Origin of the sequence: Clostridioides sp. GD02367 (genome assembly GCF_045900275.1) — a bacterium.
GTDB lineage: Bacteria > Bacillota > Clostridia > Peptostreptococcales > Peptostreptococcaceae > Clostridioides > Clostridioides difficile_A.
The window spans coordinates 115343-230685 of the sequence record NZ_JBJODK010000002.1 but is presented as its reverse complement, the minus strand read 5'-3'; the positions used below and the strand labels follow the sequence as shown (position 1 = coordinate 230685).

The window sequence follows — 115343 nt, the reverse complement described above, 5'->3', positions numbered from 1 at the left end:
ATCGTTTTTATTTTATTTAGTTTTATATTATCCAAACTTACAAGTGTATATGCAATACTATATGATATCTCTCTACTTAAATAAGTTTACAAACTTTTCAAAATTGCTATTTTCACATATACTTATAACTTTTGCTATAGAATCTACTCTTTTATATATATTTGAAAATATAACTTCATAATCCAATATTTTATCCTTATCAAGAGCTAACATTATTATCAAACGAACATCTGATATTTCCCAAGCAATAGGAGTCTTCAATATTCCAATTGCTATTTTGTTTTCAAAAACTTTTCCAATTGCTCCATGTGGTATGGTTACCATATTTCCTATTTCAGTTGTAGCTATTTTTTCTCTCTCAAAGTAAGAATTTTTCATATCATCATCTATGTAACCTTTTTGCACAAGTTTACTTGCCATAAAATTTATAACGTCTTCTTTCCTTTTAAAATCTAAATCAGTAAAAAATAATTCATTATCAAGAAGATTTTTTATATCTAAATCTAAATATATATTTCCTGTTTCTATATATTTTTCAATTAATTTGATTTCTTTTTCACTTAAAATAGGAGATATATTTATTACTGGTATATCTGCTATTTCAATAGGAACAGTAGATATTACAAAATCAACATCTATAACTTTTATATATTCAACTAAGTATGAAGGAATAACTTTTAATATTTCTAGTTTTTCTTTAAATACATTTTCCAATTTAGCCTTTATTAACATTGATGTCCCTATACCTGATGTGCAAACTATTATAGTCTTGAAAACCTTATCTTTATTATTATAAGAAGCCCTTTCAACAGCTCCGCCTATATGTAGAGCTATGTTTGCAACCTCATCCTCATTGATTTCTATGTTTAAGTCTTTTTCTATTGTTTTTTTAGCTATACTAGCTAGCTCAAAAGCAAATGGATATTTTATTTTAATGTCTTGAGCTATTATAGGTGATTGATTTATACCTAGCTTTATTTTTTTACACAGACTACTAATATGCTTATATAAAAATTCTTCAAATATCTCATCATGACTTATATCTATTGAGGTAGCTAATTTTAAATTTTTACAAAAGGTTTTTATTGAGCTTATTATAATTTCTTTATTTTGTTCATTTTCCAAAATCGAACTTCTTTTATTGCTATAATTTTCTACAAAACTTTCTATAAATTCTTTTTCATCGCACTTGTGTCGACTTAACATAACTAGTATATTATTCAACACATTTTTAAATTCTATGTCAGTTAATACCAAACCATTTTCATTTAATACATCTAATAAGATTTTTTTTATTATTAATTTTTTTTCTCTTATATCATCATTTAAAAAATCATTTAGAGTCAATTGATTATCTCTCTTATTACTCAAATCAATTATACAATTTACTATTCTATCTTCACTTTCAGAAATACAGATACCTTGCTTATGCTTGGACTTAATCGAAATGGAATACTTTTCTAATATTCTTTTTACTTCTTTTAAGTCATTTTTTACTGTTGAAACACTCACATACATGGAATCTGCTAAATCTTCAAGCCTTATGGTATTTTTTTCTTCATTACTCAAGGTTAACACTTTTCTGATTATATACTCTACTCTATCTACATCATCGTACAGATTACTATTTAAATTCACCTCATCAAAGCTTCCCTCTAGTTTATAACCAACTCCTCGTATTGATAGAATTTTACTTTTTTTAAGTTGTTTATTAATATCTTTTATTTCATTTTGTATAGTTTTTGAAGAGCATCCTATTTCTTGACTCAAGGCAAGACCACTAATTGTATCTTCAGAATTTAACAGGATTTTTATTATACTTATCTGTCTTGCTGTTATATTTAAACTCATAAAATCACCTTTTACTCTAAATATTGATTTCTCAATTTTTTTATTTCTTCTTTATCTAAACTAAATTCTCCATATAAATATTTTTCCACACTACTGTATTCTTCATCAATTCTTCTAAAAGCAGTCTTCATATATTCTTCATTCACACCAAATATATAATTTAATTTTTCTTTTGGAATTCCTTTAAATTTAGGCTTATATTCAATAAACCTTTCTATTTCCTTATCTGCAAATTCATTACTTTTCAAATAATCTTTCATTATGTTCTCTCTTGATACACCTAAAATCATAAGAATTATAGCACTCCCTACACCAGTTCTATCTTTCCCTGCTGTACAATGATTTAATATTGGTAAATTAGAATAATCCTTTACAAGCTCTACTAATTTTTTATAAGATGGATTTCTTATTGGTAAATTATAATAACTATTGTTTAACATATTAAATGCACCATCTTTTTCAAACAAACCATCAATCATATCTTCAATAGAACCAAAATTCCCTTCTGATTCTTCTAACTCTCTCATAGCTGGAATTCTTATGTTTTTTATATTTGATATTATTGTTGATGGATGTTTACGAGCTTCTTCGTCACTTCTATAATCAAATATATATTTAATATTTAATTCTTTTAAAATTTTTATATCATTTTTACTTAGATTTGATAATTTTGCAGACCTATAAAATAAACCATACTTTACAGTCCTACCATCTTCAGTTTTATTACCACCTAAATCCCTAAAATTTTTCATCTTACCACCTCTTAAAAGCTATCTATTGTACTTATATTTAATAATATTTATAAATTAATTTTATCACAATTTCATATTGTTTATTTAAAATATTTTTTAGTATTTAGTTAGCAATTGTAAAATATAAAAGTATATCTTTATACAAAATTAACCTAAATTTTACATAATTTATTTACTTTGTAGAAGCTTTATAGTTTATAATCAATATACAGTAGTATATTTTATGTAAAAAAGACCATATTTAGAATAATATCAAATACATTGGAGGTTTTATATTATGGACATTCAAAAGCAAAAGAATTTTATAATTAAGTTTACATATGTTGTCTTAATAGGAAGTATTGTATATATTGCGTTAAAATTCTTGTTACCATTGTTGATGCCTTTTGTCATCAGTTTTATCATTGCATCCATCTTAAGACCTATTATAAGACTTATTACAAATAATACGAATTTAAATCGTACATTTATTTCTGTAACAGTACTTTTAGCCTTTTATGGATTATGCATATTTTTATTAATTAGTTTTGGTGCAAAAATATTTACGAGTGTAAGTGACATATTTTTTAGACTTCCTGAAATATATAAATCAAATATACAACCAACACTAAATACTCTGTTTTCTAAAATAGATGCTAGTACACCTAATGTTAACCTAGCATTGATACTTGGTTGGGATAATATAAGTCAATCGATGATGTCTTTAGTCGCCTCTGTTTCAACAAATGCACTTAATGCTATTGCAAGTATTGCAAGTAAAACACCTGCATTTATGCTAAAACTTATTATTACCTTGATTGCTTCTTTTTTCTTTACTTTTGACTATCAAAAAATAGTAAACTTTATCTTAAAACAATTTCCAGAAAAAAGTCAGCTGATGATAATAAATATAAAAAATAGTAGTATTAATGCTCTTTTAAAACTGCTAAAAGCATATGCAATACTACTATCAGTGACATTTATAGAGCTACTTATTGGACTTAATATCCTAAGAGTTGAAAATGCATTTGCTATATCTGTCATAATAGCACTTGTTGATATTTTACCAGTCTTAGGTACAGGAAGTATTTTGACACCTTGGATGATTATTTCATTAATTAATGGCAATATCAACTTAGCAATAGGGCTTCTAATACTATATATCATTATAACTGTAGTTAGACAGATACTAGAACCAAAGGTAGTAGGACACCAAATTGGTCTATACCCTTTAATAACTCTAATGTGTATGTTTGTTGGAGCTCAACTATTTGGAATAGCTGGATTATTTGGATTTCCCATCGCAGCTACAATCATAAAAAATCTACACGATAATGGTATTATCACTGCATTTAAATAGATTAGCTTTTACATTTTATTTAAACTTAAAATAGTGAGATGTATTGTACATCTCACTATTTTTGCTACTCTTTACAAATAATATCAATCATTTCTTTATATTCGTCTTCATTATTTAAAACATCTACATTTTTAAATTTTTCTTTAATTTCTAATGAGTAAGATATTGTATATGGAATAAATTTTTCTATTTCTTTTATATATTCCTTAGAAAAAAATTCAGCATTATACACTACAGAAAATAAGATTAACATCAAGCAATCATTCTTTATCATAGTTATTACAGATTCGTTTTTATTATTAATTTTAAAACCATCTATCAATTCAATAGTAAAATTTATTAATTTATTTGTGATTTTATCTAAAGTTCCATTTTTTATCGTTTCTGTCATAACAGTTTCATGATTGAATTTTAAATCTTCTTTTATATCCTGCAAATCGTCAGATACTTGCAATAAAAATCCATAACCAATGCAAAACTCTATTTCTTCCTTTGTCATCAAACCACTTATTAAGTATCCATCTACTAAAACAGATGAACCACCTTTTTCAATAGAAATAGATAATAATTCTTCTTCACACAAATTACTTTTTCTATCTTGTTGCTTTAAGCTCTTTACTTGACTTTTAAATATCAATAATAGTGACTCATAGACTTCTTTAAATTTTTCTCTAGGATAAACACTTTCAATATAATCAATCATTTGGGATACTTTACTTTCATGGTAGTTATTAGGTTTAATTTGTTCTCCCAAGAGTCTTTTTTCTAACCCGCTATTAAATAAGACTTTATCAATTTCATTTATATTTGTATTGTCTAAATAGTTGTCTGTATATGGATATAACATGCTATATGCAAAGTTTGCTTTTGAATAATAAACTTCTTTATCAAATAATAATTGTAATGCATTTGAAATCCACACATTCCTCATAGCCTGCATAATATCACTTATAGGCAAATCATCATCAAATTTTCTGGCATCTCTAATAAACTGTTTTGTTATACCTAAAAACTTTTTTCTATCTTCAACATCCATTTTTTCTAACTTGAAAATATTGTCTTTTTCTAATGTGTTTTGTAAAAATACCTCACCTTTTTTTACCCACATTCTTCTCAATACAAAATCACTTGGATATTTTTTTAAGTGAGTTGATAATGTATCTATCAATTTATCCAATTCTTTTTCACTCTTTTTTTGTGAATTTTTACTATATGTTTCTATATTCTCAGATAATTCAACACTTGAATTATTCCATGTATCCTCACATTTTTTACAATAATATTCAAATATAATATTTAAATCCATTTAACAGCCCTACTTTCATGCCTAAATTATACACTATATTATATCAGTACATATAACTAATATATAGTTAAACTTCTAATTGTGTATAATAATAATTTAAAAACTATTTATTTTTCAATTTAGCTAGTGCTTCTGCAAATGGATTATTAAATGTTTCTTGAGTTTTGTTTTGATTTTTTAAGTATTGATTAACATCTTTTTTTGATGCCTTCTTTTTTTCCTCTTGCTTTCTTTTATTGAAAGATGACAATTTCTCTCTATATCCACAGCTACAAGTGAAAATTCTTCCTTCACCTTCTCCACGAAGTTCTAATTTCTTATGACAATTAGGGCACCTTGAATTAGTTACTTGTGATATAGTTTTTCTAGTATTACACTCTCTATCTTCACAAATCAGCATTTTACCCTTTTTACCATTTACCTCTAGCATGAATTTACCACACTCTGGACATCTATTTTTAGTTAAATTATCATGTTTAAATTTATTATCACTATTTTTCACTTCTAAGACAATGTCTTTTGAATAAGCTTTCATATCATTTATAAATGTGTTTTTATTAAGTTTTCCCTTTGAAATCTCCAATAGTTTTTTTTCCCATGAAGCTGTAAGTTCTGGTGTTTTCAAATCTACTGGAACTAAATCCAATAATTGTCTCCCTTTTGATGTTATATATATATCTTTATTTTTCTTTTCCATCAAAAATGAATTGAACAATTTTTCTATTATATCTGCTCTTGTAGCAACTGTTCCAAGACCATTTTTTTCCATAGCTGTTAATAATGTGCCCTCATTTAAATATGGTGGTGGATTTGTTTTACCTGAAGTTACCTTTAATTCCTTAACTTTAAGTATGTCTTTTTCTAAAACATTTGGTATACTTTCATATTCATCTTCATCATCAATATCTTTATAGCTTTCCTTCCATCCTAAATTTATTACTTTATTTCCCTTTGCTTTGAATGTTTCTCCCTCTATACTTGCATTTATAGTTGTCTGCTCATATTCAAATGGAGGAGATAATACTGCTAAAAATCTTTTTACTACAAGATTATATATTTTTCGCTCTTTATCACTAAAATCACTCATAAATACCTTCTGCTCTGTTGGTATTATTGCATGATGGTCTGTTACCTTTGAATTATCAACAAAAGATTTATTAGCTGTAATATTGCTTTTTAATAATTTGTTGCAAATCTTTGAATAATCACTAACATTTACAGCTTTTATCCTGTCTTTTAATGTCCCAACAATATCTGATGTTAAATATCTAGAATCAGTTCTAGGATAAGTAAGCACTTTATGATGCTCATATAACTTTTGCATTATAGACAATGTTTCTTTTGCTGAAAATCCAAACATTTTATTTGCATCTCTTTGCAACTCTGTTAAATCATATAGTGCAGGAGAATATTTTTTCTTATATGATTTACTTACCTCAGATATTTTTATATCTAAATTTTTCACCTTTTTTAATGTAGAATCTATCTTTTCTTTACTGAATGTTGAAGAATTGTTGTTCTTATCACTCCAAATAAATTTTATGTCTGAACTTCCCTTTGTAGCAATTAACTCCAATCCATAGTATTCTTTAGGTTTAAAATCTCTTATTTCTTCCTCTCTCTTTAGTAACATGGCAAGAGTTGGTGTTTGAACTCTTCCACAAGAAAGTTGCGCATTATACTTTGTTGTCAAAGCTCTAGTTGCATTTATTCCAATAATCCAATCAGCTTCTGCTCGTGCTATTGCTGAATAATATAAATTCTCATATTCTTTTCCACTTTTTAATTTTGCAAAACCTTCTTTTATTGCTTTATCTGTACTTGAAGAAATCCAAAGACGTTTTAAAGGCTTTTTTACTTGTGATTTTTCTATTATCCATCTTGCCACAAGTTCTCCTTCACGACCTGCATCTGTTGCTATAACTATTTCATCTATATCATTCCTATTCATTTGAGCCTTGACTGTATTAAATTGCTTTCCACTCTTTTTTATTACAACAGTCTTTAGATACTTAGGAAGAATTGGTAAGTCTTCTAAGTTCCATGATTTATATCTTTCTCCATAACTTTCAGGGTCTGCAAGTGTAACTAAATGACCTAATGCCCAAGTAACTACATACTTTGGCCCCTCTATATATCCATTTTTTTCATTTTTCGACCCCAAAACTTTTGCTATATCTCTTCCAACAGAAGGTTTTTCTGCTAGTACTAATATTTTTCCCATCTAAAAATACTTCCTTTCTCTATGTTCAATCTCATATTGCACTTAAAATCTAAATAAATAGAACTTTTCTTAATATCGTAACTATAATATTACCATAATTTAATGGTATCTAATTAATTATTTAAGATTTTCTTATTTTTTTATCTAAAACTTATTTTATACCTAATTTATATGCTTATTATTACATCAAATTTCACGTATATTACTTATATTTTTAAATTTATAATTCGTAATTAGACTTACATTTTTATATTTTCTTACTGTTTTTTAATTTTTTAGTTGACAAAACATAAAAACTTATATTAATATTATTAATACAATAAGCTATGACAAATCAATATCCGGTTAAGATTTTATAGAAGAGTTGCTATCTAGCACACCGAAGGAGTAACACTCTCAGGTACTTTTTAAAAGTAGGACTGTAAAATTTACGGAACTCTGGAGAGACCCATTATGGGCGCCGAAGGGGCAAGGCTTTTATGCTCAATCTCTCAGGCAAAAGGACAGGGATTATCTACCAAAATCAGTATTATTAATACTTTTATTTTGGTTGTTAATTAGTGTATATCCAGAGCTGAATCTTTTTTAGATTTAGCTTTTTTTATTACACTAGAAATTATTAATAAATTATACTTATTTCCTGTCAATTACTTCATTAAAAATTCTATTGATTATGCAAAGCAAAAAAAATGAGGGAGTGTTTTTATGAATCTAATTGATATTTTAAACAAAGTTGATGCTTTTATTTGGGGACCACCCTTACTAGTACTACTTGTTGGTACTGGTATATTGCTTACTGTTAAACTTGGAGTTATACAAATAACTAAACTTCCAAGAGCTCTTAAATTAATCTTCTCTGCTGAAAACAAAGGTAGTGGTGATGTTTCAAGTTTTGCAGCTTTATGTACTGCACTAGCTGCTACAGTTGGTACTGGTAATATTGTAGGTGTTGCTACAGCTATTAAGGCTGGGGGACCTGGGGCCCTTTTTTGGATGTGGATAGCAGCATTCTTTGGAATGGCTACTAAGTATTCAGAAGGTGTTCTTGCAATAAAATATAGAACTAAAGACAAAAATGGTCAAGTGTCTGGTGGACCTATGTATTACATAGTAAACGGTATGGGTGAAAAATGGAGACCTCTTGCAATATTTTTTGCTATAAGTGGTATATTAGTTGCACTTTTAGGAATAGGTACTTTCACTCAAGTAAATTCAATAACAGATGCAATAAATAGTAGTTTTGGTGTAGACCCTAGAATTACAGGTGTCATATTAGCAGTATTTGTAGCCTTAGTTGTGTTTGGAGGTCTTAAAAGTATCTCTAATGTAGCTACTAAAATAGTACCTTTTATGGCTGTTATATACATTGTAATCTGTGGTATTATTTTAATATCTTTCTGGAACAAGATACCAGAAACTTTTATGCTAATAATTAAAAGTGCTTTTACAACTACTGCTGCAACTGGTGGTTTCCTAGGAGCAACTATCTCACTAGCTATTAGAAATGGTATAGCTCGTGGTGTATTTTCAAATGAATCTGGTCTAGGTAGTGCTCCAATAGCTGCAGCTGCGGCTAAAACTGAATGGCCAGCGGAACAGGGTCTTATATCTATGACAGGTACTTTTATAGATACTATTATAATCTGTACACTTACTGGATTCTCTCTTGTTATTTCAGGAGTATGGTGTTCAGACCTTAATGGAGCTGTTATGACACAGGCAGCTTTTAATGGAGCAATTCCTACATTTGGACCAATATTACTTACAATTAGTTTGACATTATTTGCATTTACTACAATTTTAGGTTGGAGTTATTATGGAGAAAGATGTTTTGAGTTCCTATTTGGTGTAAAAGGCATGAATGGATATAGAACTGTATTTGTTGCCATGGTACTATTAGGTGCATTCTTAAAATTAGAAGTTGTTTGGATAATTGCTGATATTGTAAATGGACTTATGGCAATACCTAACCTAATAGCTTTACTTGCATTATCTCCTATAATAGTATCTGAAACTAAAAAATACTTTGAATATATAAATTCTCCAGAAAATCAGTTGAAAAATAATGCATAAATAAAAAATATAGAATTCCAAGTCAAATTCATACGACTCTGGAATTCTATATTCGTTTAAAAAAGTATACTAAATACATTTACAAAAATAATAATTCACATAAATAGTATATCTATATTTTAATTAATATCTTAATGTAATTTGTATAGATTAAAATTTTATTTCTTCTGGATATTTCCATGATTTAAATTCATCAACATCTACTGCTTCAGGTTCCTTAAATTGATTTAACACTAAAGACCTATAGTATATTTCTGCTACTTCTTCTACATACCTTGATTTTAATAATGCCTCTTCTAAATCATTACCCACAGTTGTTAATCCATGTCTTTCTAACAAACAAGCATCTGTATATAGCAATAATTTTGAAACATTTTTAGCAAGTTTTAAAGTTCCTGGCCTTGCATATGGAGCAATATCCACATAACCACCATAATTAACAGACTCATATACAATTGGTATAATGGGTTTCTTTGCTACCGAAAAAGATGTTGCATATATAGAGTGAGTGTGTGATATAGCATTCACATTTTCCCTTGTTTTATATATTTCAATATGCATCAATATCTCACTGCTAGGCTTAATTCCCTTCTTAACTTCTATTACATTTCCATCTAAATCTAACACACAAATATGTTCTGTTTTTAATTCTCCTCTTCCTATACCAGAGGGTGTTATGAGAACATATCCAGTCTCTTTATCTCTAATACTAAAATTACCAGCCTTTTCTTTACATAAGCCATAATGTTCTGCTTTAATTGCTATCTCCACAATTTTAACCTTCAAAGACTCCAACATAATTTACCTCCAAATAATCATTTTTGACCATAGTATGCATCTTTTCCATGTTTTCTCGAAAAATGTTTATTCATAAGCACTTTATCCATAATGTTCTCAGGGCTCATTAATTCTGTATAATAAGCCATTTTTGCGACTTCTTCCAAAACTACTGCATTATGTACAGCCTCTTTCGCATTTTTGCCCCATGTAAAAGGTCCATGGTCATTCACAATTATTCCTGGACAATGAATTGGATTTTTTCCCATAAACTCTTCAACAATCACATTTCCAGTCTCCTTTTCATAATCATTACAAATTTCTTCTCGAACCATTTTTCTAGTGCATGGTATACTACCGTAAAAATAATCTGCATGAGTAGTACCACATGCTGGTATAGATTTTCCTATTTGAGCCCAAATAGTTGCCCAACTTGAATGTGTATGCACTATTCCTCCTAATTCTTCAAACTCTTTATATAAAACTAGATGCGTTGGAGTATCTGAAGATGGCTTCAATTTACCATCAATTACATTGCCTTCTAAATCAACTACTACCATGTCTTCTACACTCATACTACTATACTCTACACCACTTGGTTTTATAACTACCAATCCTTTTTCTCTGTCTATACCACTCACATTTCCCCAGGTATAAGTAATTAGCCCTCTTGCAGGTAATTCTAAATTCGCTTTTAGTACCTCTTCCTTTAAACTTTCTAACATCTTTCTCCCCCCTACATTTTATTTAGAAAAATTACTCTTATTTTGTTTAATATCCAAATTTTATAATTTAATTATTATATTTCTACTAGGATTTTATTAAATTTAATCTCTTTCTTGCTCATTTTACTTAAAAAATCTCCTACCTCATTAAGCCCTATTTTGTGTGAAATCATTGGTGTAAAAACAATATCACCTTTTTCCATAAAATCCAAAGTTGCAGTCCATGCTCTTCCAGGATAAGGACTTGTATATGAATTCCAAGAACCTTTTAAAGTGAGTTCTCCACGCAATATACACTCAGTAGCTTCTACACTAAGCGGTAGTTCTGCATGTGATATTCCTACAAATACTATCTGCCCTCTTTTTTTCGCTATTAGTAAAGATTGTTCTTGTGTAAACCTACTACCAGCAGTTTCTATAACAATATCAGAACCACCATTGGTTATTTTTCTTACTTCTTCAATTACATTTACTTCTTTTGAATTCAAGGTATAATTTGCTCCTAGAGATTTAGAAAGTTCTAATTTTTCATTAAAAATATCGATAGCTATAATTTTAGACGCTCCAAAAACCCTTGCCCATTGTATAGTAAATTGGCCTATTGGACCACAACCTAATACAACTACACTATCTCCTACTTTAATACCTGAATTTGAAATACCATGATAAGCTATAGTTGCTGGTTCAATTCCAGCAGCAGTTTCATAGTCCAATGTATCTGGAAGTTTTAAAATATGTTCTTCAGGAACTCTTACATATTCTGCCAATGCTCCATTTACTCTTGTTCCAATTATATTGTAATCATCACACAAACCAAAATTACCCTTTTTACAATGGTTACATTCTCTACAAGGTACTAATGGAGCAACTGTCACTCTATCTCCTACATTAATATTTTTTACTTTTTCTCCAACTTTAACAACTTCCCCAGAAAATTCATGTCCTAAAATTAATGGATATGCTGTATTTCCACTCAAACCACTTACCATAGACCTAGGTAAATCTGAACCACATATTCCAACATATTTTACATTTACAAGTACTTCTTTCTCTTTTATTTCTGGTATATCTACCATTTCATATCTAACATCACCTATATTGTATAATACTGATGCTCTCATTTTATCTGACATATAAATATCTCCTTTCATGCTATATACTTGTATATAGCAATATCTATGCCATACAAAAGATAAATAGTTTATTCATGCAAATACGTTATATACAAAGTATTTTGCCAATATGAGTTACATTTTATAAAATTAGACTACATTATTGTATAAACATAAAAGAGTATGTTTGTATAACAAGACACCTAAAAAATTGACTATACAATACTATAAACTATAAATATATACATCATAAAAAGGAGTCTATATTTCATTTAAATACTTATCAAATAATCTCTGATATTTATATAAAATCAACTATAAACTCCTTTAATTACTCTTTTTATCACTTATAAATTTAAACTGCTACAGACTCCTCTACTACATTTTTAAGTGCTTGCTTTTCTAAATAATCAAGTATACTTGCTTTATTTTTTCTAAATAACGCCCATAAGATGAAGTAAATTGCAATCGAAAGACCTATATAAATCGGATTTGTACTTAAAAACGCAAAGAAAACTAATCCCATCAGAGGTTTTCCTAATATATTGAAACTTGTTATTAGCATTGCTCCTGCTGGTATAGCAACTCCTATTCCTGTAGCCATATCTGTAAATAATGGTGCTGTAGATGTACAAATATATAATCCTAGCCCAAACCAAATTATACCTGAAACTAACACTTTTGGAATATTACCATTATGTATAGCAACTAAACCTTGCACCATGTATGGAATTGCCAATAAATCTACAACTGGTAATACCTTATTACCAGGAAGTATCATGGCTACTACAAGCATTATTGGAATTAAAATAAGACCTGATATTAGTGTTGCAGGTTCACCATATCCAACAGCATCATTTACTGCTATATACCACTCACGATTTCCAGCTTTTTGCATAATCTTTCTAGCAGCTTCTGTTATAGGTGCAAATGCTTGAGCAAACATACTTGCTACTTTAGGGAAAATTGCCATAACAGCACTCGTAGATATTCCTACCTTCATTATTTCCCCCCAAGCTTCCATAGTATTTATTCTTGTCATATTACCTAATATCCCAATAAACATACCTAGAAAAAGACCTAAAGTAATTGGTTCACCTAAGAAACCTAGTTTTTTCTCTAGTTCTTTAGGATTTAACTTAATTTTGTTTAATCCAAGTTTATTGTATATAGGGTCTGCAAATACTGCAAATACAGAGGCCTCAACGTTATGCATAGCTATTATTGTACAATTAGGATATCTATAGTAACTGGACCATCTCTTTGCAACTAATTCTGATATTAATAAACTATATAAGTTTAATAAAACCATACATCCTATACCTAAAGGGAAATTTCCTGTTACTCCTATGACCATAGCTCCCCATACCATATACGAATAATTATTCCATAAATCTGAAGGCTGAAATACATCTGTCCATTTTACTAAAAATAAAATTGTTTGTAATAAAATTCCAAGACCTAAATATATCATTCCTGCACTTGTTGAAAATGCGACCAATGATGTAGCTTGCCAACCAACATCAAAAACTGGTAGATTTACCCCTGTACTTTCAACCATTCTATTAATAACTGGTGTTATTATTGGTGTAAAAGAATTTAATATAAGTGTAAAACCTTGTAAAGCAACTCCTGCATATACAGCAGAAAGAAACGATTTCTTTGTAGTCACTTTAAATATCTTTGCTATTATGAATATTATAATTGGAACTATAATTGCAGAACCAAATGTATCGATTATAGATTTCATAAATTCTAACATCTTTTATCCTCCTATTTATAAATATTTGATTGAATTTTCAGACTAATTATAGTATCTAAATCACAGATTTAAATACTATAATTTACACCTAGATATTACTTATTTATTCCCTCAATAACAGTTAATACTTCTTCAAAAAATGCCTCTTCACCTATTCCAGTTAAACAAGCAAATGCATTTATGGTAGGTATTCCATAATCACCTGTTTGAAGTGGACTAGTAAATGTTATAAAATCAAATCTTCCTGATTGTGCCAAATTTAGTGCTTCTGTTGGTCTAGCTTCTGTTGTTGTAATAGAAATTCCCTTATCTCCTAATACTTCTTTTAATTTACCTGCCACCATTGATGATGTAACTGTCCCTGAACCACAAACTGATAATACATTGAATTGTTTCATAATAATTTCCTCCTAATTTTATACTTTAAGTTTTTATTTTATATAAATTAAATTCATTTAAAAACAACACTTACTCTTGATTGTTTGGATTTTCACTATAACTCTATAAAATCCAATAATTGAGCTACTTCTTCTTTTGTTGACGCATTTTTTATATTTTTTAATAATTTTATATTTTGAAAAACTGACATTAAATCTTTTAATAATTTTACTTGTGAATCTGGATTCTTTACTGCTAATAAGAATACAAGTTCTACATCCAATCTATCTGTTGGGTCTATCATTGAATTAAACTTTACAGGATTTTTCAATATACCCACAGCTACATTAGATTCATTTATATGTTTTGAATCTGTATGCGGAATAGCAACACACATTTCACCAATATCAAGACCTGTTGGTAGTGTCTTTTCTCTTTCTAATACAGCACTTATGTATGTGTTTTTTACATATTCTTTTTCATACATTTTATTTCCTAATTCTTTAATAACACTTTCATAATCATTAGATTCTAAGCCTAATGATATTAAATCTACATTCATTACTTTGACTCCTCTCAATTTTTTGTTATGGCTACAGATGTTTAAATTTATCTAATATAATATTTTTGAAATCATTTTTATTAAAACACTGCTTAGCATTATTCATAAATTCTTCATCTTTTAATATTTCAAGAACATTTTTAACAATATCTTTATCATTAGTCTTAAAAACTGGCATAAATATAAAATTTACATTACCTACATTCCAGTCAATAGGATTCTTTAGTTTAACAAAAACAAACCTTGTACTATTTACAGTAGATGAATCTCCATGTGGTACACCTATGGCTCCTTTAGAATATGTTGGAAGCATTTCTTCTCTATGTAAAACAGAATCTAAGTAATCTTTTTCCACATATCCTTTATTTATAAGAATTGAACATATGTACTCTAATAAATCCTTTTTAAAGTATATATTTGGTTCGAAAATAACTAAATCTTCATCAAGCATTCTTTCATACACTTTAATTTGTTTGTCTTCTTGTTTTCTTGAGTTTGATAAGTATATATCCAGGTTTTTGAAAAGTTCTTTATTATATGGGATAAAATTTATACCTGGTATCTTAGGATTTATTGTTCCAACAATAGCCAATATATTGTTTGTCTCCTTCAAATTTTCAATTTTACAAAATAAATTTTCATCTAACGCACTCATTTGATAACATTTAGTATTATTATACTTTTCTTCCAATGTTTCACTTATGTATTTGGCAGTTCCTTCTCCAGTAAGACACAAAGTTACAATTGCATTTGATTTATCCATATGTTTTTCCAATTCATAGTTATATCCCATCCTATCTTTTAACAAAGAAAAAAATATTTCATCTAATTCTTCATCTCCCATAGAAACTTTCCTAGCTGCCTCTAATGCCATTAATAAATCCACTCTATCAATAGTTTTAGTATTTATATTAGTTCGCTTATTTACTATCTGACCTATGTTCGTAAGTGAACCAATATCTACCAAAAACAAAACTCCTTTTCCTTGGTCTATTATTTTTGATAATTCTACTGCCTTATTGTATATATTTATTGGTTTTTCATCTAAAGGCATGTCTATAGCTACAGGAAACTTTACTCCTAAAAGTTCTTTAACCACATTTACAGTCTCAGTAGCTATACGTCCATGAGAAATTATTATTAATCCTACTTTATCCTTTTTTACTTCATTTTTTAGAGCTGATTTTATATATAGTGTTATAAATCCAATCTCATCATCTGGAATCTTAATACCAATTAATTCTTCTATTTTTATTGCAAAATTTTTACCAATTTCATATTCTTTTGAAAAATCACTTCTTATTTTTTCTAAATTTACGTTTATTATTTTTTGATTTAATTTAATTCTTTTTATAGCTTCTTCTAAGTGTATTGCCATATATTTGAACATGTTTTTATTTACTTCTAAGCTAATATTTTTTTCAACTATATCATTCATAAGTTCTTTTACTAACTTGACTAAATCATCACTTACAAAACTATTTAAATCACTCATTGAAAAAAGCTCTTCATCACTATTAAGATTGAACTTTAAATCAGCAAATCTATTTAAAATAAAAGTCCATAAAATATTCTCTATATCTATATCTTCAATATCAAGGGATTTTAAATCATAATATTTTTTTTCAATTGTTTTGTATATATCTTCTGGTAACATATACTCGTCACTCAAAAAATTTCCTTTTACTGATGATTCATCTGAATTAAATGGCATAAATATAGCATTTTTTAAATATTTTCTTATTTCTGTGTATTCAACCTCTTGAAAAGCTGCATCTTTAAAAGAATCTTTAAGCTTTAGAACTTCATTTATATCTACTACTACTATTGACTCTTTATCTTCACCTTTGGAATTTATAAACTTCATAAAAGCTCTTGCACAAAGAACCTGAATCATATTTTGTAATTGCCCTATATTTCCACTAAATTTTTTTAGTGCAAGTATTTCAATTACATTTTTATCTACAAATATTTTTGCATTTATTCTATTACACTCTTGTTGAAAGATATTGTATATAAGGTCTATTTTCTCTTTTAGTAGTCTCTCATGTAATGGTGGTAAAGTTATTAGCATTGGTATTCTTCTTCTAAATGTCAATAATAAATTAGTTTCCACATTTTCAGTAGTAGCTCCAATCAACATAATACTTACTTTCCTTTCAGCATTAGTTTCACCTAATCTTCTAAACTTTCCTCTGTCTAATATAGAAAATAGTATTTCTTGACCTTTTGGAGGCAATCTGTGTATTTCATCTAAAAATAAAACCCCTTCATCAGCTTCCTCTACAAGACCTGGTGTATCATATTCAGCACCTGTAAATGCACCTTTTTTATATCCAAATAACAAAGATAACAATAATTGTGGATTGTCACTATAATCAGCACAATTAAATACAACAAAATTTGAACTTTCTTTTATTACTTTTTTCTTCTTTGCAAACTCATACATATGCTTAGAAAATAAACTTTTACCAACTCCACTTTCTCCTACAATCAACGCGGGCAATCCTTTTGGAGGGTATAATATAGCTGACTTAGCCTGTTCCACTGCATTTTTAAGACTTCCCTTATTTCCTATTAGAGTTTCAAATGAATCTTCTGATTCTTCTTTAGGTATCTCTACTACATTCATTTCCAAACTTTCATTAGGCAAAAGTTCCTCTACAACTCTTCTTGATATATTAAAACCTTCCGCCATCAATTCTCTTGTGATTTCTGATATAGAAATATTTTTATTCTTTTGTAATATAGATGAAATTGCTGACTTTAGATAAGGATATCTTCTTTGCCTTGAATTACTTATATTAAGCTCTTTTCTTAAATTAGTTATATTCTCTCTAGTTGTACTTAAAAACTTTGCTATCTGAACATCTGTTAATGGTTCCTTTTTATTTTCTGTATTTATGATGTTTACAAGTTTATCTCTCAACTCCATGCTTAATAACTCCTTTCTTGATAAATTATATAAGCAACTATCATGCCATACTTAATTTAATATTTTTTGCTATTCAAACCCTGTAGGTAACTGGGTGTTATTGGTACTTATACAATTTGATAATCATTTACATTTTGTATATTTAGTAATTTACTAAATGTATTTACTATTTATAAATTTAAATAATTTAATCCTTTATTTGAATTATAATATAATAATATTTATAAATTTATAATTGAAAAACTTGTTTAATTAGATATAATAATACATATCTACTCAACAATAAAAATTATTATAAATTATGCTTTTAACACTTTCTGTTTTAAAATTTTACTTTTATATAATAGTATAAATACTTATACCATATGGTTTTGGATATACAAATGACTTTTACATGCTTTTATATGGCATATTATACTATTTTAACTTAAAAATTAATTTACGAGTATTAAATTTACATACAGAGAGGAAAACGATATGAATACATTTAAAGCTGAAATCTTATTAAAACATTCTGCAAAAGATATATTTAATATATTTACAAAATCTGCAAGATTAAATTTTCCTAATTTTAATGAAAAAAAAGCAGTGGGTACATTTGTACAACAGAAAAATAACAAAAGATTTAAGGTTGAAATAACTAATTTTGAAAAAAATAAAATATATGAGATAAAAACAAGCAATAACAGAGAAAGTATTATCACTAGATATGAACTTATACATATTGATTTAAAAAATACAAAACTTATTTTCACTGAAAGTGAAAGTGAGAGAAATGTATTTGGAAAAATTAATTCAGTCCTTGTAAGAATATTATTTGGAAAAAGACATCCAGAAGAATTTAATAAATTTATAAAGAACTTGGAAATAGAGTTAGAAAATAAGAATAATTAAAAATATGGCTTCATTGTTTTAGATAAAGATAGCAATTAAACTAATAATGAGAGGTGAAAATTTATGCCAATTAATTCTTTTGAAAATTATCCTATGAGCTGGAAACCAAAGCGACCTTCAAAAGGACAAATATTATATAAAGCTCTTGCAGGACAGTTAGAAATAGACATCAATAATGGATTGTTGTTGCCAGGTACTAAATTACCACCACAACGTGAATTGGCAGATTTTTTAGATGTTAATGTCAGTACCATTTCTAGAGCTTTTAAAATTTGTGAAAAAAAAGGATTGGTAAGTGGAGTTACTGGAAGTGGGACCTTTGTATCTTATGATACACGCTCAAATTTATTCTTAATGTCGAGTAATAATAAAATTACATTTATTGAAATGGGTACAATGAATCCAGATTTCACATTAGAAGAAATGAATACCTTGTTTAAGCATATAATTAAAGAAATCGATTTTAAAACTATATTTCAGTATGGCCAAAGAGATGGTGCCAAGTGGCAAAAAGAAGCTATTGTTAAATTAATTTATAGAGCTGGACTTGAAACTACAGCAGATAGTCTACTTCCTGCAAGTGGTGGACAAAATGCAATTGTAGCCATTTTAGCAGGTTTATTTCAACATGGAGATAAAATAGGTGTAGACCCATTAACTTACCCTGGAATAAAGACTGCAGCTAAAATGCTTGGAATACAACTAGTTCCAATTAAACAAGAAAATATGGAAATTAGTGAAGAAGGTCTATTATATGCTTGTAAAAATGAAAATATTAAAGGACTATACATAATACCAGATTATCAAAATCCAACTACACATATAATGTCACAAAATGGGCGAAAGATGATTGCAAATATTGCATCTAAATACAATCTAATTGTTATTGAAGATGCTATTCATAGCTTACTTAATGAGGAACATTTAAATCCAGTGGCTTCTTATATACCAAATCAGACAATCTATATTACGAGTTTATCAAAAATTATTGCACCTAGCTTACGTTTGGCCTATATCTCTACACCTAAACAGTATAGAGAAGCATTATCAAGTGCTTTATACAATATTAATTTATCTCAATCCTATTTTTTAACAGAAATTGCTTATCGTATGATTAGTTCAGGAGAAGCTGATAAATTAATCAATGCTCGTCGCAAATCTGCAAGGAGAAGAAACAAGATTATTAATCAGTATTTATCTGAATACAATCTTTTAGGAAGTGATGAATGTATCTTTAGGTGGTTGATTCTGCCTGATGATATAATGGCAGAAGAATTTGAAATGGAGTCACTTAAAAAAGGTGTACAGGTTTATGCATCTGAGCGTTTTGCTGTTGGAAAGGAAAAACCTATTTCTGCAATAAGAATAGCCGTATGTGCTACAGAAAGTACAGAAGAACTTAAAGCAGGTCTTACTGTACTGAAAAGATTATTGGATGAAAAAAGATAATTGTATTGCACACAATTTTTTAATTGTGTGTATTTTTTTTTGTTGTTACAATAAAATTACAACAAATAGTAATTAATTTATAGAGATTAATATAGATTATTACCAGTATATTGATTTTGATAGTATTTTTAAACTATCTTGATTTTATATGGTAGTTTACATATTAATCCAAATTCATTTTTAAGTATGATTGCAATTATACCACTAATCTATTTTACTGTTTTACTAATCTTTAATACATTAAAACAAAAGGAGTGATTTTATTATGGGAAAATCTCAAGAACTAAGAGAAAGTTTTATTGCTTCAATCCCAATATTTCTAGGTTATATACCTATAGGTATAGTAGGAGGAATACTATTACAAAAATCTGGTCTTTCACCTTTTCAAATAGCACTAATGGTAACACTAGTATTTGGAGGAAGTTCTCAATTTATTGCAGCTTCAATGATTTCTACTGGGGCAAGTATAACATCTATTGTTTTGACTACATTCATTGTTAATTTAAGACATTTTCTAATGAGCTCTAATTTAAATATGTGTATAAAAAATAAAAGTCCAAAATTTATATTACCATTTTGTCATACTATAACAGATGAAACTTTTGCAGTTAATTACGAAAAATTTACTACTGGAAATTGGTCTGATAAAAATGCACTTTATCTAAACTTCTTCTGTCTAATTTCATCAGTTTTAGCTAATTTTATTGGAGCATTTTTAGGAGAAAGTATATCTATAGATAGTTCTATTTCTGGTTTTATATTGACCTCTATGTTTATAGCTCTAATAGTTTCTCAGATAAAAAATAAAATTTATATTGTGGTATTTATATCATCAATTATTATTTCAGTTGTATTATATGCATTATTTAAAAATAATTTGGTGATAATAGTTACTTCAATTTTAGCATCTTTGATTGGTTTCTTCATAGAGGAATCTTACTATAAAAAGGAGGAGTCTTATGAATAATAATTATTACATACTTTGTATTATAATTGGAATGTATATTGTCACATATCTTCCAAGAGTTCTTCCTATGTTGATTTTCTCAAAAAAAGAAATGCCTGAACCTTTGAAAAAAATTATGAAATTTATACCTGTAGCAATACTTACTTCTTTAACTGCTAAAGATGTATTCTTTAATGATGATAATTTATATTTATCTATGACTAATCCTAAAATTATATCTTTTCTAGTTGTACTTCTTGTAGCTTATAGGTTTAAATCTATTGGAATTTCTATTGTTACAGGTGTGATATCTATATATTTATTTGGAATTATCCTATAATCTTTAGATAATAGTTTCTAAATTATATGTACAATTTTAATTTATTATCATCTTGATTTTAAATAAAAAACAGAGTAGTTTTAAACCACTCTGTTTTTTACATTTCAATCGTTACTAGCAAGATTTTAATTTATTATGATAAAATTTATTATTCTTTATAAAAGTATGTGTGTATTTAAATATTATCTCAATCTACACTTGTTACTTCTTCTTCATATTTTTGAAGCTCTAAATTTGCTTTAAATAAATCTCCATCTATTTCTATATAGAACTTTCCACCTTGTAAGTTTACTAAATCTCTTGCAATAGCAAGTCCTAATCCACTACCTTCAGTATTTCTTGATTCGTCTGCCCTTTTAAATCTTTCCATAATCTCACTTGGGTCAAAGTTTAATTCATAAGAAGATATATTTTTCATAGTTACTTTTAGATTTTTATCACAATCGTATACATCAATATATACTCTAGTTCCCTCTAAAGAATATTTAGCTATATTAGACAAAAGATTTTCAAATACTCTATACATTCTTCTTCCATCTGCCCATATATATACCTTATTATTTGGGACATTTAATTTTATATCTAAATTACTTTTAGACAACTTCTCTTCAAGTTCACCTATACTTTGTCTTAATAGTTGCACTAAATCAATTTTACTAATCTGTAATTCTATATTACCACTACTTACTTTACTAGCTTCAAATAAATCTTCTATTAATAATTTTAATCTTTTTGACTTTGATTCAAGTACATTTATATAGTCATTTATATAGTCTGGTTGTATAGATTCTTCTTTTTTAATCAAGTCTACATAATTTATTATAGAAGTAAGTGGAGTTTTCAAATCATGAGATACATTTGTTATAAGGTCAGACTTCATTCTTTCACTCTTTACTTGCTCTTCTATTGCTTTATCAAGACCTTCTCCAATATTATTTATATTTTCAGCTAAAGATGTAAAATTATCATTTCCTGCAATTTTTATCTTATAATCTAATTCTCCCTGTTTTATCTTTTCTGTACCTTCTATTACATAGCTAAGATAGGAAAGTCTTTTAGTTATATATATTGCAAATCCTAAAAATATCCATATAGAAACCAATAATCCAAAGCTTGTACTTTGAGTGCTAATCGCCATGATTAAAACTAAAGATGCTATAACTATCATAATAACTTTTCTTGCTAAAGATACTTTTTTTATAGCGTTAATAACCTCCTTTACAGTCTTTATTAGCCATAAAATCACTCTTACTATAATACTTGACTTAAATATACATATTTTATTTTCTAAATAACTCAATTGAACATGTATAAAAAATATATTATTTGATACTACCAATAAGGATACAGAAACTAACATCATAACATAAATATCATAAGATACATCAAAAATATACATAATCAAAAACACAGTTGAAATAGATACCAATATTACATTAAATTCCATAGGTATCTTCTTGTATATTAGTAAAAGTATGTTATTTCTTTTTAAAGCTTCACATTTTATTCTACTATATAAAATTATAGATAATAAACATATAATTGCTAAACTTAAACTAGCTACAAAAAATAATCTTACTTTTTCTGTAGCTTGTTTAAATACTTGAAAGTTAGTATATACTATTCCATCATCTACAGTGGGTTCTTTGGGAAAAGATGCATAGACCTCAAAAGCGTCCTCTTCTCCATTTAGTTCCATACTAACATTATTTAATTCAAATTTTTCTCCATTTATTTTTTTAGTATATGAGCTTCTTTCTCCATCATTTACTATTTCTATGTCACAATAGCCTTTAATATTTTGCTTAAAACCCTCTAACGAACTATATTCTGTATTTGTATAAAATTCGCCTGAATTTATCTTTACAATATACATTTTTATATTTTTTAGAGAACTTAAATATTCAGAAGAAGTTTCTACCTTCTTCATGATTTTATTATAATCAGAAATGCTACTACTTGAATCTAGACTCTTACCTCTTGTGTAAAAATCTTCATAATTTATTTTTTCTTCACTACTTAACCCAATACCCATAGATAGCTTAAAATTGTATAATAAATTCAACATTGTCTCATCATCAAACAAATTACTGTCATAAAAATCATCAGATATATTAAAAATTCCATTCTTTGTAGAAGTTTTTTGTATATTGTATTTAGGTTCAGCAAGCCCTATTGTTACCAACAATATAGTTAATGGAAATGAGATAGATATTATGATTAATGAGACTAACTTCAATGCTCTATATTTTTCCAACTTGTCCACCTCATCTACATTGTCAGTATTTTATATAATATAAAATTTAATACAAGCATAATTCCCATAGAATAAATTAAACTACTAGAGAAAAAGTTAAAACATATAAGAATTCCTAACATTTGTGTAAATGTAAAAATGACCAAAATCAAAACGCAATTAAATATTAAACTTTTTTCTTTTATAAGTTTTCCACTAAAATTTTTCAATCTTATAACCAACTCCCCACACCACCTTTAAAAATCTTGGTTCTTTTGGATTTATTTCAATCTTTTCTCTTATTCGCCTAATATGTACTGCTACTGTATTTTCTGAATTAAAACTTTCTTCATTCCATACTTTTTCGTATATCTCATCTATTGAGAAAACTCGTCCTTTATTTTCTAAAAGAAGTTTAATGATTTTGTACTCAATTGGAGTCATTTTTATATTTTCACCATCAATTTTCACTTCTTTTGTTAGTGTATTTAACTCCAAAGCTCCACTTTTTAAAACTTCTTGACTAGCATCTTCATAATTGCCTAAAGTTACATAACGTCTTAAGTTTGATTTAACTCTAGCTATAAGCTCTAATAAGTTAAATGGCTTTGTTATATAATCGTCAGCTCCAATATTTAATCCCATTATTTTATCTGTATCTTCACTTTTTGCTGAAATTAAAATTATTGGTATGTTTCTTTCTTCTCGTATTTTCACAGTTGCCTTGATTCCATCCAATTTAGGCATCATTATATCCATTAATATTAGATGAATGTCATTCTCTGTTATTACTTCCAAAGCTTTCATTCCATCATATGCTTTATATATTTTAAATCCTTCTGATTTAAGATATATTTCTATTGAATCAACGATTTCTTTATCATCATCTACTACTAATATGTTGTACATGTTTTCACTTCCTCTATTGTATAATAATACTCATCTCTATTATACAATATCTTTCACTCCCTTTCTCAACAATGACTAAATTGTTATATTAATTTGGCTTACATTTTTGTAACTTTACCTTATAAATATATAATAGAATATAAATCTTAAGAAAATATTATCCTAAATCTTAAATATTTCTTAAGATTTAAGATAAATTGAGGTTTATTTGAATTAATTGATTTTAATTATGTTGTTTTCAGATTACTTTTATTTAAGTATTTTGATTGGATTCAGCTGAATTAATGTATATTAATTCTTATTGAGCAGTTTTTATTTTTAAGGTGGAAGAATTGTGGAAGAATCATATTTTACTAATTTTCTTCCACCGTTCTTCCACCCAAATAGGTTTAGAAGCATTTATTTAACTGCAATAATAGCTACTTATTTAAATTCTATTTTTATACATACTATCTATTATATACCATACATATTTTATTAAAATTTATATAAATATAAGACAAACCTATTTCATTTTTTTAATATGTTCAGAATAATAAATAAAATGAAGGTATGAAATTATAACTTTTTCTACCTTCATTTTATTTATTATGTATCTATTTGTCATTTTTTTCTTTCAAACGCTTAAAATGTTCTTCGAGTTCAATTAATTTATCTTCATCCACTTCATCATCTTTACTATGCGATGCTGATATTAAACTTGAAATTGAATTTTTATGTATATTCTTCAAAAATTCTTTTGTTTCAAACCTTAGATATTTTTCCTCTTTTACTATTGCATTATAGTGTGTAAGTTTACCTATTTTCTCTGTACCTAAAAATTCCCCTCGCTCTAATCTTTTTAAAACTGTAAATGTAGTTGATTCATTCCATCCATTTTGTCCTTCCATTGCATTAACCAAATCTCTAGAAGTTAATACTTTGTTAGCTTCCCAAATATATCTCATAACTTTTAATTCTGCTTCTGGTAATTTACTAATTTTCATAGTTTACACCCTTTTGCCGATTTATGCATATGTAAATTCTACATCAATAAAACTTCTCAGACAAGAGAATTTAGCCAAATATATACATCTGATTTTTACCATATTACTCTTTTAAGTTTCTGTAATACTCTTCTAATGAATCTAACTTTTCTTTACTTACATTTTTATGCATGGTAGTAAGAGACCGCATTATTTTTCTACTCTTGCTAGATTTTAGTACCTTTTTCTTAAAAGCGTAATATTCTTCATTATCTATTATTATTTTATAATGAGATTGAAACTTTATAATATCCCTAGCCAAATAACCTTTGTCAAGTAGCCCCTTTAATAGTGTTTTTATTGTACTTTTATGCCATCCATACATCTGTGTTATATCTTTTACAATTTCTTTTTTAGACATTTTAGAATCTTTTTTCCATAAATATTCCATCACTATTAATTCTGCTCTTAATAATTTTTCTACTAACATTTCTTCTTTCATCTTATGTCGCTCCCTCATTCAGTCTAACTTAAACTAATAATAGGAGCTTTTTAACACAAAAACTACAGGTAAAATTTACCATATATTCTACTGTTTTAGTTTATTTTTATATATAAAAAATATTATTCATATCCATAAATTTATTCAATTTTCAAACATATCTGTTGAATAATAACTAGTTATATTGTATTGTTTTAATTGTAGAATAAAACTAAATTGGTAAAACTAGAGGAATTTAGTGGTATAAATATTTATTAAATAAGACTTGTAAGATGAGTTATAAGTTATATTGGTAAGTTATCAAAAACATATACTCTTTTGGTTTTGTGAAAGTTTTTTAGGTGGGTAATAATATCTATATTTAAAAATAAATTGTATGGATATACACATATATTGACTGCTTATACTGATAGTTCATATGATTATTATAAATTTATAGATACACAGTTATATAGATTTTGTTTTCTAGAGAATTTTTTTTAGCTTTATCTACATTCGTACCAATTTATAGTAATACAAAGGTCTTAAATGTATTTTTAATATTAAGAATAAGTAGAAATGTTAACTAAATAAATATAATTAAGTAGACGTTTCTATTAATCTATGATACAATAGTATTTGTGGTAATACACAATTAAATCAAGTATATCTTGATATAGGTTAATAGGAGTATTTTTAATGAATAATGGAATAGTGAAATGGTTTAATAATGAAAAAGGATTTGGTTTTATATCAATAGAAGGTGGAGATGATGTGTTTGCTCATTTCTCAGCTATACAAACTTCAGGATTTAAATCATTAGAAGAAGGTCAACAAGTAAGCTTTGATATAGTTAAAGGTGCTAGAGGTCCTCAAGCAGAAAATATAACTATATTATAATATATAGATTTTTCGGGAAAGACTCTTTTAGGGTCTTTTTTTATTGCTAGTATATGTAAGATAATTGTTGATGAAAAAAACAAGGTTGTTTGGAGAAATGAAAAAATCATTCCCTGACATGAGAATGCTTAGTTACAGATATAGAAGTGTACTGCAAATACACTTCTATTTTTTTATTATATCATATGTTCTAGGTTGTTAAAAAGACCTATTTAAATCGTTTCTAAGGTATGTTGAGTAATATTCTTGATAGTTTTTTCTTTAATGTGTTCCAAAAAAATAAGCACTCTTTTTATAGGAGTGCTTTGGTGTATGTTAATTTATATATCTAATACAATTTAACATGTCTTATGTTTTAGTATGATAATTTTAGTTCGTTTTATTGTTACAATATATATTATAAGTTTATATATAATTATAATATATAAGCTTATATTACATGAAATTTATCTCATATACTTAATTTATATTCAGTTTTATTGTATGCATTCTTAAGTTTTACTATATGTTTTATTAATATTTAATATAGTTAATTCTTAAGAATTACATTCTACAACAATAATATATATCTTTGATATATAACTAATTTAAAATGGATGTATTTTATGAAACTAAGAAACCCAAGGATTAAGAAATTGTTATCAGTAGCATTATTAGCAGCTCTTGTAGGTATACCTATTGGACAAACAGCCAATGCAATGGGGCTTTCAAATGACATCCCAAATTATATGGAAAATAATCCAGCGTCAATAGAAGACTTGAAAATCAACGACTCTCAATTACCTAAACCAGGTACAGTTACATACATAGATATGAATAAACTAATTAAAAACCTTAAGGAAAACGATGTTAACACTACTCTTGTTGAAAATGAATTATATTATAGAAAAGCTGGGACAAATAAAATAGTTTGGACTAAGACAGGCTTTGATTTATATCTTTCTAAAGGAGTTGCATTAACTTTAGCTGGTGCTGGTACAGGAGTTGCAGGTCTTTTGGCGGTGCCATTCCTGGTGTAGGTCAGTATCTTGCTGCTATAGTTGGAGCAATTATAATGCATCTTGGGTCAAATATAACATCTGGGAAAATCTTTAAATTTAAAAAAATACGTTATAATAAAGGCGGGGCTTATGTAACTAAATACTACTTACAATCTGTAAGAAATCAATAGGATATAAAATGATTATTATAAAAGATTTACTTTTTGCATTGCTCTCAGTATTAATTTTATTTTTTGCTAATAAAGTATTTCAACTAAGCAAATTGCACAAGTTCATTATATTGTTTGTTTCATTTTTTATACTGACTTTTGTATCATCATTTATTAGTGGGTAAAAATGTGGTAGGTTAACCCTACCACATTTTTCTTTGTTTAATCTTGTATAATGTTATTCATTCTATTAATATTTGTAATTTTTTAGACATTCTTTATGTTCATACTACTGATATAATTTGATTAAGAGAAATAAATCTAAATCTAAATGGAGGTATCTCTACTATGAACTCTTGGAACATTATATTTTTAAGTTATGGAGTAACATTTACAATAGTGGTTACTGTAGGATATTTAATCAAGGGTAAAACTAATTATTGTAAGAAAAAGTATTTAAATAAATTAGAATTAAAATATGGTAATATAGATAGAGAAAAAGCTACTAAACTAGAAATATTTTTTCAATATTTAATAGGCTTGGAATACATAATAATGGGGTTATTAATAAGAAGACTTGATACTGCGATAATATCAGTAATATTAGTATCTATTATAACAATAATATCCTATTATATAATTAGGAAAAGATATATAGTTATATAAAATATAATAGGATTAATAGTAAAAGAAGATAACAACTAACTCTAGTTGCTACCTTCTAATCTATCTATTAAATAAAAATTTCTAATTTGGCTTTTAAACATTCTTTCATGTAATTATTTCATACAAGCAATCCCTAGACAATCTAAATATCTTTTGCTATACTCTGAACTAAAATTATATACTGAGTATGAACCCTGAAGGGCAAATATTTGTTCACCAGATTCTGGTTCCAGAGTAAAGTTTCCATATTTCTTAAAGGCTTTTTCTTCTCCTGCTGTTATAGTTTTTCCTTTTTTAGTTAAAAAAGTTATTTTACCTATTGTTCTAGCTGGTATAGATAAACCAGTAAACCATCCTATAGAACCACTTATTTTAATTATATAATCATCCACATCTAAATCCATAGATACTATGCTACCCCCAAAAGGTTCTCCATGTAGTTGAGTTTTATATTTTCCATCATATACAAACTGTATAGCATCAACTATAAAAGCTCCTCTAAGTATAATTTTTGTTACTCTATTTCTATTTTTAGCAAATTGGCTATCATCAAAAGTCTTGAATTCACAATATTCACTACACATTTCATCTAATTTCAATTTATTTTCTTCTAAGAAATTATTTACATAATCTATATGTTTCTTGGCTACTAGATTAAAATAATAATAGTTTGTTTTTTGCTTATTAGAAGATTTTTCAAATTCATTTTTCCATTTGTTTTTATCAAAGTTATCTAAAGAACTATATCCTAAAGCTTTTATTGCTTTTTTCCATGCATCTGACTGGTCATCTTTTCTAGTTGTTATTACTTTTATAACTTCTATTTTTTGATTTTCTGTTAAACTCTCATATTGATTTAGGCTAAAATCAGTACCATTCTTAATACACTTTAGTGCATATACCATTTGACAAAATGCTTTAAAGAAATTGTCTTGATTATTTTTTTGTATCTTCACTTTATCATCAGTACAACTCCAATTTGGAACATATCTGTAATTGAGATATCCATAGTCTGGTATATGACCCATTCTTCCATGTCCAAGATATGCAATTCCTTCATATCCACCAACCTCAGGAGTACCAGAAACATTAATAGCATGCCAGCTACCGTTACGATATTCTTCTGCTTTAGTCCATTTAGTTTCTTCTATGTATTTACTTTCTTCTGCTATAAATTCTTTAACATCATTAATATACCATTCAGGTCTTCCAATAAAATACATGTGTGCCCATGTATCTGCAAGTACATGCATTCTCATTCCAATAAATTGTAATTTATATTCCTCAGTACTATGAAAATAGATAAGGTCATTTATAATAGAAGAAACAGTTTCACTATTTGGTAAACACATTAATCTAAATCTTCTCTCATCTCCATCTTTAAATTTCCAGTTTGTTGTAAGTCCTGTGCTTTCTTTAACTCCATTATACTCATATTGGTTGTTCAAATTTCCAGGTAAAAAATGAAATGGTATCCATACTTTTCTTATTTCATTTAAACTATCAAGATTCCATTTATAGCCCCATGAAGTAAAATCTGCATAATATTTTTCAAATTCTAAAGTTGTCTGTACTGTAGGTAGTGTAAAATTTACATCTTCAAGAATCATACTCTTAGTTGATTCATCCACATATTGAGCAGCATAAGCTATTGTATTTGCATCAGAATCATTATAACCAGCTATTTTAGCTGCAAGATATGTACCATAATAGTGAAAATCTAAATTCATAAAATCACCTCTTAATTTTATTTTAATAAATAATTATATGTGTACTTATATATAATTATTTATTAAAATAATAAATTAAATATTCAAAATATTCAACACTTACTGTCTAACTAGCCATCAAAAACGCATAAATAGTCAAAAAACATATTTTTTCTAGAAATATATCTTTTTATAAATTTAATAAATATATTTATAAGAAAAAATAGATAAGAAAAACTTTGATATAAATTTTTCTTATCTATATACTTGTTTAAATAAAACTTTAAAACTTATAATTTTTCTTTTACAAATTCTCTAGCCTTATCCATTGTTAACCACACATCATAAGAATAAATCTCTGTAAATTTTTCTCCTGTGTCCTTGCTCTATTTTCTTCTAAAAATAGTTTGACAAATTGCTGATATAAGTTCTTAAATATGCTAATAAATTAAAGTATAATAGACATTAATTTATGGAGGTATAAAATATATTTCTAAATGATATATTTGATATTATTAAATTTAACAAAAAAAGCCCTATAGAGCAGTTGAATATTATTCAAGAAGAAGAAAAGCCAGACATAAAAGAAGCTGAAGAATATTATAAATGCAATTATAGATTTTATAATTCTCTTAAGGAGATGGTTTCACTAGAAAATATAAAAACAGAAAAAACACGCATCAAAACCATCTTAAATTCTAAAAATAATCCATCAAGTCCATTTGTAATTGCTCTTATTGCTGCATTTATATCAATTTTCTTTAGTCTATTTGCCAACAATATTATAAAAGATTTTTATATTGCTGGTTCTGTAATAGGAGTTTTTTTTAGTGCTTATTCATATCTAATATGTGAAGCTCAGCAAAAATGGGATAGTCGCCAAAAATTCTATATGAGTTCGTTGCAAGTATTAGATAATATGGAAAATAAAAAACTTAAAGAAAGAAAGTATAAAAAAAGAAGGTAGCAACTATCTCCAGTTGCTACCTTCAATCTATCTATTAATAAAATCTAACGATTTGTAAAGTGTATCAAACCTATCATTACCTTTTATCATAGTGTATCTCTCTTTAGTTATAGAATCTATTTTATTACATGCTCCTCCTCCTATAACGTATAAATTTTCTGTCTGACCTGGTACATAATCTTTTATATCACATATTAATATTTTACCATCATTATAACCCCAACCAACCACAGTTGCAGGTATTTTGTCAACCTCTCCATCATAAACGATTGTATGTTTATACATGATTTTCCCCTCGCTATTCTCTTTATTATTTATAGTTTTATTTAAAATACCTTCTGCTATTAATTTAGCAACTATATCTTTATGTCTAATATAATAATCTGTATCTGCTTTACTGTCTACAAAACATACTTCAATTAATATCGCTGGTGCTTTTGTATGATTAAGCCAATACAAACCCCTTACATCTGATTTTGCACCTCTATTTTTAAATACTGTTGCTAACTTTTCATTGACTCTTTCAGCGTATATTTTGCCATTATTAGTTTTATATATTGTTTCTGTACCCATAGGATTTAGTGTTGTATTATTTGCGTTGAAATGTACTTGCACTGCTAAGTCTATGTCTTGTTTATTTGCTATTTGACATTGTTCAGATAGATAATCATTCGATTTATATATCTTACCAGTATATATAGTTGCTCCACCTTGTTTTAACCATTTCACAATTAAGTCAGTTAGTATTCTATTTTCTTTTCCTTCATCTATATAACCGACTGCTCCTGTTCCTTTACCTATTAGTGTATGTCCTGGTACTATTGCTATTTTCATTGTTTATTTTCCTCCTTTAATTGTTTATAAGTTTGATTTATACCTATTGATATACCCCAGCAAATTACACCTTGTAAGACTGCATCAGCATTTAATCCTAACATCCATACTGAAAAACCTACTCCAAGTATCAATAACACTACTGGAATATACTTGTTATCTAACTGTTTATACTTCTTACAACCGAACCCCAAAATATAAAGAGCAGCAACTAAAATTAGCAACTGCTCAGGTATGAAACTTATTAAATTATCCATATATTTTCCTCCTAATTAAAATAGTACTCTCTGTATTGCAAATATAAAGAATCCTACAAGTGTTGTAATCATTGTTCCAATTAGCCACTTTAACATGCTTGTAAGCGAGTTTAAATTCTCGCATAGTGCCTTTAACTCTGCTTTAGACTCTATATTTGCTACTTTTAATTCATCTATTTCATCATTATGTTTATTTATTGTTACCTCATGTCGTTTCAAATTGTCTTTGAAAAGTTCTTCATTCATGAAAACCTCCTAATTTTTTATACTAAAAAAGGACTTAGGTTTAATTAGGTCCTTAAAAATTTTTATATTGTTATTTATTATTCTGTCAGTATATCTTTTATTATCAGTTCTTTTGTAACTGGATTTATTGACTCTATATACTGTTTATTATAGTCTATACTTCCGTATTCAATATCCAAGTAATGTAGTTCTATTATTGTATCATGTTCTAATACATTACCTGTTGCTTCACCTGTTTGTAGCCATATTTTACCTGACTGGTCATATATAATTCTATTTTCTCTATCCATATCAACTCCATGCTTCCCATTGTACATTTGTAAGTTTTTTTAAATCATACACATCTCGTTTGATTGCAAATCCATTATTTGTAAATATTATACTTGAACTTTCTCTAGAACCAGATGAAGTACGATATCTACCACTATAATAATATTCTTGTGCATAAAAATCCAATAAAATACCATTCAATTTGACTCCTTTATAATTATTATTTGATACTCCTTCTTGGAAAGTTGTATCTATTTGAAAATACAAGTTTACAGCACTAAGTTTAAAGTCTAACCCTACTATTGTCAATATATTGGCTGAAAATGTTCTTCCTCCTTTGGCATATTTTTTTCTTTGGCTTAACTGATTAGTTAATTCTGTTATCCTATTTTGCAACTCCTGTACACTAGCATCTGAACTATCAAAATAAGTCTTTATTTTCTCTGATAACTCAACAAGTGTATTATTTAAATTTGCATCTATATTTTTAAGCACTAAAGTATTTATAATACTTGTTTTCACATTCTTAAATCCTTCTCCAATTTCTACTAATTTGGATGATATATATTGTAGAGTTGCATCTGTAACTACTATTTTAAGTGTGTGTATCGCATTGTCTGTAAGTTCATAGTTTATTGTTTTTTCTGCTGTTTTTTCTATGCTATCTACACTAGTTTTTACCTCATTAATTGCACTAACTATATTTGTTTTATCTGTTGTTTCAAGTAGTGTTGTATCTCCTATTTTATTATTAATCTCTGTCTTAACAGTTTCTATGTTGCTTGTTAATTCTGTTTTAGTTGTATCTATTTTGCTATCTACAGTTTGTATATCTTTTAATGTTGTTAAAATGACAGTTGGGTCTACTTTTAGATTAAAAGTGTAATATTTTTCATTATCTATTATTATTTTATAATGAGATTAAAACTTTATAATATCCCTATCTAAGTAACATTTATCAACTAATCTTCTTAGTAGTATTTTTATTGTCCTTTTATGCCATCTATATATCTGCTTTATATCTTTTATAATTTCTTTTTTAGACATTTTAGAATCTTTTTTCCATAAATACTTCATTATTATTAGTTCTGTTCTTAATAATTTTTCTATTATTATTTCTTCTTTCATCTTATGTCGCTCCCTCATTCAGTATAACTTAAACTAATAATAGGAGCTTTTTAACACAAAAACTATAGGTAGACTTTACCATATGACCCACTTATTTAATTTATTTTTATATATTAAAATTATTATTCACATCTATAAATTTATCAAATTTTCAAACATATATGTTAAATAATAACTAGTTCTATTGCACTCTTCTAACTGTAGAATGAAATTAAATCACTAAAATTAGAGAACTCTAGTGACATAAATATATATGAACTAAGATTTGTAAAATAAATTATCATTTATATCATCAACTTATAAAAAACATATACTATTTTTGTTTTTATGAAACTTTTTTACTTGGGTAATAATATGTATGTTTTTAAAAAAAGTATCTTTCTAAAATAAAATCACAAGTAGAATAGATTTCATATAAAAAGGTTATTTTAATACTAAAATAATAAAAGGAGTTATTTATTATGTCAGCTATAATTAAAGATAGATTTAAGGATAAAGTTATGATTGTAACAGGAGCATCAGGAGGAATAGGTAAGGCAATAGCATTAAGAGCTGCCAAAGAAGGAGCAAAATTAGTATTAGCAGATAAAAAAGAAGAAATGGGTAAAAAAACTTTGATGGAAATAAAAGAGATAACTCCAAATGTAGAATTCTTAATACTAGACTTGAAAACTTCACAGAATTGTAAAAAAGTTATCGACACAGCAATTAGTAAATTTGGAAGATTAGATATACTAATAAATAATGCTGGAATCACTGGAACACCTGCCCCGGTTCATGAAATGTCAGAAGAAATGTTTAGACATGTCTTTGATTGTAATGTTATGTCAGCATTTCATTGTTCACACTTTAGCATAAATGAAATGATAAAATTTGGCAACGGAGGAGTAGTAATAAATGTATCTTCAGTTGCTGGCTTAACTGGATTCCCTGGGCATAGTGCATATGTTACTTCAAAACATGCTCTAAATGGATTAACAAAAAATATGGCCTTAGATTATGCAAAAAATGGCATAAGAGTAAATGCAATTAATCCAGGTACTACAGATACTCCTATGTACCATGAAGCATTAGAATTCTTAAACAACAAAAGGAAAGAAACAGGAAGTAAAAATACTGAGAATGGAATAGTATCAGGAAAAACAGTATCTCCACAGAATAGAGTAGCTTCTGCAGAAGAAGTTGGAGATGTCACTTTATTTTTAGCATCAGATGAAGCAAGCAATGTAACTGGTATATTTATGCCTGTTGATGGAGGTTTTACAGCATTTTAAATATTTTTAAACAATGCTATTAATGATTTATATTTTAATAAATTATCATCATAAAAGCACTCCTAAAATTATTGGAGTGCTTTTAGTATGATAATTTTCGTTCGTTTTATTATTACAACTTTTACTATAGTTTCATGTATCCTGTTAATATTTGTAATATTTTATATACTCTTTATACTTATTATTGCTATACTTTAATTAAGAAGATTAAATATAATATGAATTGGTGATTATCTATGAAAAAAAATCTAAATACTTTCTTATGGTACATATTAGGTATATTTCTTTCAGGCTTTATACTATCATTACTATTTGATAAATGGCTATACTTAGTTTCTTATATACCTACACTTTAAAAGGTAGCAACTGAAGATAGTTGCTACCTTTTAATCATCAATGCTTAAATTTTGATACACTAAAATTTTTAACTTGAGTTTTGAATAACTGTTCAATCTCATCAACTATACTCTGTATCTTATTTTCATATTCTAAATCATAATATATATTTATCTCACCTATACTATTTATACTTATAGAATATTCTTTTCTTTCTATTATACATATATTTCCACAATCTGATAAATCATTCTTGTATATTGATTTTAATTGCTTTTTTATCTTAAGAAAGTCTATCGCTGGATAAATATTATTTGGATAAAAGCACTTATCATGTATTAACATCTTATCCACCCCTTATCACTCTATTTATTAAATTTTATACCTTAATCATAATCATATCAAACATATTTTTCCATATTTTCATAATTATTTTATATAAAGTATCAACTATATCTATTAATAAAATCTATGTTTGGGTAGAACCTCTTATCATTCCATTTGTAAAACTTTATATATTATTAAAATAATATCCAACTTCTCTTATTGTTATAATCTTCTGAGGATTTTTATAATCTTTCTCTATTTTCTTTCTTAAACCATTCACTGCAACTACAACACTATAATTATCCTCTAAATATTCATTCATCCATACATGTTCATATATTTCTTTAATTGTTAGAGTCTTTTCCGCATTATCCATAAAGTAATTTAATAACCTATTTTCTGTTGGAGTTAATTTTATCATTTTATTTTCTAGTTTTATGACTCCACTGGCTCTATTATATTCTTCTAATTTTATGTTATTTTCCTTATTATTTGTATATGAATTCAATCTTCTTAAAATAGCTTTAACTTTCGCATATAATATTTCTAAATTTAAAGGCTTTATTAAATAGTCATCTCCACCAGAATTTAAAGCATTTAAAATACTTTGTTCTTCATTTATGTAAGTTATATGAATAATTGGGCAAGTAGTTATATTTCTAATTTTTTTACAAAAATCCCAACCATCACCATCAGTTAAAATTATTTCTAGAAATATCAAATCAAATTTATTACTAAATATTTTTCCAATAGCTTCTTTACAATTATATGCTAAATAGACATTTATGCCTTTTTCTTCTAGAAACTGTTTCAATTCTTGGCAATTATTCTTATCTCCATCAATTATCAATACATTAGTTTGCATTATAGTCACTCCTAAATATCATTATTTTTTCTATAAATAACTAAGTAAATATCTTTAGTATATTTTCCAATAGTATTTCTTTACCATTATAAGAAACTTTAACAACTATAAATCCATAGTCTTTATTCTTTTCATATATTTTCTGCATACTTTAAATTTCACACAAGATACGTATGTACCTAGTAAATTATTTTCACATATATATTTGATAAAATTATTTAAAATCACTTACTAACTAAAACCAAGATTTTTATATTTTGATATAAATTGTTTTAGACTATGTATTTTATTTTGTATTTCATTTGATTTTTAATTTACTGTATAAAGATAAATATCTAAAATTACACAATCTAACTCTATATTTTTACTATCATAATTACATCTTTAACAATTTTATATGAATATACATTAGATTACTCGACTAAAAAGTATTTTAATTAAAGTCTAAAGTTTTAATTATTACAGTACATACCAATTTACTTTTTATAATATTATTATAAATTAGGATTTAAATCTTAAATATTTTTAAATAATACTTGAATATTAGCTTTAATATTAAAAATCATTATTAAATAATAATAAAAATCTCCTATTTTAGGGAAAGGGATATTAAGATAGTTTTTGTATTATAACTCTATTGTTTTTAAAAACTACTCTATCAGCCTGTCTAAGTATTGATTTATATGATTTATATAGTTATAATATAAGATATGTTGTATAATTTTGGTAAATATATTATTATAAAATTTTTATATTCTGTGTCTTGATATTTATAAAAGCATTATTTTATTATTATAATTATATTATATTTCAAAAAAAGTTTCCCTTTCCCTAAAAATGGCTACTTAAAAAAATTAATATTCTTTGTCTAAATACTTTTATAACTTTTATTTTATAAACTTTTTAGCCTCATTCCTTGTTGTTCATATATTCTCACCTATATATTTGAGTGAATTTTTCTCCTCTAGTCTTATTTAATTCTTTAATTTCATTACAAGTTACTCCACCGATTACATACAGACTTCCTGTTAGTTAATAATCTTTTTTATCTATTACTAAATAACTTTATTCTGTCATCTTATAATACAACTCTTATATATCATTCATGAAACCTCATAGTTTTTAAAATAAAAAAATCAAATTAAAAGTAACTTAATTCTTTAATATGTTAATAAATTATTTAAATATCTCTTAATATTTATACTGAAATCGAATTTATTTAAATAAATAGTAAAAGTTTTTTAACGCAAAAATTACAAGTAAGTTTTAACATATATTTTGCATCTTCAATCTATTTTTTTAATGTAAAATAACATTCATATCTATAAATTAATCCAATTTTCAAATAAATATATTGAATAATAAGCAACTCTGTTGTATTATTTAATTGTAGAATAAAACTAAATCGGCAAAACTAGAGAAATTTAGTGACGCAAAGCTATAGGGACTAAGGCTTATAGAATCCTTGTAAGTTATGTCAGCCAGTTGCCAAAAAGATATTTTCTTTTTGTTTTTTATGAAAGTTTTTTAGGGGGATGTAAAATGTTTATGGAAAAAATAGATATGTGTACACATATATTAACTGCTTATATTGGCAGTTCATATGATTACTGTAATTTTATAGATACACAGCTAGATGATTTTATACTAGAGTATGGAGAAAATGTAGTAGAATCTTGTCTACATCAAGTGATGGTATTGGTAAGTAGGTATAATTAGATAGATTTTGTTTTCTAGAGAACCCTTTTTAGTTTTTTCTACATTTAATAAACTAGAGAAATAATTACATCTAAAAAATAAATATTGAGAACCTTTTAATATAAAATATTAACTATAAATCATAATTAGGTAGACATCTCTATTAAATTATGATACAATAGTATTTGTGTTGATACACAATTAAATCAAGTATATCTTGATATAGGTTAATAGGAGTATTTTTAATGAATAATGGAATAGTGAAATGGTTTAACAACGAAAAAGGATTTGGATTTATATCAGTAGAAAATGGAGATGATGTATTTGCTCATTTCTCAGCTATACAAACTTCAGGATTTAAATCATTAGAAGAAGGTCAAAAAGTAAGCTTTGATATAGTTAAAGGCGCTAGAGGTCCTCAAGCAGAAAATATAACTATATTATAATATATAGATTTTTCGGGAAAGACTCTTTTAAGGGTCTTTTTTTATTTGATTATTTGAATATAATTTTTCATCCTAATATTATCACTTTTATCTTTTTAATTCCCATTTGTCATTTAAATTTCATACAAAAAATGAAATGCTACTAATTTCAGGTTGTTCTTATTTCAATAACACTTTTTATTTGTCAACATTTCTATTATATCTATCATTATTTTTCACCATTCTTTAATTGCTCATAACTGTATTTATATACATCGATATCTCACAATAAATTATATCTTACAATACTATATCAAAATTAATTAATCGTTGATTTTTATTTAGAAAATAATTTTTTCATTTTTATAATTTTTTCAATTTTCAAATAAATCTATTGAATAATACTCTATTCTGTTGTATTATATAATTGTAGAGTAAAACTAAATCGGCAAAACTAGAGAAATTTAGTGACGCAAAGCTATAGGGACTAAGGCTTATAAAATTTTTATAAGTTATGTTAGCCAGTTGCCAAAAAGATGTTTTCTTTTTGTTTTTATGAAAGTTTTTTAGGGGGATATGATAGTATATTTACAAATAATATAGATAGATACACTCATATATTATCTACCTATATTGGTAGTGCATATGATTATTACGATTTTATAGATACACAATTAAATGATTTTATACTATAGAGCGGATAAAAATAGTTGAAAATTATTTACATCAAGTTATGCTATTAGTAAACATAATTAGATAGATTTTATTTTCTAGAAAACCCTTTTTAGTTTTTTCTACTTTTTAAAAATACTTAATGAAAATTAATTGATATATATTCTTATCATTCAGATTTTCATTTTTTAATGAAATATAACAAATCTAAAATAATTTAGATTACTAATTTATTTATTAGAATCGTCTGGATTTAACTCAAGTCGATTTCTTAAGATGTGTAAAAATGAATTTTTCTTATCTAATGTGATATTTTTTATATCAATTTATTTAAAATACTACAAATTAAATTAATATAATTACCTCCTCATAGTATTCTAAACTCATACTGATTCTATGAGGAGATTAAATTAAAGACTATTATCTGATATCCTATTTATGTGATAAACCAAGAAAAAAATTTGATTTATCTGCATCTAAAAAAAATTATTTTATTTTTTCATATACTTTATAGTATTTTTATCATTTTTATCTTATGTAATTTTTTTTGGACTTCCTATTAATACATTAAATACTTGAAACTTTTTTATAAAATATTTTTTTCTTCCACTACTCAATGATATAAAAACTAAAAATCATACTAAAAAATACATGCTTTTATTTAAAATATATTTCACTTAATTATTATTAGAATTTCAAATAATTTCTTACTTGGAATTATTCTTTTTCTTGATTTTTAATTTGATTTTTATTTATATACATTTTTTTATCAACCATATGTAGTATTTCCTCAAGATTATCTTCTTTATTATATTCACTTACTCCACACGCAAAACTTAGGTCATATTTTTCTAACTCTATCTTAGATTTATTAAGAGCATTTAAGAGTACGTCTTCAGTTACTTTAGTTGATATCAACATGAATTCATCTCCACCTGTACGATAAAAAGATGCAATATCTTTAATATTCTTATTAATAATATTAACAAATAAAATTAATACTTTATCGCCCTCATCATGTCCATAATTATCATTTATATATTTGAAATTGTTAATATCTAAAAGAGCAATAACACAATTTAAAGAATTATTAATTTTATCCAACATATAATTATACATTTGGCGATTATATGCTCCTGTCAAAGAATCTTTTGAAAAGAAATTAATATTTTGTAGTATATAATAAATAATAAGTCCTAATGCTGAGAATCCGTAACTTAGAAAATGATAGTAATAAAAAATTTCTAAAAGTAATCCTACGATTATTGTAACAGCAATAGATGTAACAATAATACGTTCCATTCTCTTTTCTTGTACATGAGATGTAACTGGATTGATTATAAATATTAAAATATATAATAATACTATAGAAGAAGGTATGAAAAATAGACACCCTCTTTCATAATAATTATTTATATCTATAAAAAATATAATTTTAATAAACATACTAAAAAAACAAATAATAAAATTTATCAAAAATGGCAAATAAAATATAATTGTATCCTTTTTTTGTTTAAATATCTTTATAAGTAAAATAGGAATCAATGGACTTATTGCAAAATTTAAAAAAGATGTAATCCTACGAACCATCCATAGTGGTGAATTTATCTGTTTTGATATTATGTAATCAGTAGATGTGACTATAATAAGTATTAAGTTAATTACTATTGATATTATAAACAATCTACTCTGCTCCTTATTAAATAAATGATTCATTTTAATAAGAAATATCAAAAAAATTAATCCTATAAATGGTATCAAATAGGCATAAATAATGGTACTCAAATTTTGTCCTCCTCCTATATACATTATCAATTAAAATATACTTCTACACTTAAATTTTTCTATGATTGCCACTTTATAACACCTATTCCATATCATCTATTATACACTAAAAAAATGACTTATTATATTATAATATGTAAATATTTTCTACAATTTTTTTTAAGAAATAAATATAAACTTTATATCAATTAAATAGAATATTAAAACCCTAATCCCATTTATACAATAAAAATATCATATAAAAATAAATTTATTGTTTGAAATTATTCAATAGACTACAATTATTCTACATAACAGTTCTTACTCTATATTTTATTAGTTAAATTAATATAAACTAAGCTAACTCTAGAAATTTTTAAAAATAATTAATAAAGTAAACTCTTTACCATCTAACCACTATATTATATCTATTCTCTCAAATAAATCTTTTTTAACACAATAGAACATAACAAAATATTATAAAACATAACAAAACATAACAAAAACTTAGACATCGTTTTCTTAGTATGATATACTGAAAAAGAATTTACATTAATTTACTAAGGGGGAATATATTGTGTTAAAAAAATTTTCGGTATTGGCTTTAGCTATGATTATTTCGTTAAGTATTACTGCATGTAATTCTAAAGACAAAAAAGTTGATAATGAAGCTAATACTAAAGTGACAACAACTAATGATTCAAAAGAAAAAGAAACTCTTTTTGTCTATTCAGGGGCAGGTTTAAAAAAGCCAATGGATGAAATAGCTCAGAAATTTGAGAAAGAAAATAATGTCAAAATTGAATATAGTTATGCAGGTTCTGCACAACTAATAGCTCAAATTGAGACAAGTCACAAAGGCGATGCATTTATTGTTGGTTCTGAGCCAATCTACTCAAAAGCATTTGAAAAAGAACTTGTAAGTGAACATAAAACGGTGGCACATCATACACCTGCAATAGTTGTACCTAAAGGAAATCCTGCTAATATTCAAAACCTAGAAGACCTAAATAAAGAAGGTATTAAACTTATTTTTGGAGATAAAGAGTCTAATGCTATCGGTAAGACTACTCAAAAAATACTTGAAAAAAATAATTTGAAATCTATAAATGATAATGTTGTTTCTATAGCTGCAACTGTAAACGAAATGATTGTACAGTTAATATCAAGTAAAGCAGATGCTACAATAGCTACAAAAGACTCTGTTTTTGGTAATAATGATGTAGAAGTTATAGAGATTGCTCCAGATAAAAACATAGACCAAATCATATCAGCAGGAACTGTGAACTATAGTGATAAAAAGGATTTAGCCAATAAATTTATAAATTATGTAGCGTCTGATGAAGCTAAACAAGTATTTAAAAAATATGGTTTTGAACCAGTTAAGTAGTGGTTTAATTTGAAAAATAAAATCTTTATTATGCTACTTACTGGATTCTTTGCTATAGTCTTTTTATTTATCGTATCTCCACTTTTTATGCTAATCATTAAGGGGCTGAGTTATGTTCCTATATGCTTAAATTCAGTAGAAGTACAATTTGCAATAGTACTTAGCATCAAGACATCTTTAATATCTACCATAGTATGTCTTTTATTAGCTATTCCAGCAGCTTACTTTTTGCATATTACTAAATTACCATTTAAAAAACTACTTATACAGATAATAAATCTTCCTATGTCTCTTCCTCATCTAGTGTCAGGAATTGCTCTTTTACTTTTGTTTGGTAGAATGGGTATTGGAGATTCCCTTTATAAAATTCTTAAACTTGATTTTGTATTTACAAGACAAGGAATAGTTTTGGCTCAGGTATTCGTAAATCTACCACTCACAATTAAAATACTCCTCACTTCATTAAATGATGGTAATGAAAAGATGGTATTTGTTGCACGCACTCTTGGATGTAACCGTTGGGAAGCATTTAAATTTATAATTCTTCCAAATCTAAAAATTGGAATAATATCTGCAACTGTAATGACTTGGTCAAGAGCACTTGGTGAATTTGGTGCAGTGGCTATGATAGCAGGCTCTACACGTATGAAAACTGAAATTATACCCACTTCGATATATTTAAATATGTCTACTGGTGATATAGATATTGCAGTAGGTATAGCTGTAATTTTGATATTTATATCACTTGCATGCTTGATGTTTTTTGAAATATTTTTTAATAGAGAGGTTGATAAAAACTAATATGTTAGAAATTAAAAATTTATCGCTTGATTTGCCTAATTTTAAGTTAAAAAAAAATAGTTTAAAAATTAATAATCATGAATACTTCGTTTTATTAGGTTCTAGTGGTTCAGGTAAAACTCTATTTCTAGAAACATTAGCAGGAAGATACTCATTTGCTAAAGGAGATGTAACATACAAAGAAAATCTAATATCAAGTTTACCTCCAGAAAGCAGAAATATAGGGTTTGTATATCAAAATTTTGAACTATTTCCAAATATGAATGTTGAAGATAATATAAGGTTCCCACTTAAATTGAGAAAAATACATAAAGATGAACAAATGTTTAAAGTTAATCATTTATCCAAATTAATGCAGATAGAAAACATAAAAAAAAGGTATCCTAAAAATCTAAGTGGAGGAGAAAAACAGAGAGTTGCATTTGCACGTGCATTAATAGCTGAACCTGATATATTACTACTAGATGAACCTATGAGCTCATTAGATTATATTACAAAAAAACACATAAGCAAAATACTAAAGGAGGTTTATCTAAAATACAAGCCAACAGTTATTCATGTTACTCATGATATTTCTGAAGCAATGTTCTTTGCTCATAAAATAGGAATAATGAACGATGGAAAAATAAATCATATTTTTGAATTAAATGAACAAGTAAGACAGAAAGGAGAATCTTTTTTCTATGAATATATTTGATACCTTAAAAGATTACTTATTAGAACAAGTTGACAAATATAATTTAGATATGGATATGATAAGTATTGTATCTAAATCTCTATCTGCTAAAGAAGCAATTGGAAATACTAAACGCAAAGATTTTCCAATTATAGTAGGTAAAGAAATAATGCTTGAAGCCGATTTTAAAGGAGCTAAAGGGCAAGCATTTACTTCTAATCCAGCTATATTTGAAGGTTCTTTGAAAGAAATACTCTCATTAGATTTACATGCTAGCTCTCATGATAGAAGTCTTTTTATAGCATCATTAAATGCAGTTATGAGGCACTTAGGTATGACAGATAGAACCATTCACTGTAAAAACAATGAGCCAGAAATATGTGCAAAGAACTTTCCTAAAGTTATAAAAAGTAAATTTAACAATCCCAAAGTAGCAATTATAGGATATCAACCAGCTATAATCGATAATGTTAAAGATTTTTTTGAAACTAGAGTATTAGATTTAAACCCTGAATTTATAGACACTATTCAGTATAATGTCAAGATTGAAGATGGTATAAGAGATTATGAGGATGTAATATCTTGGGCTGATATAATTATTTGTACAGGAAGCACATTATGTAATAACTCAATTGTAAATTTTATATCATTAAATAAACCAGTTTACTATTATGGAACTACGATAGCTGGTGCATCAAACATTTTAGGTCTCAAAAGACTCTGTTTTTGTAGTAAATAACCAATTATATTAATAAGAAGTGCATAAGTATCAATGTGCACTTTTTATATTTATACCTAAATTTCCTATTATTTTTACTAGTTTTACATATAACTATTTTTTTGATTTTAAACTAATAAAAAAATTTTATTCCATTAATCCACTCTATATTTTTTAAGATTTAAGAAATATTTTTTAGGATTTTGTTTGATAATATAATTAAGACAGCTTTTCAGGAGATGATTAAATGACACTCAAGAATAAAAAATTTACTATAAATAAGTATGGAATTTTATCTATCATTTTAGTTTTATGCTTGATTTTAACAGGTTTCAATAGTTATGTGAATTATGATAATAGAAAATTTAAAGATTATGTTGTCTTTTATGTTCAACATCAAGATGATGAAGTGTTGTGGGCTGGCAGTGCTATTGTAAATGCTATAAAAGAAAGAGGAAAAAATCATGTATTTGTGGTTTTGGTATCTACTGGATGTGGTATATCTGTTTTTGATAAATATAAAAAATATGAAAACCTTACAGACATACAAAAATCAGAGTACAGAAATAGAGAGTTTTTAGCTTCACTTAATAATCTTGGGGTAAAAAGAGAAAATATAATATTATTACCAGAAAAAAATACAAATGGTAATACTGACTTCAATTATATGGAGAAAATTGCTCTTACTTTTGAAGAAAATTTTAAAAGTGTAACTCATATAGCACATACTTATAAGTTAGATGACCATTTGCAACATTTAAAAAATGGTTCTGTTATCCAAAATTTGTATAATGCTGGTCAAATAAAAGATGTTAAATATTTTGTAAAACCTAAGTTTGCTGATAAAATAACTTTCAATAATAAGATAATTTACAAAGCACATTCCTATGAGGATTATGAAAAAGTAAAAAAGGCTTGTGAACAATATAAGCTTGTTGATGAGTTAGAATGTAGAGAAGGTATTGGTTATAAATCCGACCATAAATCGTTTGATAAATTACTTAGTGATAAAAGCGTTCCTGCTATACTTCATACACCTAATTTATAATATTTAGTTTAACTTAATCCATAACAAATATATTCATTCGAGATTTTGTAATATAGCACTTTCTTGTGCTATACTACTTTCTCTCGCTTACTTCTTTTATTGTATTCGATTCTATAGCTTCTGCTATATAAACACATCCAAAGTCATTTCTGTTAAAATGTATAACCCTATTCGCCTTAAAATCTATGAGTTTTATTCTTAAGTCTTTTATATATTTTTATAACAAACTAAATCAAAATAATTATTTGTTATAAATTCTTAATAATTATGAAACTCATTTGTTATTTATATTTGTTAATATATTTTTATACCCAAGAAGTTAATAAATCTAAAACAAGGTAAGGAGCGTGATAAATTATACTAGACACTTTCATAAATTTTTAAGTTCTTATTAACATAGACATCTATACTTCAATATTTACTATATTCATTAACAATATAAAAATACTAGTTTTATTTCATAATGAATATACTCACTGTTTTCTAATACCTATTTTTAGTATAAAATAAAAATTGGTTAAAATAAAATTTCAAGGGGGATTAATAAATTGACTCAAAACATATTGGTCGTGGATGATGATAAGGAAATAGTTGATGCTATAGAATTCTATCTAAGACCTGATAACTTTAATATTTTAAAAGCATATGATGGATTGGAAGCATTAGATATGTTAATTGAAAATGATATTAAATTAATAATAATGGATGTAATGATGCCAAATTTAGATGGTCTTAAAACTACACTTAAAATAAGGGAAAAGAAGAATATACCTATAATCCTTTTGTCTGCAAAATCAGAAGATATGGACAAAATTATAGGCCTTAATATGGGTGCTGATGACTATATAACTAAGCCATTTAATCCACTAGAACTTACTGCTCGAGTAAAATCTCAACTTAGAAGATACATAAATTTAGGAGATTTTAGCAATTTAGACAATTCAAAGGATACTAATTATATTCTAAAAAGTGGTGGTCTGGAGTTAAATACAGATACAAAAATAGTTTCTTTAGATGGCGAGGAAGTTAAGATGACTCCTATTGAATATAAAATACTTACACTTCTTCTATCAAGAAAAGGTAAAATTTTTTCTTCTCGTGAGATTTATGAAAATGTTTGGAATGAAGATGCTTACAGTTGTGAAAGAACAGTTGCTGTTCATATTAGAAGAATTAGAGAAAAAATTGAAATTAATCCAAAAGAACCAAAATATTTAAAGGTGGTGTGGGGTATTGGTTACAAAATTGAAAAACTTAATTATTAATGATTCTAAAGCAAAATTTATTTTATTATTATTACTATTTCTATTAAGTTCTATATTGTTTGAAGCAATTTATGATTTGAATAATAATTTTACTTATAATATTGATTATTATTATAGAGAGTTTGCTCTACCTTATTTTTATTTTTTCGGAGCGCCTTTGCATTTGTCAAAAATAGAATTAGAGTTTGTCTGTATAGGTGTTATATTATCAAGTTTTTTATTGACTATATTATGTTTTGCATTATATAAAAAAAATAAACAGACTAAAGTCAAATTCTTAGAAAATGTCATAAGTCTTTTTTCTAAGGTAAAAATAGAACTTACACTTATATTAATTTTGATACTATTAGCCTTAAGGTTTCATGCATTTTCAAGTAATAAAATATTTTACAACACTAATTTAATAATCTACAATTTTATCATTATATCTATAGTCTACATAATATATGAAAATATTAAATATAATAACTATAATCTAAAAGATATGTCTATAACATATGTATTCTTTTCAAACTTACTTAGTATGTATAATAGAAAGACTATAAACAAAAAATTAGCTCTAGTATTTTTAATATCTATAGTTATACAAGCTATTATTCAATATCTGGTTTTGATATTCTTTATGTATATATATTATGCTGAGGCAATAGCTATAGTAATTTTATTTACACTTGTAAACACAGTTTTTCATTTTTATATATACAACTTTTTATCAGCTAAGTTTAATTACATAAATAATATATCAAAGAATGTAAAAAATATTGAGAATGGAAATCTAAAATACAAGCTAGAAGTAATAGGAGATGATGAAATATCTACTTTAGCCAAAAGTATAAATACTATAACAGATGGTCTTGAAACTGCTGTAGATGCTAATATAAAAAGTGAAAGGATGAAGACAGAACTTATCACAAATGTATCTCATGACTTAAAAACTCCACTTACATCTATATTAAATTATGTAGATATGTTAAAAAATAATGAATTTGATAAAGAAACTATAAACGACTATATAAATATTTTAGATAAAAAAGCACAAAGATTAAAGTTATTGATAGAAGATATATTTGAAGCTTCTAAACTCAGCAGTGGTGATGTGGAATTTAATATAACAAAAACTGATATAAAAGAACTTTTAATTCAAAGTACAGTAGAGTTTGAAGATAAAATTCAAAGTAGTAATTTAGATTTTATAATAAAAACACCAGAACATTCTGTATTTACTATGATAGATGGGAAAAAAACTTGGAGAGTTTTTGAAAATCTAATTAATAATATATTAAAATACTCTATGCCAAACACTAGAGTTTATATAGACATGTTTACAGAAAAAGAAAATATAATATTAACATTTAAAAATATTTCAAATGATAAACTAAATCTAAAACCAGAAGAACTACTAGAAAGATTTAGAAGAGGTGATATAGCTAGAAAAACAGATGGCTCTGGCCTTGGTTTGTCGATAGCTCAAAACATAATTGAATTAGAAAATGCAAACATGCAAATAGTTATTGATGCTGATTTGTTTAAGGTGGTACTCATTTTCAAAAAAGTTAATTAATATAAGGCTATATAAGGTTGTAATTGCAGACTAGTATCATATCACATTAGATGATAGTTATCTTGCCAATTACAACCTTATAAAACACTCTCAATACACATATTTTTAATATATAGTCCTATTTCTTCCTAATTTTTTAGCTTTATATAATTTCTTATCTGCTTCACTTAAAAATACTTCAAAGGAGTTAAAATTTTCCCATTCAGAAATTCCAATACTTACAGTTATTTTATGTCCAATACCTTCAAAGTTATATTCAAGTAAATTGCTATGAACTTTAGATTCTATATACAATGCTTTCTCTATGTTCTCTGTTAAGATAATAAACTCATCTCCACCATACCTTCCAGAAAATAAATAATGAGATTCAAATGATTTAACCATGTGACCTACTTTTCTTATAACTTCATTACCTACTAAATGTCCATAAGTATCATTTACACTTTTAAAATTATCTATATCTATTATCATTATTGCATATTTCTTTAAATTTTCTTTAATAATTTTTCTTATATTTCCTATAATTGCTCTCTGGTTTAATAAACCTGTCAATTCATCAGTGATGGCTAATTGCTGAAGTTTTTTATTTGCTTCTATTAACATAACTTTCTGTTCTTCTATTTCCTTAGTTTTTTCATGAACAATTGCTTCTAATCTATTATTTTCTGCTTCCATCAGACTTATTGGAAAATATTCGCCTACCTTCTGTAAGTCATTTGCAACAGAAGTATGAACACTACTTATTAATATCTCTCCTTCACATTCAACACATAAATAAGTTACTCTTATTTCTACTTGAAAATTATAGCCTTTCTTAGTTTTTTTACCAACCAAATATTCACCAAATACCATATGTAAATTTTTTGAATATTCTCTACTGTCCAACCATAATTTTTCTATGCTAAAACCTTCTGGAGACTGTCTTACATATGCCTCTAATAAACGTTCTACCTCTTCTATACTATTACCTACTTCAAACTTTCCTGTGCCAAACCAACAGATATTTTTATGAAAAAAAGACATGCATTTTTTTACATTTCTCTCTACAAAATATGAATTTATAAATTCTTCAACTCGCTTAATATATTCACTTTTACCCATAGTATCATTATCCCCTTATCATTCTACTAAGGTTATTATATCATGACATCTGATGTTTGTTTTAAAAAAGAAAAAAACCTCCTTGGAGGTCTTTTTCTAAATGTTGGGGTTTATATTTACATATTTTTTGATTATACCTTTTTGGTTTGATATTAATACATTTTAAATTATATTTCTCTATAATTCATCATGTATTTCATCTCTCTGTATTTATAATATCACATAGAGTTTCCATAATCAGTTACATCTCTGTTACCTTAGATTACAATTTTGTAATATTTGTAATCTAAGGTATAAATTTACATCCATTCTTCAATATAAATATATGCTTTTTATTAATCCTAAAGACCTTTTAAATCATATTTTTCTAAGAAAATTTTTAGCTTAGAATAAATTTGTTCTGCTCCGCCAATCTTATTTGATTCAATATTTAAAGCCAGTAATGGTTCATGTAGTGATATTCTAAGTAAAAACCATCCATCACCATTTGATTCATTACAATTAACTCTTATACCCTCGAAATTATTTGGTGCTACAGACCATCCATCAATACTTCTAACATGAGAATCTAAATCTTTTAATATATCTTCTGCATATGGTCTAAAATCTTCTTTATTAATACCTATTCTAACTTCTTTTTCTTCTTTTGCTTCTTCAAGATTTTCTATCAATTCTTCTATAGTCTTTCCTTCTAAGGATAATTTTGCTACTTTTATTAAAATTTTAGCTATTAAGTATGCTCCATCATCTAAGAAATAATTTTCTTTTAATGCTGCATGTCCAGATGTCTCTATAGCCAAATGGCATTCTTCGCCTTCACTATTTAATCTTATAGCTTCATTTATTACATTTTTATACCCTCTTTTAAATCTATGATGTCTTCCTCCTAATTCATTTATGAACTTAGCAAGACCTTCAGAAGTAATAGAATCAGTTACTATAGCTGTTTTTGGATGTTCTTCTAATATTATTGATGATATAACAGCTATAAGAGCATTTTTATTTATTGGTTTTCCATTTTTACCTACAATAGCAGCTCTATCTACGTCTGTATCAAATATTATTCCTAAATCACTCTTATTATCTAGCACAGCTTTACATATGCTTTCCATTGCTTCTTTATTTTCAGGGTTTGGTATATGGTTTGGGAACATACCATCTGGGTTCAAAAACTGACTACCTGTTGTATCTGCTCCCAGTATGTGTAAAACTTTTTCAGCAAAGAATCCTCCAGCTCCATTTCCTGCATCAACTAATATCTTTAGTCCAGAAAAAGGCTTTTCATAATTTTTACTTGAATTTACACCTATTCTAATTTTATCTATTAATAAATTAGAATAGTCTTCTATTAAATTTTTTACTATAACTTCACCTTTTTTACCAACTTCTTTACAATCTACACTAACATTCTTAACGGCTATATCCAACATTTCTTTTATATCAGTTTTTTCTAGTCCTCCATTTTCTGTAAAAAACTTTAAACCATTATAGTAATATGGTAAGTGACTAGCTGTAATCATAATCGACCCATCAGAATTATATCCCTCCATAATAGTTGTCATAAACATTGCTGGAGTTGTAGCAATATTACAATCAATTACATTACAATTGTCATTAGTTAAAGTTTCAATAACAATACTTCTAAATTGACTTCCTGTTATCCTAGAATCAGTTCCTATAGCAACGGTCACTTTCTCTTTCTTAGTCTTTTCTTTTAACCAAATATGAAACGCTTTAGCTATTTTTCTTACTTCTTCTACAGTTAGATTAACTTCCTTAGAATCATTTTCATATGCTATTCCTCTAATATCAGTACCATTTTGCAGTTTATATAGGTCTCCCATAAAAAATTCTCCTTACTTAACTAAAATTTTTATTAAATATTGTAAAATTTATTGTTTCTATTCAAGCCCTTTATTATGAAACAGAAACATCTTATAAATTTATATCGTTACTTTATACTTTCCTTTAGCTCTTTTATTTTGTCTTTATATGAAGTTGGAGGTTTGTCATTAAATAAAGCTGAAGTACCAACAACGTATATATCTACTTTTTTACCATTCATAAGTTTGATAGTATCCTTATTTATATTTCCATCAACCTCTATAAATGGAGGATTATCATAATCTTTTAGTATATCTGTAAGTTTATCCAACTTATCCAATACAGAAAAATTAAACTTTTGACCTGCAAATCCTGGATTTACTGTCATTACTAAGATACCCTCAACTAAATCTATATATTCTTCTATTTTGTCCACACTTGTTTGAGGACTTATTGCTAAGACTGGCCCTATACCATAATCTCTTAACTTTTGTATATCTGCTTTTACATCTGTACTTGATTCTACATGAAAAGAAATATATTTTGGCTTTATATAAGACATCATATCGATATACTTGTCTGGAGTTTCTGTAGCTAAATGAATGTCTAAAGGTATTGTTGTATTTTCACTTATTGACTTTAATAGTTCTGGACCCATAGCCAAGTTTTTAACGAATATTCCATCCATAACATCACAATGAAGTAATTTCACATCTGCTTCTTCAAGAGCTTTTAATTCCTTTTTTAAATTCATTTGGTCTGCACACATTATTGAAGCACAAATAATAGACATAACTTTCCTCCTTGTTATAAATTTTAGATACTTATAAGTTTTCTTTTTCTATGTCATCAATCATTTGTAATCTTCTTGCATGTCTTTCTCCATTATAACTTGAATTTAACCATTCTTCAACAATTCTCATTGCCAATCCTTTTCCAACAACTCTTTCACCTAAACAAAGTACATTTGTATTGTTATGCTCTCTAGTAGCTTGAGCTGAGAAACAATCTGAAACAACAGCAGCTCTAATTCCTTTAAACTTATTTGCTGCAATAGACATACCAATACCTGTTCCACAACAAAGTATACCTAAATCTGATTTTTTACTTTGAACATTTTGACTTACTTTCTTTGCATATATTGGAAAATCTACACTTTCCTTTGAATTTGTACCTACATCTTCAACTTCTATACCTTTATTTAATAAGTTTTCTTTTATAAATTCTTTTAATTCATAACCACCATGGTCGCATCCAATAGATATCTTCATTAAACAGCACCTCTTTCATGATTTTTCATTTCCATTTTTAATATTTTTCAATTATCGTAAAAATAAAGCTGTCCCATTGTAGAAATTTCTTTCTATTTTTAAGACAGCTTTAATTGATTTATATTAAATCAATTTATTATTAGATATATTTATATCTATAATAATTCTTTTATATTTTTTACTATATCTTCTGTAGTTAATCCATAATGCTTTAATAAATCAGCTGGTGTACCTGATTGACCAAATACATCTTTAACACCAATTCTTCTAATTACTACATCTTTAGTTTCTGCTAAAGCTTCACATACAGCTGAACCTAAACCACCTATTATGCTATGCTCCTCTGCTGTAATTACTTTCCCAGTTTTCTTAGCAGTTTCTTTTATCAATGCTTCATCTAATGGTTTTATTGTAGACATATTGATAACTTCTACATTTACACCTTCTTTAGTAAGTTCTTCTGCTGCTTCTAAAGCTTTTGCTACCATTATTCCTGTAGCTATTACTGTTATATCAGAACCTTCTCTTAAAACAGTTCCTTTTCCTATTTCAAATTTGTAATTTTCACTGTTTATATCAGGAGTTGCAGCTCTACCTAATCTTATATACACAGGTCCATTATAATCAATAGATGCAAGTATAGCTTGTCTTGCTTCTAAAGCATCTGCTGGATTTAATACAACCATATTTGGTATACCTCTCATTAGAGATATATCTTCTATAGCTTGATGGCTACCACCATCTTCTCCTACTGTTACTCCTGCATGAGTAGCTGCTATTTTAACATTTAAATTTGGATATGCTACAGAGTTTCTTATTTGTTCATAACCTCTCCCTGCTGCAAATATTGCAAAAGTACTTGCAAAAGGTATTTTACCACAAGTAGCAAGACCTGCTGCTGTACCAATCATGTCACCTTCTGCTATCCCCATATCAAAAAATCTATCTGGAGCAACTTCTTTAAATGTTATACTTTTTGTAGCTTTTCCTAAATCTGCATCTAATACTACTATATCTTTATTTTCTGCAAGTTCTTTTAACACTTGTCCGTAAGCTTCTCTAGTTGCTATTCCCATTCTTATAGACCTCCTTCTAAATCTTTCAATGCTTGTTCTGCTTGTTCTGCATTTGGAGCTGTTCCATGCCATGCAGCATTATTTTCCATAAATGAAACACCTTTACCTTTTACTGTCTTAGCTATTATTACAGTTGGTTTTCCTGTAACTTTTTTAGCCTCATCAACTGCATTTCCTATTTCTTCAAAAGAATGTCCATTTACTACCATTACATTCCATCCAAAAGATTTGAATTTGTCATCTACTGGATTTACATTCATTACTTCTTCATTAGAACCATCTATTTGTAATCCATTTAAATCAACAAATGCAATTAAATTATCTAATTTGTAATGTGATGCTGTCATTGCAGCTTCCCATACTTGACCTTCTTGGATTTCGCCATCACCTAATATAGTATACACTGTATAGTCTTTGTTATCTAATTTTCCTGCAAGTGCCATACCATTTGCTGCAGATAGACCTTGACCAAGAGAACCAGTAGACATATCTATTCCTGCTACTTTTTTCATGTCTGGGTGACCTTGTAATTTAGAACCAAATTTTCTTAATGTTATTAGTTCTTCTTTTGGGAAAAATCCTTTTTCTGCTAATGTGGCATATAAAGCTGGTGCTGCATGACCTTTTGATAGAACAAATCTATCTCTATCATCCATTTTTGGATTTTCTACACATACATTCATTTTCTCAAAATACAACACTGTCAATATGTCAGCGATTGATAATGAACCACCTGGATGTCCGCTTTTAGCTTCTGCAACCATTTTTATTATGTTTTTTCTAATGTTATTAGAATGATCTCTAAGAGTGCTCATACTTTCTTCCTCCTGTTATTTTTTAAGACCTTACATTTCTTATCCTACAGTAGATTTTACAATTTTTTTTAAAATAATACAAATGTTTTTTTAAGATTTTACTGCTACTTTTATTTCTTCTCCGTTCATTAAAGCTGTAATACCCTCTTTAAATTCGTCTAAACTAACAGTTCTCGTAACTAAAGCTTCTGTATTTACTTTTCCACTATTCATTAAATCCAATGCTATAATCCAAGAACTAGGCTTTTGTGATCTACTTCCTATATATTGTAATTCTCTTTGAACTATTGCATCTTGGTCCATTTCATTTAGTTTCTTAGCAAATATTCCAACTTGAACAAAAGTACCTTTTTTTCTAAGTAATCTTAAAGCTTCATTAACTGCTGGCATAAATCCAGAACAATCAAAGGCTTTACTTACTCCATTTCCATCAGTCATTTCATTTACTACATCTGCTAAATTTTCTTCCATTACATTTACTGTTCTATCTACACCAAGATTTTTAGCTATTTCTAATCTTTCTTTATCTTTTGTAACTCCAGACATTATAACTGTAGCACCTTGAGATTTAACAACTTGAGCTAATAATAAGCCGATTGGTCCTGGTCCTATTATTAAAACTGTATCGTTACTTTCTATAGTAGTCTTTTCAAGAGCTGCATGAACACAACAAGCTAGTGGCTCTGTAAGAGCTGCTGATAATAAAGATACATTTTCAGGAAGAACATGTATACTTTCCTCTCTTGATAATACATACTCAGCAAAACTTCCATTTACTTGAGTCCCAATACCTTTTCTAGTTGAGCATAAGTTATAATCTTTAGTTGCACAGTATATACAGCTCTCACAAGTTGCAAAAGTAGTTTCTGATGTAACTCTATCTCCTACTTTTATATTTTTAACATCTTCTCCTATTTCTACAACAATTCCAGAAAATTCATGCCCTAATGTTACTGGAGCTTTTATATTTGCATATTCTCCTTTAAATGAATGTATATCTGAACCACATATACCACTATATTCTACTTTTATTTTAACCTTGTCTCCTGTAGCTTTTGGCTCTTCTACATCTAAGACTTCTACATTATCATAGCCTGGTTTAGTTTTAACTACTGCCTTCATTATTTTTCAACCCCTTGTGGTAAAATTAATATCTTATTAAATTCTTCTTTTCTATCTCTTATCATCTCAAAAGCTTTGTAAGTGTCTTCAAGTGAAAATCTATGAGATACCATTTCTTTTAATTTTATTTTTCCTTCATTAACTAGGTTGATTCCTTTAGTCCATTCTTGCCCTGGGAATGGTGCAGAATAAGAGTTCCAGAAACCTTTTAATTCTAGTTCTTTTCTAAATATATTTTCAAATGCTTCTTCTGATAAAGTTATATCTGAGTATGCTATTCCTAAAAATCCTATTTTACTTTTCTTTTTAGTTATAAGTAAGCACTGTTCTTGAGTTATTTTTGAACCTGCACATTCAAGAGCTATGTCAACACCTTTTCCATCAGTAAGTTCTTTTATTTTTTCTACTGGGTTAACATCTTTAGCATTGATTATTATATCAGCCCCTAATTCCTTTGATTCTCTTAATTTATTCTCAGATATGTCAACTGCTATAATTTTTCCTGCTCCTGCTATTTTAAGTCCTTGTATTACTAATTGTCCCATTGTTCCACTACCCATTACAGCTACAGTGTCTCCAACTTGAACACCTATATTAAGTACTCCATGCATAGCAACTGCTAATGGTTCTATCATAGCTGCATCTTCAAAATCCATGTCTCCTATTGGTAATACATTTGTGGCTTTTATATTTGCATACTCTGCAAAAGCTCCAAAAGTCTTAGCTCCTAACATTCCATGGTCATCACATAGTGAAAATAATCCTCTTTTGCAATATTCACATTCATTACAAGGTATAAAAGGAATTGCAACTACTCTATCTCCAACTTTTACATTCTTTACATCCTTACCAACTTCAGCAATTACTCCAGAAAATTCATGTCCTGGTATAGCTGGAACTGGATATTTCCAATGTTTTAATACTCTTGGAGGATCTGACCCACATATTCCTGCTGCCATAACTTTTATTTTTACTTCATCACTTTCACATGGTTTTATTTCTATATCTTCAAATCTCATATCATTTGTGCCATGTAATACTGCTGCTTTCACGATAAATCTCCTCCTCTTGTATTTTGTATTTTTTAAAATTTTATAAAAAATATTACTCTTTTCTAGTAGCTGCTAAATGTTAAATTTTCGCATACTTTACTAAAAAAGAGTAATCTCTATTAACTACATATTAGAATATTCCAAATGAAGAAACTAATTGAGATAATTTCAATATTCCCCATTTTAGCAAGTTACCACCTGTATCTATACTTGTAACCATTGTTGTTCCTTCTGGCATCATGTTTGCTTGTTGTAATAATTGTGTATGAACATCTGCAAAGTTTGTAGCCATATAAAGTGATATAGCTATTACTATAGTTCCTGTTATAACTGACTGAACTATATTACCTTTTCTAAAGCATACTATAAATGCCATATAGAATGGTATTGTCGCTAAGTCTCCAAATGGTAGAACTTTATTTCCTGGTAATATAACTGCTAAGAATAGAGTTATAGGAACAAGTATAAGAGCTGTTGATATAACTGCTGGATGCCCAGTTGCTACTGCTGCATCTAGTCCTATATAAAGTTCTCTGTCTCCATATTTTGCTTGTAAGAAATCTCTTATTGATTCTGAAATTGGAATTAGACCTTCCATTAATATTCTAACCATTCTAGGCATAAGTAACATTACTGCACCCATTGATATACCTACATTGAATATTCCTGCTACATCATATCCAGCAAGTGCTCCAAGTATTATACCTAATATAATACCCATCATCATTGGTTCTCCAAAGATACCAAACTTTTTCTGTATAGAATCTGGGTCTGCTTGTATCTTATTTATTCCTGGTATTTTTTCAACAAATTTTCCTACTAAATATCCAAGTGGAGCAAATGAAGCTGTTGAACCAGTTGGTAGTGCTATACCTTCTAAATCATAAAACTCCTGGACGTTTTTGGCTGTTTTTTCTGCAATAAATAGTACTAATAATTCCATTAATATCGCACAGAATATAGCCCAAAGGTAACTTCCTGTTACTATATATCCAACTGCACCTGCTACTATAAAGTGCCAATAGTTCCATATATCAACGTTTAATATCTTTGTTTTATTGAAGTATAATAATAGTAAGTTTACTAATAAACAAACTGGTATTAATATTGGTGCAACTGGTGAAGCCCATGTTGCTGATGCTGTTGTTGGCCAACCAACATCTATTACTGTTAAGTTAAGTCCAAATCTTTCAACCATTCCTTGAGCTGCTGGCCCTAGTGTTGAAGTTAATAGGTTTACAACTAAGTTTATACCCACAAATCCTATACCAATTGTAAGACCTGACTTTAAAGCTTTTGTAAACTTAATTCTAAATATCATTCCTAAGACTACAATTGTTATTGGTAGTATTACTGTTGGTCCCATGTTTAAAATGTATTGTACTACTGCTAATAATTTATCCATTTATAAATCCTCCTTTTTCTGTTTTATAAAATATGATTTCAATGTATTTATGATAGGATTATTTTAAAGCATCTAATATTTTCTTATCTAATGCTGCTGTATTTACTCCAGTTATATAAGCTGTTGCTTTTATTGCTGGTATATTATAAGTTGTTGGTAATATAGTTGTTGATACTATTAAGTCTGCTCCATCTTGCTTTGTTGCACATTCAGCTATTTTGCATTGTATAACTTCTGCTTGTATATTGTTTTCCTTAACTAATCTCTCTACCTTGTCACAAACTACTGTTGATGTTGCTATTCCTGCTCCACATGCTACTAATATTTTTTTCATTTTTATTTCCTCCCAATGATTTTATTTTTCTATTTTTTATTTTTAGTACTTTTCTTTTTTATTTTTATAAAGACTTTATTGTCTTTAAAACTTCTTCTTTGTCAGTAGAATTTATTAACTTGTCAACTAACTCTTTATTTTGCATAATTCCCATCAACTCTGTTAATACAGATAATTGACTATGTGGTTGATTAAGACCTAATACAAAAGCTAAATTTACAGGCACTTTTTCATCTTGGTCTTCCATAGAACTAAATACTACTGGTTCATTAAAAGTACAGACTGCTATAAATTGCTCTTTTATATATTCTGCATCTGTATGTGGTATGGCTACTCCATAGTCACCTAAATTTAAACCTGTCGGAAATACATTCTCTCTTCCTAATATTTTTTCTCCAAATTCTTCTTTTACAAAGCCTAGTTCAAAAACTTTATTATGTATTTCTTTAAAGAAATCTTCTTTTGTTTTACACTCCATTTTAAGGTTTATAACTTTATCACTTACAAAATTTATAAACTCCATATTTACACCTCCTAATTGCACTTATCTTATATCTTGTTTTTCTTGCCTTTATATAAAGCATGCCGCGTGCCAAAAAGTGGCTTTTTTTGTGAAATAAAAGAAAATGTTTTCCCTAAAATGCTACTCTATTATAGGATTTTACCCAACTTTCATTGATAAATTTTTTTTAATTTTTATTTTAATTTTTACTTGTTAATCACTTAACTAACCATACTTTTTTATATTTTTTGTGGTTTTTTTTGTTACAGAAATGATTTTTTTGTTTTTTATTACTGGTTTTTTATGTTTAATAATCTTTTTATGTAATTATTTATTCTAAAAATAGTTTATTTTTCATATTTTCTTCATCTATTCTATTTTTAGATGAATGAATTTTCATATAATTGTCCAATAAAATTCATTTTTAGCATAAATAAATTCATCTATTTTCTTTATTAATGTAATAAAATCAAGATGTCAACATGAAAACTTAATATGAAAAGGTGGTAAACTATGAAAAGAAAAAATTTATTTAAGATTGTATTTTTATGCAGTGTATTATTCGTTTTCGGAATTTTTGTAAATCGAGTCTTTGCAAATCAAAACAAATCAAAACCAACGCTAGATATCTCTATAAATGGTTATGATATAACACTTTCTAAAGAAGGTATTTTTAATAGTCAAAATGTAAAGCAGCTTAATTCTACTACCCAAAATAGCATAGCAGTAAAAAACAATGATAAAGCAAGCATTGTAAAAATAAACGACAAAGAAATCGATATATCTAAAAACTCTACTTTTGAATTGAAAGAAATAAGTAGTTCCTCAAAAATAAAAATATCTGTTATGTATAAAAATGAAAGTTCATACAGAAATTATTATATAAATTCTCTTTCAAAAAACTTTCCAAAGTATAATGTTACTGCAAATAGCCCTTATGATGGTGATTATTATCTTACTACGCACAACGAAGAACATAATTTTGTATTTAAATTAAACAATGATGGAAATATAATTTTTTATAAAGAGGTTGAATCAAATCCTTTTGACTTTAAAAAAATAACTACAGAGGATGGTAAAATTAGATATGGGTACTTACTACAAGATAAAGATTCAACAAAAAGAATAAATGCTGTTGGATATTCACCAACTTATCTTGTAATCTTAGATGAGAACTATAATGAAATAAATAAAATTACTATGGAAAAAAGTAAAAATATAGATGCTGGTACTGAATTAGAAAATCATGATTTTATATATATAAATGACAATCACTATATTGTTTCTAGTTATCAAAAAGTTAAAGCAACAAATATTCCATCAAGTTTAAGTAAAGGAAATTCACCTTATGTAGTAAATAGTGTATTACAAGAGATAAAAGATGGAAAGGTTGTATGGCAGTGGGAAAGTACTGACAATCAAAAACTATATTCAGAAAGCGTTGAAAACAATACTTTTAGCCAAAAAAGTGACTCAGCTTTAGATTATGTACATTTTAATTCTATGGCTATTGACCCAAATGATGGAAACTTAATTTGTTCATTTAGAAATCTAGATGAAGTTATAAAATTAGATAGAAAAACAGGAGAGATTCTTTGGACATTAGGAGGATTGGGAGATGAGTTTAACTTAACAGATAATCAAAAATTCTCAAGACAACATAATGCTAGAATTACAGAAGATGGATACATAACTCTATATGATAATGGCGTAAAAAATCAAGCTACAAGAGTTGTTAAAATAAAATTGGATGAAGAAAATAAAAAAGTTACCGAATATAATTCATATAGTATAGATGACTACTATAAATATATGGGGTCAGTTCAAGAAATAGATAGCGATAAAAATGTGTTTTTGATTGGTACTGGAGGAAAAGCTGGAGAAAGCCAGGATTTAGTAGCTATGGAAAAAGACTTTTCTAATGACAAAATTTATTTTAAATTCTCCTTTAAAAGTGGTGAAAGTATGTATAGATGTTATAAAATTCAATAACAAATTTATCTAATATAAAAAGCAGGTGCCAACTCTTATGTTGTTGTAACACCTGCTTAAATATTAGAAAATCACTATAATACCATATTATTGGTATTTTCCTGTCTACAGTTTTTAATTTCTTATATTCACTAGATAATCCTATTTATTTGGTCTATGCATAAACTATTATAATACATATTTTCTCTTTTAGTACTGTCCTTTATTAACCCATAATTATATGTATCTGTATAATTCTAAAATATTATAAATTAATATAAAAAAATTATTATTTGTCGTATGTATTAAGTTAAGTTGTTAAGGATTTGCTATCACAAATCTTTGGTCTTCACTAGGAGAAACACCTTTTTGTTTTTCTATATATTCTGTTATTATATCCGTAATTTTAATATTTGTCTTATCACATTTCTTAATATATTTGTCTGGAACGCTATAATCCATAACAGCAATTGAATATGATTTGTTTAAATCTATAGAATCTCCTTCTGCTGTTGTAATCTTTTTAATTCTTTTACCTGGTTTATCTGTTGGAGAATACTCCATTTTAAGCCCAGAAAAATAATAAAACCATCCACTATTGTTGTTATCCACAGTTATAGAGTGTTCTAAAGTGTTAAGGAGGTCTTTACCAGTCATACTTATCTTCCATAGTGTTCCAGTCTCTCCATGCTTTAAATCAGGAAATATTCGTTGTATATCTGTTGTTGTAACATCACCTTTATAAAGCTTAGCGCTAACTCCCTTACCATTATAGCGTCCATCTTTACCATTATCTAAAAACAATGCAATTTCACATCCACTTTTCGCACACATAGCATCTGTTATAAGGTTTCCTGTTTCAATCATAGAAAAATCTTTTTTAGCATTTCCAATTACTTTAGGACTTATAGCTTTTGAAGAAGATGTGTTCTGTTTATCAACCATTTTTATAACATCATTTTTATCTAATGTCCCATCTATCATTCCAGCAAGACCTTCACGCAATGAGTCTTGTATATTTTTAAAAGTAGGAAAAACAGCATATCGTCCATGTTTTAAAGCTGGTAATAATGGTTCTATTTCAGGTTCACTTGGTAATGGCATCCCTTTTAAACTTGAAAACATGCCACCAGCATCACTAGATAATGCTTCTTGCCCTTCAGGAGTGCTAATATAATTCATCAACTGCATTACTAAGTCATATTTTTCTTTATTTTCTGATTCAGTTAAATGCTTATTAAGACCAATGTAACAAACCATATATAATCTAGCCCAATCTCCATCTTCACCAGGACTAAAAAACGGCATAAGTGCAAATTCATCAGTAGACCCAGTTTGTTCAAAAGCTGAACGTGCCAGTAAATTAGAGTCTTCTGTCATAGCACATTGACGAGTAAACAACATATTTTGGCTATCTTGATAGTGTAGATTTAAGTCATTCTTCTTCAGTACCCCTTTTTGGATAAGTTCTTGAAAAACATCCAAAGAAGGTTTGAAATGATCACCAAAACTTCCACTTCCATTATTATAATTATCAAGCCATTTAGCATCTTCAGGTTTACTAAAGCTATTTGCATAGTTAAAACCAATAAATGGTGTATCTAAGACTTCTTTATTTCCAAGACTAAGTTGTAAGGAACGCATACCTGTCTTCTCAATTTTTTGACATAATTCAATGAATTCATTATAATTTTTAGGCACATCCCAACCATTTTCTTCAAATAACGTTTTATTATAGACAATAGCACGTATAGTTGCAGGTCCTGGTAAATAATAAAGCTTTCCATCTCTAGTAATAGGCTTAAGCATGGATGTATTATACTTACTGGTAAACGTCATACCAGATAAATCAATAAGTCGGTCATCCCAATATTCCTCTCCTACATCTAGTGGCCAAGTCATAACTATATCAGTTAAATCATCATGCTCTAAACGTGCTTTATATTCCTCTGCTAAAGTAGTATTGGCTGTGTAGTTCCCAACTTGAACAATATCAATATTAGGAAATTTTTTTTCAACAGCTTTTTCAAAGTTATTAATTGAAAAAGCATACTTAACCAAAATAGTAATAGGAGTTCGATTATCTTGGGTTACTTTTTGTGTTAGAATATCTTCTGTTTCATTTTTTGTACACCCACAAATTATAAAAGTTACAAAAATACTAAGTAAAATTAATACCAAAGATAGTTTGATTTTATAAAAGTGCCTTAAATATTTAAGCTTCAAACATCGTAACATATAGTATCACTCCTCATCATTTTTTGGTAACCCAAATAAAAGTTCTTCAAAATTTGAAATTGGCATTGGTTTTGCAAATACATATCCTTGAATATAGTCACAACCTATTTCTTTTAGCATTTTTACTTGATTATACTCTTCAACACCTTCTGCCACAGTAGTCATAGAAAGTGATTTTGCCATAACAATGATACTGCTTACTACAGACTTAGTACGACCATAGTTGTTTTTAGTATTTCTAAAAAATATCTTATCTAATTTTAATGTATCTACAGGTATATCCTGTATAAGATTTAGTGAAGAATATCCACTTCCAAAATCATCCATAGAACATCCAAATCCCATTGAATGAATTTCATCAATAATGGCAGATAAACGTTCAGTATCTTCATATACCATATTTTCTGTCAGCTCAATCTCAATATACTGTGAAGGCACACTATAACGTGAAAAAATTTCATAATACTTATCTAAAAACTTTTCATCTTTTAATTGAATCCTTGAACAGTTTACAGATATTTTTACTAAATCTTTACCTTCATTTAGCCATCTTTGCAAAGTCATACAAACATTTTCAAATACCCATAAATCTACATTTACAATAAATCCATTTTTCTCAAACAATGGGATAAATGCGTCTGGATAAATCATACCTTCTGATTTACTAATCCAACGAACTAATGCCTCTGCTCCCCCTATTTTCTCATTTTCAGTCATATATTTAGGTTGTAGATATACTTGGAATTCTCCTTCTTCTAAGGCACTTTCCATCATATCCTCTAACTGTTTTTCACGTACTAATTGTTGACGAACCTTTTCATTATAAATAGAATACTTTATCTTATTATTTTTAAAATCTTTTGTAGAATCACGCAATGCAAGTTTTGCGCGGTCAGCCATGTACGGAAATTCCATAGAAGTATCTGTAATTATAAAAACACCAAATTGTATGGAAAGAGAAGCCCACTCAAACCCATATTTTCCAGAATTTTTCATAATAGCATCATACCAATCTTCAAATCTTCTAGTAAGAGAAGAGTCCTCACTATATGATATGAGTATACAGAAGTTATCTGCAAACAATCTTCCCATACATTCATTAGGAGCTAAAAGAGAGGTTATACCATCATACACTCCTCGTAATATAGAATCTCCTGCTTTTCTTCCAAACTGGTCATTTAGCATTTTAAACTTTTCAATATTCATATATACAAGTGCATATTGTTCAGAAGATTGATTTAATAAGTCATCTGAGATATTATAAAATTTCTGTATTGTATTTCCTTTAGTCACAGTATCTACATAGGCAATCTGTTCTAAGTTCTTCTTATGTCGATAAAAAGATATTATCAAAGCTATTGTAAGAATTGCAAATGCTAATGTTATAAAACCACATAATAATAATGTAATCTTTAACAATAAGTTAGATTTTGCATTTACTACAGATACTGGCACAAAAGTTAACAAATACCAATTTTCCTGTCCAATAGGAATATATACCATATATTCGTGTGAACCATTTAATTTAAACCCAATTTGCCCACTAAGATTATTGTTTATATCATTTTTCATCTTGCTGAAGTCACTATTAGAATCTAACTGAGATTGGCTTATAGTGTTCAGTATATTATACCCTGTTTTTTCAGCAATAGGAGATGATGAACGAACTACCACTGTACCATCTTTATTGATAATATGTGAATATGCTTGATTGTTAAATGAAGTCATAGATAGCACTTTATCAAAGGCTTCAGGAGAATAACTTATCGCAAGTGCAACTATATTTTTATTATCAATCGACACATTATCTAGTGGGACAGCAAAAACTATACATTCTTTATTATCTATCATTTGTGACACAGACATAGATTCTTTCTTATTTATGACAGCATCTTGAAGGTATGCATCACTGCTAAGAGAAACTGATTCGCCATCAGAATTATATGCAACTCCATTTTCATCAATCATCATAATATCTTGACAATTCCAATATTTTTTTTGAGAATCCATTATAGGTTTCGCTTTCTGAAAGGAATCTATATTTGTATTTTTTATCATTAATGCTATTGTATCTAATATAGAGTAGCTGTCATCAATAATCTTACTCACATTACTACCTATTCTATTAGATATTTCTTGAAGATAGTTGCTACTTTCTTCTTGCACAGTGTTTCTCAATTTACAATAGTATTTAAAACATATTACACCCATAAAAAAACATACAACTATGAATACTATCGCTATTGTCCTAACCATTTGTGTGCTGTTTAACGTTTTTCTTTTTACACTCATATAATACCCCTTGAATAATAAATCTAAATATGTATTAATAATTAAAGACTTCCGAATTTAACTTAAACTTAGTAAGTAATTTATTGTATAATACAAGTTTAGATTAATAATTAAATACCTTCATTTATACAAAAACCGTTATCTTCTACTATACTACTTAAGAAAACAAGAATTTAATATATTCATTTCTAATCTCATAATAATCATTTTTTGAAAATAAAAGCTTAATAGTTATTTTTATTAATTTATAATTTATAAAAGATTGTTTAATATTCTATTAATGATTAAAAATAATTAGACATTAATTTCTTAATATAGTAACCTATCCTTATTATAGCTTCTATATTTTAATTTTGGAATAGTTTAGATATTTTTTATATTTATATATAATAATATCTTGATTTTTTTAGAAATCTATGTACCATATATTTCTAAACATACCCAAAAAACTTATAATTTACCCATATTTTATTAATATATTTATTTTTTAATAGATAATAACAATACTATAAAAATAAAATAACAACACTATTAATAAACATTATTTTATAAGAAGTTATCCATAAATAAAAAAAGGTTAATACTATAAAATCAAATAAATTGATTTTATAGTATTAACTTTAAGGTTGAACAATTAATTAAATAGAATAATCTCTTTTCAAACTCCTACTAAAATTAATTATTTTTATTTTGTATTTTTATATTAAGAGCTAACTTAATATCTTTTTTATCTCATTTTTATCTTCAGTATTTAATAGAACTTCTAAAGTATGCTGGTCATTAATTTTTGAAAACAAGCTTCGTATCTCTTTTTTGTTATTTTCTTTAAGGGCTAATAATACTACTAAATCTACCATAAATTTATTATCCCATACAATAGGTTTATTTAACCGTGCTATGGCTATTGCAGGTTTTATAACGTTTTCTGGAAGTCCATGTGGTACAGCTACTTTTGAACCCATCACAACACTTCCCATAGCCTCTCTTTTATATACACTTAAGATATACTTTGAGTCTACATAGCCACCTTCTTCAAGCTTTGAAACAAGTGTATCAATTATATACTCCTTTGAAATTCCTTCAAAATTGTATAAAATCAAATCTTCATGTATTAAGTTATTCAATTGATTGTCACTATTTAAAGCTGGCGGTTTATTATTTAAGTGTTCTAAGACTTTATTAATACCATTTTTACCAAGTACTTCATTATAAGAAATAAAAGGTACATTTTTGTAATCTATATCAATAGTTCCACAGATAGCAATGATATTGTATTCAGCTTCAATATCATTTAACTCTTCTTCTAAATTATTATTTAAAAAAGCAATTGGCTTCACTTCAATTGAAGTATCATATTCCTTAATTTGTTTTTCTATATGCTCCTTTAAGTTTAAAGCGGTACCCACACCACTCAAACACAATGTAATAATTACATTCTTCTTTCCATATTCATTTTTTCTATAACTAAACTTATTTGTATTTATCATGGCATAATTTTTATTTTTCTTTAAATCTGCTATTATACCATCTAAACTTTTCCCTTCAATAGTTGCAAGTTTTCCTGCCTCCATTGCCAATAATGTATCTACTCTATTTACAGTTTTACATCTAATTCCAAGTCTTTTTTCAACCTCATCACCAAGAATTACTAAAGAACCCATATCAATTAGAACTAGAATCCCTTTCCTAGCTTCTATCTTTTGAAGTTCTTCTAATACATGTTCTATACCTTCTGATGGTGAATCTGTAAGTGCTATTTCTATACCTAATGTACACTCTATACCAAGAATATGATTTACGACATTAGACATTTCAATACCAACTTTACCATGTGTAACTATTACTACTTTTACTTTATCTTTTATACTTTCATCATTATAACAAAATTTATTTATATAATAAGCTAAATATCCAAGTTCATCTTCTGGAAATGTTACTTGTGTTAAGTCTTCTACTATACCCATTATATATCTAGATAACTCATATTCCATTGGCATTGATGCTTTTATTTTATCTAGACTTGGATTTATTATAGTTTTTCCATCTTTTATCCTTCCTATAGCATGTTCGATATGAATTGCTAGAGCTAAATATAGTCCCTGATTTACATGTTTAAACTGCTCTTTAATAAATATTATTACCTTATCCATTATCTCAAGTGTAGACTCTTTTAATTGTCCACCCCAGTCTATTCTGCTTCTTCTGTCAGACAAGTTTTTATTATTTTTAATAGCATTAAACTTTTTATCCAACTTTTCTATAAATGCATTTTTTAATTCTTCTTCAGAAAAACATTTACTCTCCAGAACCTTAAGTTCTTTTTCTGCATAATTGTATATCTCACTTATTTCATTATCTGATAAAATTCTATTTTTTCCACTAACCAATTCACTAATATCTATATATATATCTTCAACTGAGAACTCAGAATACTTTTCATTTTCACAATTACAATCATAATACCCACTTTTTATATAATCCCTTAAACTATCTAAATCTATAATTACCTTATCACTAGAAAATATTGACTTACTAAAAGCCCTAGCACAGGTTACTTGTATATCACTCTTTAACTGACCTATATTTCCAGTACACTTATAATTCATTAGTGCGCACATAACTTCTTTAGTTATTATAAAATTCTTGTTTACTCTTTTTGCTTCTCTTTCAAAAAACTTTATTATTATCTCATATCTTTCAGACTTTGGTCTTTCACTCATATTAGGTAAATTTATTACCATTGGTATACGTCTTCTAAAAGTCTGAAGTAAATTAGAATTTGGATTTTCTGTTGTAGCACTTATTATGAGAACATTTGCCTTTCTAGTAGAACTACTTTCTCCTAATCTTCTAAATTCACCTCTATCTATTAATGAAAATAGTATCTCTTGCCCAGCAGCAGGCAATCTATGAATTTCATCTAAAAATAAAATTCCATTATCGGCCTTTTCTACAAGACCTTCTCTATTTGCATCTGCTCCTGTATATGCACCTTTTACTACTCCAAAAAGTTGAGCTATCAGTAAATTAGGATTTTCTGCATAATCTGCACAGTTAAATACTATAAATGGGCTATTTTCTTCTTTGATATTATTTTTCACAGCATATTTATACATACATGTGGCTAGTTCACTTTTTCCTACACCTGTTTCTCCATATATTATAGTGTGAAGACCATTAGGAGGATACATTATTGCTGACTTAGCTAAGTTTACCTTTTCTTTTAGACTTCCCTTTATACCTATCAAGTCTTCAAATCCATCTTCTTCTACAACTTTGCTTACCTTTACATACTTTCCCGATGACGCTAAGTCTTTGTCTTTAATACCACCCTTTGACTGATTTAAATTTTCTTCTTTTAATAATTTTGACACTGCACTTCTTGATATGTTATATCCATTATCTATTAATATCTCGGTTATTTTTCTTTCAGACATCTGAGGGTTTTCACTTACAATTTTTGATATATCTTTTATTAAGATTTTTTTTCTTCTTTCTCTTGAATCTAAAATATTATTTTTTTTTCTTACTGCTATAACTTCAGACCTAGCTACATCTAACATTTCAGCAAGTTCTTGGTCAGTATATGGATTTTTTTTGTCTTCTCTTTCTATTTCTCTTAATATTTTATCCATCTTTCGCCTCCTCACTTAAAAAATTAATCTATTTCAATATATTATACACCAAAATAAGACTAGGCAAAATAGCCTAGCCTTATTACTTAGAATTTCCATAATAACCTCTTTAATATACTCATAATCACACTTTGTAATTATAATTTTAAAGACGCACCTTCCCAATCCTTCATAAAGCTATCTATTCCTTTGTCTGTCAAAGGATGCTTAATCATTTGGTTTATAACTTTAAGAGGAACTGTTGCTATATCTGCTCCCATTCTCGCAGCTTGTAAAACATGTATTGGATTTCTAACACTAGCAACTATTATTTGAGCCTCAATACTATTTACACTAAATATATCAACGATTTCTTCAATTAAATCAAGACCATTTTGTGATATATCATCTAATCTTCCAACAAAAGGACTTACATATGTAGCACCAGCTCTAGCAGCTAAAAGAGCTTGTCCAGCAGAAAAAATAAGTGTAACATTAGTCTTTATGCCTTTGCTTGATAGTACTTTTACTGCTTTTAAACCTTCTGCTGTCATAGGTATTTTTATAACTATATTTTTATGTATCTTAGATAACTTTTCTGCTTCTTCTATCATTCCTTTATGCTCTAAACTTATTACTTCTGCACTTATTGGTCCATCTACTATTTCGCTTATTTCTTTAACTACCTCTATAAAATCTCTACCTTCTTTAGCTATTAGTGATGGATTAGTAGTCACTCCACATATCACACCTAAATCATTTGCTTCTTTTATCTCTTCAATATTGGCTGTGTCTATAAAAAATCTCATTAAAAAATCCTCCATAATTACATAATTAAAATACGTGCTAAACACAAGTATATAATATCATAAATTACCTAAATTTTACAGTTCCATTGTCTATAGATTCAACTACTGCCAAAGACTCCAGTCTTACATTATTGGCCTTTAAAAGCGCCCCTCCAGCTTGGAAGCCTTTTTCAATAACTATTCCTACTCCAACTAGGCTTGCCTCTGCCTGCTCAATTAAATCTTTAAGTCCAAGAGCAGCTCTTCCATTTGCAAGGAAATCATCTACTATTAGTATCTTCTCACCTTTATTTATATACTTTTTAGAAACTTTAACTGAGTATTCCTTTGCCTTAGTAAATGAATATACATTAGTTTCATATACATCTTTATCCAAGTTTTTAGATTCTGATTTTTTTGCAAATACTACAGGTGCATTGTCAAAATACTGTGAAACAATTGATGCTATAGCTATTCCTGAAGCCTCTATTGTAAATATTTTATCTACCTTTTCTCCTTTAAATCTCTCTTTGAACTCTCTTCCTATTTCATTTAAAAAAGCTACATCAATTTGATGATTTAAAAAGCTATCAACCTTTAGTATATCATTTCCTGAAACACTGCCTTCTCTCAATATCTTCTCTTGTAAAGCCTTCATTGGACTCCCACCTAACCCTTTCTAAAATTAAAAATTATATTAACAAAAAATTATATTTGCTTTAATTTTGCTATGTATTATCAGTATCTTATATTAAAATACTAAAAAAGCTCCTGTCTATATCATAGACAGGAGCTTAAAATTCAAAGTAATTAACTTAATATATAATTTAAAATAAGTATAAACTATATCTTCTTCACTCCTGTAGTCAAGCTATTAATGGTAGCTTAGTAGAAACATTTGAACCATATTATCAAAAATATACAGGTAAATATATTAATTTATTCTTTTTAATTATATATTATAATTCTCTATTATTCAACAAATAATTCAAACTGTGTAGAATAATATCCTATAAATAATTTATAAGAATTCAATTTTTTCAAGCAAATTTACAAATTTTCCATAGATACATAGCTTTTTTCAATATTATCTAAAAGTTCATCATCATTTATATTAGCTATTTTAGCAATGGCTTTTTTTACTCCATCAGACTTTATCAATTCTTGTAATTCAACACTTTGAGCATCTTCACTATTATTATAATGAAGTGCTGCACCTATTCCAAGAATCAGATTGTCAACTGATAATCCATATGACTTTGCTGTCATTAAAGGTTTAATCAATCTATCTTTGTCACTTAATTTTCTAAGTGGCTCTCTTCCAACTCTAACTACATCATCATTAAGATATGGATTTTTGAATCTATTTAGAATCTTTTCAATATACTTATAGTGTGCTTTGGAATCAAAGTTATATTTTTTAATTAAACCTTCTCCACTTTCTACCATAGCGTTTTTAACTATATTGCAAATGTATTCATCTTTTATACTTTCTTCTATAGTCTTATATCCTTTTAAATATCCTATATAAGCTGTTATAGCATGTCCTGTATTTAGTGTAAACAACTTACGTTCTATATAAGCCATAAGATTCTCAGCTAAATTCATTCCAACTATATTTGGTATATCTCCTTTAAATCCTTGTTTTTCAACATTCCATTCATAGAAATTCTCAACTGTTACATCAAGAGGATTTTCATTTTTGCCTGGAGGAACTATTCTATCAACTGAACAATTTGGAAAACCAACATACATTTCTAAATAGTCTACTTCTTCCTTATTTAAATACTTAAGAACTTCCTCTTTTAGTGAAGAACTTGCATATATTGCATTTTCACAAGCTATTATATTTAATTTACTTGTTAAGCCTTTTTCTTTTCTAGTTTTTATACCTTTTGCAATTGTAGAAGCTATTTTAGTTAAAACTAAAGGTCCGACTGCTGTAGTTATTATTTCAGCTTCTACAATTTCATCTATTATTTCTTCTTTTATAGATGAAACTGCACTTATATTATCAATTACTTCATCTATACATTCCACATCTCTTATGTGTATAGTATATTTTTTATCTTTATTTATCGAATTTAATATTTCTTCATTTACATCAGCAAATACTACATGATAACCTGATTTAACTAATAAACCTCCAATAAATCCTCTTCCAATGTTTCCTGCTCCAAACTGAATTGCCTTTTTCATTTTAAGTTCCTCCTAAGATTAGTTGGCAAAAGCTTCCATAAAAGCTTGTTTGTCATTTGAATTTTTTAGTCTTTCTGTTAAATCATCATCCAAAACGATTGCTATATTAGATAATATCTCTAAATGTTCATCTCCAACACCAGCTATTCCTATTAATAAGTAAGCTTTTTCTCCATCAAAATCTATGCCATTAGGAAATTGTAATATAACTATTCCTGAAGATAAAATTTCTTTTTTAGCTTCATTTACACCATGTGGAATAGCAACACCCATTCCCATATATGTAGTCATTACTTTTTCTCTTTCTAACATAGCTGGTATATATTCTTCTTTTACATATCCATTTTCAACTAATTTTCTTCCTGCTAAAGTTATCGCTTCTTCCTTTGAAACACTATCTAATCCTAAAAATATATTATTCTCATTTAATACTTTACTCATAATATCAACCTTCCTTTTTTAATATTAATTTTATTTATCTATAAATGTTTTTAATCTGTTTGTATAAAAATTAAAAACTATATCTTTTACTTCTAATATCATTTCTTCTATAGAAAATTTATTTATTTTATTAGTAAAAACTATATTGTCGATTAGTGAACCACTTATTTCACTCATTATTTGTCTTTGATAGCTAGGTGAATTTTTAGGAAGCAACATAAAGACTACATTATCTATTTCTTCATTTGAATCTAGCATGATTTTGTTTTCTAACTTTATTATTGCTAACTTCATAATATCTATTCTTTCACTCATACAATGCAACAATAAAATTTTTGATTCTTCTATATATGGAATTGAGATTTTTAATCTTTCTTCTAATGCTTCTTTTATAGATATTATATCTTCACTAGACTTTGCAAATATCTTTGATGAATCTACAATAAGCTCACTTAAATCTTTACTTTTAAATTTTTCAAATTGAACTTCCTCTAAAAATTGAAGAATATCTTTTCCTATATTCATACTTTCTGCTATCTGCTCATAAACTTTATTCTTATTTTTAGTATCGGTTTTTACATTTAAATTAATTAGTTTATTTTGAGCTATAGATTTTATTTTTTCCTTGATTATCTGTTCATCCTCTAAACTCATAAATGGACCTACACATATATAATCTAAGTTTGTATTTAACTCAACTGTGGACACAATTAAGTCTACATCTTTTTCCCTTAAATACTCTTCATCTATGTTTATAGCTGAGATGGTTTCAAGTATGTTTAAGTTAGGAAACTTATTTTCAATCTTAGTTGATAAGAACCTTGAAGTACCTATTCCAGTTGGACATGCTACAACAATATTTATATTGGTATACATCATTAGGTTTTTTTCTATGGCTGATGCAAAATGCATTGCAATATATCCTATTTCAGATTCAGGTATTGAATTTACATTTAGCTTGTCTTTTATAATTTTAGAAATTTTTTCAACACCATTATAGGCATATGAATACTTAGTTTTTATTTCTTCTAAAAGAGGATTTCTTATTTCTAAGCCCATATTTAATCTATTTATAGAAGGACCTAAGTGATTAGCCAAGTCTTTAAACAATCTTTCATCATTTTTAAGACTTATTTTAAATTCATCTTCAGCTAAATCTATCATCTTGTTTGTAATATCCATTACTTCTATATCATCTAGGTTTAAAGCTTTATGATTTGAGGATGACCTTTGCTTTGCACCTCTGATATGCATAGTTATATATCCAACCTCATCTAATGGTATGTCCATATTAAAGTCTATTTCCATACCCTTTACAATTTCTTGAGCTAATCTAAATTCTTCTGTCATAGATAATTCTTTTAGAAACTCTTGGTCCATAGTTACATTTTCACCATTTTTTATTCTCTGTAAAGCCAATGAGATATGAACTACAAGACCTATATATGCACTATCAGCTAAATTTACATCTAAATCTGAAAGCTTCTTTGTTAATGCACTTTCAACTTTTCTTATTATGCACCTGTCCATTAAGTTTAAAAGTCTATTTTCACTTAAAATTTCTATTGCTTTATCCGTCTGTATGTTCTCACTTATATTTCTGACCATATCTAATATTTCTTTTTCATTGAATGAATCATATATAAGATTTACATATGCTTCTCTAAAGCTTTTTTCTTGACCTTTTAGGTACACACCAAGCCCTGGTTTTCTAACAAGCTCAATATCAAATCTTTCTAGCCATTTGCTTGCTGAAGCAAAATCATTATTAAGTACCCCTTCTGATACTTTTAATATTTTTGCAAAATAATAAGATTTTACTGGCTCGTTAGAAATCAGTAGCTTTGATAATATAATTAAATTTCTTTCTTCCTTACTATATTCTTTTTCTATTTTTTCTTCTTCTAATAACTCAATTATAAAGTTTTGATTTTCTATATTTTCTTCTAATATTAACCCAACTCCTGGTTTTTTTACAAAATTAAAATCATTTTCATCAAACCATTTTTCAATTCCAGACATATCTCTAAGCACAGTTCTTGAACTTAAATCTAACTCACCTGCAATCTCAGAGATAGTTATTGGAATATTTTTTTTTGAGTTTTCTACTATCATTAGTATTATCTTTTTTTGTCTAGATGTAATCTTCTTTTTTTTCAAATTATCCACTCCTAATCAGTGGTACTTTTTATTTTTATTTAGACTCTAATCTTTTAAATAATGCATCTAAATTTGGGTCATTTAAAAAGTTGTTTATTGAAACTATCTCAACACTTGAATTATTCTTAGCCACTCTTTCAACTAGTGTATTATGAGTTACTACTATCTGTGTATCATCTGGAAGGTTATCAACAGATGAGTTTGTAATTTCTATACTTAAATCTAAGTTTTTTATTCTATTTTTAAATCTAGAAGCTCCCATTGCACTAGAACCCATTCCTGCATCACATGCAAATACAATCTTCTTAATTTCATTCACTTCAAGTTGTTTTTCATCAATGTTTTTATCAGAATTTTTACTTGCTGATTTCATGTCACTCATTTTTGCTTTAGCTTCTTCTAAAGTACCATCTTCTTCACTTTGATTTGCTGAAGCTTTCTTAACAAATGGTGCTGCTACTAAGAATGATACAGCTGTTGCCACTGCAACCCCTGCTAATACTGGAAGTAATCCTCCCTTTGGTGCTAGTGCCATAAGTGCAAATATACTTCCTGGTGATGGTGCTGCTACAAGCCCAGCTCCTAATATTGAGAAAGTTAATATTCCTGCTGCTCCACCTGCCATTGTAGCTAATATTAGAACTGGATTCATTAATATATATGGGAAGTAGATTTCATGTATACCACCAAAGAAATGTATTATTACAGCTCCTGGCGCTGACTGTTTTACACTTCCTCTACTAAACATCCAGTATGCTAATAGAACTCCTAGACCTGGCCCAGGATTACTTTCTAATAAGAACATTATAGATTTACCTGCTTCTTTTGCTTCAGCTATACCTATAGGTCCTAATATACCATGATTTATTGCATTGTTTAAGAACAATACTTTTCCAGGTTCTATAAATGCTGAAACTAAAGGTAATAAACTTTTGCTAACTATAAATTGAACTCCAGATTCTATAAGAGCTGTACCTGCTACTATTGCTGGCCCTATTGCATAGAATCCTAATATTGCAAGAAGCATACCTATTATACCTATTGAAAAGTTATTTACTAACATTTCAAATCCTGTTGGGATTTTACCATCTACAAATTTATCGAATTTCTTGATTATCCATCCTGCAAATGGTCCCATTATCATAGCTCCGATAAACATTGGTATATCAGCTCCAACGATTACACCCATCGCTGCTGCTGCACCTATTACTCCGCCTCTTTGTCCAGCGATTGCCTTACCACCAGTATAAGCTATCAATAATGGTAAAAGGTATTTTATCATTGGGTCACCTAGAGTACTTAACTTCTCATTAGGCATCCATCCTGTTGGTATAAATAATGCTGTTATAAGACCCCATGCTATAAAAGCTCCTATATTTGGCATTACCATACCACTTAAAAATTTTCCTATTCTCTGTATAGATGTCTTTATTGTCGATTGATTAGAACTGCTCATAATTTTACCTCCATTTGAATTATATTCTATATCGATATGATTCCCTTTTGTTATACTTTTATTATAGAGTTTATATTTTCTAGTAACAACTTTAAGAAATCGTTTCTATGTCACTTAAGATAATGACATTTGTCATTTTAGTTTTTGTTTAACTTTATTTATGTAGTATTTTAGAGTATCTAGTGTTGCAAATAATACTATTTTTATAAAATATTTAAATTTAATATAAAAACCAATAATAATTCAATTAAATAATTTTATTAGAGGTACTTTTGGATATACTAATATAGACTTATTTGACCTGTGCTTTTGAAATTTGTACGCTCTATATAAATATTGTCAACATAAAGTGTATAAGTACAATGTATAGCTAATTAGATATTAATTTCTAATTAGCTACAATACAACATTAAACATTATTTAATATACAATTTTACCCTATAAAGCAATATATATTAAACAAATTCAATTAAAATAGTTTAAATTTTTCAAAAATCTCAATATTTGACAAAATACTTTAATAAAATTAAAGAATAAGTTATAATTAATACTATCAATTATAAAAAGTATAAAAATATAAGGAGTGATTAAAAAATGGCGTTTTATTTTGATACACCATCACATACTTTCAGTGAATACCTTCTTGTTCCAGGTTTCTCTTCTACTGATTGTATACCTGCTAATGTAAGTTTAAAAACACCTGTTACTAAATTTAAAAAAGGCGAGGAAGCAGATATTTATATGAATATCCCTTTGACTTCTGCTATTATGCAATCTGTTTCTGATGACAAGATGGCTATTGCACTTGCTAAAGAAGGTGGTATTTCATTTATATACGGTTCTCAAAGTATTGAAAGTGAAGCTGCTATGGTAGCACGTGTTAAGTCTCACAAAGCTGGTTTTGTTGTAAGTGATTCAAATATTAAACCTGAGAATACACTAAAAGACATACTTGAATTAAAAGAAAAAACTGGACATTCTACAGTTGCTGTTACTGAAGACGGAACTTCAACTGGTAAATTATTAGGTATTGTCGCAAGTCGTGATTATCGTATAAGTCGTATGGATTTAGATACTAAAGTTAGTGAATTTATGACTCCTATGTCATCCATTGTTTATGCTAACAAAGATGTTACTTTAAAAGAAGCAAACAACATTATATGGGACCACAAACTTAATTCTCTTCCTGTACTTGATGACAATGGTAATCTTGTTTATATGGTATTCCGTAAAGATTACTCTTCTCATAAAGAAAACCCACTTGAACTTTTAGATTCTTCTAAAAGATATGTAGTTGGGGCTGGTATCAATACTAGAGACTTTGCTGAACGTGTTCCTGCTTTAGTTGAAGCTGGTGCTGATGTTTTATGTATAGATTCTTCAGAAGGTTTTTCTGAATGGCAGAAAATAACTCTTGATTTTATTCGTGAAAAATATGGTGATACAGTTAAGGTTGGAGCTGGAAATGTAGTTGACCGTGAAGGATTCCTTTACTTAGCTGAAGCTGGTGCTGACTTTGTTAAAGTTGGTATTGGTGGTGGTTCTATATGTATTACTCGTGAGCAAAAAGGTATAGGACGTGGACAAGCCACTTCTATAATTGAAGTTGCACAAGCTAGAGATGAGTACTTTGAAAAAACAGGTATTTATATTCCAATTTGCTCTGATGGTGGTATCGTTTATGACCATCATATAACTTTAGCTTTAGCTATGGGTGCAGATTTCATAATGCTTGGTAGATACTTCTCTCGTTTTGATGAGAGTCCAACTAACAAAGTTAACATAAATGGTAGTTACATGAAAGAATACTGGGGAGAAGGTTCTGCACGTGCTAGAAACTGGCAAAGATATGACCTTGGTGGAGATAAGAAACTTTCTTTTGAAGAAGGTGTTGACTCTTATGTACCTTATGCTGGTTCTTTAAAGGACAATGTAACTCTTTCTTTAAGTAAAGTTCGTTCTACTATGTGTAACTGTGGAGCTCTTAGCATACCTGAGCTTCAAAAGAATGCTAAACTTACACTTGTATCTTCTACTAGTATAGTTGAAGGTGGAGCTCATGATGTTATGTTAAAAGATAATAGAAATTTATAATATAAACAAAAGTGTAGTTGATTATAAAATCAGCTACACTTTTTTATTTTAATATAAGCTTTTATTTAACTGTAAATTCAAGAAGCTTACTTTTAAGTTCATTTTCTATTTTTGATAGTTCAACTTCTGCTTCTTGTCTCTTTATTCTACCATCATGTTGTATCTTAACTACTTCATCAATAGTTGATATTAAAGATTGATTAGTTTTCTTAATTGTATCTATATCTACAATTCCTCTTTCTGATTCTTTTGCTGTTTCTATTGTACCCATCTTTAGAGTTTCTGCATTTTTTAATAAAAGCTCATTTGTCATATTGCTAACTTCACGTTGAGCTTTCATGGCTTGATTTAAGTGAGAAATCCCAAGGGCAAGTACTATTTGATTTTTCCATAATGGAATTGTATTTACTATAGTTGATTGAATCTTCTCTGCCATTAAATTATTACTATTTTGAACTAGTCTTATCTGTGGAGCCATTTGAAGAGATACCATTCTAGTTAATTCTAAGTCGTGAATCTTCTTTTCAAATCTGTCACAAAGCGAAACCATATCATTCACAGATTGAGCATCTTCTGTTGAACCAGATAAACTAGCCTTTTCTCTTAATTTTGGCATTTCATATTCTTTCATATCTTTTAGCTTTTGTTTTCCTGCTATAATATACATAGTAAGTTCTTTTGAGTAAGCTAAGTTCAGCTCATACATCTTATCAAGCATAGCTATATCTTTTAAGATTTTAACCTGATGTTTTTGAAGTTCTTTACTTACTTTGTCTACATTTACCTCTGCACTATCATACTTAGTTTTTAGATTTGAGATTTTATTATTTGCCTTTTTAAAGATTCCTAAAAAACCACCTTGTTCTTTTTCGTCTGCTGAAAATGCTTTTAAATCAGTAACTAGATTTGTAAGCATATCTCCAACTTCCCCTAAATCTCTAGTCTTAACACTCTTTAGAGCTGTTTCAGAAAACCCTGCTACCTTTTTTTGAGCACCAGCTCCATATTGTAAAATCATATTTGTATTTGTAATATCTATTTTTTCTGCAAATTCCTTCACCATCTTACGTTCAGATTCAGATAGCTTTTCTTCTTCTGGGTCTTTTTCATCCTTTTTCATTAATAGGTCAGAATTATTTATATCACTTGTATTTGATTCCTCTGCAAATGGGTCAAGTGTTAAAGTTGGCATAACTGGTATATCATCTAAATTATTCATTATATCTTTCTCTCCTCTTCCTTTATAAAGTACTTATTAACTTATATACTGTGTATTCCATACTCTATAACTACTTAATTCTTCAAAAATAACAGAATATTTTTTATATTGAAGTTAAAATTTACCACTTGTTAATCCTTCTTGAACTAACATGTTTTCTAAAACAGTAATATCTGTAGATATATCGATTGCTTCATCTTCAAATAGATAATCTAATTGATTTTCAAAAGCTATTACAATTGTACTCATTGTATTTTCAATACTTTCCATAGTTGTTGTTATATTTTCTCTATCTATACCTTGTTCTTCCAATGTATGATATGAATTCAATAACTTCAAAGTAGTTGGAAGATAATAGTCCATAAATTTTTGTATTTGAGTAAGTTTTGATGGGTCATGTTTTACAACATCAAATATTTTACTTGTAACATCTTCTACTTGTACAATTTTATTGCACATTGATTCTGATTTAATATTTTTATTAGCTTCTTTTATTTGTGTTAAATAATTCATTCCAGTATTTATAATTTTATCAACTTCATTAACTTCATCGGTTTTTTCTTCTTCTTTAACTTCATATGCTACATCTTCATATTTTGGCGGAGTAAAATCTTCATTTGTCAACACAATTTGATTACTTCTTTTATCAATATAAGTATTTATAAAGTAGTTTTTGTCTATCATCTTTTGTACATCTTTTATTATAAAATTTAATGACTTAGATGTACTTTCTGCAATAAGTTCTACTGGAATAATATTCCTATTACTTATGATTGTACAATATTTTTTATAACGAGAAATTTGGTCTCCTAATCTCTTTCCTTTAAAAATACAAACACCACCTATGATTAAAAACACTGCACATACTTGAATAGGAAGTATTACAGCCCACCCAATTATAATAGAAATAGTTGAAAGTACTAAGGCAGATAATGTAAATAAACCTACTAAACCCCATCCAACTATTTTTAAAAATTTACTTAAAAATGAATTTATCAACACAGATTTTTTGGAAAAATTTTCTGATTTATACATAGTTTATATCCTTTCATTTTCATTAATATTATTAATATATTGCAGTTTGATTATACAATTACTTACTTATTACTGTCAAGGAATTTGAATTTCTACAAATTATTTCAAATAAAGTAATAGACTTAAATATAGGTATATTTTAAATTAAAAATATACTTATATTTAACTCCATATAAAAATAAGAGAACTTAACTTTAATTAAATTTAAGTTCCCTCATTTTTATTTTTATATAAATATAATTAGCATTGTTTATCTTTGCTATACATATTGATGAAAATTTATATTAATAAAGATTTACAAATATCTCTCTTATTTCTTCTCTGCTAAGCTCTACATAGTTATTAGCAAGTAATCTTTGTTGATTAGCTATTGTACTATCTGTAAATTCATCTATTTGACTTTCTACCATTCCATATTCTCTTAAGGCTTTTTTAGCTATTAATTTATTTAAAAACTTTTCTAATTCTCCATAAACATCACAATTAGGGTCACATTCAAGAGCATCTGCTAAAATTTTTGTACATTTCGTAATTTTTCCATCAGGATTTTTTCTAGAATACATCTTAAATACTTCAGTAAAGAACTGATAATTTGCTTCACCATGAGCAACATGGAAAGCTGCTCCAATTGAATAAGATAGAGCATGAACTGCTGCACAACCAGCATTTCCAAAAGCGATTCCTGCATAATTTGATGCAAGAACAAAATCCTTAAGATGATTAAATCTCTCCTCATCACCTTTTTCAACTATTTGTTTATACCCATCCATAATCATTTTTATTGCTTGTAAAGAATACATTTCTGTAAATGGACTTGCTTTTGGAGAAAGATAAGACTCAATTGCATGTATAAGAGCATCTACTGAACTTGTAACAAAGAATTTATAAGGTAATCCCTTTACTGTCTCTGGAATTAAGACTGCATAGTCTGCATAAGTTTCTTCTACTGCAAGCCCTTTTTTAGTATGCTTGGATTTTAATTCTGCAATGGCTACATTTGTTACTTCACTACCTGTACCACATGTTGTAGGAACTACTACTAACTCTTTTATTTTTTTAGGTGCTACGTCTCCTTCAAATAGATCAATAGACTTTTCTGGAACATCAAGTGCTAATATCTTGCATATATCAACTATTGTTCCTCCTCCAAAAGCGATAATTCTATCAAAATTATACTTTTTCATTTCTTTTGTCATAGAATCTATCATTTCATCAGATGGTTCACCTGTTCCAAACTTTTCTTGGAAAATTAGATTTGTATCTATTCCAAGAGGCTTCATATATGGCTCATATATAAATTCATTAGTAATTACTAAATCATTTTTTCCTATTTTAAATTCTTCGTTGAATTCTTTAAATGTATCAAAATAAAATATTTTTGGAACTACTCTAAGTGCTTCCATTATTAACACCCCTCTATTATTAATATTTCTCATTAAATCTTTTTTCAAATTCTAACGCCAGACTTTCTCTTACACTTGGATGAGCTATATTAATTAAATTTCTTGCTCTTTCTCTAAGAGATTTTCCTTTTAGCTCTGCTATACCATATTCTGTTACAATGTAATCAACATCATTTCTTGATGTTGTTATAGGTGCACCTTCATCCACAATAGAGACGATTTTTGAAATCACTGTACCATCCTTTTTTGTAGTTATTGAAGGCATAGCTATAATTGCTTTTCCATCTTCTCCCATAGAGACTCCACGTATAAAATCAACTTGACCTCCAACACCACTAAATTGTCTAAGTCCCATTGCTTCTGCAACCACTTGTCCCATCAGGTCAACTTGTATAGCAGAGTTTATAGAAACCATTTTATGCTGTTTCATTATAACTGCTGGATGATTGACATAGTCTACAGGTTTAACTTCAACTGCTGGATTATTATGTGCAAAGTCATATAATTTTTTAGTACCCATTAAGAATGTAACTGTCATTTTCTCTTTATCAAAATTTTTATATTTGCCATTTATAACACCTTTTTCATAAAGAGCTAAAGTTCCGTCTGAAATCATTTCTGAATGAATACCTAAATCTTTTTTATCCGTTAAAAATAGCATAACTGCATCTGGGATTCCACCAATTCCAAGTTGTAAAGTAGAACCATCTTCAATTAATGAAGCACAATTTTTACCTATTGATTCTTCCACTTCTCCAATCTTTGCGGGTTGTAATTCATATAAAGGTTGTGATTTTTCCACTATATAATCAAACTCTGATACATGAACTACTTCACCATAAGTTCTAGGAAACTGGTCATTCACTTGAACAATTACTGTTCTAGCAGTTTTAATAGCTTCATAAGTATAATCAACTGATGTACCTAAACTACAATATCCATGTTCATCTGGTGGAGTTACCTGTGCTAACACAACATCACATTTTAATCTTTTTTCCCTAATTAACTTTGGTACTTCATGGAAGAATGCAGGTGTAAAGTCGCCATCTCCGTTCTCAATTGCTTTTCTTACATTTCCACTTACAAACATTGGATTTACTCTAAAATGAGCTTCCATCCCCTTAGAAGTATATCCACCACTACCTAAGCTTACCATGTGTTTAATCTCAACATCTTTATATTGCTCAGCATTTTCAATCATAGCTTCTACTAGTGCAGGAGGCTCACCTACACAATGTGCAAATACTACAGTATCCCCATTTTTAATCTGCTTTACGGCCTCTGTAGCACTACATAATTTACTTTGATACAATTCTTGCCAATTCAATGAAATCCCCCCATTTAGCTCTTTTTTAAGTTTCACAAATTGCTGATTCAATTATATTTATAGCTCTTTCTATATGGCTAAAATCCCATATCTTAATACACTCATTTTTTACTTTATATTGTTGATAGGATGCGCATAAAGTTGCGCATCCTCCAATTATAAGTAACAAATCATATTCCACATTTTCTTGTGCTATACTAAAATCTACTCTACCATCGAAGTGCTCTTTGATTATTGTAAGAGCCTTCCCTCTTTCGTATCTAGGGTTACAGCCCCCACAAAATCTAACTCCACAGGTCATCGTGTAAATTCTCCTTCTAAAATATCTTTATCTAACAATCCACTACTATTTTATAATTATTTCTTATCCCATATATTTTTTCATTAATTAAAATCGATATACTTTTCCCTTTTATATATCAACTTGTAAATTTCCTATAAATTTAGAGCTTTCTCTTTTTTTATCCCTGCAATTGTCTTAGCTAACTCTTTTTTCTGACCTATATTTCCTTGTCTTGAAATCATTATTCTTTGGGCTTGTGGTGAACCTGCTCCATGCATTGATTCAGTTCTATAACCAACAGCAGATGAACCAAGACATATATTTTCTAAGAATCTTAATATTCTCATTCTTTCTTCTGTTGAAGCTACTGAAGAAGCTTTAAAATACTTATTACATACTTCACCAATAGTCATTCCACTTGTTCCAACTTTAAGGTCTGATTTAAAGTCTTTTTCTGAAGGCATAGTAACCATAAGACCACCAGCTATATCTTCTGCAAGTCTTACTATTTCATAAGGGAATCTAGTTACATTCTGTTTACATACATTTGCAAGAAGTAAATCTATTTGATAGTTTCCAGCTTCTGTCTTATGGCCTTCTGATGAACATGCTATACCACAACAATATAAGCTTTCATTAAGATGAGTCATTTCTATTAATTTATCTTTTATATGTGAAGCTTTATTTGCTCCATTATAATCAGCTGCTAAAGCTGCTGCTCCTATTATTACATCACCTACACCTACTTTACAACCACCATAACTTTGTCTGTGGTATCCAGCAAATCTCTCAACTAACATACCAGAGAAATCCCACTCTCCACATAAGAAAATTCTATCATTTGGAACAAATACATTATCAAATACTACTAAAGCTTCCTGACCACCAAATTCTTTATTTCCTAAATCAACATCTGCGCCTTCTTCTAATTTTCTAGTATCACAAGATTGTCTTCCATAAATCATGAACACACCCTCAGCATCTGAAGGAACTGCAAATGATACAGCATAGTCTTTATCTGCTTCTGTCATACTTATAGTAGGCATTATAAGATGCTCATGTGAATTTATTGAACCAGTTTGGTGTGCCTTTGCTCCTCTTACAACTATACCATCTTCTCTTCTTTCTACTATATGAAGAAACATATCTGGGTCAGGTTGAGCACTAGGTGACAATCCTCTATCTCCTTTAGGGTCAGTCATAGCACCATCAACTACTAAATCGTTTTCTTGTATATAAGTTAAGTATTTTACAAAATTATCATGATATTTAGTTCCATGAGCTTTATCACACTCGAATGTTGTTGAATATACTGCATTAAATGCATCCATACCAACACATCTTTGGAAACAAGAAGCTGTTTTTTGACCACATAGTCTTTGCATTTTCACTTTTTTCACTAAATCATCAGTACTTTGATGAAGATGCCCAAATCTATTTATTTTTTCGCCTGTAATATTTGAAGTAACTGTCATTAAGTCTGCATATTCTGGGTCATGAGCTAAATCATAAGTTGCTGCTACACAATTTATAGATGGTCTAATCATAGGATGGTCAACCCAATTTTTAACCTCTTCACCAAACATATAAACCTTAGTGTTTAATTTTCTCAAACTTTCAATATATTGAGCTCCTGTCATTAATGCCATAATAAAACCACTCCTTTTTTTATAAAATTTTTTATTTATGTTAATTATAATACTTCCTTCTTATGTCTGTTTCTTAATATTTTTTTCTAAATCCTATCCCCAAAGTTCTTCATCTGTAGGAACTTCATTTTCTGGCATATAATAAGCAATTCTAGAAATATTAATTAAATGCTTATAATCAAGATTTTCAGAAATACTGTTATTTCCCCAAGAGCCACAACCTAGAGTATTAGTAGGTGCAAGACCATTAAAGAAACTTCCTCCAGCACTAGTAGCACAACATTGATTAATAACGAATCTTGATACCTCTATATTTTCTCCTGCATATTCTATATTTTTAACTGTATTTGAATGGATAGATACACTATGTCCTTTTCCCTCTACATTTAGATTTGCTTTTGCAATAGCTACACCTTCTTCAAAGTCTTTATACTTATATGCAGATATAACTGGACACATTTTTTCTTTTGCAAGTATATCCTCTTCTCCTGGACCATCAGCTTCTATTACTATTATTTTTGTATCTTCTGGAATTTCAACACCTGCAATTTTTGCAATTGCATGAACAGATTGACCTACTGCATCTTTATTCATAGCTTTATTTATAAACATAGCATTTCTAAAAGCTTCTTTCTGTGCATTATCTCTAACTATAAAACCTTTATTATTTTTAAATTCATCCATTACTTTATCAAACATTTCTTCTGCTACTATCACTGATTGCTCTCCTGAACAAATTATACCATTGTCAAATATTCTTCCTGCTATAATTTTAGGTACTGCTTCTTTAATATCTACATCTCTATCTATAATACATTGAACATTTCCTGCACCTACTCCAAGTGCTGGTTTTCCACTTGAGTATGCGGCTTTCACCATTCCCATTCCACCAGTAGCAATTACTACATCTGCTGATGAAATTAAATTTCTTGTATTTTCTCTTGATTGTTGGTCAAGTATTTGTATTAGATTTGCTGGTGCTCCTATTTTTTCTAATTCTTCATTAATCATATCTACAGTTTTAGTACTGCATCCAATTGCTTTATGGTGTGGTGTGATAATGATTGCATTTCTTCCTTTAAGGGCAAACATTGCATTACTCATAGGTGTAACGATTGGATTTGTACAAGGAGTTATTGCCGCTACTACTCCAATTGGTTTAGCTACCTTTGTTATTCCAGTTTCTCTATCTATATCAATTATACCAACTGATTTTTTATCTTTTAGATTGTTATATATAACCTTTGCTTTACTTTTATTTTTAGCTACCTTGTCTTCATATACTCCCATTCCAGTTTCTTCTACAGCAAGTTTAGCTAAGTATTCAGCATTATAATACACTACTTTCCCAACTATCTTTACTATTTTATCTACTTGCTCTTGAGTATAACATTCAAACTCTCTTTGAGCTTTTCTAGCTCTCTCAATATAACCATTAATGTATTCTTTACTTAAATCTTCAAAGTTTTCTATTGCTTTTTCCATTTTAAATCTGCCTCCCATTTATTAAATATTTTTATAATGCACTTTTAAAAGTTTCAGACTTTTTCATTGTACCTGTATTCATAAATTTACTATGCCATGATAAAGCTTCATCCAATATGTGAGGAGTTTGTTTTGCTCCATTTTGACAGGCTCTATTTAAATAATCTCTAAGTTGTTCTTTATAATCTGGATGAGCACAATTTTCTATTATTTTTATAGCTCTTTCTCTAGGCGCAAGACCTCTTAAATCAGCATATCCCTGTTCTGTTACAATTACCATTACATCATGTTCAGTGTGGTCTACATGAGATACCATAGGTACTATTGATGATATATCACCATTTTTTGCAATTGACTCAGTACTAAATATAGTTATTGCTCCATTTCTAGCAAAATCACCAGAACCGCCAATTCCATTCATCATTTTTGAACCCATAATATGAGTAGAATTTACATTTCCATAAATATCAACTTCAATTGCAGTGTTCATTGCAATTACTCCAATTCTTCTAGCTATTTCTGGATTATTACTAATCTCTTGAGGTCTCAATATAATCTTATCCTTAAATAAATCAATATCTTCTTCAAATTTTATTAACCCTTCTGGTGATGGACTTACAGACGTAGTAGACGCCATTGTGACCTTACCCATTCTTATTAAATCTAACATAGAATCCTGCACAACCTCTGTATAGCAAGTTAAATTTTCAAATTCAGATTCACATAATCCATATAAAACAGCATTGGCTACACTTCCTACACCAGATTGAAGTGGAAGTAGATTTTTTGACAATCTACCTGACTTTACTTCTTCTTTCAGAAAAGCGATAATATTATTTGATATTTTTTTTGAAGCTTCATCTACAATACCTAATGGACGTGTCTTATCTTGCATATTAGTGATTACGATTCCTGCAATTTTATCTAAGCCACAAGGTATATATGTTGTTCCAATTCTATCTTTAGGATGATTTATTTCTATTGGCTTTCTATGTGGAGGATTTTCTGTAATATATATGTCTGCCATTCCTTCCATTTCCATTGGTTTTGAAAGATTTATTTCAACTATTACTTTATCTGCACTTTTTATAAAAGAAGGTGAATTACCAATACCACTGGTAGGTATAATATCTCCATTTTTGGTTATTGCAAGTGCTTCTACTATAGCTACATCTACTTTAGGTATAGTTCCATAGTTTAAAAATTGAGTAGAATGACTTAGATGCATATCTATATAATTAACAACACCTTTATTAATGTTATTTCTAAGTGTAGAATTAGTCTGATAAGGAAGCCTTCTTTCAATTATACCTGCTTCTGACCATGCCCCATCTACCTCTGGGCCTAAAGATGCACCTGAATACACAGTTAACTTTATCTTTTCTCCTCTTTTAGCCCTTTCTGCAACTGCTAATGGCACTGCTTTTGGATAACCTGAAGGTGTAAATCCACTAAGTCCAACAACCATTCCATCATTTACAATTTTAGCAGCTTCATCTGCATTCATAATTAAATCACATAACTTTTCATTTCTTAATCTTTCTCTTAATTCTTCAAATACGCCTTCATTATTCATAAATATCCCCCCATATAAAGTCTTATTTACATTGGAAGTTTGTGTAAAACTATAACCAATATAACTTTAGTTAACAATGCAAATGGATACGTGGCTCCATAACCTGCTGCTGGGTCATCACTGTCAAGAGCATCAACAGCTGCTCCAAGACCTGGAGTTGATGTCATACCACCACAGACAGCTCCAGATAGTAAAATCCAGTTTAATTTAAATATATATTTACCAACTAAGAATCCTATCATCATAGCTGTAACACCTACTACTATTGCTACAAAAGCCAGATGCATACCAGATGTCATAATTGAATCAACTACTTTACCACCATATCTTAATCCAACTATTGCTAAGAAAAACACTAGACCTATTTGCTTTAAAATGTTTAAAACCTTTTCTTCCATTCTGAAATTTACTGCCCCTATCTTACCTACATATCCAAGTACTAGAGATACAATTAGTGAGCCACCTGTAGCTCCTAATGTGAAGTATCCTAATGGTCCCATAAATACATGTATTCCTCCTACCAAATATCCAGCCAAACATGTTAAGAAAAATGTTATTATATTAAATGGAACTTCTGGTATCGTTTTACCTGCAACGCTATCTCTTGCTTCTTTCATTTCTTTTTCATATTTTCTTCTTTCCTCTTTAAGGTCCATCCTAAATATTTTTGGAAGGAAATTTACACCTAATATTACTATTAAAACTCCAAAAGGATATGCAACTGCATGCCCTATACCAACACCTGCTTCAGCATACGCAATATATTTATCTATTTGCTCTTGAGTTAGTGATGTAGTTGTATTTACATCTAATTTTCCTTCTGGGTCAACAACTTTTAAAATTTCTTTCTTATCTTCTATTGAAGCTTTTTCAAACTCCTTTGATACATCTTCTGCATGTTTACCAGCTGTTTCTAGAGCAGCAGCTAATCCGGGTGAACTTGTTAATGCCCCTGTATAAACACCAGAAACTTCATAAGCACTGCTTCCTTTGTTACTTGACAGTAAAGTCATTGCATAAGTCATAGAACCTCCTATAAAAGTTATAAGAACTCCTAAAACTACAAATCGTGCTCCATACTTCTTTAATACAGCTTTCATATCTTTTGCAGCTAATAAACCAACTGCTGCAACAAATATTATCAAAAAGAAATCAAAGAAGTCAGGAGAAATAATTCCATTTCCCATCATGACAGTTGCTGCCTTATACCCTGCTGCTGTTTCTCCTTTTGCTATTACTGAATTCCCCAAGCTATATGCAAGCCACCCAATAAATAATCCTGTAAATAATGCTCCTGATACCCCAAAATTAAACTTCCCAAATTTAATCTTTCCAAATAAAATTCCTGTAATTACAGCAGCAAACATAAGGACAAAAGGATTCATTAAAAAATCCATTAACTCAAACTTCACTAAATCACTCCCTTTCATCGTTATTAAATTAACAATTATTACTAAAAAATATATTTCTCCTTTCTCCTCAAAACTTTATTTTGTTATTAAATTAACATTACTAATTAAAAAAATTTTCCCTTATTAATATCAATCTTTTTCTTTAGGATTTAATTAACAATCTCGTCTCGAAAATAATTGTTTATTTTTAAATAGTTAAATTTTTAATATTCGTTGCTATAACTTGATTACAAATTGATTGTCATCAAAGTATATCAGCTATTTTCTTTTGTTAATTTAATAATATCACTATTCTTAATAGATTGAAAATATCAAAAACTTATGATATGATAGTTTAAAACTATTCTATTTTTTTACAACAATATACAAAACTTATATTGTTGTTAATTATATACTTGTCACTAATACATAAATGAAAGGAATTAATATCCAATGAATATAAATTATTTATATTATTTTCAAACAGTTTGTAAATATAAAAACATGACCAAAGCTGCTGAAAGTATTCATATTTCACAGCCATCCATAACATTAGCTATTAAAGAATTAGAAAAAGAACTTGGTTTTGAGCTTTTTTACAGAATAGGAAACAAAATAGAATTAACTCCTGAAGGAAATATTTTTTTAGACAAATCAAAAAACTTTACAAGACAATTTGAAGATTTTCAAAGTGATGCACTAGACTTAGGAAAAAAGAGAAAGGCCTCTCTTAAAATAGGCATTCCTACAGTCTTAGGTACTTTTTTACTTTCAAAAATACTTCCTAGATTTAATGTAATTTATCCAGATATAGAACTTAAAATCTTTGAAGTTCCAACATTTGTTGGAGCTAAAATGATTGAAGAATCTTCACTCGATTTTTGTATTGGCATAATCGATAGTGATATTTATGATGATATAGATTCAAAAACAATCTACAAAACAGAATTGTATTTAGTTACAAATCCAAAAAATGAATTGGCAAAACAACCTATTATTTCAAATTATATGTTAAAAAATGTACCTTTTGTCATACTATCTGAAGGTTCTTATCATTATAAAATTATAACAAAAAGGCTTGAAAAAGCTAAACCAAATATAATTTTGCATTCAAATCAACTTTCTACTATACGTTATTTATTAGAAAATAACTTAGCTTCAACAATATTGTATAAAGAAATATTTCAAAATACAGAAAATCTATGTTCAATTCCATTAGAGCGTGCAATTACTGCAAATATTGGTGTTCTTTGGAGAAGAAATCAATACATATCTCATAGTATGAGACTTTTTATTGAATATATGGCATCTATTCATATAAATTAGTTTCAATTATACTATATAAGTACAATATTTAATTTAAGTAAAACACTATAAATATTTTGAGAGTATCAGCATAAAAATAAGATATATTTTTATAAAATTATAATTGTATACATTTGCATCTAAATATTATTATACTGATACTTCTAACAATATTTTTTTAATTATTAATCATGTTTTTAATCAGGTCTACTTGGGCAACCTAACAAAAAACCCACGCATCCGGATACAAAATCTCTCATCTGTGAAATAGTACCTAAAGAAGCTGGAGCTATAGTTGCAAAATTCCTTACGATAAAAAGTACTATTAATGCTATAACACAAATTACAGTAGCTATAATAATTTGTAATTCACTGGTTTCTCCTTCTTCAATACCTTCAATTTTATTAACAGATACTTTATTTTCGTAATTATCTGTCTCTGAAGTAAATCCAATGGTATTTTTGACATTCATCACATTGTTTTGACTTGATTCTTGACCTTTATTAGATGAATTATCATCTATAAAAAGATTTGAAGATACATCAGTATTTATATATTTTCTTGAAGGTCTCTTTATAAAATTAGCACTTAAAAAGTATCCAAATATAGCTGCTGAAGTTGTTCTTACTACTACATCAATGGTTGTAGTATCTTGTGAATTTACTTCATTGACAAATAAAGTGTATATAGATTGAAACATGAGTATTGCCATTACAATTATTAGACATCTGTCAATTAGTTTGATTTTATACCAGGCTTTTTTTATATTTTTTATAAATTTACGTTTTTTATACATGGATATTATCACCTCTCACAATAAAATTAAGCCCTCTTTACTATAATATGTAAAGAGAGCTTAATGGTGAGATTATGTTATATTTTATGTAAAAATATATATAAAAAACAAATTATTTGTCTAAAATCATCAAATCTTTAGGGAATTTAGTAAGTCTTTCTGGTCCGTTTTTGGTAATCAGAACAGTATCTTCTATTCTAACTCCACCCCATCCAGGGAAATAAATACCTGGTTCCATTGTTATTATACATCCTTCTTCTATAGTTTTATCACCATAATTACCAATGAAAGGCTCTTCATGAACATCTCTACCAACTCCATGCCCTATACCTTGATAATAATAATCTTCATATTTTTTAACAACTTTTCTTATTTCAGCATCTGGAATTGTAGCATGTACACCAACTTTCATGTTTTCAACACCTACATGTTGTGCTTCTTTAACCAAATTATATACCTCTAATTGCTTTTCAGAAGCTTCTCCAACTATAAAAGTTCTAGTTGTATCAGATATATAACCATTATACATAGCTCCATAGTCTATAAGTACAAAATCTCCTTTTTCTATGACCTTATCACTAGGTTTACCATGAAGTAATGAAGTCTTTGCACCTGATATTAATATAGTCTCAAAACCTATATTTTGTGCTCCATTCATCTTCATAAAATACTCCAATTTTGTAGCCAATTCAATTTCACTAACTCCAGCTTTTATATGTGGAATCAATTCTTCTAATGCCTTATCTGCTATCTCACATGCTTTTCTTGTATTCTTGATTTCTTCTTCATCTTTTACATATCTTAATGTCTCTACAATATTTTCTGTAGGTATTAATTCTCCATTATCTTTCTCAATCAGATTTTTAAGTTCCTCGTATTTATCAAACACTATATTAGTTCTTTCAAATCCAAGTTTCTTTATACCTACTTTGTCACACACGCTTTTTACTGCTTTTGCCACACTTCTGTCAAAGTTATGCCAATTTATAATTTCAAAACCTTCGCAAACATTTTCTGCAAGTTCCATATATCTACTATCAGTAACTAAGAAATTACCATCTTTACAAATCACTGCATATGCTTCCTCATCAGGAAAACCACTTATATAATTTACATTAGTCTTCTTTGTTAAATATAGTGCATCAAGACCTTTGGATTCCAATAATTCAACTACTTTTTTTACTTTGCTCATGATTTTGCCTCCAAATAATAAATTTTACCTCAGTTATATTATATCATTAATTAGTGTTCTTTTTTATCTAATAGATACTTTATTTCTAAAATTTTTTCATATCTTTCTAACTTTATTTTAAGATTTCATTAGTTTTATCTAAGATATATTCATAAGTTTTGTCAATACTTATGAGGAATTTTTTTCATTATATATGTGGATTAACCAAAATTTAGTACTTACAAAAACCTCGTTCCTTATGACTATATTGAAAATGAATGTTTTTTGGTTATGAAATCGCTCATAAATAGAGTGTTTATGTTGATAATTCAAATTTTTATATGAAAATTTTAAGTAAAATAGTTACAAATATAATTATAAGAAAGATAAGGAATTATTACAATATTTACCGTTTTTCAATTAATATCTGAAGTAGATTTTATATATTAATATCCTTTGATATTTTAAATCCAATGTTATAAGCTTTTTTTAATACTTTAGGATTATTTTCAATTGAATTTTTTTCAAATGCTTTAGTAGCAATTATAGTTTTATAATGATTTAAACCCATTCCTTTAAGATGCTTACTTGTATATCTAAAATATCTTTTAAAAAATATTGATAAAGGTGCTGCTTGAGTATAAACCATGATTATTTTTTTATTTCCAAATCTAGGTATATGTTTACCTTTATCTATTGTTGTAAGTGGATAAAGTCTATCTAATAATAACTTGGTTTGAGCTGATACCTGACATATATAAACTGGCGAACCTATAATTACATACTCAGCTTTTTTTATATCTTCATATACTTGAATCATATCATCTTTAAGTGAACATGAATAATTTTTTCTACAATATAAACATCCTTGGCAACCTTTTATATTCATATCATTTAAGTAATACTTTTTTACATCAACATTATTTTTGTTTGCTCCTTTAATTATTTCATTAATTATTGTATCTACATTACCATTTTTCCTTGGGCTTCCTACAAATGCTACTATTTTAGACATTTTCAACTCTCCTATTTAATATATATTTGCTATATTAAGAAATATTTGCTCCAAATATTTTTCTTTTTCTTCATATCTTCAGTTTGAAAATTATTATAAAATATCGTATCTATTTTATTTATTGTATTTTCAGGTATTTTAATAACATTATCTAATTTTTTAGTGTTTGATACGAATCTAGTTCAATATTATATTACTAATTTACTGCTTATAAGCAAGATTAATAATTGTATAAAAAAGAGAAGTTGATATTTTAATTAGTACTATTCATTTTGATTCTTTTGGAAAGTAACAATATTTTATCTAATATTTCATTTATCACAAAGATAAATTCTTCATCACTTTTCCCTGTGGGGTCATTTATTCCCCAATCTTCTCTATATATACATGGAAGATATGGACATTCTACATTACACCCCATTGTAATAACAATATCAACTTCGGGTATGTCTTTTAATAACTTTGAATATTGCTCTTTTTCCATATCTATATTATAAATTTTTTTCATTAAACGTACAGCATCTTGATTTATTTGTGATTTCACCTCAGTACCTGCTGAATAACTTTCAAAAACATCTAAACCTAGTTTCTTTCCTAATGCTTCTGCTATTTGGCTTCGACAAGAGTTATGAACACAGATAAAAGCTACTTTGGGTTTATAGGCTACCATGTTTTTCCCTTTCTATAATTGATTTCACTTCATCAATTGTTAATACCTTACCATATGATACAACCTTGCCATTCATAACAAGTGCAGGAGTGCTCATTACTCCATAGCTAGCAATTTGAGTAAAATCAGTTATGTGCTCAATATTTAAATCTAAATTCATTTCTGAAATTGCTGTACGTGTTGCATTTTCTAAAGCGATACATTTTGCACAACCAGAGCCTAGAACCTTGATTCCATCTTCTTTCTTTGCCATTTCTGCATGTTCCATAGTTTCTGATGTACAATCTCCACTACAGCAACATGATTTTTTTTCTTCTTTTTTACCAAATAATTTCATCTTAATTTCCTCCTAGTTTTTATAATATTAAAAATGTATGCAAAACATTGAACAAATAACCAACCACGATAATACCAATTGTACAAATAGCTATAAATAAAGCCAGTAATTTTAGTTTTACAGCTTTTTTAAGCATAATCATAGATGGTAAACTTAATGTTGTTACAGCCATCATAAATGCAAGTACAGTTCCTAATTGTGCACCCTTAATTAACAATGCTTCTGCAACAGGTATTGTTCCAAAAATATCTGCATACATAGGAACACCAACCAATGTTGCTAAAATAACACCAAGCGGATTGTCACTACCTAGAATTGTTTCTATCCAAGTTTCTGGAATCCAGTTGTGAATTATAGCACCAATTCCTACACCTACTAAAATATAAGGGAATACTTTTTTAAATGTTTCACTAACTTGTTCTTTTGCATATTGAACTCTATCTTTTCGTGTCAAAGATGGTGAGTCAATATCTACATGACTTGCATTTTGTATAAAATCTTCAACATATTTTTCCATGTGCAATTTTTCGATAATAGTACCACCAATAACTGCAATTAATAGTCCAACTATCACATAGGCAATTGCAACTTTTGCACCAAATATACTCATAAGAAGTACAAGGCTACCTAAATCTACCATAGGGGATGAAATCAAGAAAGAAAAAGTAACTCCTAAAGGAAGCCCTGCACTTGTAAAACCTATAAAAAGTGGTATAGAAGAACATGAACAAAATGGAGTTACTGTCCCTAATAGAGCAGAAACAATATTTGCTCCAATACCATGAAAGCGACCCAAAATCTTCTTACTTCTTTCTGGTGGAAAATAACTTTGTATATAAGATATAATAAAAATCAAAATACATAAAAGTATAGTGATTTTTATAACATCATAAAAAAAGAATTGAACACTACCACCTAGTCGTGTAGTATTATCTAATCCTAAAAATGATAATGTGTTGCCAATAAGACTATTTAGCCATTTCATGCCAAGAATTTGGTCTTGAAAAAACAGTATGGCTATTTGTAATATTTCCAAAACAATTCCTCCATTCTATTTTTCATATCAATTTTATTTGATATGTTTTTTTTAATAAAAGCCATCTGTAGATGACTTTTATTTGCAAGATTCTGTATCTGTATTAGGTGTTGTGATTTCTAATAAACGCTTACTAGCATATTCACTGCCCTTTTTACTAAGGCTATAATGTGTCCATTTTCCATCTTGTCTTGGTGATACTATTCCTGATTCACACAATATTTTCATGTGATAAGATAGTGCAGATTGACCAATATTCATTTTATCAATTAAAACACAAGCACATTTTTCTCCACTCCTTAAAAGTTCGAGAATTAAAAGTCTTTTTTCATCACAAAGGGCTTTAAATATTTTTGCATCATCTTTATAGTTAATCATCATTTTTCACCTCTCATATCAAAATATTTTGATGTGTCTATCGGACTATATTAATATTGCTTTGTCAACAGTCACATCAATTTTATTTGATATGATTTATTGATTCTTTTTTGACTAAATGCTCTATACTTAAATAATTTTTCTTTATACATAAATCTTAATTAATATCCTCCACAACAAGATATCTTTTTATAGTCTAACTTCTAATTACTTTTTATAGAACTGTTTAAATTAAACAATTTATCAGAAAAAGACATCTTAGGGCTTTGTAAAAATAGTTTAAGAATAGATATATATTTCTTAGAAAAAATACAAAAATAAGGTTATGATTTTTAAAACCATAACCTTATAAATACTTAATTATCACTTAAAAAATAAATTTATATTCAAAGAGTACACATAAACATTTCCCAACTTATCAATTAGAAAATCACATCTTTTAATATACTCCTACCTATTTTGCAGTATATCCAGCTTTAGTTAAAGTTTCAACTGCTAAATCACCTTTAGCTTCATTTACTAAAACTATTGGACCTGTACAACCCATACCACTTTCAGCATAGATTCCATTTTTCCATAACTCAGATACTGCATCTTCTAAATCCATTATATCAACACCAGCTATTTGACGAGTAACAACCTCTTTATCTGGCATTTTAACTTCTACTTTTTCAGCTTTAACTTCTTTTTTAGTAAGAGAAGCTATAATATCATCAAATTTTGCTTTTTTAACTTTTTCAAATTCACTTCTTGCAACATTACTTATATCGCCCTTTACAACATCATAGGCGTATTTTAGTGCATTTGCTACTACTGGAGAACCTGATGCTCTTGATACTATAAGAACTCTTCTATCATAGTCTTCTCCAACCCCTGGACCATATCCAAAGCCTTGAGCCTCATAATCTCCACCTGTAGTATATGAAGAAAATACTTTCATAAATATATTTCCAGATAATGTATCAGTAACCATAACATCAGGTGCACCTACAAGTAAATCATTACCTCTCATTACACAGCCACCATCTGCTCTAATTGAATCAGCAAACTCCATGTCATATCCATTATCTTTTAATTCTTTTAAACATTTCTCAACTTGTCTTGCTCCATCTACATTAAGTATTCCAACCTTTGGGCATTTATTCCCAATTGATTTAGCTGTAGCAATACCATAAATAGCATTTCTCACCATTGCTTCTATTCTATTAGTAGCACTTGTTCCTGTTGTAGTTGCAAGTATCATTTCTTTTCCTTTGGCTGGAGTTATCACTCTACCTACTGTAGATACACCTATTGGAAAATTATAGTGCATAGTAACACAAGCATCAATGTATCCTGAATCTAATAATTCTTCCATTTTTGAATGCATTTCTTTTTCATCATTAACTTCAACTACTTCAAGGTCAGTTTCTACTTTTGGTCCAATAAGTACTATATCAAATAAATTAGATTTTGCTAATTGTGCACCATTAACCATGTTCTCTACACCATGTTCACTTCCAAGTGTAGTCACACCAATTTTTACTTTTTTGCCAAATTCGCCGCTTTCTATTGCATTAGCTACTTCTAAGAATACATCTGCGATTACTTTTTTTGACATATCCTCACCCCTATTCTTCTAACATGTCTAGTGCTAGTTTTTTCATAGATTCAGCTATTATCTTCTTAATTTCATCCTTAGAAATTCCTGAAGTCTCTTCAGTAATACCTGTATTTCTTTCAGCTATAAAAGATACTCCATCAAATAAGTTAGTCATTCTTCCTAAGAATAAACTACCTTTTCCAACTATCATAGCTCTATTTCTCTCACCTGTAGTTAAATCATCTATTAAAAATCCTATATAAGGAGCTCCTGATGGTATATGTCCTTGAGTTGGTGCCCATCCTGGTAATCCTTTATTAGAAACAAAGTCTTTTAACTCTTTCTTTTCTAAGTCTCCACGCTTAACAGCAAGTGCTCCTATCATTTTATAGTTTGCTTCTGGAACATCTCCTGCTCCTGCTGGCTTAGTTATATCTGGGTTTTGCATTTCAACAGAGTATACATCGACATCTGTTATTTTTAAATTAGCTCTATCAAGACCTGAAGTTATAAGTGCTGTCATAACTGCTTGAGGTGAAGAACCAGTTCCAACAGTATGCTTGCCTGTTAAATCAGTTCTTATAACTGGATTTATTCCATCATTTTCAGATACAAGTACTGCAAATCCTCCAACAACATCTTCAAGTACAGGAAGTCCTTTTTTAACATGGTCTTTAGCATTCATTCCAAGTTTAGCACTTGCTCCACCTGCTACTACCATTACATTCTTGTGTATTCCAGCTTTTACTAGAGCTGCAGCTTGAATTAATGCATGTGTTGGTGCTGCACAGAATCCTCTTGTGTCAGAACCAGTTGCATTTTGAAGTCCTGCTATCTCAGCTATTGATTTAGCAAAGTTTCCTCCACCTCTTTGGTTTATATCTCCACAAGCTTCTTCTGAACACTCAATAACATAATCTATTTCAGCAGGGTCTATTTTGCTATGTCTTAGCATTTGAATAGCAGATAAAACTCCAGATGCTTTTACTACTAAATTTTCAAACATTGTATGAGCATTTAGGTTAACATCTACATCATGTGCTCTTTTTACATAACCAATGAATTTTCCATTATGGTATAATCCTTCTGCTATGTGTGTTGCTACTAATTCTTTACCTTCTTCTATATCATCACCCTTTAATTTACCTACAAACGGAGCAATTTCAGGGTAGTTGTTTTCGATTTTTGGTTTTACTTCATCAATAAATTCTTGTGATAATTTTACTAAATCAAATGCATCACTTATTTGCATTAAAGCTATGAACTCATCTTGAGGCATTATTTCTCCAAATTTACCATTTCTATTTCCCTCAATCTTTTGTTCACACCATGGCATTGGTAAATCTCTTAATTCCTCTGGTCTTCTATTTCCTATATAAACTTGATTTGGCATGTAGTTAACTACATCTTCGTAACTTCTTATATGATTGCTTACTTCCTTTAAAAATTCTGAATCTGGATTTGTTGCTCTTTCAACTGTACAAGTACTTCCATTTTGCACTATCATATCTGGAGTATGAATAAGTACATAGCCTGCCCCTTTTAAAACTGGATAAGTCATTTTGTGCACCTCCATAAATTTTATGAACACTTATTTTTTAATTTAATTAAAGACTCTAATTGTTGTTATTTTTGTTTTGTTGTATATTTGATTCTATTATTGTTTATGTATTTTGGCATTTTTTAAGATTTCATGAATGAATAACTCCAATTTACCCATTCATGAAATCTATATTATTTTTTTGTGTATAGTTATTTTTTATTTTTAGTGTGTGTTTATATTTTTATCTATATAATATATGTGTGTGTTATTTTTATTTTTCAAATACTGTTTGACCATCTACTTCTGTAGTTAAAGCGTTTAATGCTTTTTCTACAAGGCCTCTTCTTAAGGCTTTTTCTTCTGTAGGGTCAAGCGCTGGATTTCCAAGTGGATGAGGTATTGCTATAGTTGGAACTATTCTATTAGCCCCTACTGTTAATGAAATAGGTACTACTGTACACATATGAACTACTGGAAGTCCAGTTTTTTCTATTTCTTTTACCATCGTTGCACCGCAACGAGTACAAGTACCTCATGTAGAAGTTAATATTACTGCATCTACACCATCAGCCACTAATGCTGCTCCAATTTCAGAAGCATATTTTTTTGAGTTTGCAACAGATGTACCATTACCTACAGTTGTGTAGAAAGTTTCATGTAATTTTCCAATCACACCTTCTTTTTCTAAATCTCTAAGAACATCAACAGGTAATACTCTATCTGCATCTAAATTTGCATACACTGGGTCATATCCACCATGTGCAGTTTCATAAGTCTCTTCTGTTAAATCCATAACTCCTGCTATAGAATAAGTTCCATATTTAGAAGCTGAAGAAGACTCTATTCTATCAGGGTTTCCTTTTGGAACTATACCACCTGAAGTAACTAAAGCTATTTTGCATTTTGATAAATCTTTTACAGCGTTACTTGGGTCAACTCTATCAAAGTTTGGCATTGGGTATTCAGTTTCAAATGGTTCACCTTTTATTTTCTTAACTAACATGTCAACAGCTCTCTTAGAACCTCTGTCTTCATGGAAATAATTAACTCTTATTCCTCTAGCTATGTATCCTTCATCTTTAGGAGTTCCAATTTCTTCTCCATTAGCAAGTTTTACTGCAAGCTTTGCTATTTTAGGAAGTGCTTTTCTCATACCTGCTGCAGAATCAGAAGTTTCTACTACATAAACTTCTTTTTTGAACATATCTGCACCTGGATTTTCAATATACATACCTGTTAGGGCTGGTATATTTAAAGCATCTTTTACAACTTTAGTTATTGTTCCAGCAGCAACTCCATATCTACCAGCATTAAATGCAGGACCAGCTATGAAAAGTTGTGGTTCAAAACCTTTTATCATTCCTAAAACTTCTTCACTTGCACTGTCTATATTTTCATTGAAGTAGCTATCTCCACATACTACTGTTCCAACTATTTCAATATCTTCACCTAATAATTTATCAAGTTGTAAACTTATTGGAGGTAAAGTTTCTGCCACATGTGGCTTAGTATCAGCTTTTTCTTCTCCACCTATACCAGCAAAGAACTGATTAATATAATGTACCGCTTTTAGTTTTCCCATCTCTTAGTTTCACCCCTTTTGCTTTTAGGCATTAAAATTTACAAAATTCTTCTCTTATACCAGACATTTCTTCTTCTATTTCTTCAACTTCTAAAACCATTTCCATCATACTTATTTGATCTTCATATACAGTTTCATCAAATAAAGCTTTCATTGGTTCTTCTACAACATGGTAAACACTTAATCCTAAAGCAACTCCAGCAAGTGGTCCAGCGAAAGTTGGATCCCCAGCAGTTACTGTTTCGGCTGCAAGACCTGCAGCTTCGGCTTCAGCAGCACCTAGTAAAATCACAACATTTTCAGCTCCGAATTTATCAGCAGCTTCTTTAACTCTGTTTTGATTTTCTAAGTCCATAGCCCCAGCAGCAGTTCAGACAAAGCATTCTGTAGATGAGAAAACAACCTCTGCTCCTTCTACTGTTTTTACACATTCTTCTATCGCAGGTCCTGGTATACCATCACGGTCACCTATTATAAGAACCTTTTTATTACTAAGTAAACTCATAATAATCCTCCTTATTATATTTCTAATATATTTTTTTATATCTATAACATTTATTATAATTTATCTATAATATGTTTAATTAACATTACTCAATCGTTTAATAAAATACTTCTTAATATCCTTTAGCAGTTAAATGACCAAATCCTGTTTCATTAGTTGCACCTGTTATAGCTTGTATTTCAACTTCAATAGTTCCATCAGCCTTTAAGCTTCCATCAGAACCACCAGCTATTACATCTACTACTTCTAAATGACCAATTACTTTATCTAATTTAGGAAGTACTACAACTTGGTTAGCATTTCCACCTGTTACAACAGCATCAGCTCTTACATCTGCATCTGCAAGTGATTGAGAACCTCCATCACGTCCAGCATATTCATCTGTAACTATAACAGTTTTTACACCTTGCATTTCTATCTTCTTACAGTTCATTATAAGGTCAGTATCTGGATTTCCAAAACCTTCTTGTGAAACTATAACTGCATCTAATCCTAAGTATTTACATAATTTAGAAGTCCAGTTTGAAGATCTTTCTTTGTCTGCTAGGTAAACATTTTCATTAGTTATAATTACACCTACAAAGTTTATATCTTTACCATGTCTTGCATATAAGTCTTCAACAACTCCATTGTTTATATGAACATAACTTGGGTTTTTGTCACACGCAGAAACACAGTTACCACTTACAATTGCTCCGTCCATTAATTCTGTTGGATATAATAAAGTTGGTACTATTTGTTTTGCATCCACTCCATATACATAAGTATCATGTAATAATCCTTGAGTTTGAAGCATGTAAACATATCCTACTTTTGGAAGTTCTGGATATTCTTTTATTGACTCAAGAAGAGGCTTAGTTTCATATACTGAAACTTCATCTGGAGTAAGATTTCTTGCTGCTTCTCCTAAATACATTGCTGCTTTAAATCCTATCATTCTAACAGCTTTTTCATGAGCATATTGTTTTAAACCATCAATAGGTTCAGCTATTACTACAACATTATTTAATTTAGAAAATGGAGTGTATTTAGCTCCTTCTCCAGTCATGTCTACTATACCTTCTTGGAAACCTACTATTTTTCCAGTAGTTACAACAGCTACACCTTTTAAAGCATGAGTTTTTCCTTCTCCTACAGTGTCAACTTTAGACATTATACCTGGGAATATTCCCCCATTACCTTCAACTTTTACTCTTGGCTCGATAACATCTTTTACAGGTGTTATTCTTACGCTTTCACCTGGACGAGCTAATTCTATATCTATAGATTTTATATGCTCATCTCCACCAATCTCTTGTAGCATCTCTTGCTTATTGATGAATAATACTCCATCTTTTACTTCTGTTACATCACCAAATTGAATATCTTTTATAAAGATTTTCCCTAATTCAAGACGCATACTTGCACCTCCTGTTATTTAATTTGTGTATATGCATTTGAGTTTTTCTCAAAATTATATCATTTTATAACTTTTATTAAAGATAATTTTATAATATAGTATTTTTATGTCTTAAATATTTGTTATATTATTAAAAAATATTTACTGTAAAAAAATTATTTTATTTAAAATTATTTTTTTAACAAACTTGAATATAAAAACCTCTTTTATCTTATTATCTTCAGACTAAAACATATTTTTACTTTATTGTTAATATTTCGCCAATATCTTAAAGATATTTTTTAATCATGTCTTCTATATTAGGAACTGTAGCATCATCTTTAGTAACTTCGTCTACTTTTTCCCCATCTTTGTATATAGCCATAGTTGGAAGACCTAATACTTTTTGTTTTATAGCTAATCTTCTAGCTTTTGTTGTATCCATCTTACAGAATTTTATTTTGTCCCCATAAGTCTCAGCTAATTTATGAACATCTGGCATTAAAGCTTTACAAGGCTCACAACCTTCACTCCAGAAATCAACAAATACAAAACCTTCTGCGTTTAAAACTTCTTCTTCAAATGTAGCCTTATCTAAATCTAACATTTTATTTTTCCCCCTTGAAATTTTTATTTTATTTTAAATATTATTTATTAAATTTAATTTACAGACTTTTAATTTCCAAACTTTTCATCAATGTATTTCTCAGCTACTATAGATGCAATTGCTCCATCATTAGTTGCAGTTACAACCTGTCTTAGAGTTTTAGATCTACAATCTCCTGCTGCAAATACACCTGGTATGTTAGTTTTCATGTCTTCATCAGTTATTATATAACCTTTTTCGTCCATATCAACTTTACCTTTGAATAAATCAGTTTGAGCATCTAATCCAACGAAAACAAATACTCCCATTGTTCCATCTTCTTCATCTGCAAAATATTCATGAGTTTCTCCAGTAATCTTGTTTTTAAATACTACTGACTCTAATATTCCATCACCTTTGATTTCTTCTATTACTGTATCTAATAAGAATTCTATCTTTGGATTAGCTTTTGCTTTTTCTTCAACACTCTTAGCACATCTAAATCCTTGTCTTCTATGTACAATTGTTACTTTTCTAGCAAATTTAGTTAAATACATTGCTTCTTCTAATGCACTATCTCCTCCACCTACAACAAACACTTCAAAGTCTTCAAAGAAATCTGCATCGCAAGTTGCACAATATGAAACTCCTTTACCAGTAAGTTCTTTTTCCCCTGGGCAACCAATTTTTCTTGGAGTTGCTCCTGTTCCTATTATTACTGCTTTAGCTCTATACTCTGCTTTTTGGCCTTTTAAAACTTTTATATCTCCATCTAGCTCAGTATCCACAATGTTATCTCTTAGAATTTCTGCTCCAAACTCTTTGCATTGTTCAACCATTCTAGCTATTAAACTTGGTCCTGTTGCATTTGGAACTGACCCTGGATAATTTGCAATTTCATGTGTTATTACAATTTGCCCACCAGTTTTGTCTTTTTCTAGGATTAGAGTATTCAACTTTGCTCTTGCCCCATAAAGCCCTGCTGCAAGCCCTGCTGGTCCTGAACCAATTATTACTAAGTCATATACATTTTCCATTTTGACTTATCCTCCCCAATTAGATTTCTCATTTTATTTAATATTAAATTAGATTTAATATTTAGGCTGCTTTAATAACTTTTTAACAATTTTTTTTATTCATACTGCATTCTTTGTATTGTATTATAAAATATATCATAATCAATTACTCTAAAGTCGTCTTGAACACTTTCTGTCCATTTTGGAGTCTTTTTATTATTCTGAAATTTACTTGCAGTGATGATTGCTTCTTCAATTAAGGTTAAAGAGTTTATATCCAAACGATTTCCTCTCTTTAGTATAATAGTTCTATAAGGTGTTTCATTTGGTTTTACACTCCCATAGAGTGGATGAGATAAAAGTTCATATCCTTCATGTATCAAATCTCTACTTGCTTCTAAGATACCAATATAAGTTGTGTCTTTAAACAAAACTTCTCTTTCTTGAACTTCTTCTCTTACTTTTGGATTATTTGTAATTATTATCATTTTTTTACTCTCTTTCAATCTTTTATTTATTACTTGATAAATAAAAAACATGAAAAACAAATCTCCCAATTTGTCTTCCCTGTTAAAATCATTTTCAGAGCCCCGTCCAAGTACAGTCATTTTTACCTGAGAATTTCATCTAATCTTTTGGGTAAATAGGATTAAATTTGTCCCTTCGGTCGCTTTTTATAAAGCAGTCTCCCATACTCTTCATCCGGATTATTAAGTTATCAGAAAATTGAAAATTAAGCAATTTATCCTTTGTTTTCTACAAATAGCTTTTTTCTATCTCTGTTGACTTAAGTATATAAACATTCTATAAAATTTGCAATAGTTTTTTTATATGTATTTTGTATACATTTTTACTTTTTTTTCCAAGTGTTGATATTGCATATTTCCTGTATTTTCTTTTTTTTTTAAGTACAAACCTTTTTTGGTTTACTTTCTCAAACTGATTAAAAATATAACTATTTGTGTATCATCCCTTTGTTTTTTACATATTCTTTAATTTTTCTTTTTTATATGGTAAAATTCTCATAATTTTTTATAATTTGCTATCATTTACTTCATCAAACCAAGATTTAACCTCCCTTATGATAGACTTAACACAGTCATTATCAAATGGTGAATGTAGATTTCCCACACTTACAATATCTAAAAATGATTTTGTTCCTCCAACTCTACAAATATTTATATAATCTTGCCATCCTGCATCTCTATCTTGAATCATTTTTTTCCAAAATTGTAATGCACAAAGTTGAGCTAGTACATAGTCTATATAATAAAATGGATTTTTAAATATATGACCTTGCTTAAACCACCAACACCCTCTATCTAAAAAAGAATTATTGTCATAGTTTCTATGAGGTAAGTATTTTTTCTCTAAATATCTCCATTTTTCTTTTCTTTTTGCTTTATCCTCATTAGGATTTTTATAAACATAATGCTGAAATTCATCAACAATTATTCCATAAGGTATAAATTTGACGGCTGTCGACAAGTGAGTAAATTTATATTTATCTGTATCTTCTTTAAAAAACAGATTCATCCATGGCCATGTTATAAATTCCATACTCATTGAATGAATTTCACAGCTGTCAAGTGTTGGAAAATTAATCTCTGGCATATCAATCCATCTAGACATGTATAACTGGAACGCATGTCCTGCTTCATGTGTTAATACATCTATGTCATCATAAGTTTGGTTGAAGTTAGAAAAAATGAATGGTGACTTGTAGTCTGGTATGTAGGTACAATAACCTCCAGCTCCTTTTCCTTTCTTTGTTTCTAAATCCATAAGTTCATTTTCCAGCATAAAATTAAAAAATTCCTCTGTTTCTTTTGAAAGTTCACTATACATCCTTTGCCCATTCTGAATTATGTACTTTGAATCACCTTTTAATCTTGCATTTCCTGTTAAAAATTCCACGTCTTCATCTATGTAACTTAAGTTTTCTAGACCAAGTCTTTTAGCTTGTTTTTTATAAAGCTCATTGGCCATTGGAACAACATATTTTAATACTTGCTTTCTAATATTTTCTACCATATCTTCTCTATAGTCACTTCTCATCATTCTGATATATCCAAGCTCTACAAAATCTTCAAAGCCTAATTTTTTAGATATCTTATCTCTAAGTTTAACTAATTTATCAAATATGTCATCAAATTTTGATTCGTTTTCTTCAAAAAAATTATAATATGCTTTGTTGGCCAATTCTCTTGTCTTCCTACAATTAGAGTACATAAACTTTCCCATACTAGATAAATTTCTTTCTTCTCCATCGAACATTATTTGTGCTGATGCTAAAAGTTTAGTATACTCTGAACACAATTTATTTTCTTCTTGCAATTCACTTATTATATCTTTAGAAAAACTTTTCAGAGAATAGTCTATTATTGTGAAAAATTGTTTTCCAAATTTTTTTATTAAATCACATTTAAACTTTGAATTTATTACAACATCATAAAAATAAGAATTTAACTCTTCATACAAAGGCAAATATTCATCCCAGTAATTTTTTTCCTCTTGATAGAATTTATTAAGTGTATCTATACTGTATCTTATTGATGCTATATTTGACAACGTTTCTATTTTATTTCTCAATAAATTAATCTTATGTATATTTTCTTGTTGTTCTTCATAGGTACAGGATTTTTTTATATCTTCTACACACTCCAAAAATTCTTTTTTTATACTATCATAATTGGGTCTTTCATACTTAAATTGTGAAAACTTCATTTAAAACGCTCCTTTGCAACTTTATTTTATATCTTTATATCATACTTTTATATCTTCGATATACATAGTTTTATATACTGCCTAAGTCTAATTTATAAATTATTATATATATTAAATATTCTTTACATTGTAATCACGTTGAATAATAACATATGATTGATATAATTACAATATTTTGTGATATAAAATCAACTACCATGTATATTATTAGAAAAACATTCATATAAAAACCGTAGCTTTTATAACAAATACTTCTATTTACATAATAATGCAAACGATAGCATTTTTATAATTGATACTTACAAAACAATTAAAAATCTACTTTTTAAATATACATATTATATAGATAATATTTTTATCAAAAAATTAATATTATTAAACTTTCTAAATTGCTTATCTCTTGGTATAATAGTATACAAAACTAATCATATTTTCCACTGAAATTTTGTTCAACACTAGTTGTGTCAACGTTTTCATAGGAAAATTGAGTATATAACTTACTGGAGGTTGATATGTACAAATTAATCGCATTAGATATTGATGGAACAATATTAAACACACAAAAAAGGATTACTCCTGAGGTCTTTGATTCTATTCAAGAAGCAAAAAAGGCTGGTGCCAAAGTTGTTATAACAACAGGCAGACCTCTTCCTGGTGTAAAAGCACTTCTAAATCAATTAAACTTAACAGATGAAGGTGATTATGTTATATGTTTTAATGGAGCCATTATTCAAGAAGTCAAGAGTGAAGAAATTATACATGATGTGGAAATGACTTTAGATGACTTTGATTTTATATATAATAACATTTGTAAAAAATATAATACCAAAATACACATAAATACAATGACCAATTTAATTACACCAAACGAAATTCCTGGTAAGTATACTCTTCATGAAGCTAAATTAAATGATATAGATGTTAAATATATACAAAAAGATAAAATTGATGAATCTATTAAAATCTGTAAAATTATGATAGTTGATGAACCAGAAAGATTAGAAGAAATTATACAACAGCTACCTAAAAATTTATTCAATAAATATACTATAGTAAGGTCTGCTCCTTTTTATCTAGAGTTTTTAGGTAAAACTACTAATAAAGGAACTGCCCTTAAGACATTGTGTACTAATTTAGATATTCCTATAGAAGAAGCTATTGCTGTTGGTGATGAAGAAAATGACCAACATATGATAAAGTATGCAGGTCTTGGTGTAGCTATGGGAAATGCACGTGATAGTATAAAAGAAATTGCTGATTATGTTACAGATACCAATAACGAAAATGGAGTTGCAAAGGTTATAAATAAATATATACTTAATAGAGCTATTTAAACATATAAAAAACTAAAAATACATCTTTAGCTTTAAATTCTATTTAATCTATATACTTGATAATAAAAGTATATAGATTAAATATTATCTAATATTTTTAGCTAAAGGTTGTTTTAGTTTTTCATATATGTATATCTAGAATAATACTTTTTGTTTCAATTTAAATATTTTATATGATTCTACTATTGCTTCATTAATATCTAAACAATATACATCATCGTCATCTGATAAACCAGATTCTTTTATCCAAGCATCAAAATCATTCTTCGTCCAGAAGAAATTCATTATATTTCAGCAACTTGCTGCCCAGTTTGAATATTTATCAAGATTTATATGAAGCACTCTTAAATGTGGGTTATTGACGTATTCAATTTTTTCGTTTTTTATAAATATTTCTATTTCTTTCCCTGTAACACTACACATAGAATTTATTCTTACATCTTGATTAAATGTGCAAGAAGTTCCTATAGCATCTATAGCACACATTGCACTAAAACTTCGCCCATCGCTCAAAGTTACTTTATGATTAGTTGGTAATGCTGATACAGGATATATAAAATTTATACTATCTTCATCAACAACCATTATATTTTTATCAATAAAATATTGTAATGTATTTTCTATATATTCCTTTTCTAACTTCAAATTTTTACTTATATATTCAGTCACTTCTTGAAGTGTAACACTAGAACCTTTTTCTATTATTACATCCATAATAGATAGTCTTATTTTTTGTTGTACGTCATCCAAACTATTGTATTTTTCTATCTGACTCATATCTACTCCTCTTTAAACTTCATAACACTTCGATAAAGTATCAGTTAATCTATTCTTATATTCTTCATATTTTTTACTTCCTCTAACTCTAGGTCTTGGAATATCTATGTTTATATCGTCAATAACTCTTCCTTTATCTCTTGACATTACAATAACTCTATCACTCATATATACAGCTTCGTCAACATCATGAGTTACCATTAATGCAGTTATTTTCTTTTTTGTCCATATTCTTTCTAGCTCTTCTTGTAAGTTTTGTCTCATTTGAAAGTCAACTGCTCCCAATGGTTCATCCATTAATAATACTTCTGGATTGCATGCTAAGGCTCTTATCATAGCAACCCTTTGTTTCATCCCTCCAGATAATTGATGAGGAAACAACTTTTCTTTCCCTTTTAAATCTGACATAACTAAAAGTTCTTCTAACATTTCTTCTCTTTTTTCCTTTGGTATTTTCTGTTGTTTCATAGGAAATAGAACATTTCCTCTTATAGTTTTCCAAGGAAATAAAGCATAATTTTGAAATATGAAAGCTCTATCTATACCTGGTTTTTTAACTTTTTTATCATTTATAAAAACATCTCCACTTTCTGATTTTTGAAATCCACCTATTATAGTAAGTAGAGTCGTTTTTCCACACCCTGATGGCCCTAAAAGACAAACAAATTGACCATTTTCTATATCCATACTTATATCTTCTAAAACCTTTGTATGTACTTTATTATTTACAAATGTTTTATTTATATCTCTTACACTTAACTTCATTAATCTGCAAACCTCCATCTACAAAGGATTTTATTTATAAACTTTAATACTCTATCTATTATAAATCCTATTAAAGCTGCAAATATCATAAGCCCAATTAATACATCTGTATGCATTAATGTTTGAGCTTGTACCATTGAGTAACCGAGACCGGCACTCGTAGCTATAAACTCCGCTCAGATAACAGACATCCATCCTGTACTTATAGCTATTCTTGAACCAGTTAGTATATCAGGAAGAGACGCTGGCACTATTACATTTGTAAATATTACAAATGGCGATGCCCCCATACTTCTAGCTGCATTATAATAATCTTTTGATATTGCTCTTACACCTTGAATAGTATTTAAGATTATAGGAAAAACTCCTGAAAAAGCTATTAAAAATATTGTTGGACCATCTCCTATACCAAACCATACTATAGTAAGAGGCACCCATGCCATTATAGGAACCTGTCTTACAGAATCTACGACTGGAGATAAAACTTTTTCAAAAGTTTTAGAAAATCCCATGATAAACCCTATTGGAAGCCCAAATAATAGCGCATACATAAAACCTTTGAGTACTCTCTGTAATGTTATAAAAAGATTAGTAACTGTCTCTACATCTGTTACACAATAAAAGAAACCTTTTATTACATCTACTGGCATTGGAAGTAATAAAGAGCTTCCTATATCTTTTGCCGCAAAATGCCAAACTGAAAATATAATGACTAAGAGTATTATCTTGTATAGAATATCCATACTACTATCAGATTTTTTCTTAGTTAATCTATCTCTTTTATCTTTAGAAACTTTAATTTCCAATTTCTTATTTCCTCCATATCTATATTTCTTATATTCTTGTACTCTTTCAGTGTATTCTTAAATGTAGATTCATTATTTAAAGCATCAACACTTTTATTGTAAAGTTTTATAAAATCACTATATGCTTTACTTTTTTTAAATTTTTTGCTTACAACTAAAACATAAGTATCATAATCTCCCAATTCAGTTGTAGATTTTCTTGTACCTTCTAATCCGATTGATTTTATACAGTCTATTACAACACCATCTACTAGATTGCTTTCTAATCCATATGCTAATGCAGTCCCTAATAAAGGAGATATTTCTACATTTTCATAATATTTCTTCACTAATTCTGACTGATAATTTCTGTTTTGAATGATTCCAATTTTTTTAGGATTGCTATTACTTAATAAGAATACATCTGAATTTTGAACTACTGTGCCAACAATTTCAAATCCACTAGTTGCATTTACATACTGTTTTGCGGCATCTTTACATATAATTGCTATATCTATTTCCTCTGAACTCAGAGCCCATTGCATTGTACTTGCTCAGCAATCATTAATTGTAAAAGTATCCATTACATCACTTACTTTTATATTTTCAAAGTAGTCTCTATTTACCATATAATTTATTACAAAACCAGAGGTATCATCAGATACCCCTATTCTTAGTTTTCCTTCTATTTCTTCTTTATCTTCAAAATTAAAAAATATTATAAATATACTTCCCAAAACAATAATAAAAAGTATTATTATATTTTTTATATTCTCCATTTATTTATAATACCTTTGCTTTCCAATCTTCATAACTCATACCTTCAGGAAACTCTGGATTAACTTTTTCTTTTATAAATTTATCAAAATCATCTGCTCCACAAGAATCCAATAAACTTGTATCAATTGTATCTTCATATTTAGGTATATCATCTAGTGCTTTTAAATCTTTATACATTTGTAAATTGTTTTTATATTCTTCTCCTGTAACTTTCCAAGTAAGTGTTCTACCTTCTCCAACTGTCTTTTTATAAATAGTTCTAAGTGCAACTTCTTCTTCTACATTATAATATTTTGCAAATATCTTAGCAGCTTCAGCTGGATTTGTATATATGTATTCTATTGCTTTTGTATGGGCTAGAACCAATTTTTTTGCTAAATCTGGATGTTCTTTTATAAAGTTTTTGTTTAATGAGAATGAACAACAGTTATATTCTTTACCATTAGCTTTTTCTTTATATTGAGTAGATGCTATTATTTTTCCTGCACCATCATTTTCAGCTACAGAACCCCAAGGGTCACAAGATGTAAATGCTTGTATTTTTCCAGTCTTAAGAGCTAAGTATTTATCTTTATCTGAATCCATATTTACAATTTCATATTTTGATGGGTCAGTTGGTAGACCTGTTTCTGGTCCATAATCACTTGTCCATAAGAAATCACTCATATCTGTTGCAATTTTTTTACCTAGTAAATCTTTAGGTTCTTTTATATCTTTTGAAACTATTAAATATTCAGAACCACCAGTATGATTATTAGCTGCTATTGTTATTGGTGAACCTTTAGGTATAGCCCCCACAAGACCTTTTGTTCCTATATAACCGGCATCCATTTTCCCTGCTGCCATAGCTTCAGGAACTTTACCATTTCCAACAGTTTTTACATTAAGACCTAAATCTTTATATATTCCAGCTGCTTCTGCTACTGGTCCAGCAGTCATATGGTCACAGTTATAATACCCTACTGTTATTGTATAATCATCCTTCCCAACTTTTGCTTCTTCTTTCTCTTTTGGTTTACTACTACAGCCTGTTAGTATAGATGCTCCCATTACACTAACTAAGATTAATGCTTGAATCTTCTTAGATACTCTCATCTAAATTTCCCACCTTTGTGTATTATTTTTATTTTTAGCAACATTTGTCCATATCTTCTCCAAATAAATCAACAAACTTGTTGCCTTCTACCCTATAAATTGCATACCCTACATTACCATTCTTAGAACCTGACACAATTACTTCTATTGGTGGTTCATCATCAATATTTTTAAAATTTATAGTTTGATTCTCTATAGGTGCTGGTATTGGTTTTGTTATGTAATGACTGTTTTTGTCAGAAACTACCACTACCATTTCATTTGAATTATTACCTTTTTTATATATAACTACTAAATCTTTTTTCCCATCATTATTTAAATCTTCTTCAGCACAAGTTATTATATTTTCTTTATGATTTTTTCTAAAATATTCCAATGTTTCTTTATTCACATTTGGAATAGAGGCATCTTCTTCAAGGTTATCATCCACTATCTTTGATAAAACTATTAATGCTACTACTATACAGGATATTATAACTATCTTTTTAAGCATGATTTCCTATGACCTCTTTCATTTTTGGTATTATTGATTTAAATGCAAATAAAATAATTACAATCGTACACGCATATTCAAAACTATCTGGTATATTTAACATTAGTTTATTTGCCAACTGTATTGAAGAATTTGTTGTATCTAAATTTACTGAATTGTCATTTACTAAAAGTAAATTTGTTATGTATCCAATTATTATTGAGGATAGTGTCAAAGTTACTGAATATATAATAACAGTTCTTTTCCCAATAAGTTTAAACATACTTATAAGTTCTGGTAAGTTTGTAGCGGCTCCAGCTATTAAAAACGTTATCGCTATCCCAGGAGAAGCTCCACTTGCAACAAGGGCAGCTATAAATGGAATATGTCCTACTGCACACACATACATGACACATGCAAGTATTGCTATACTTCCAAGAGATATCAATCCTGGATTACCTAGATATTTTTGAATTATGCTATTTGGAAAAATTGTTGTTATAAAACCTGCAAAAAGCATTCCCATTACTACATATTTACTAATAGTAAGAGCTAACTCTCCAAAAGACCATTTAAGACCATCAATCAGATTTTCTATAAAACTTCTCTTTTCTTCTTCTAATTCTATTACATCTTCATCTGAATCATTATGCAAAGATAATTCTTCTTTTCCAAAACAATTTCCTAAAAATCCTACTAAAAATGGCACTAAAAAACCAGCTATTAGATAAATAATTGTAACTTTAGGCCCCAAAAGACCTAGACAAAGAACTACAGCTATTGGATTTATTATTGGAGTTGATGTCATAAAAGCAAGCACTGGTCCTAGGTATGCTCCGGAATAATACATACTTATACCAAGTGGGATTACTCCACAGCTACATATTGGTAAAAACATTCCTGAGATAGTGCTTTTAATCAAAGAAGAAAATTTCTTATTTCCAAGTTGTTTTTGAAACCTTTTTGGAGTTAAAACATTGTGAAGTACACCTGCTAATATAAAACTTATCATAAGCCATCCTGATGCTCCATTCAATGTAACTATAGAAGCTACTATAGTCTCTTTAATTCCATTTAAAACAATTTCTAATATATTCATTTTTGATACTCCTAATTTTAAACTTTTAACTATTATTTATAGCTTCTACTATCGCCTTTTCAATTGTATCTTTATTTAATCTGTCATATTTTTTTTTCTGATTTATTATTAAAGTTCCTTTTGTTATAATTCCATATTTTTTTACATATGAAAAATCTTTACCTGCCTGATACAGTTTCACTTCCAATTTATCAGTATACTTTTCTGACATTTTTTTTATAAACACTCCATGCTCATCACAAGATGGTCAAGTATTTATAAATTCAACTAAAACTTTAGACATTTGTTCATCCCCTACTCAAACAATTTATCCTTGACTTAAAATAATCCACAGAAAATAAGTTTTCCCATGGATTGTATACCAAACTGTTTTATAATGTTATGACTTGATCTATACCTGCACTACCTAAACAAGCATATAAGTTTGGAAAGCATCCAATCGTAGCCCCATCAACCAAGTTATTCTCTATCCCTCTCTCTATAGCACATTGGTCACAAGCCATTATTATCATATCCGTTTTT

The 115343-nt window shown here is 28.1% G+C and carries 103 protein-coding genes, 1 pseudogene and 5 riboswitches (1 of these 109 cut by a window edge); of the genes and pseudogenes, 25 read left to right on the top strand and 79 right to left on the bottom strand.

Annotated features, from left to right (window positions below):
* Positions 1–72 precede the first annotated feature (72 nt).
* A complete protein-coding gene (locus Q3223_RS03055; protein WP_167640605.1) occupies positions 73–1851 on the bottom strand; it encodes a BglG family transcription antiterminator in 1779 nt (592 codons plus the stop codon).
* 11 nt (positions 1852–1862) lie between these two features.
* Positions 1863–2603, bottom strand: a complete 741-nt coding sequence (locus Q3223_RS03050; RefSeq protein ID WP_167640604.1) for a tyrosine-protein phosphatase — start codon at positions 2601–2603, stop codon at positions 1863–1865.
* A 277-nt stretch (positions 2604–2880) separates the two neighbouring features.
* Here Q3223_RS03050 and ytvI point away from each other — a divergent pair, with 277 nt between their 5' ends.
* Positions 2881–3942 carry a sporulation integral membrane protein YtvI gene (gene ytvI / locus Q3223_RS03045; protein ID WP_074178357.1) on the top strand — a complete coding sequence of 354 codons (1062 nt, stop codon included), beginning with the start codon at positions 2881–2883 and terminating at the stop codon, positions 3940–3942.
* A gap of 64 nt (positions 3943–4006) precedes the next feature.
* On the opposite strand, the gene Q3223_RS03040 is transcribed toward ytvI, so the two are convergent.
* Both Q3223_RS03040 and Q3223_RS03035 read right to left on the bottom strand, forming a co-directional pair.
* Entirely contained in the window at positions 4007–5248 is a 1242-nt protein-coding gene (locus Q3223_RS03040; RefSeq protein ID WP_284182093.1) for a flagellar protein FliS, read from the bottom strand.
* Between the two features lie 103 nt (positions 5249–5351).
* Positions 5352–7472, bottom strand: a complete 2121-nt coding sequence (locus Q3223_RS03035) for a DNA topoisomerase III (RefSeq protein WP_223153150.1) — start codon at positions 7470–7472, stop codon at positions 5352–5354.
* A 428-nt stretch (positions 7473–7900) separates the two neighbouring features.
* A riboswitch (glycine riboswitch) is annotated at positions 7901–7989 on the top strand.
* A 188-nt stretch (positions 7990–8177) separates the two neighbouring features.
* On the opposite strand from Q3223_RS03035, the gene Q3223_RS03030 reads away from it, so the two are divergent.
* Entirely contained in the window at positions 8178–9545 is a 1368-nt protein-coding gene (locus Q3223_RS03030) for a sodium:alanine symporter family protein (RefSeq protein ID WP_054270830.1), read from the top strand.
* Positions 9546–9695: 150 nt separating this feature from the next.
* Here the strand turns inward: Q3223_RS03030 and Q3223_RS03025 are convergent, their stop codons facing one another.
* The 7 genes from Q3223_RS03025 to Q3223_RS02995 form a co-directional block, all read right to left on the bottom strand.
* Positions 9696–10343: a class II aldolase/adducin family protein gene (locus Q3223_RS03025; RefSeq protein WP_054270831.1), complete on the bottom strand. Its 648-nt coding sequence runs from the start codon at positions 10341–10343 to the stop codon at positions 9696–9698.
* 17 nt (positions 10344–10360) lie between these two features.
* Positions 10361–11047, bottom strand: a complete 687-nt coding sequence (gene araD, locus Q3223_RS03020) for an L-ribulose-5-phosphate 4-epimerase (RefSeq protein WP_054270832.1) — start codon at positions 11045–11047, stop codon at positions 10361–10363.
* Between the two features lie 74 nt (positions 11048–11121).
* Positions 11122–12180: a galactitol-1-phosphate 5-dehydrogenase gene (locus Q3223_RS03015; RefSeq protein WP_407811586.1), complete on the bottom strand. Its 1059-nt coding sequence runs from the start codon at positions 12178–12180 to the stop codon at positions 11122–11124.
* 334 nt (positions 12181–12514) lie between these two features.
* Positions 12515–13921, bottom strand: coding sequence for a PTS transporter subunit IIC (locus Q3223_RS03010; protein WP_243192643.1), 1407 nt, complete (start codon positions 13919–13921; stop codon positions 12515–12517).
* 95 nt (positions 13922–14016) lie between these two features.
* Positions 14017–14319, bottom strand: a complete 303-nt coding sequence (locus tag Q3223_RS03005) for a PTS sugar transporter subunit IIB (RefSeq protein ID WP_054270835.1) — start codon at positions 14317–14319, stop codon at positions 14017–14019.
* Positions 14320–14414: 95 nt separating this feature from the next.
* Positions 14415–14861 (bottom strand): PTS sugar transporter subunit IIA, encoded by a 447-nt coding sequence (locus Q3223_RS03000; protein ID WP_054270836.1) that lies wholly within the window; start codon positions 14859–14861, stop codon positions 14415–14417.
* Between the two features lie 31 nt (positions 14862–14892).
* Entirely contained in the window at positions 14893–17796 is a 2904-nt protein-coding gene (locus Q3223_RS02995) for a sigma 54-interacting transcriptional regulator (protein ID WP_407811582.1), read from the bottom strand.
* 477 nt (positions 17797–18273) lie between these two features.
* Between Q3223_RS02995 and Q3223_RS02990 the strand changes: the two genes are divergently transcribed.
* The 4 genes from Q3223_RS02990 (at position 18274) to Q3223_RS02975 (ending at position 21425) form a co-directional block, all read left to right on the top strand.
* Positions 18274–18690 (top strand): DUF3284 domain-containing protein, encoded by a 417-nt coding sequence (locus tag Q3223_RS02990; protein ID WP_054270838.1) that lies wholly within the window; start codon positions 18274–18276, stop codon positions 18688–18690.
* 63 nt (positions 18691–18753) lie between these two features.
* Positions 18754–20139: a PLP-dependent aminotransferase family protein gene (locus Q3223_RS02985; RefSeq protein ID WP_407811580.1), complete on the top strand. Its 1386-nt coding sequence runs from the start codon at positions 18754–18756 to the stop codon at positions 20137–20139.
* A 265-nt stretch (positions 20140–20404) separates the two neighbouring features.
* Positions 20405–21106 carry an AzlC family ABC transporter permease gene (locus Q3223_RS02980; RefSeq protein ID WP_054270840.1) on the top strand — a complete coding sequence of 234 codons (702 nt, stop codon included), beginning with the start codon at positions 20405–20407 and terminating at the stop codon, positions 21104–21106.
* Entirely contained in the window at positions 21099–21425 is a 327-nt protein-coding gene (locus Q3223_RS02975) for an AzlD domain-containing protein (RefSeq protein ID WP_054270841.1), read from the top strand. Before Q3223_RS02980 ends, Q3223_RS02975 begins: the two co-directional genes overlap by 8 nt.
* A gap of 187 nt (positions 21426–21612) precedes the next feature.
* On the opposite strand, the gene Q3223_RS02970 is transcribed toward Q3223_RS02975, so the two are convergent.
* The 4 genes from Q3223_RS02970 to Q3223_RS02955 all read right to left on the bottom strand — a co-directional run bounded on the left by Q3223_RS02970 (position 21613) and on the right by Q3223_RS02955 (position 26037).
* On the bottom strand, positions 21613–23682 hold the full coding sequence (locus Q3223_RS02970; RefSeq protein WP_407811577.1) for a histidine kinase dimerization/phospho-acceptor domain-containing protein: 2070 nt from the start codon (positions 23680–23682) through the stop codon (positions 21613–21615).
* A 195-nt stretch (positions 23683–23877) separates the two neighbouring features.
* Positions 23878–24570, bottom strand: a complete 693-nt coding sequence (locus tag Q3223_RS02965) for a response regulator transcription factor (RefSeq protein WP_054270844.1) — start codon at positions 24568–24570, stop codon at positions 23878–23880.
* A gap of 596 nt (positions 24571–25166) precedes the next feature.
* A complete protein-coding gene (locus Q3223_RS02960; RefSeq protein WP_284182097.1) occupies positions 25167–25556 on the bottom strand; it encodes a BlaI/MecI/CopY family transcriptional regulator in 390 nt (129 codons plus the stop codon).
* Positions 25557–25659: 103 nt separating this feature from the next.
* Positions 25660–26037, bottom strand: coding sequence for a BlaI/MecI/CopY family transcriptional regulator (locus Q3223_RS02955; RefSeq protein WP_054270845.1), 378 nt, complete (start codon positions 26035–26037; stop codon positions 25660–25662).
* Positions 26038–26715: 678 nt separating this feature from the next.
* On the opposite strand from Q3223_RS02955, the gene Q3223_RS02950 reads away from it, so the two are divergent.
* From Q3223_RS02950 to Q3223_RS02940, 3 genes are all read left to right on the top strand, one after another.
* A complete protein-coding gene (locus Q3223_RS02950) occupies positions 26716–26916 on the top strand; it encodes a cold-shock protein (RefSeq protein ID WP_021384215.1) in 201 nt (66 codons plus the stop codon).
* 605 nt (positions 26917–27521) lie between these two features.
* Positions 27522–27935: a hypothetical protein gene (locus Q3223_RS02945; RefSeq protein WP_235626772.1), complete on the top strand. Its 414-nt coding sequence runs from the start codon at positions 27522–27524 to the stop codon at positions 27933–27935.
* A gap of 479 nt (positions 27936–28414) precedes the next feature.
* Positions 28415–28732, top strand: coding sequence for a hypothetical protein (locus Q3223_RS02940; protein ID WP_054272100.1), 318 nt, complete (start codon positions 28415–28417; stop codon positions 28730–28732).
* Positions 28733–28845: 113 nt separating this feature from the next.
* Here Q3223_RS02940 and Q3223_RS02935 read toward each other — a convergent pair whose 3' ends face one another.
* Positions 28846–30462, bottom strand: a complete 1617-nt coding sequence (locus Q3223_RS02935; protein WP_407811572.1) for a DUF6765 family protein — start codon at positions 30460–30462, stop codon at positions 28846–28848.
* A 526-nt stretch (positions 30463–30988) separates the two neighbouring features.
* Between Q3223_RS02935 and Q3223_RS02930 the strand changes: the two genes are divergently transcribed.
* The gene (locus Q3223_RS02930; RefSeq protein ID WP_407811570.1) at positions 30989–31408 is read left to right on the top strand and encodes a hypothetical protein; all 420 of its coding nucleotides are present in this window, start codon (positions 30989–30991) and stop codon (positions 31406–31408) included.
* Positions 31409–31435: 27 nt separating this feature from the next.
* On the opposite strand, the gene Q3223_RS02925 is transcribed toward Q3223_RS02930, so the two are convergent.
* From Q3223_RS02925 to Q3223_RS02905, 5 genes and pseudogenes are all read right to left on the bottom strand, one after another.
* The gene (locus tag Q3223_RS02925; protein ID WP_407811568.1) at positions 31436–32242 is read right to left on the bottom strand and encodes an N-acetylmuramoyl-L-alanine amidase; all 807 of its coding nucleotides are present in this window, start codon (positions 32240–32242) and stop codon (positions 31436–31438) included.
* Positions 32239–32499 carry a phage holin family protein gene (locus tag Q3223_RS02920; RefSeq protein WP_219672952.1) on the bottom strand — a complete coding sequence of 87 codons (261 nt, stop codon included), beginning with the start codon at positions 32497–32499 and terminating at the stop codon, positions 32239–32241. The genes Q3223_RS02925 and Q3223_RS02920 overlap by 4 nt, the downstream gene beginning before the upstream one ends.
* A 15-nt stretch (positions 32500–32514) precedes the next feature.
* Entirely contained in the window at positions 32515–32745 is a 231-nt protein-coding gene (locus tag Q3223_RS02915; protein ID WP_407811566.1) for a hemolysin XhlA family protein, read from the bottom strand.
* An 89-nt stretch (positions 32746–32834) separates the two neighbouring features.
* Positions 32835–33035, bottom strand: a pseudogene (locus tag Q3223_RS02910) (hypothetical protein); the annotation flags it as partial.
* Position 33036: 1 nt separating this feature from the next.
* Positions 33037–33537 carry a hypothetical protein gene (locus Q3223_RS02905; protein ID WP_407811564.1) on the bottom strand — a complete coding sequence of 167 codons (501 nt, stop codon included), beginning with the start codon at positions 33535–33537 and terminating at the stop codon, positions 33037–33039.
* A 136-nt stretch (positions 33538–33673) separates the two neighbouring features.
* Here Q3223_RS02905 and Q3223_RS02900 point away from each other — a divergent pair, with 136 nt between their 5' ends.
* Positions 33674–33901, top strand: coding sequence for a hypothetical protein (locus Q3223_RS02900; protein WP_161803439.1), 228 nt, complete (start codon positions 33674–33676; stop codon positions 33899–33901).
* Positions 33902–33936: 35 nt separating this feature from the next.
* Here the strand turns inward: Q3223_RS02900 and Q3223_RS02895 are convergent, their stop codons facing one another.
* Positions 33937–34143, bottom strand: a complete 207-nt coding sequence (locus tag Q3223_RS02895) for a BlaI/MecI/CopY family transcriptional regulator (protein ID WP_079770227.1) — start codon at positions 34141–34143, stop codon at positions 33937–33939.
* Positions 34144–34604: 461 nt separating this feature from the next.
* Here Q3223_RS02895 and Q3223_RS02890 point away from each other — a divergent pair, with 461 nt between their 5' ends.
* Positions 34605–35417, top strand: coding sequence for an SDR family oxidoreductase (locus Q3223_RS02890; RefSeq protein WP_223153137.1), 813 nt, complete (start codon positions 34605–34607; stop codon positions 35415–35417).
* 393 nt (positions 35418–35810) lie between these two features.
* Here the strand turns inward: Q3223_RS02890 and Q3223_RS02885 are convergent, their stop codons facing one another.
* Positions 35811–36098: a hypothetical protein gene (locus Q3223_RS02885; RefSeq protein WP_054270910.1), complete on the bottom strand. Its 288-nt coding sequence runs from the start codon at positions 36096–36098 to the stop codon at positions 35811–35813.
* A gap of 166 nt (positions 36099–36264) precedes the next feature.
* Positions 36265–36945: a response regulator transcription factor gene (locus Q3223_RS02880; RefSeq protein ID WP_054277089.1), complete on the bottom strand. Its 681-nt coding sequence runs from the start codon at positions 36943–36945 to the stop codon at positions 36265–36267.
* A gap of 1397 nt (positions 36946–38342) precedes the next feature.
* Positions 38343–38438, top strand: a riboswitch (cyclic di-GMP riboswitch).
* 49 nt (positions 38439–38487) lie between these two features.
* On the opposite strand from Q3223_RS02880, the gene Q3223_RS02875 reads away from it, so the two are divergent.
* Complete coding sequence (locus Q3223_RS02875; RefSeq protein WP_054270912.1) at positions 38488–38664, top strand: hypothetical protein; 177 nt, start codon at positions 38488–38490, stop codon at positions 38662–38664.
* A 224-nt stretch (positions 38665–38888) separates the two neighbouring features.
* Entirely contained in the window at positions 38889–39089 is a 201-nt protein-coding gene (locus tag Q3223_RS02870) for a cold-shock protein (RefSeq protein WP_021385087.1), read from the top strand.
* 416 nt (positions 39090–39505) lie between these two features.
* Positions 39506–39601, top strand: a riboswitch (cyclic di-GMP riboswitch).
* A gap of 856 nt (positions 39602–40457) precedes the next feature.
* On the opposite strand, the gene Q3223_RS02865 is transcribed toward Q3223_RS02870, so the two are convergent.
* Positions 40458–41525, bottom strand: a complete 1068-nt coding sequence (locus Q3223_RS02865; RefSeq protein WP_407811560.1) for a GGDEF domain-containing protein — start codon at positions 41523–41525, stop codon at positions 40458–40460.
* Positions 41526–42081: 556 nt separating this feature from the next.
* Here Q3223_RS02865 and modA point away from each other — a divergent pair.
* From modA to Q3223_RS02830, 7 genes are all read left to right on the top strand, one after another.
* Positions 42082–42894 carry a molybdate ABC transporter substrate-binding protein gene (modA, locus tag Q3223_RS02860; protein ID WP_407811559.1) on the top strand — a complete coding sequence of 271 codons (813 nt, stop codon included), beginning with the start codon at positions 42082–42084 and terminating at the stop codon, positions 42892–42894.
* Positions 42895–42903: 9 nt separating this feature from the next.
* Positions 42904–43695 carry an ABC transporter permease gene (locus tag Q3223_RS02855; protein WP_054270914.1) on the top strand — a complete coding sequence of 264 codons (792 nt, stop codon included), beginning with the start codon at positions 42904–42906 and terminating at the stop codon, positions 43693–43695.
* 1 nt (position 43696) lies between these two features.
* A complete protein-coding gene (locus Q3223_RS02850) occupies positions 43697–44392 on the top strand; it encodes an ATP-binding cassette domain-containing protein (RefSeq protein ID WP_167639970.1) in 696 nt (231 codons plus the stop codon).
* Complete coding sequence (locus tag Q3223_RS02845) at positions 44379–45110, top strand: Rossmann-like domain-containing protein (protein ID WP_219672957.1); 732 nt, start codon at positions 44379–44381, stop codon at positions 45108–45110. Before Q3223_RS02850 ends, Q3223_RS02845 begins: the two co-directional genes overlap by 14 nt.
* A 226-nt stretch (positions 45111–45336) precedes the next feature.
* Positions 45337–46137 carry a PIG-L family deacetylase gene (locus Q3223_RS02840; RefSeq protein ID WP_284182102.1) on the top strand — a complete coding sequence of 267 codons (801 nt, stop codon included), beginning with the start codon at positions 45337–45339 and terminating at the stop codon, positions 46135–46137.
* Between the two features lie 548 nt (positions 46138–46685).
* On the top strand, positions 46686–47402 hold the full coding sequence (locus Q3223_RS02835; RefSeq protein ID WP_284182103.1) for a response regulator transcription factor: 717 nt from the start codon (positions 46686–46688) through the stop codon (positions 47400–47402).
* Positions 47371–48963: a sensor histidine kinase gene (locus Q3223_RS02830; protein ID WP_054270918.1), complete on the top strand. Its 1593-nt coding sequence runs from the start codon at positions 47371–47373 to the stop codon at positions 48961–48963. The genes Q3223_RS02835 and Q3223_RS02830 overlap by 32 nt, the downstream gene beginning before the upstream one ends.
* Before the next feature lie 105 nt (positions 48964–49068).
* Here the strand turns inward: Q3223_RS02830 and Q3223_RS02825 are convergent, their stop codons facing one another.
* The 11 genes from Q3223_RS02825 to Q3223_RS02775 all read right to left on the bottom strand — a co-directional run bounded on the left by Q3223_RS02825 (position 49069) and on the right by Q3223_RS02775 (position 59486).
* The gene (locus Q3223_RS02825) at positions 49069–50064 is read right to left on the bottom strand and encodes a GGDEF domain-containing protein (RefSeq protein ID WP_054270919.1); all 996 of its coding nucleotides are present in this window, start codon (positions 50062–50064) and stop codon (positions 49069–49071) included.
* Positions 50065–50405: 341 nt separating this feature from the next.
* On the bottom strand, positions 50406–51908 hold the full coding sequence (locus tag Q3223_RS02820; RefSeq protein ID WP_223152849.1) for a phosphomannomutase/phosphoglucomutase: 1503 nt from the start codon (positions 51906–51908) through the stop codon (positions 50406–50408).
* A gap of 107 nt (positions 51909–52015) precedes the next feature.
* Positions 52016–52681, bottom strand: coding sequence for a ribulose-phosphate 3-epimerase (locus tag Q3223_RS02815; RefSeq protein WP_407811557.1), 666 nt, complete (start codon positions 52679–52681; stop codon positions 52016–52018).
* Positions 52682–52712: 31 nt separating this feature from the next.
* On the bottom strand, positions 52713–53159 hold the full coding sequence (gene rpiB, locus Q3223_RS02810) for a ribose 5-phosphate isomerase B (RefSeq protein WP_054277101.1): 447 nt from the start codon (positions 53157–53159) through the stop codon (positions 52713–52715).
* 155 nt (positions 53160–53314) lie between these two features.
* Positions 53315–54235 (bottom strand): transketolase family protein, encoded by a 921-nt coding sequence (locus tag Q3223_RS02805; RefSeq protein WP_074178380.1) that lies wholly within the window; start codon positions 54233–54235, stop codon positions 53315–53317.
* Between the two features lie 2 nt (positions 54236–54237).
* The gene (locus tag Q3223_RS02800; protein WP_054270924.1) at positions 54238–55050 is read right to left on the bottom strand and encodes a transketolase; all 813 of its coding nucleotides are present in this window, start codon (positions 55048–55050) and stop codon (positions 54238–54240) included.
* Between the two features lie 90 nt (positions 55051–55140).
* Positions 55141–56172, bottom strand: coding sequence for a zinc-binding dehydrogenase (locus Q3223_RS02795; RefSeq protein ID WP_054277103.1), 1032 nt, complete (start codon positions 56170–56172; stop codon positions 55141–55143).
* Positions 56172–57224, bottom strand: coding sequence for a galactitol-1-phosphate 5-dehydrogenase (locus tag Q3223_RS02790; protein ID WP_054270926.1), 1053 nt, complete (start codon positions 57222–57224; stop codon positions 56172–56174). The genes Q3223_RS02795 and Q3223_RS02790 overlap by 1 nt, the downstream gene beginning before the upstream one ends.
* Before the next feature lie 130 nt (positions 57225–57354).
* Positions 57355–58629 carry a PTS galactitol transporter subunit IIC gene (locus tag Q3223_RS02785; protein ID WP_054270927.1) on the bottom strand — a complete coding sequence of 425 codons (1275 nt, stop codon included), beginning with the start codon at positions 58627–58629 and terminating at the stop codon, positions 57355–57357.
* 58 nt (positions 58630–58687) lie between these two features.
* Positions 58688–58963 (bottom strand): PTS sugar transporter subunit IIB, encoded by a 276-nt coding sequence (locus Q3223_RS02780; protein WP_021385190.1) that lies wholly within the window; start codon positions 58961–58963, stop codon positions 58688–58690.
* Between the two features lie 64 nt (positions 58964–59027).
* The gene (locus Q3223_RS02775; RefSeq protein WP_021385161.1) at positions 59028–59486 is read right to left on the bottom strand and encodes a PTS sugar transporter subunit IIA; all 459 of its coding nucleotides are present in this window, start codon (positions 59484–59486) and stop codon (positions 59028–59030) included.
* Between the two features lie 492 nt (positions 59487–59978).
* Between Q3223_RS02775 and Q3223_RS02770 the strand changes: the two genes are divergently transcribed.
* On the top strand, positions 59979–61457 hold the full coding sequence (locus tag Q3223_RS02770; protein ID WP_223152847.1) for an arylsulfotransferase family protein: 1479 nt from the start codon (positions 59979–59981) through the stop codon (positions 61455–61457).
* A gap of 297 nt (positions 61458–61754) precedes the next feature.
* Here the strand turns inward: Q3223_RS02770 and Q3223_RS02765 are convergent, their stop codons facing one another.
* The 9 genes from Q3223_RS02765 to Q3223_RS02725 form a co-directional block, all read right to left on the bottom strand.
* Positions 61755–63674, bottom strand: coding sequence for an extracellular solute-binding protein (locus Q3223_RS02765; protein WP_054270929.1), 1920 nt, complete (start codon positions 63672–63674; stop codon positions 61755–61757).
* Positions 63675–63680: 6 nt separating this feature from the next.
* Entirely contained in the window at positions 63681–65966 is a 2286-nt protein-coding gene (locus Q3223_RS02760; RefSeq protein ID WP_054270930.1) for a GGDEF domain-containing protein, read from the bottom strand.
* A gap of 710 nt (positions 65967–66676) precedes the next feature.
* Positions 66677–69601 (bottom strand): sigma 54-interacting transcriptional regulator, encoded by a 2925-nt coding sequence (locus tag Q3223_RS02755; RefSeq protein WP_054270931.1) that lies wholly within the window; start codon positions 69599–69601, stop codon positions 66677–66679.
* Between the two features lie 137 nt (positions 69602–69738).
* Complete coding sequence (gene fsa / locus Q3223_RS02750; protein ID WP_003423115.1) at positions 69739–70389, bottom strand: fructose-6-phosphate aldolase; 651 nt, start codon at positions 70387–70389, stop codon at positions 69739–69741.
* Positions 70390–70453: 64 nt separating this feature from the next.
* A complete protein-coding gene (locus tag Q3223_RS02745; protein ID WP_054270932.1) occupies positions 70454–71026 on the bottom strand; it encodes a xanthine phosphoribosyltransferase in 573 nt (190 codons plus the stop codon).
* A 185-nt stretch (positions 71027–71211) separates the two neighbouring features.
* Positions 71212–71313, bottom strand: a riboswitch (purine riboswitch).
* A 105-nt stretch (positions 71314–71418) separates the two neighbouring features.
* Positions 71419–72567, bottom strand: coding sequence for a mannitol-1-phosphate 5-dehydrogenase (locus tag Q3223_RS02740; RefSeq protein WP_054277110.1), 1149 nt, complete (start codon positions 72565–72567; stop codon positions 71419–71421).
* A gap of 18 nt (positions 72568–72585) precedes the next feature.
* The gene (locus tag Q3223_RS02735; protein WP_021385085.1) at positions 72586–73008 is read right to left on the bottom strand and encodes a PTS sugar transporter subunit IIA; all 423 of its coding nucleotides are present in this window, start codon (positions 73006–73008) and stop codon (positions 72586–72588) included.
* A 30-nt stretch (positions 73009–73038) separates the two neighbouring features.
* Positions 73039–75177: a BglG family transcription antiterminator gene (locus Q3223_RS02730; RefSeq protein ID WP_284182107.1), complete on the bottom strand. Its 2139-nt coding sequence runs from the start codon at positions 75175–75177 to the stop codon at positions 73039–73041.
* Positions 75178–75202: 25 nt separating this feature from the next.
* On the bottom strand, positions 75203–76624 hold the full coding sequence (locus Q3223_RS02725) for a PTS mannitol transporter subunit IICBA (RefSeq protein WP_231300788.1): 1422 nt from the start codon (positions 76622–76624) through the stop codon (positions 75203–75205).
* A 594-nt stretch (positions 76625–77218) separates the two neighbouring features.
* On the opposite strand from Q3223_RS02725, the gene Q3223_RS02720 reads away from it, so the two are divergent.
* Positions 77219–78718: an IMP dehydrogenase gene (locus tag Q3223_RS02720; protein ID WP_054270936.1), complete on the top strand. Its 1500-nt coding sequence runs from the start codon at positions 77219–77221 to the stop codon at positions 78716–78718.
* Between the two features lie 61 nt (positions 78719–78779).
* Here the strand turns inward: Q3223_RS02720 and Q3223_RS02715 are convergent, their stop codons facing one another.
* From Q3223_RS02715 to Q3223_RS02675, 9 genes are all read right to left on the bottom strand, one after another.
* Positions 78780–79937: a toxic anion resistance protein gene (locus tag Q3223_RS02715; protein ID WP_054270937.1), complete on the bottom strand. Its 1158-nt coding sequence runs from the start codon at positions 79935–79937 to the stop codon at positions 78780–78782.
* A gap of 114 nt (positions 79938–80051) precedes the next feature.
* Complete coding sequence (locus tag Q3223_RS02710; RefSeq protein WP_074178387.1) at positions 80052–80972, bottom strand: 5-bromo-4-chloroindolyl phosphate hydrolysis family protein; 921 nt, start codon at positions 80970–80972, stop codon at positions 80052–80054.
* Between the two features lie 284 nt (positions 80973–81256).
* The gene (locus Q3223_RS02705; RefSeq protein WP_054277135.1) at positions 81257–82375 is read right to left on the bottom strand and encodes a 4-hydroxybutyrate dehydrogenase; all 1119 of its coding nucleotides are present in this window, start codon (positions 82373–82375) and stop codon (positions 81257–81259) included.
* A 19-nt stretch (positions 82376–82394) separates the two neighbouring features.
* Entirely contained in the window at positions 82395–83702 is a 1308-nt protein-coding gene (locus tag Q3223_RS02700; protein WP_284182108.1) for an acetyl-CoA hydrolase/transferase C-terminal domain-containing protein, read from the bottom strand.
* A gap of 25 nt (positions 83703–83727) precedes the next feature.
* On the bottom strand, positions 83728–84003 hold the full coding sequence (locus Q3223_RS02695; protein WP_054277114.1) for a hypothetical protein: 276 nt from the start codon (positions 84001–84003) through the stop codon (positions 83728–83730).
* A 134-nt stretch (positions 84004–84137) separates the two neighbouring features.
* Complete coding sequence (gene abfD, locus Q3223_RS02690; RefSeq protein ID WP_054270941.1) at positions 84138–85634, bottom strand: 4-hydroxybutyryl-CoA dehydratase/vinylacetyl-CoA-Delta-isomerase; 1497 nt, start codon at positions 85632–85634, stop codon at positions 84138–84140.
* A 93-nt stretch (positions 85635–85727) separates the two neighbouring features.
* Positions 85728–87119: an aldehyde dehydrogenase family protein gene (locus tag Q3223_RS02685; protein WP_054277115.1), complete on the bottom strand. Its 1392-nt coding sequence runs from the start codon at positions 87117–87119 to the stop codon at positions 85728–85730.
* A 31-nt stretch (positions 87120–87150) separates the two neighbouring features.
* The gene (locus tag Q3223_RS02680; protein WP_054277116.1) at positions 87151–88695 is read right to left on the bottom strand and encodes an acetyl-CoA hydrolase/transferase family protein; all 1545 of its coding nucleotides are present in this window, start codon (positions 88693–88695) and stop codon (positions 87151–87153) included.
* A 26-nt stretch (positions 88696–88721) separates the two neighbouring features.
* Positions 88722–90125 carry a hypothetical protein gene (locus Q3223_RS02675; protein WP_161803378.1) on the bottom strand — a complete coding sequence of 468 codons (1404 nt, stop codon included), beginning with the start codon at positions 90123–90125 and terminating at the stop codon, positions 88722–88724.
* 414 nt (positions 90126–90539) lie between these two features.
* Here Q3223_RS02675 and Q3223_RS02670 point away from each other — a divergent pair, with 414 nt between their 5' ends.
* Positions 90540–91412, top strand: coding sequence for a LysR family transcriptional regulator (locus tag Q3223_RS02670; protein WP_054270945.1), 873 nt, complete (start codon positions 90540–90542; stop codon positions 91410–91412).
* Between the two features lie 176 nt (positions 91413–91588).
* Here Q3223_RS02670 and Q3223_RS02665 read toward each other — a convergent pair whose 3' ends face one another.
* The 16 genes from Q3223_RS02665 to Q3223_RS02590 all read right to left on the bottom strand — a co-directional run bounded on the left by Q3223_RS02665 (position 91589) and on the right by Q3223_RS02590 (position 107714).
* Positions 91589–92188: a hypothetical protein gene (locus Q3223_RS02665; RefSeq protein WP_054277117.1), complete on the bottom strand. Its 600-nt coding sequence runs from the start codon at positions 92186–92188 to the stop codon at positions 91589–91591.
* Between the two features lie 112 nt (positions 92189–92300).
* Positions 92301–93380, bottom strand: coding sequence for a Xaa-Pro peptidase family protein (locus Q3223_RS02660; RefSeq protein ID WP_054270947.1), 1080 nt, complete (start codon positions 93378–93380; stop codon positions 92301–92303).
* A gap of 418 nt (positions 93381–93798) precedes the next feature.
* Positions 93799–94374 carry a flavodoxin family protein gene (locus tag Q3223_RS02655; RefSeq protein ID WP_054270948.1) on the bottom strand — a complete coding sequence of 192 codons (576 nt, stop codon included), beginning with the start codon at positions 94372–94374 and terminating at the stop codon, positions 93799–93801.
* A 253-nt stretch (positions 94375–94627) separates the two neighbouring features.
* Positions 94628–95044: an arsenate reductase ArsC gene (locus Q3223_RS02650; protein ID WP_054270949.1), complete on the bottom strand. Its 417-nt coding sequence runs from the start codon at positions 95042–95044 to the stop codon at positions 94628–94630.
* The gene (locus tag Q3223_RS02645; protein WP_243192663.1) at positions 95031–95381 is read right to left on the bottom strand and encodes a thioredoxin family protein; all 351 of its coding nucleotides are present in this window, start codon (positions 95379–95381) and stop codon (positions 95031–95033) included. Before Q3223_RS02645 ends, Q3223_RS02650 begins: the two co-directional genes overlap by 14 nt.
* A 19-nt stretch (positions 95382–95400) precedes the next feature.
* Positions 95401–96417: a permease gene (locus tag Q3223_RS02640; protein ID WP_407811547.1), complete on the bottom strand. Its 1017-nt coding sequence runs from the start codon at positions 96415–96417 to the stop codon at positions 95401–95403.
* Positions 96418–96495: 78 nt separating this feature from the next.
* Positions 96496–96798, bottom strand: a complete 303-nt coding sequence (locus Q3223_RS02635; protein WP_407811546.1) for an ArsR/SmtB family transcription factor — start codon at positions 96796–96798, stop codon at positions 96496–96498.
* Positions 96799–97249: 451 nt separating this feature from the next.
* Positions 97250–98395, bottom strand: a complete 1146-nt coding sequence (grdD, locus tag Q3223_RS02630; RefSeq protein ID WP_074178390.1) for a glycine/sarcosine/betaine reductase complex component C subunit alpha — start codon at positions 98393–98395, stop codon at positions 97250–97252.
* Between the two features lie 10 nt (positions 98396–98405).
* Complete coding sequence (grdC, locus tag Q3223_RS02625) at positions 98406–99938, bottom strand: glycine/sarcosine/betaine reductase complex component C subunit beta (RefSeq protein WP_054277120.1); 1533 nt, start codon at positions 99936–99938, stop codon at positions 98406–98408.
* A 253-nt stretch (positions 99939–100191) separates the two neighbouring features.
* Positions 100192–101502 (bottom strand): glycine reductase complex selenoprotein B, encoded by a 1311-nt coding sequence (gene grdB / locus Q3223_RS02620; RefSeq protein ID WP_079739758.1) that lies wholly within the window; start codon positions 101500–101502, stop codon positions 100192–100194.
* A gap of 31 nt (positions 101503–101533) precedes the next feature.
* Positions 101534–102007 carry a glycine/sarcosine/betaine reductase complex selenoprotein A gene (gene grdA / locus Q3223_RS02615; RefSeq protein WP_079739759.1) on the bottom strand — a complete coding sequence of 158 codons (474 nt, stop codon included), beginning with the start codon at positions 102005–102007 and terminating at the stop codon, positions 101534–101536.
* Positions 102008–102119: 112 nt separating this feature from the next.
* On the bottom strand, positions 102120–103406 hold the full coding sequence (locus Q3223_RS02610) for a glycine/sarcosine/betaine reductase component B subunit (protein WP_054270955.1): 1287 nt from the start codon (positions 103404–103406) through the stop codon (positions 102120–102122).
* A 268-nt stretch (positions 103407–103674) separates the two neighbouring features.
* Positions 103675–103992 (bottom strand): thioredoxin TrxA, encoded by a 318-nt coding sequence (gene trxA / locus Q3223_RS02605; protein ID WP_021385220.1) that lies wholly within the window; start codon positions 103990–103992, stop codon positions 103675–103677.
* A 68-nt stretch (positions 103993–104060) separates the two neighbouring features.
* Positions 104061–105008 (bottom strand): thioredoxin-disulfide reductase, encoded by a 948-nt coding sequence (trxB, locus tag Q3223_RS02600; protein WP_021385149.1) that lies wholly within the window; start codon positions 105006–105008, stop codon positions 104061–104063.
* A 95-nt stretch (positions 105009–105103) separates the two neighbouring features.
* Positions 105104–105526, bottom strand: a complete 423-nt coding sequence (locus tag Q3223_RS02595) for a GrdX family protein (RefSeq protein ID WP_407811544.1) — start codon at positions 105524–105526, stop codon at positions 105104–105106.
* A gap of 52 nt (positions 105527–105578) precedes the next feature.
* A riboswitch (glycine riboswitch) is annotated at positions 105579–105689 on the bottom strand.
* Between the two features lie 330 nt (positions 105690–106019).
* Entirely contained in the window at positions 106020–107714 is a 1695-nt protein-coding gene (locus Q3223_RS02590; RefSeq protein WP_223152843.1) for a M3 family oligoendopeptidase, read from the bottom strand.
* A gap of 512 nt (positions 107715–108226) precedes the next feature.
* On the opposite strand from Q3223_RS02590, the gene yidA reads away from it, so the two are divergent.
* On the top strand, positions 108227–109048 hold the full coding sequence (gene yidA, locus Q3223_RS02585; protein ID WP_223152842.1) for a sugar-phosphatase: 822 nt from the start codon (positions 108227–108229) through the stop codon (positions 109046–109048).
* Between the two features lie 135 nt (positions 109049–109183).
* Here the strand turns inward: yidA and saoL are convergent, their stop codons facing one another.
* From saoL to saoD, 9 genes are all read right to left on the bottom strand, one after another.
* Positions 109184–109825, bottom strand: coding sequence for a MerB-like organometallic lyase SaoL (gene saoL, locus Q3223_RS02580; protein ID WP_284959373.1), 642 nt, complete (start codon positions 109823–109825; stop codon positions 109184–109186).
* A 12-nt stretch (positions 109826–109837) separates the two neighbouring features.
* The gene (gene saoA, locus Q3223_RS02575) at positions 109838–110590 is read right to left on the bottom strand and encodes an ABC transporter ATP-binding protein SaoA (RefSeq protein WP_054270961.1); all 753 of its coding nucleotides are present in this window, start codon (positions 110588–110590) and stop codon (positions 109838–109840) included.
* A complete protein-coding gene (gene saoP, locus Q3223_RS02570; RefSeq protein WP_243192666.1) occupies positions 110590–111396 on the bottom strand; it encodes an ABC transporter permease subunit SaoP in 807 nt (268 codons plus the stop codon). The genes saoA and saoP overlap by 1 nt, the downstream gene beginning before the upstream one ends.
* Entirely contained in the window at positions 111357–112145 is a 789-nt protein-coding gene (gene saoB, locus Q3223_RS02565; RefSeq protein WP_243192749.1) for an ABC transporter substrate-binding (seleno)protein SaoB, read from the bottom strand. Before saoB ends, saoP begins: the two co-directional genes overlap by 40 nt.
* Positions 112146–112158: 13 nt before the next feature.
* Positions 112159–113250, bottom strand: coding sequence for an ABC transporter substrate-binding subunit SaoX (gene saoX / locus Q3223_RS02560; RefSeq protein ID WP_231300797.1), 1092 nt, complete (start codon positions 113248–113250; stop codon positions 112159–112161).
* A gap of 34 nt (positions 113251–113284) precedes the next feature.
* Complete coding sequence (saoC, locus tag Q3223_RS02555) at positions 113285–113743, bottom strand: Cys-Cys-COOH (seleno)protein SaoC (RefSeq protein WP_054270966.1); 459 nt, start codon at positions 113741–113743, stop codon at positions 113285–113287.
* Positions 113736–114821: an efflux transporter SaoE gene (gene saoE, locus Q3223_RS02550; RefSeq protein ID WP_219672969.1), complete on the bottom strand. Its 1086-nt coding sequence runs from the start codon at positions 114819–114821 to the stop codon at positions 113736–113738. The genes saoC and saoE overlap by 8 nt, the downstream gene beginning before the upstream one ends.
* Positions 114822–114846: 25 nt before the next feature.
* A complete protein-coding gene (gene saoT, locus Q3223_RS02545; RefSeq protein ID WP_243192668.1) occupies positions 114847–115104 on the bottom strand; it encodes a thioredoxin-like (seleno)protein SaoT in 258 nt (85 codons plus the stop codon).
* Positions 115105–115192: 88 nt separating this feature from the next.
* Positions 115193–115343, bottom strand: the 3' portion of a protein-coding gene (saoD, locus tag Q3223_RS02540; RefSeq protein WP_054270968.1) for a DsrE-related protein SaoD. 182 nt of this gene lie beyond the right edge of the window; only the last 151 of its 333 coding nucleotides appear in the window; the start codon falls outside the window, past its right edge; its stop codon occupies positions 115193–115195.

Coding starts and splice junctions, on each gene's coding strand:
- Q3223_RS02715 (WP_054270937.1), bottom strand. CDS start 79,937: ATGAATAATTTAGATGATATACCAGTTATGCCAACTTTAACACTTGAC.
- Q3223_RS02815 (WP_407811557.1), bottom strand. CDS start 52,681: ATGTCTATTATTTGTGCTTCAATAATGTGTGCAGACCAAATGAATTTA.
- Q3223_RS02995 (WP_407811582.1), bottom strand. CDS start 17,796: ATGGAGTTGAGAGATAAACTTGTAAACATCATAAATACAGAAAATAAA.
- Q3223_RS03015 (WP_407811586.1), bottom strand. CDS start 12,180: ATGTCAGATAAAATGAGAGCATCAGTATTATACAATATAGGTGATGTT.
- Q3223_RS02760 (WP_054270930.1), bottom strand. CDS start 65,966: ATGAGTGTAAAAAGAAAAACGTTAAACAGCACACAAATGGTTAGGACA.
- Q3223_RS02735 (WP_021385085.1), bottom strand. CDS start 73,008: ATGAGTAAAGTATTAAATGAGAATAATATATTTTTAGGATTAGATAGT.
- saoE (WP_219672969.1), bottom strand. CDS start 114,821: ATGAATATATTAGAAATTGTTTTAAATGGAATTAAAGAGACTATAGTA.
- araD (WP_054270832.1), bottom strand. CDS start 11,047: ATGTTAGAAAGTTTAAAGGAAGAGGTACTAAAAGCGAATTTAGAATTA.
- saoA (WP_054270961.1), bottom strand. CDS start 110,590: ATGAAGTTAAGTGTAAGAGATATAAATAAAACATTTGTAAATAATAAA.
- Q3223_RS02780 (WP_021385190.1), bottom strand. CDS start 58,963: ATGAAAAAAATATTAGTAGCATGTGGAGCAGGAATAGCAACATCAACA.
- Q3223_RS02955 (WP_054270845.1), bottom strand. CDS start 26,037: ATGAAAGAAGAAATGTTAGTAGAAAAATTATTAAGAGCAGAATTAATA.
- ytvI (WP_074178357.1), top strand. CDS start 2,881: ATGGACATTCAAAAGCAAAAGAATTTTATAATTAAGTTTACATATGTT.
- Q3223_RS02650 (WP_054270949.1), bottom strand. CDS start 95,044: ATGGTAGCCTATAAACCCAAAGTAGCTTTTATCTGTGTTCATAACTCT.
- Q3223_RS02655 (WP_054270948.1), bottom strand. CDS start 94,374: ATGTCTAAAATAGTAGCATTTGTAGGAAGCCCAAGGAAAAATGGTAAT.
- Q3223_RS02870 (WP_021385087.1), top strand. CDS start 38,889: ATGAATAATGGAATAGTGAAATGGTTTAACAACGAAAAAGGATTTGGA.
- Q3223_RS02845 (WP_219672957.1), top strand. CDS start 44,379: ATGAATATATTTGATACCTTAAAAGATTACTTATTAGAACAAGTTGAC.
- Q3223_RS03005 (WP_054270835.1), bottom strand. CDS start 14,319: ATGAAACAATTCAATGTATTATCAGTTTGTGGTTCAGGGACAGTTACA.
- Q3223_RS02725 (WP_231300788.1), bottom strand. CDS start 76,624: ATGAGCAGTTCTAATCAATCGACAATAAAGACATCTATACAGAGAATA.
- Q3223_RS02840 (WP_284182102.1), top strand. CDS start 45,337: ATGACACTCAAGAATAAAAAATTTACTATAAATAAGTATGGAATTTTA.
- grdD (WP_074178390.1), bottom strand. CDS start 98,395: ATGTCAAAAAAAGTAATCGCAGATGTATTCTTAGAAGTAGCTAATGCA.
- Q3223_RS03000 (WP_054270836.1), bottom strand. CDS start 14,861: ATGAATGTAGATTTAATATCATTAGGCTTAGAATCTAATGATTATGAA.
- yidA (WP_223152842.1), top strand. CDS start 108,227: ATGTACAAATTAATCGCATTAGATATTGATGGAACAATATTAAACACA.
- Q3223_RS02765 (WP_054270929.1), bottom strand. CDS start 63,674: ATGTTACGATGTTTGAAGCTTAAATATTTAAGGCACTTTTATAAAATC.
- Q3223_RS03010 (WP_243192643.1), bottom strand. CDS start 13,921: ATGTTAGAATTTATGAAATCTATAATCGATACATTTGGTTCTGCAATT.
- Q3223_RS02720 (WP_054270936.1), top strand. CDS start 77,219: ATGGCGTTTTATTTTGATACACCATCACATACTTTCAGTGAATACCTT.
- Q3223_RS02880 (WP_054277089.1), bottom strand. CDS start 36,945: ATGCAAACTAATGTATTGATAATTGATGGAGATAAGAATAATTGCCAA.
- Q3223_RS02610 (WP_054270955.1), bottom strand. CDS start 103,406: ATGCGTCTTGAATTAGGGAAAATCTTTATAAAAGATATTCAATTTGGT.
- Q3223_RS02635 (WP_407811546.1), bottom strand. CDS start 96,798: ATGATGATTAACTATAAAGATGATGCAAAAATATTTAAAGCCCTTTGT.
- rpiB (WP_054277101.1), bottom strand. CDS start 53,159: ATGAAGATATCTATTGGATGCGACCATGGTGGTTATGAATTAAAAGAA.
- Q3223_RS02915 (WP_407811566.1), bottom strand. CDS start 32,745: ATGAATGAAGAACTTTTCAAAGACAATTTGAAACGACATGAGGTAACA.
- Q3223_RS02945 (WP_235626772.1), top strand. CDS start 27,522: ATGAAACTAAGAAACCCAAGGATTAAGAAATTGTTATCAGTAGCATTA.
- Q3223_RS03040 (WP_284182093.1), bottom strand. CDS start 5,248: ATGGATTTAAATATTATATTTGAATATTATTGTAAAAAATGTGAGGAT.
- Q3223_RS02740 (WP_054277110.1), bottom strand. CDS start 72,567: ATGAAAAAGGCAATTCAGTTTGGAGCAGGAAACATTGGAAGAGGATTT.
- Q3223_RS02935 (WP_407811572.1), bottom strand. CDS start 30,462: ATGAATTTAGATTTTCACTATTATGGTACATATCTTGCAGCTAAAATA.
- Q3223_RS02985 (WP_407811580.1), top strand. CDS start 18,754: ATGCCAATTAATTCTTTTGAAAATTATCCTATGAGCTGGAAACCAAAG.
- Q3223_RS02800 (WP_054270924.1), bottom strand. CDS start 55,050: ATGAGCACTCTTAGAGATCATTCTAATAACATTAGAAAAAACATAATA.
- Q3223_RS02805 (WP_074178380.1), bottom strand. CDS start 54,235: ATGGGAATAGCAACTAGAGAAGCTTACGGACAAGTGTTAAAAGAACTT.
- Q3223_RS02975 (WP_054270841.1), top strand. CDS start 21,099: ATGAATAATAATTATTACATACTTTGTATTATAATTGGAATGTATATT.
- Q3223_RS02890 (WP_223153137.1), top strand. CDS start 34,605: ATGTCAGCTATAATTAAAGATAGATTTAAGGATAAAGTTATGATTGTA.
- Q3223_RS02885 (WP_054270910.1), bottom strand. CDS start 36,098: ATGTTAATACATGATAAGTGCTTTTATCCAAATAATATTTATCCAGCG.
- Q3223_RS02770 (WP_223152847.1), top strand. CDS start 59,979: ATGAAAAGAAAAAATTTATTTAAGATTGTATTTTTATGCAGTGTATTA.
- Q3223_RS02900 (WP_161803439.1), top strand. CDS start 33,674: ATGCTATCTACACTAGTTTTTACCTCATTAATTGCACTAACTATATTT.
- Q3223_RS02755 (WP_054270931.1), bottom strand. CDS start 69,601: ATGGATAAAATATTAAGAGAAATAGAAAGAGAAGACAAAAAAAATCCA.
- Q3223_RS02965 (WP_054270844.1), bottom strand. CDS start 24,570: ATGTACAACATATTAGTAGTAGATGATGATAAAGAAATCGTTGATTCA.
- Q3223_RS02795 (WP_054277103.1), bottom strand. CDS start 56,172: ATGAAGGCAGTAGTTAAAACTAAACCAGGCTATGATAATGTAGAAGTC.
- Q3223_RS02980 (WP_054270840.1), top strand. CDS start 20,405: ATGGGAAAATCTCAAGAACTAAGAGAAAGTTTTATTGCTTCAATCCCA.
- Q3223_RS02695 (WP_054277114.1), bottom strand. CDS start 84,003: ATGACCTGTGGAGTTAGATTTTGTGGGGGCTGTAACCCTAGATACGAA.
- saoX (WP_231300797.1), bottom strand. CDS start 113,250: ATGAGAGTATCTAAGAAGATTCAAGCATTAATCTTAGTTAGTGTAATG.
- Q3223_RS02670 (WP_054270945.1), top strand. CDS start 90,540: ATGAATATAAATTATTTATATTATTTTCAAACAGTTTGTAAATATAAA.
- Q3223_RS02745 (WP_054270932.1), bottom strand. CDS start 71,026: ATGAAGGCTTTACAAGAGAAGATATTGAGAGAAGGCAGTGTTTCAGGA.
- Q3223_RS02675 (WP_161803378.1), bottom strand. CDS start 90,125: ATGAAAGGGAGTGATTTAGTGAAGTTTGAGTTAATGGATTTTTTAATG.
- Q3223_RS02950 (WP_021384215.1), top strand. CDS start 26,716: ATGAATAATGGAATAGTGAAATGGTTTAATAATGAAAAAGGATTTGGT.
- abfD (WP_054270941.1), bottom strand. CDS start 85,634: ATGGCATTAATGACAGGAGCTCAATATATTGAAAGTTTGAGAAAATTA.
- Q3223_RS02685 (WP_054277115.1), bottom strand. CDS start 87,119: ATGGAAAAAGCAATAGAAAACTTTGAAGATTTAAGTAAAGAATACATT.
- Q3223_RS02660 (WP_054270947.1), bottom strand. CDS start 93,380: ATGAGCAAAGTAAAAAAAGTAGTTGAATTATTGGAATCCAAAGGTCTT.
- Q3223_RS03035 (WP_223153150.1), bottom strand. CDS start 7,472: ATGGGAAAAATATTAGTACTAGCAGAAAAACCTTCTGTTGGAAGAGAT.
- Q3223_RS02665 (WP_054277117.1), bottom strand. CDS start 92,188: ATGTATAAAAAACGTAAATTTATAAAAAATATAAAAAAAGCCTGGTAT.
- Q3223_RS02940 (WP_054272100.1), top strand. CDS start 28,415: ATGAACTCTTGGAACATTATATTTTTAAGTTATGGAGTAACATTTACA.
- Q3223_RS02850 (WP_167639970.1), top strand. CDS start 43,697: ATGTTAGAAATTAAAAATTTATCGCTTGATTTGCCTAATTTTAAGTTA.
- Q3223_RS02960 (WP_284182097.1), bottom strand. CDS start 25,556: ATGAAAATTAGTAAATTACCAGAAGCAGAATTAAAAGTTATGAGATAT.
- trxA (WP_021385220.1), bottom strand. CDS start 103,992: ATGTTAGATTTAGATAAGGCTACATTTGAAGAAGAAGTTTTAAACGCA.
- saoC (WP_054270966.1), bottom strand. CDS start 113,743: ATGCTTAAAAAGATAGTTATAATATCCTGTATAGTAGTAGCATTAATA.
- Q3223_RS02705 (WP_054277135.1), bottom strand. CDS start 82,375: ATGGAAGCACTTAGAGTAGTTCCAAAAATATTTTATTTTGATACATTT.
- Q3223_RS03055 (WP_167640605.1), bottom strand. CDS start 1,851: ATGAGTTTAAATATAACAGCAAGACAGATAAGTATAATAAAAATCCTG.
- fsa (WP_003423115.1), bottom strand. CDS start 70,389: ATGAGATTTTTTATAGACACAGCCAATATTGAAGAGATAAAAGAAGCA.
- Q3223_RS02710 (WP_074178387.1), bottom strand. CDS start 80,972: ATGTATAAATCAGAAAATTTTTCCAAAAAATCTGTGTTGATAAATTCA.
- Q3223_RS02895 (WP_079770227.1), bottom strand. CDS start 34,143: ATGAAAGAAGAAATAATAATAGAAAAATTATTAAGAACAGAACTAATA.
- grdC (WP_054277120.1), bottom strand. CDS start 99,938: ATGACTTATCCAGTTTTAAAAGGGGCAGGCTATGTACTTATTCATACT.
- Q3223_RS02595 (WP_407811544.1), bottom strand. CDS start 105,526: ATGTTTTTTATTTATCAAGTAATAAATAAAAGATTGAAAGAGAGTAAA.
- Q3223_RS02825 (WP_054270919.1), bottom strand. CDS start 50,064: ATGGGTAAAAGTGAATATATTAAGCGAGTTGAAGAATTTATAAATTCA.
- Q3223_RS02920 (WP_219672952.1), bottom strand. CDS start 32,499: ATGGATAATTTAATAAGTTTCATACCTGAGCAGTTGCTAATTTTAGTT.
- Q3223_RS03025 (WP_054270831.1), bottom strand. CDS start 10,343: ATGTTGGAGTCTTTGAAGGTTAAAATTGTGGAGATAGCAATTAAAGCA.
- Q3223_RS02785 (WP_054270927.1), bottom strand. CDS start 58,629: ATGGATAAATTATTAGCAGTAGTACAATACATTTTAAACATGGGACCA.
- Q3223_RS02875 (WP_054270912.1), top strand. CDS start 38,488: ATGTTTATGGAAAAAATAGATATGTGTACACATATATTAACTGCTTAT.
- Q3223_RS03030 (WP_054270830.1), top strand. CDS start 8,178: ATGAATCTAATTGATATTTTAAACAAAGTTGATGCTTTTATTTGGGGA.
- Q3223_RS02820 (WP_223152849.1), bottom strand. CDS start 51,908: ATGGGAGACCTATATAAACTGCAAAATGGTACTGATATTAGAGGAATA.
- Q3223_RS02645 (WP_243192663.1), bottom strand. CDS start 95,381: ATGAAATTATTTGGTAAAAAAGAAGAAAAAAAATCATGTTGCTGTAGT.
- Q3223_RS02590 (WP_223152843.1), bottom strand. CDS start 107,714: ATGAAGTTTTCACAATTTAAGTATGAAAGACCCAATTATGATAGTATA.
- trxB (WP_021385149.1), bottom strand. CDS start 105,008: ATGGAAAATGTATATGACTTAGTAATAATTGGTTCAGGACCAGCAGGG.
- Q3223_RS02775 (WP_021385161.1), bottom strand. CDS start 59,486: ATGGAGTTTATAAATTTTGTAAGTGATAAAGTTATAAACCTTAAAATG.
- Q3223_RS02680 (WP_054277116.1), bottom strand. CDS start 88,695: ATGAATAATGAAGGCGTATTTGAAGAATTAAGAGAAAGATTAAGAAAT.
- Q3223_RS02990 (WP_054270838.1), top strand. CDS start 18,274: ATGAATACATTTAAAGCTGAAATCTTATTAAAACATTCTGCAAAAGAT.
- Q3223_RS02925 (WP_407811568.1), bottom strand. CDS start 32,242: ATGAAAATAGCAATAGTACCAGGACATACACTAATAGGTAAAGGAACA.
- Q3223_RS03050 (WP_167640604.1), bottom strand. CDS start 2,603: ATGAAAAATTTTAGGGATTTAGGTGGTAATAAAACTGAAGATGGTAGG.